Origin of the sequence: Ottowia sp. SB7-C50 (assembly GCF_033110285.1) — a bacterium.
Classification (GTDB): Bacteria; Pseudomonadota; Gammaproteobacteria; order Burkholderiales; family Burkholderiaceae_C; genus Ottowia.
Map to the genome: position 1 here is coordinate 2041520 of NZ_CP136995.1, position 111244 is coordinate 2152763.

Genomic DNA, 111244 nt, shown 5'->3' on the forward strand with positions numbered 1-111244 from the left:
CGCTCGATCACGTCGGCCTCGGCCAGCGCCGATTCGAGCGTGGGCTTGTTGGCCACCATCTCGACCAGTTCGCGCGACGCGCCGGGGGGGCGTGGGCTTTGTGACCGGCGGGCGGTCGTCCACGTCGGGCCAGTCGCCCTGCGCGACTTCGACGCGGGTGTGCAGCACCTCGGCCGGCCGGTTGAAGCCGTTGTCGGCCATCGGCTGGCTGAACAGCAACTCAAACTGCGCGGCCACGCGGCCCAGCTCAATGCGGTCTTGTGGGCGCTTGGGGCCGGCCAGGCTGGGGGTGACGTCGCCGAGGTCGAGCGTGACGACCTGCGAGTAGTCGATCTCGCCCCGCTTGGACACGCCAAACAGCCCCTGCGCGCGGAAGTACGCTTCGAACGCCTCGATTTCGGCCTTGGTGCGGCCGGTGCCTTCAAAGTATTCAAGCGTGCGCTCGTCCACCGGAAAAAAGCCCATGGTGGCGCCGTATTCGGGCGCCATGTTGCCGATGGTGGCGCGGTCCGGCAGGCTGAGCGTGCGCGTACCTTCGCCAAAGAATTCGACGAACTTGCCCACCACCTTGTGGCGGCGCAGGATTTCGGTGACGGTGAGCACCAGGTCGGTCGCCGTGCATCCTTCGCGCAGGCGGCCCGTCAGCTCAAAGCCCACCACGTCGGGCGTCAAGAAGTACACCGGCTGTCCCAGCATGGCGGCTTCGGCCTCGATGCCGCCCACGCCCCAGCCGACCACGCCGATGCCGTTGATCATGGTGGTGTGGCTGTCGGTGCCCACCAGGGTGTCCGGGTAGTACACCCCGCCTTCGCCCTTGTGCACGCCGCGCGCCAGGTATTCAAGGTTGACCTGGTGCACGATGCCGAAGCCGGGCGGCACCACGCCGAAGGTGTCGAAGGCCTGCATGCCCCACTTCATGAACTCGTAGCGCTCGCGGTTGCGCAGGAATTCAAGCTTCATGTTCAGGTCGAGCGCGTTCTTGCGACCGTAGTAGTCGATCATCACCGAGTGGTCGACGACGAGGTCGACCGGCACCAGCGGCTCGATCTTCTTGGGGTCACGGCCCAGGCGCTGCGCGGTGGACCGCATGGCCGCCAGGTCAGCCAGCAGCGGCACGCCGGTAAAGTCCTGCAGCACCACACGGGCGACAGTGAACGGGATCTCGTCGGTGCGTGCGGCGTTGGGCTGCCAGTTGGCCAGTTGGGCCACGTGGTCGGCCGTCACCTTGCGGCCGTCGCAGTGGCGCAGCACGCTTTCCAGCACGATGCGCAGCGACACCGGCAGGCGGCTGACGTTGGGAAACTGCTTGGCCAGCGCCGGCAGCGAATAGAACTGACCGGTCTTGCCGGATGCCGTCTTGAACGACTTGCGGGTAGAGGCGAAAGCGTGGGTCTTGGGGGTGGCCATGGCGTAACTCCTTGGTATAGGGCGATCCGTGCGAGCCGGGTTGCCAATCATTGTGTCAGGCGCGCGCTGCACTTTGCACGGGCATGGGTTTACACCCGTGTTTTAGCATCAAAACAGGCCGCCAGCGCTTATCTGTAGTGCGCAGTCAGCTATCAAAAAATGACTGGCGCAAGCCACTGGCACGCAAAAAAGCCCCGGCAGGCGGGCGCCTGCGCGGGGCTTGGCTTACCGGCGGGCCGGTCAGGCGAGCTTTTCGTCCGCCTTCTGGTCCTTGCGGTACACCTCGTACACCAGCACGGGCACGCCCAGGTCGCCCAGGTGCTGCTGGATCAGCGGCTTGACGTCGGCCCAGTCCAGCGCGCCCACGCCCGTGGCCAGGCGCGGCAGCGCCACGCTCTTGATGCCGTCCTTGCGCACCAGCGCGGCCAGCTCGCGCAGGGCGCGGTTCACGTCTTCCAGCTTGGCCTTGACCGGGCGCGCCGACTTGGCCTGGCTTTGCATGCCCTGGGTCAGCAGGTTGACGATGCCGCGCACACTGCCGTCTTCGTTGACGCCGCCCCAGGCCCAGACTTCGCCCGTATCAGGCTGGCGGGCGTGCATGGCGTGGCGGTAGTCCTTGACCATGGACGGAAAGCGTTCGCGCAGTGCCAGCGCCAGACCGGAATCAAACGGGTCGTGCGTGGCAATGCCGTGGGCGATGACCTGAGCGTCGCTCAACAGAATGTCGCCTTCGACTTCACGGATCATGGATTCTCCTTGGTGGGGTTGATAAACATCGCTTCATGGACACCATAGCCCATGCCCGCACCGCGCGTCTTGACACGAGTCAAGACATGTCGCTTGGCCCCGCCATCCAAAAACCCCGGAACGCCGACAATAGCGGCATGACGCTGAAATCCCCCGAATTGCTGCTGCCCGCGGGCAGCCTGGACAAGATGCGCGCGGCCTACGACTTCGGTGCCGACGCGGTCTACGCCGGCCAGCCGCGCTATAGCCTGCGTGCGCGCAACAACGAATTCCGCCTGGAACAGATCGCCACCGGCATTGCCGAGGCGCACGCGCGCGGCAAGAAATTCTTCGTCACCAGCAACCTGATCGCCCACAACGACAAGCTGCGCACCTACCTGCGCGATCTGGAGCCCGTGGTCGCGCTGAAGCCCGACGCGCTCATCATGGCCGATGCCGGCCTCATCATGCTGGTGCGCGAGAAGTGGCCGCACATCCCCATCCACCTGAGCGTGCAGGCCAACACCACCAACTGGGCGGCGGTGAAGTTCTGGCAGAACATGGGCGTGGCGCGCATCATCCTCTCGCGCGAACTCAGCCTGGCCGAAGTCGAGCAGATCCGCCAGGAATGCCCCGACATGGAGCTGGAAGTGTTTGTGCACGGCGCGCTGTGCATTGCCTACAGCGGGCGCTGCCTGCTGTCAGGCTACTTCAACCGGCGCGACCCCAACCAGGGCACCTGCACCAACGCCTGCCGCTGGAACTACAAGACGATGGACGCCGACGTCGACCCCAACACGGGTGAGGCTTTGGCGCGCGGTGATCGGCTGGCAGGCTTCAGCTTCAGCGGCGAGCAGGAACAAGCGGAACAGTCCACCTGCGGCAACGGCCAGCGCCACCCCGCCGCCGACAAGGTGTACCTGATCGAGGAAGAAGGCCGCCCCGGCCAGCTCATGCCGATCATGGAAGATGAGCACGGCACCTACATCATGAACAGCAAGGACTTGCGCGCGGTGGAGCAGGTCGAGAAGCTGACCAGGATCGGCGTCGATTCGCTCAAGGTTGAAGGCCGCACCAAGAGCCTGTACTACGTGGCCCGCACCGCGCAAACCTACCGCCGCGCCATCGACGACGCGGTGGCCGGCCGCCCGTTCAACCCGCAGCTGATCAGCGAGCTGGAAGGCTTGGCCAACCGGGGCTACACCAGCGGCTTTCTGGAGCGGCGCCCCGCCAACGATTACCAGAACTATGAAACCGGCCACTCGGTCGCCACGCGCAGCCAGTTCGTGGGCGAAGTCAAGGGCGTGGCCGACGGCTGGGCCGAGGTCGAAACCAAGAACCGCTTTGCCGTGGGCGACTGGATCGAGATCATCACGCCGCAAGGCAACCGCACCGTGCAGTTGCAGGTCATGAAGAACGCCGAAGGCCAGTCGATCGACGTGGCCGCCGGCAACCCGCTGCGGGTGTGGATCCCGGTCGAGGGCCCCGCCGAACGCGGCTTGATTGCCCGCCTGGCCGACGCGCCGCTGGCATCCCAGGTTTGACCTCACCCCGTCTGCACGCCCATGGCGCTGGCCTGCCTGCACTGCGGCGCCGAGAACCGCGATGCCTGCGCATGCGCCAGCAGCAGGACGCGCTGCGGCAGTAGCGAAAGCTGACGGCGCCACGCATCGAAGCGTCTGCGCGGCAGAAAAATCGTCAGCTGCAGCGCTCGAGCAACCGGTCCATCGCGGCGCTATTGCGTGCGCCACACTGACCACGGGCTTGTGTGCATCACCACACCGCGCAGAACCCTATCCGCCCACGATGGGCTGAAACAGCAGCACGGTGTCGCCGTCGGCCAGCACGCGGCCCGCACGCGCTGCGCGGGCGACGAATTCACCGTTGACCGCCGTGCCGACGCCCTGCGGCGCGTGGCCCAGCTGATCGACCAGGTCGGCCAGCGTGGTGCCGGCCGGCAGCGATCGCGGCGCACCGTCGAGGCGGATCGAGATGTCGGCCGGCATCGATGGCTCAGGCATGGGGGATGGCTCGCACGTGTTCATGCGTCGGTGGCCGCCAGCGCACCTGCATTCGCCACGCCATAGAAGGGTGACGCCAAACCCAGCCACGACACTTGCCGCGCGGCCTGCTCCAGCAGCGCCGGCGCCAGCAGCCAGCCGTGGCGGAACAGGCCGTTGATGCGCAGCAGGCGGCCGCTGTGTTCGATGCGCGGGTTGTTGTCGGGCAGCGCGGGGCGCAGGTTGACGTCCATCTTCACGATGCGCGCCTCGGCCAGCGCGGGCACCACGCTGTGCGCGGCGGCCATCAGTTCGACAGCGCTGCGCAGGCTGACGGGGGATCGGTCTTCGCTCTCGATCTCGCTGGCGCCCACCAGCACGTCGTGCGCACTGCGCGGCACGATGTACACGCGATGGCGCGGGTGCAGCAGGCGCACCGGGCGCGTGAGGCCGTGACCCGCGCAGTCAAGCCAGATCACTTCGCCGCGCACGCCGCGCACCGACAGCTCAGGCTTGGCACCGATGCCGCGCACGTCTATCACCGCGTCAAAGGCCAGCACGCGGCCATCGGCCAGCCGAAGTGTGCCGCCGCCTTCGCCCGCTTCAACGGCCAATACGCGTTGACCCCAATGCCAGTCTGCGCCGTCTGCTCCTGAATAAAGAGCATTCATCATCGCCACCGTGTCGACGAAGCCTTCGCCCGGTAGCAGCCAGGCGTGGGCGGGCCCCTGTATTGATGGTTCCATCTCACGCAAGGCCTGCGCATGCAACGTCTGCACACCTTCGGCCGGGCTGGCGGCGCGCCACTCCGGCGTGGCCGCCGCCGCCTGCATACGCGCCAGCACGCGCTGCGCGGCCCCCAGGTCGGGCCGGTGCGCCACCAGCAGGCTGCCGCCGACCGTCACCGTGGGCGAGCCCGGCAAGGCCGCCGCGATCTTCGGCCACAGCGCTAGCGAACGCCACCCCAGCGCTGCCACGGCGGGCTCGGCGTTGTCCAGCTCTGACAGCGGACTGAGCATGCCCGCCGCCGTAAACCCCGCCGCCGTGGGCACGTAGGGTTCGGGCGCCTGGCTGCGCACGACAGCCCGCTCATCGACTGCGGGGTCGAACACCGACACGCGGTGGCCGGCCTGCGACAGGCGCCACGCCAGCAGTCGGCCGAGCAGGCCGGCGCCCGCAATGCCGATGCGCAGTCGATCAGCCATGGATGACTTCAATTTTCATAGCGTTCGACGCTGGTCCAGCCAGCGCCTGCACCACAAATGACCTCAGGCTCTGTGAATCGGCACATAGAACTCGCCGCCCTTGGCCGCGAACTCCTGCGACTTTTCGTCCATGCCGGCCTTCAGCGCCTCGGCCTCGCTCACGCCCTTGGCCGCCGCGTAGTCGCGTACCTCCTGCGTGATCTTCATGGAGCAGAACTTGGGGCCGCACATGCTGCAGAAGTGGGCGGTCTTGCTGCTGTCCTTGGGCAGCGTTTCGTCGTGGAAGTCGCGCGCCGTGTCGGGGTCCAGCCCCAGGTTGAACTGGTCTTCCCAGCGGAATTCAAAGCGCGCCTTGCTGATCGCGTCGTCGCGCGCGCGGGCGCTGGGGTGGCCCTTGGCGACGTCGGCGGCGTGCGCCGCAATTTTGTAGGCGATGATGCCCTGCTTCACGTCGTCGCGGTCGGGCAGGCCCAGGTGCTCCTTGGGCGTCACATAACAAAGCATCGCCGTGCCCATCCAGCCGATCATGGCGGCGCCGATGGCGCTGGCGATGTGGTCGTAGCCGGGCGCGATGTCGATCGTGAGCGGGCCCAGCGTGTAGAACGGCGCCTCGCCGCAGTGCTTGAGCTGCTCCGTCATATTCTCCTGGATCATGTGCATGGGCACATGGCCGGGGCCTTCGATCATGGTCTGCACGTCGTGCTTCCAGGCGATCTGGGTCAATTCGCCCAAGGTGTGCAGTTCGGCGAATTGCGCCTCGTCGTTGGCGTCGCTGGCGCAGCCGGGGCGCAGGCCATCGCCCAGGCTGAAGCTCACGTCGTACGCCTTCATGATCTCGCAGATTTCCTCGAAGTGCGTGTACAGGAAGCTTTCCTTGTGATGCGCGATGCACCACTTGGCCATGATCGAGCCACCCCGGCTGACGATGCCCGTCACGCGGTCGGCCGTGAGGTGGATGAAGGGCAGGCGCACGCCCGCGTGGATGGTGAAGTAGTCGACGCCCTGCTCGGCCTGCTCGATCAGCGTGTCGCGGAAGATTTGCCAGGTCAGGTCTTCGGCTATGCCGCCCACCTTCTCCAGCGCCTGGTAGATCGGCACGGTGCCGATGGGCACGGGCGAATTGCGGATGATCCAGTCGCGCGTGGTGTGGATGTTCTTGCCGGTGCTGAGGTCCATCACCGTGTCGGCGCCCCAGCGGATCGACCACACCAGCTTTTCCACCTCTTCCTCGATGCTGCTGGTGACGGCACTGTTGCCAATGTTGGCGTTGATCTTCACGCGGAAGTTGCGGCCGATGATCATCGGCTCGATTTCCGGGTGGTTGATGTTGGCCGGGATGATGGCGCGGCCACGCGCCACTTCGTCACGCACGAATTCGGGGGGTGATGACATCGGGCATCACGGCCCCCATCGGGTTGCCCTTGCGGCGCGCCTCGCGCCTGGCATCGCCCAGGTGCTCGCGCGTCCACTCCAGCCGGCCGTTTTCGCGCAGCGCGATGTATTCCATCTCGGGCGTGATGATCCCCTTGCGCGCGTAGTGCATCTGCGTGACGTTGGCGCCGCTCTTCGCGCGGCGCGGCTGGCGCTGCAGCGCGGCGGCTTCGCGGCGCAGTTGCTCGATGCGCTCCGCGTCGCGCGCCTCGTGCTTGCCACCATCGTCCAGGATGTGGGCGAGGCGGCCTTCATACAATTCGGTGTCGCCGCGCTCGCCAATCCAGCTGGCGCGCAGCGGCTCAAGCCCCTTGCGCACGTCAATGATGACGGAGGGGTCAGTGTACGGGCCGGAGGTGTCATAGAACGACACCTCGCGCCCGTTGGTCAGCTTGACGTCGCGCACCGGCACGCGGATGTCGGCGCGGCTGCCGGCGATGGCGCCCTTGGTCGAGGCAGGCAGCGGCTCGCGCGTCAGGGCAAGCAACTGGGCGATCTTGTCGGGGGCGTTCATGGGCGGTCTCCTGGGTAGTGCCTGTGATCTGAGTTGATCAATGGACTCCGGGGGCCGCCTGCGTCATCAACGCACCGAAGACAACGATGCATGACGCGGGACGACTGCTCTTGCTTACGCCGGTACTAACCGGATCAAGTCGACGGGTTCGGCTGCGGTTCAGCCATCTCAGCTCGCTTGGCGCGCGCACCCCGGAGTGCCTGTTCATAATAGCGCGAAAAGGAGATCGACATGGCACCCTTCCGACTTGCCCTGACCTGCGCCGCTACGGCCCTGCTGTCGGCCTGCGTTACCAATGGCAGCACGCCCTACCCCTATGGTGGCGCTTATGGCACGCCCGGCGCGGCCCAGCGTGATGCGACCCAGGCCCTGCGCGGCAACCCACAGGCGCGCACCATCTACCGCGAAGGCCCCGTCACCGACCGCGAAGGCGATCTGTCGCCCGAGGAATCGGCCCGCCAGGAGGCCATCACCTACTGCTCCAGCGTTTCGATGTCCGCGCGCATGCTCGACGTGCGCAAGGAGCGCTTGCCCAGCCGCGGCGGCATCTTCGGCCGCGGCGCCCCGGCCACCGACTACGAGCGCGTGGCACTCACTTTCGCCTGCGAACGCGGCCAGCCCTGACGGCATCGCACGAAATTTTTCAGCCGCTGCAATGAGCGCAAATTTCGGGCTATAATTCGAGGCTATTCCCCGATAGCTCAGTCGGTAGAGCGCCGGACTGTTAATCCGTAGGTCCCTGGTTCGAGCCCAGGTCGGGGAGCCAAATAAGGCAAGGAAAGCCCGCTGCATTTTTGTAGCGGGCTTTTTTCTTTTTGCTGATCGCCGTGGCCATATGGTTGCCATTTTTCGCTGAGTAGCGCTGCACCCGCTGGACATGGCAACGCAGCTTTGAGCACGCCGGTCGGCGCCGGCGAACCCGCGTCAATCAAAGTACTGGGTCAGCTGCAGCGGATTTTCTTGCGGTTCAGGGCCACCATCAGTCCACCGATGGCCACACCAGTTGCTGTCGATCTCAGTGGCGTCCAGGCTCCCGCCTGCCTCTTCATCTCGCTTGCCGCCGCTTGACGGATGCTGGTGTACTGGCTGCGCTGGTTGCCATGGTGAATCACCGATTCAGGTTTGCGCGTGAAGGCGCCCACAAGGCGCCGTCGCTACTTGATCAGCGCTTCCTTGGCGACCTTCATCATGCGGCAATGTCAGCCCACCACCTCGCGCGCCGTGATCTGGTACTTGAAGTCGTCGGGCGCATAGCTGTCCAGCCGGCCGTCGGCGTTTTCGGCCACGGGGTACATGAAGAAGGGCATCGGCTCGCCGGGGCTGCCGGGCAGCCGCACGTCGTGCGCGGTGTTGTAGCCCATCCAGTTGCCTTCCCAGCCGCCGAACAGGCCGCGGTTGACGGGGGCGACCAGCGGGTGGTCGCTGCGCTTGATCCAGTCGGGCGTTTCCTGCCGCATCACCTTGGCCACGTCGGCCGGGTCCATCGCCGTCCAGCCGCGCGCCTGCAGATAAACCTCGGCGCGGCAATGCTGCGCGCCCTTCAGGCTGGCCGGGTTGCCGCCCAGTTCGCGGTAGCCGAAGGCCGAGGGCGCCAGGCGAATGCCGTACACGTCGCGCGCGGGCAGGCCGGCGGCGCGACACAGGCCGACGAACAGCGCGTTCAGGTCGGCGCACTTGCCGCCCAGGTTGCCGGTTTCCAGCATGGTCTTGATGTCGCCTTCGCCGCAGCCGCGCACCTTGGGCTCGCGGTAGGCGTTGGCCACCACCCAGTCGTAGATGGCGCGCGCCTTGGCTTCGTCGCCGCGGGCGCCGCGCGTGGCCTGCAGGGCCGTTTCGCGCACGATGCCGTCGGTGGGCAGCCAGCGGGTGGCCTGCGTGGCGTGGCGCAGCGTGTCGCGGTCTTCGGCCACGCGCGCGCCGGGCGCGGCGGCGGCGCGGCTTTGGGTGCGCACACGGCTGGTCACCTCGGCAAACGGCTGCGGCTGGCCGGCGGCGAAGTCAACCGCCAGCATGCGCACGCCCTGGGCACCGTCGTGCGCCAGCCGCGCCTGGCCATTGCTGACAAAGCTGTCGCCCAGGCCCTGCTGCCACGGCGTTTCGACCGAAGGCAGCGGAATCCACAGCCGCGCGGGGCCGTTGCCGGCGATCAGGTCGACGCGGGTGGTGACGTCGAAGGTGCGCCAGTCGCCGGCCTGCGGCTGGAACTGGCGTGCGGGGATGGACGATGCGGCGGATTGCGCCAAGGCGGCGCCGGGAATGACGGCGGCCAACGCAAGGCCTGCCGAGCGCCCCATGAAGGCGCGGCGAACGGGGTTCATACAGAGAGCTCCGGATGTGGGTCGAAACACCTGTCGGCGCACACGAGGGACGGACGTGCCGGCCCAATGCCCCGAAGGCAGGTGGCCCGCGCCAGATCGGCGCAGGGCGCTGCGATTATCGCAGCGCGGCGATCCAGCGCTGGGCGTCGCCGCCGGTCCAGTCGACGGCGCCGGTCACGCGTTCGCGCGGGCGCCCACGGGTGTCGATCAGCAGCGTGCTGGGGTAGACCTTGACGCCCCAGGCCTTGGCCATGGCGCCGTCCGGGTCCAGCAGCACCGGCATCGACAAGCCGGCCGACTGCATATAGCGCGCCACGCGCGGCGCCGGCTCGCGCACGTTGACGGCCAGCACCACCAGCTGCGGGTCGGCCAGGTCGTGCAGGGTCTGCAGCGTGGGCATTTCTTCCTTGCACGGCGCGCACCAGGTGGCCCAGAAGTTGAGCACCACCGCCTTGCCCTGCAGCGCGGCGGCGTTCCAGCGCCGGCCCTGCACGTCGACCGCGTCGAGCACTGGCGCGCGCCCGGCCGGCCACGACACCGGCTCGCGCTGGAACTGCGCCCGCACGGCCTGCGGCCACAGCAGACCCAGCGGCGCGGCACCCAGGGCCGTAAGGCATGTGCGCCTGTCGATGGCGCGACGGGCCCGACGCGTCATGCCACCGCCCCCCCGCAAGCCCAGCGTCGACTGCAGCGCACGTGCGTCCAGCGTGGGCACCGGCTGTGGCCACGCGCGATCCAGCAGTTGCACCATGGTTGCGTTGCGCGGCGCCTGCAGGCCGTGCTGGCGCGCCAGGCGCACCACCTCGCCGCACAGCGCATCGACTTCGGTACGCCGGCCCAACGCGACATCGTCGGCCATGCTGCTGCGCGCCTTGTCGTCGATCTGCAGGCTGCGCGCGGCGATGCGGCGAAACAGCGGGGTGGGCAGGCGCAGCAGGGCAGGCATCCAGCGCGGCGGCACGCCCGCCAATTGCGCGGGCGCGATGCCGGCGGCGCGCAGCGCGGCCAGCGCCTCGTCCATCAGCGCGGCATGGCAACGCCGGTAGCCTCGGCTCAACAACTGCGCCCGCAGCGGCAGACCCGACAGGGCATTCACCGGGTTGTTCAGGTTGAGCAGCAGCTTGCCCCACTGCACCGGCGCCAGGTCGGCGTGCAGTTGTAACGGCAAGCCGGCGCGCGCGAATGCGGGCAGCCACGGGCGCAGGGCCGGATCGTCCTGCGCTGCCAGCGCGCCCGACGTGCCTCGGTGCAGGTGCGCAGGCGCCAGTTCGGCCACGTTGAACGGCACCATGCCCGGCAACACGCGCAGGCCGGGCGCGGCCTGCTGCGCCTGCCGCGCGTTGGCCACGCCGTTCTGCAGCGACAGCACCGGCGCGCCCGGCGGCAGCACGCGCGCCAGGGATGCGGCCGCCTCGGCCGTGGCGCCGCTCTTCACGGTGAGCAGCACCAGCGCGGGCGCGGGCGCGTCGATGGGCGGTGCCTGCAGCAGCGTCAACGGGTCCGCAGGCACGTGGTGGCGCTCGCCGTCCAGGTCGGTGAGCGTCAGCCCTGACTGCGCAATGGGCTGCAGCATGCGCGGGCGACCGATCAGCGTCACCGGCACACCCGCCGCCGCCAGCTGCCCGCCGACAAAGCCGCCGACGGCGCCGGCGCCCATCACCCAGACGGGGCCGGGCGCGGCGTCAGGCACGGGATCGACTGCAGCGGTCAAAGCAAGATGCGACGCCAGCGGTCAATGGAAGCACGGGGCGCGCGAGCGCGTCAGGCCCGCTCGGCCACCCACGCCTGCACGCTTTGCAGCGCCTTGGGCAGGCCCGACGCATCGGTGCCGCCGGCCATCGCCATGTCGGGCTTGCCGCCGCCCTTGCCGCCCACCTGCTGGGCGACGAAGTTGACCAGCTCGCCGGCCTTGACTTTCCCAACCGCGTCCTTCGTGACGCCCGCGGCCAGCTGCACCTTGTCGCCCTCGACGGCGGCCAGCACGATGGCGGCGGTTTTCAGCTTGTCCTTGAGCTTGTCCATGGTCTCGCGCAGCGTCTTGGCGTCGGCGCCCTCCAGCCGCGCGGCCAGCACTTTGAGGCCGTTCACATCGACCGCTTGGTTGACCAGTTCGTCACCCTGCGATGAGGCCAGCTTGCCCTTGAGCTGCGCAATCTCTTTCTCCAGCGCTTTGACTTGATCGAGCACCTGGCCCAGGCGCGCCTGCACCTCTGCCGGCGGCGTGCGAAGCGTGGCCGCCACGCTGTGCAGGCTGGATTCCAGGCCCTGCGTGTACTGCAAGGCGTTGGCGCCGGTGATCGCCTCGATGCGGCGCACGCCCGCGGCCACGCCGCCTTCGCTGGTGATCTTGAACTGGCCGATGTCGCCCGTGCGACCCACGTGCGTGCCGCCGCACAGTTCCTTGCTGGAGCCGATGGTGAGCACGCGCACGGTCTCGCCGTACTTCTCGCCAAACAGCATCATGGCGCCGCTTTTCTGCGCGCTGTCCAGGTCCATCACGGAGGCATCCGTGGCGGCGTTCTGCAGGATTTCCTCGTTCACGCGGCGCTCGATCTCGGTGATCTGCGCGGGCGTGACGGGCGCGTTGTGCGCGAAGTCAAAGCGCGTCTTCTCGGCATCCACCAGCGAGCCCTTTTGCTGCACGTGCGCGCCCAGCACCTCGCGCAGCGCCTTGTGCATCAGGTGCGTGACGCTGTGGTTGCGCATGGTGGCGGCGCGCGTGGCCTGGTCGACGCGCGCGTCCACCGTGTCGCCCACCTTCAGCGTGCCTTGCGTCAGCACGCCGTGATGGCCGTACACGTCGGCCTTGATCTTCTGCGTGTCTTCCACGCCGAACACCACGCCTTCGGCCAGCAACTGACCCTGGTCGCCGACCTGACCGCCGCTTTCGGCATAGAACGGCGTGGTGTCGAGCACGACGACGCCGCTTTCACCTTGCTTCAGGCCGCTGGCGCTAGTTCCATCAACGTAGATCGCTACCACTTTGCTAGCATGCGCCAGTTCGTCGTAGCCCGTGAAGACGTTGGCCGCGCCGCCGTAGTCCAGCGCCTTGTCCATCTTGAACTTGCCCGCCGCGCGACCCGCAGCCTTCTGCGCCGCCATGGCTTCGTCGAAGCCCGCCACATCCACCGTCACGCCGCGCTCGCGGCACACGTCCTGCGTCAGATCGAGCGGGAAGCCGTAGGTGTCGTGCAGCTTGAAGGCAACGTGGCCAGGCAGTTCCTTGCGACCGGCGATCAGTGCGTCGTCCAGGATTTCCATGCCGTTGGCCAGCGTTTCGTAAAAGCGCTCTTCCTCGGCTTTCAACACCTCCTCGACCCGCTTCGCCTCGGCCTGCAAACGCGGATAGGCCGCGCCCATCAGTTCAACCAGCGGCGCCACCAGCTTATGGAAAAAGGGCTTCTTCTGCCCCAGCTTGTAGCCATGGCGAATCGCGCGGCGGATGATGCGGCGCTGCACGTAGCCGCGCCCTTCGTTCGACGGAATCACACCATCGCTGACCAGGAAAGACGTGGCGCGGATGTGATCGGCGATGACTTTCAGCGAAGGATTGGAAAGGTCGGTGCAGCCGGTCGCCTTGCCCGCTTCGGCAATCAGCCGCTCGAACAGATCGATCTCGTAGTTGCTGTGCACGTGCTGCAGGATGGCGGCCAGACGCTCCAGGCCCATGCCGGTGTCGACGCAGGGCGCGGGCAGCTTGGTGACGCTGCCGTCTTCGTGCATCTCGAACTGCATGAACACGTGGTTCCAGATCTCGATGAAGCGGTCGCCGTCTTCCTCGGGCGATCCAGGCGGACCGCCGGGGATGTGCGGGCCGTGGTCGTAGAAGATTTCAGAGCACGGGCCGCAGGGGCCGGTGTCTGCCATCATCCAGAAGTTGTCGCTTTTGTAGCGGCCGCCCTTGTTGTCGCCAATGCGGATCACGCGCTCGGGCGGCAGGCCGATGGTTTTGGTCCAGATGTCGTAGGCCTCGTCATCTTCCTGGTACACCGTGGCCAGCAGCCGCTCGGCCGGCAGGCCGTAGACCTTGGTCAGCAGCTCCCAGCCCCATTCGATGCTCTCTTTTTTAAAGTAGTCACCAAACGACCAGTTGCCCAGCATTTCGAAGAAGGTGTGGTGGCGCGCGGTGTAGCCCACGTTTTCAAGGTCGTTGTGCTTGCCGCCCGCGCGCAGGCAGGCCTGCACGCTGGCCGCGCGCACGTAGGGGCGCTTGTCGGTGCCCAGGAACACGTCCTTGAACTGCACCATGCCGCTGTTGGTGAACATCAGCGTGGGGTCGTTGCCGGGCACCAAAGGCGATGAGGGCACGACGGTGTGGCCCTTGCTTTCAAAAAAGTCGAGGAAGGACTTACGGATGTCGGCGACGGACATGGGGGGGTTTGGAGGTTTTCATATCTTTTCGGGTTCTGGCGCTTGTGCATCAAGCGCGATCAGCTCAGTAATTGATAGCGGAGGCCAGTGAATTTGGCGAAGTCGCGGTCGAAGGTCAGCACTTCGGCGTTGTGTTCGATGGCGATGGCGGCGATGTGGGCGTCGTTGGTCAGGTTGCCTGCGGTGCCGCATTCCAGCAGCAGGCGTGCGAGGATATCCATATGGCGCACACCCGGCTGCAACAAGCGCGCATTGGGATGATTTAGCCATCCTTGCACGTCGGCCAGCGCCTCGGCGACGGTCAGCGGATTGGGCATGACACGCGCCATCGTCGACACACGCAGAAAGCCCACCAGCGGCAGCCATGCCAAGCCGATGCCGGTTGGCTCTTGCACCGCTTCGTCCAGCGCGTGGCGGGCGATCGCATGGTCCGGGCTGCGCGGGTTGGCCGCGTGAATCAGCAAATTGGTGTCAGGCAGTTTCATCAAGGTCAAGGCTCGCGCTGCTGCCGCTCGGCCTCCAGCCGCGCCTGCAACTTGAGAAACTCTTCAACATCCATCTCGCCCAGCAACTTGTTGAGTTGACGCAGATCCACTTTCGGCACGCCCATGTCATGGGTACGCTGGATGAACGGCGGAATGTCCACGCGTTCTGGCTCACCCTTGGCATGCAAAGGCACGATCTTCGCCACCGGCTTGTTGTGGCGCATGATGATCACTTCCTCGCCTGCCTCGGCGCGGGCGACGTATTCGCTCAAGCGGGTTTTGGCCTCGAACAGGCCAACGGCAGCGGTGGTCATGGCAGGCCTTTCATGCAAATTGGTTGAATCAACCAGATTTTAGCGGTTTTGCGCGGTTTGTGCGGCGCAGCAGCAGGGGGGCTGACACTTCCATCCGCGCCGTAACAACGCCGCGCACGGGCGCTGCACACTGGCCTGCTCTCCACTCTGCCAAGGACGCGACGTGATCGCCGTTATCTTTGAACTCTGGCCCGCCGAAGGCCAGGGCGACCGCTACTTCGACATGGTGGCAGGCCTGCGCGAAGACCTCGCTGGCATCGATGGCTTCATCTCGGTCGAGCGCTTTGAAAGTGTCAGTACGCCAGGCAAGTTCGTCTCGCTATCGTTCTGGCGCGACGAGGCCGCCGTGCCCGTGTGGCGCAACCAGCCGCCGCACCGCGCCGGGCAAGCCGAGGGTCGCGCCAGTGTCTTTTCCGACTATCGCCTGCGCGTGGCGCAGGTGCTGCGCGACTACGGCCCGCGCGAACGCACGCAGGCACCGCGCGATTCCAACACCCACCCTCTCGGAGTTGCCGCATGACCATCACCTGCTTCATCCGCTACGAAATCGATCCCTTCCAGAAAGATGCCTTTCGCCAGTACGCCGAAAACTGGGGCCGCATCATCCCGCGCTGCGGCGGGCATCTGGTGGGTTACTGGCTGCCCCACGAGGGGACCAATGACGAAGCCTGGGGCCTCATCAGCTTCGACTCGCTCGCCGCCTACGAGACTTACCGCGCCCGCCTTCGCGTCGACGACGAGGGTGCGCGCAACTTCGCCTGGGCGCAGGAAAAGCGGTTCATCCTGAAGGAAGAGCGCAGCTTCGTGCAGGGCGTGGCCGGTACGCTGAACCAGCCGGCGCGGCCACAATCAAGCGCGTGAACTCGCCCGAACCCCGCTTTGCCCGCATCGCCGCCATGATGGCCGACCCCACGCGCTCGCGCATGCTGGCGCTGCTGTTGTCGGGCGAATCGCGCACAGCAGGCGAGTTGGCACGCGCCGCAGGCATCACGCCGCAGGTTGCCACATCGCAGTTGGCGCAATTGGCGGAGGCGGGCTTGGTCTCCGTGCGGCCTCAGGGTCGCCACAAATACTTCGCGCTGGCCGATGCCGACGTGGCGCACGCGCTGGAGGCGTTGGCGCTGGTGGCCGAACGCGATGCGGTGGCCGCGCGCTGGCAGCGCCCGGCCTTTGGCGCGCTCAAGCACGCGCGGCGCTGCTATGGGCATCTGGCGGGCGAACTGGGCGTGGCGCAGTTGCGTATGCCGCTGGCGCGCGGCTATCTGCACGAAAGCGCAGACGGGTTCGCACTGACGGCCGCTGGCGAGCAATGGCTGGCCTCATTGGACGTGCTTCCCAATGCAGCAGCGCGCGGGCGACTGGCGTATCGCTGCATGGACTGGTCAGAACGGCAGGATCACCTGGCCGGCACGCTGGCCAAGGCCCTGCTTGACCACTACCTGCAAAACGACTGGCTGCGCGCAGACGCGACCAGCCGCGCGTTGCGCGCGACGCCAAAGGGCGAGGCGCATTTGTTGCCGATGTTTAGGGAAGCGCTGATCAATTCAGGCCCTTCGTAGTTGCCCGTCTTGCTGATGCGGGTGGTCACGCGGATGATCTGGGCCATAAGGCAAATGACCTTGGCATCGGCAGCCGACGAATCTGCCGGTTTTGAGCGCTATCGAAAGCCCACCCGGCAGATGCCTTGTTGGTGGAGATGCAAACGCTGGTGCCCTGGGCCGAGTTGGCTGCCTTGATCGAGCCGCGCCGGGGCCGGATGCCACCACCATCCTGAAGTTCAGGCACCTGTTGGAGAAACACGCACTGGGCCAAGCCATCTTCGCCGAAGTTGGCCGCATCCTGCAGCAGCGTGGCCTGCGCCTGAGCGCTGGCATCATCCTGGACGCCACCATCATTGCCGCGCCCAGTTCGACCAAGAACGCCGATCGCCAGCGCGATCCCGGGATGAGCCAGACCAGGAAAGGCAACCAGTGGCACTTCGGCATGAAGGTGCATGTGGGTAACGACAGCAGGACTGGGCTGGTGCACAGCGCCGTGGTCACCAGCGCCAACGTGCATAACAAGCACCCGCTGCCCGATCTGCTACAAGGCGATGAGAAGCGGTGCACGGCGACCGGGCCTATCAGGGTTGTGCCGGCATCATCAAGGCCAAGGCGCCGGCTGCGCGTGACTTCACCAACCGGCGGGTACGCAAACAGGGCTTTGAGGATGAAGCCGAGCGGATGCGCAACCGTGCCAAAAGCCGGACACGGGCCCGGGTCGGTCATCCGTTTCTAGTGCTCAAGCGGCTGTGGGGGTTTGCGAAGGTTCGCTATCGCGGCCTGACCAAGAACGCCAGCCGGGCATTCACGGCGCTGGCGATGGTCAATCTGTACATGGCTGCCAGGCGCGAGCCGGCATTGGCACGCCCGTAGTGGGCGCAACGCGGCCAGAACAGGCCGCAGATCAGATCACAGGGGGGGTCAGATGCCCCCAAACTGCAACATCTCAACGATGTTTGGCAGAAAACAACGTGCAGCCGATTCTTGATCAGCGTTTCCCTAGGCGTGTAGAGGCCCGCTTGTAGCGGGCACTGCTCACATCGCGACATCGTCCAGGTCAAACACCGCCATGCTCTCGACATGCGCCGTGTGCGGGAACATGTTGACCACGCCCGCGGCGCTGCAGCGGTAGCCGGCCTGGTGCACCAGCAGGCCGGCGTCGCGCGCCAGGGTGGCGGGGTTGCAACTAACGTAGACGATGCGGCGCGGGGGTTGCCAGGCTTCGGCGCCGGGCGGCAGCGGCTCGACATCGGGGGCGCCAATGCGGGCCTGGTGGACCGACGCCAGCGCCTTGACGAGGGCAAACGCCCCCTCACGTGGCGGATCGACCAGCCAACGGTCGGCTGTGCCGTCGCTCACCAGTTGTGCGGCGGTCATGTCGAACAGGTTTCTCGCTACAAAATCGGTAGTTGCCAGCGCTTTGCTGGCGAGCGCCGCAGCCTGATTTGTCTTGACGTTCTGGCGCGCGCGCGCGACCAGCGCTTCGCTGCCTTCGACGCCCAGCACCTGACCGGCCTGCGTGGCGATGGGGAGCGTGAAGTTGCCCAGGCCGCAGAACCAGTCGATCACCCGCTCGTGCCGCTGGGCGCTCAGCAGGCGCAGGGCGCGGGTGACGAGCACGCGGTTGATGTGCGGGTTGACCTGGGTGAAGTCGGTCGGCCTGAAGGGCATGGTGATGCCGAATTCCGGCAGGCGGTACGCCAGCTCGGGGCCGCCGTCGTCCAGCCGGTGCACGGTGTCGGGGCCCTTGGGCTGCAGCCACCATTGCACGCTGTGCCGGGCGCCAAAGTCGCGCAGCCGGGTCAGGTCGCCCGCCGACAGCGGCTCCAGGTGGCGCAGCACCAGCGCGGTCACGTCGTCGCCGCAGGCCAGTTCGATCTGCGGGCAGGTGTCGCGCGCATCCATGCCGGTGATCAGGTCACGCAGTGGCATCAGCAGCGCGCTGACGTGCGGCGGCAGCACGTGGCATTCGCGCATGTCGGCCACGTAGCGGCTCTTGCGTTCATGAAAGCCGATCAGCACTTCGCTGCGCTTGTGCACATAGCGCACCGACAGGCGCGCACGCCAGCGGTAGCCCCAGGCCGGGCCTTCGATGGGCCGCAGCAGGATGTCGGGCTTGACCTTGCCCAGGTGCCACAGGTTGTCTTCCAGCGCGCGCTGCTTGACGGCGACCTGGGCCGAAGCATGAAGGTGCTGCATCTTGCAGCCGCCGCACGCGCCCTGGTGCAGGCCAAAGTGCGGGCAGCGCGGGCGCACGCGCAGGCTGCTTTCGCGGTGCACCTCGGTCAGCGCGGCGGCTTCCCACTGGTTCTTGCGCTTGGTCACCGCGGCCGACACCCATTCGCCCGGCAGCGCACCGTCGATGAACACCACCTTGCCGTCCGCGCGGCGCGCAATGCCCTGCGCGTCCAGGTCCATCGAGTCGATGTGCAGCCAGTCGGGCGGTGTGGCGGAGGCAGTCTCTGGCTCTGGGTTCATGATGAAAAATGCCGCTTGCGCTGACAGGACAAGCGCAGGCAGCTATCAATTAAATAGTATTTGACACGCCGGCCCTACCCAACCCTGTCCCGCGCGCGGGAGAGCGAGCAAAAAAGGCTGCGCAGCAAGCCAAACCAAAGGCCGCGGAGCAGGCCACACTGGAACGCCGTGGTCGGGGTCCCCCCGACCACCAGCGTTGTCCCCTCCGGGGGATGGCGCGCAAAGCGCGACTCAGGGGGAGCCTATCTGGCGGGTAAATACCGCGCCGGGTCCACCGGCTTGCCCGCACGGCGGATTTCGAAATGCAGCTTCACGCGGTCGGCATCGGTCGACCCCATTTCGGCGATCTTCTGGCCCTTCTTCACGTTCTGGTCTTCCTTGACCAGCAGCGTCTGGTTGTGCGCGTAGGCCGTCAGAAACGTGTTGTTGTGCTTCAGGATGATCAGGTTGCCATAGCCGCGCAGGCCAGCGCCGGCATACACCACACGACCGTCGGCCGCAGCCAGCACCGGGTCGCCGGCCTTGCCGCCGATGCCCAGCCCCTTGTTCTTGGCTTCGTCAAAGCCGGCAATGGTGGGGCCGCTGGCCGGCCAGATGAAATCGACGTCGTCGGCGCCCGCCGTGGGCGCGGCGGCGGCAGCAGCCGGTGCGGCGGCAGCGGCAGCGGGCGTGGTCTGCGTCGCTGCCGGTGCGGTGGCCCGCGGCGCCGTGGTTGCAGGCGCGGCAGGGGGGCGTGGCGCCTCGGCCACGGCGGTGCCGGCGGGGCCGACCACGCGCAGCACCTGGCCGACCTCGATCACGTTGGGGTTGTCCAGGTTGTTCCAGCGGGCGATGTCGCGCCAGGGCTTGTTGACCTCGGTGGCGATCTTCATCAGCGTGTCGCCGGGGCGCACGGTGTAGTAACCCGGCTTGCCGGCGTTTTCGGCCCCCGGCAGCGTGGCGGGATCGACGCGCGGCGTTGTCACGGCGGTGGCGCCTCGGTCTTCCACCGGGGCGGGCTGCGTCGACGAGGTGGAGCAACCGGCCAGTACCGACAGCGACAGCAGCGCGGCGGCTACCCAAGTCTTGCGACCTGTGAAATACATACAAACCCTTCCTATGGCACTAGGCAAGGCCTGATTTTAGGGGCACGAAGTTAACGGCCTCCAGAAGCGTCTGCTGAATCCCCTGGCGCGACTTGTCGATGACCATCAGCGCCTGCTGTCCCGGCGTGGTGGCCACCGGCGCCACGATGCGCCCGCCGTAGCCCAGTTGCTCGATCCAGGCGTCCGGCACGGCCTCGCCGCCCGCCGCTGCCACGATGCCCGCGTAAGGCGCGCCCTTGGCAAAACCCGCCATGCCGTCGCCCAGGATCAGGTGCACGTTGGCGATGCGCAGCGGCCGCAGGTTGGCGCGCGCCTTCTCGTGCAGGTCGCGCAGGCGCTCGATGCTGTAGACCTCGCTGGCGATCTGCCCCATCACCACCGCCTGGTAGCCGCAGCCGGTGCCGATGTCGAGCACGCGGCCCAGCTTGCCGTCCGGCCCGCGCAGACCGCCCTGCATCAGCAATTCGAGCATGCGCGCGACCACGCTGGGCTTGCTGATGGTCTGGCCCAGGCCGATGGGCAGCGCCGTGTCTTCGTAGGCCTGCGCCAGCAGCGCGCCGTCGACGAAGCGGTGGCGGTCCACCGTGCCCATGGCGCGCAGCACCTGCGGGTCGGCAATGCCGTCCGCAGCCAGTTGTTGCACCATGCGGGCGCGTGCCGGGATCGGGTCGCGCGCCATGCTGGCCGCCTGCGGGGCCGAATCGTTGGTCACCGGCGTCGGCATGCCGGGCGGCGCTGGCGCGCGCACCGGCGCCCTGGCCAGCGGCTTGCCGCCCTGCCCCAGGTCGAGGCGGGCCGGAAAGCCCGGGCGTGGCGGGGTCGCCATCAGCCCTTGGCCTCGCCCTGGGCGTGCGGCGCCAGCATGTGGCCCAGGCCCTGCGCCCAGTATCCCAGCGCGTCGCGGTCGGTCAGGTCGACCTTCAGCGGCGTGATGGCGATGTGGCCTTCGGCCGTGGCATGAAAGTCGGTGCCCTCGGCCGCGTCGGCCGCCGCGCCGGCACCGCCAATCCAGTACATCGTGTCGCCATGTGGGCTGGCCATGGTGATGACGCGCTCGGCCGCGTGTCGGCGGCCCAGCCGGCACACCTTGGGCGGCTTGATCTGATCGAACGGCAGGTTGGGAATGTTGACGTTCAGCAGCCAGGGCTTGCCGCCGTCGAGCTGATGCGTGCCGATGCGCTGCACCAGCTCGGCCGCGCGCGCGGCGGCGGCGTCGATATGGCCCCAGCCCTTGTCGATCTGCGAGAACGCGATGGCCGGGATGCCGAACAGGTAGCCTTCCATCGCCGCGCCCACGGTACCGCTGTAGATGGTGTCGTCGCCCATGTTGGCGCCGTTGTTGATGCCCGAGACCACCAGGTCGGGCCGGTAGTCGAGCAGCCCCGTCAGCGCGATGTGCACGCAGTCGGCCGGCGTGCCGTTGACGTAGCGAAAGCCGTTGGCCGCCTCGTACACGTACAGCGGCGCGCGCAGCGTCAGCGCGTTGGACTTGGCGCTGTTGTTGTGCTCGGGCGCCACCACCTCGACCTGCACGCCCGGCAGCGCCTTCAATGCCTCGTGAAAGGCCACGATGCCCGTGGCCTGGTAGCCATCGTCGTTGCAGAGCAGGATCTTCATCGAATCAGCGTCACGCACAGTTGAAACCGATTGTAGGCGCGCCCTCGCCCCACCGGCCCGCGCGGCGCGGTCGCCGCAGGGACAGAGCGGCGCGCACGCCCGCTCCTATCATCGCCCATGCACGCTGGCGCGCTGCGCGCCGCCTTTTCGGACTTTCCTGGAGACAATCCCATGCATGCCTGGCTTTGCGAAAACCCCGTCGGCGTCGACGCCCTGACCTGGAAGGAACTGCCCGCGCCCCAACCCGGCAAGGGCCAGGTGCTGATTCGCATCCAGGCGGCCAGCCTGAACTTTCCGGACCTGCTGATCGTGCAGAACAAGTACCAGATGAAGCCCGAGTTGCCGTTCGTACCCGGCTCCGAATACGCTGGCGTGATCGAGGCGGTGGGCGAAGGCGTGACCGACCTGAAGGTGGGCCAGGCCGTGGCCTGCCTCAGCGGCACGGGCGGCTTCGGCACCCATACGCTGGCGCCGGCCAAGCTGTGCATGCCGCTGCCGCCGGGCTTTCCGCCGGTGGATGCGGCCGCCTTCATCATGATCTACGCCACCAGCCACCACGCGCTGATGGACCGCGGCGAGCTGAAGGCCGGCGAGACGGTGCTTGTGCTGGGCGGCGCGGGCGGCGTGGGCATGTCGGCCATCCAGATCGCCAAGCTGGCCGGCGCGCGGGTGATCGCCGCCGCGTCGACCGACGAGAAATGCGCCTTCTGCAAGCAGCTGGGCGCCGACGACACCATCAACTACAGCACCGAGGATTTGCGGGAGCGCCTGAAGGATCTGACCGGCGGCAAGGGCCCCGACGTCATCTACGACCCGGTGGGCGGCCCCTTCACCGAGCCGGCGTTCCGCTCCATCGCGTGGCGCGGGCGGCACCTGGTGGTGGGCTTTGCGGCGGGCGACATCCCGGCCATCAAGATCAACCTGGCGCTGGTCAAGGGCGCCAGCCTGGTGGGCGTGTTCTGGGGCGACTTCGCGCGCCGCGAGCCGGCCGCCAACGCCGCCATGATGCAGGAGCTGGCCACCTGGTACGCGCAGGGCAAGATCAAGCCCATGATCGACCGCCAGATGCCCATGAGCGAGCTGAAGGCCGCCTACGCCCGCATGGACAGCCGCGAGGTGAAGGGCAAGCTGGTGCTGGTGAACGAGTAATTGCTACAGATTATGTAGCCATAGGCGCGCTATGGGCAAGCGCGGACGGCTCATTTTATGAGCCGTTGAGGTGCGTGGAAGGCTGCGCTGAACGTCGACGCACCCGTCTTCCAACCCGCAAGCAAACGCTCCTTGATCGTCATTCCCGCGAAGAGCCTGCCCCCGCGTTCGCCACGGCAGAGGCTGCGCGGGACGGACGAAATACGTGTCGCTTCAAACCAGCAACGGGATCACCCCCGCCGCCCCTCGCGCCGCTCACGTGCGCGGCGCTGCTGGCGCGTCTCCTGCAAGCGGGCGGCGGCGATGTCCTTGGCGCGGCGCCGCTCGCGCCAGCCACGCGACAACCATCGGCCCAGCAGAAAGCTGCCGACGCCCATGATGACCATCAGGAAGATGCCGATGAAGGAGGGTTCGAGCACCATGATCACTCCACCCGCACGATGCCCGTGGGCTTGAACCCCAGGTCGGCCGCCTTGCCCTTGCGCGCACGGGCGGCGCGGGCGTTGTTGAGGCTGCGGATTTCGAGCGTTTCCTCGCGCGGCTTGCCGCCGCGGCCTATGCCAACAATGCGTACGCTGCGCGCGTAGGCGGCGGCACCGGCCAGCGTGTCCTTGGGCTCCAGGTCGATCAGGGTCAGGCCGCGGCCGCCCTTTTCCATCACCTTCAACTCGCCGATCTCGAAGGTCAGGATGCGGCCGCCCGCCGAGGCGCAGGCGACGTGCGTGGCCGCTACCAAAGGAATAGCTGACTGCGCTTGTCCTGCCTGCGCTGGAGGCGATTTTTGCTCTGACCCCAACGCCGCCAATGAAGGCCGGCAGATCTGCTCGCCCTCGCCCACCGTGATGAAGGCCTTGCCGCCGCGCTGGCGCGACAGCATGTGTTCGACGCGCGCCAGAAAGCCGTAGCCGCCCGAGCTGGACAGCAGCAGCGTGGCGCTGTCGGCACCCGCAAAGTAGTGCAGCGCCTGCGTGCCGGCGTCCAGGTCGATCAGCGTCGTGATCGGCTGTCCGTCGCCGCGCGCGCCCGGCAGGCTGGCCACCGGCACGGTGTACACCCGCCCGTTGCTGCCAAACACCAGCAGGTGGTGCACCGTGCGGCATTCAAAAGTGCCGTGCAGGCCATCGCCCGCCTTGAAGGCGAACCCCGCCGGGTCGTGCCCGTGGCCCTGGCGCGCGCGCACCCAGCCTTTTTCGCTGACCACCACGGTCACCGGCTCGTCAATGACCTTGACCTCGGCCACGGCCTTTTTCTCGGCCTGGATCAGCGTGCGGCGCGCGTCGGCAAACTGTTTGGCGTCGGATTCGATCTCCTTGACCATCAGCCGGCGCAGGCTGGCCGGGCTGCCCAGGATGTCTTCGAGGCTGCCCTGCTCCTTGCGCAGCTCGGACAGTTCTTGCTCGATCTTGATCGCCTCCAGCCGTGCCAGTTGGCGCAGGCGGATGTCGAGGATGTCGTCGGCCTGCCGCTCGGACAGGTTGAAGCGCGCGATCAGCGCGGCCTTGGGCTCGTCGCTCTCGCGGATGATGGCGATCACCTCGTCGATGTTCAGCAGCACCAGCTGCCGGCCTTCGAGGATGTGGATGCGGTCCAGCACCTTTTGCAGGCGGTGCTGGCTGCGGCGGGTGATCGTCTGCTGGCGGAACTCGACCCACTCGACCAGCATCTGCCGCAGCGACTTCTGCACCGGCCGGCCGTCCAGGCCCACGCTGGTCAGGTTGATGGAGGCCGACGACTCCAGGCTGGTGTGCGCCAGCAGGGTGCGGATCAGCTCGTCCTGCCCCACGGTGCGGCTCTTGGGCTCTAACACGATGCGCACCGGCGCGTCCTTGCTGGATTCGTCGCGCACCTCGTCCAGCACCGACAGCACGGTGCCTTTCAGCTGCGTCTGCTCGGGCGTCAGCGCTTTCTTGCCGGTCTTGACCTTGGGGTTGGTCAGTTCTTCGATCTCTTCCAGCACCTTCTGCGTGCTGGCGCCGGGCGGCAGTTCGGTGACGACCAGCTGCCACTGGCCGCGCGCCAGGTCCTCGATCTTCCAGCGCGCACGCACCTTCAGGCTGCCGCGGCCCGAACGGTAGGCGTCGTGGATGTCGCTGGCGGCGTTGATGATCTGCCCACCGCCAGGGTAGTCGGGGCCGGGGATCAGTGCGAACAGCTCGTCGTCGGCCAGCTTGGGGTTCTTGATGAGCGCCACGCACGCGTCGGCCACTTCGCGCAGGTTGTGGCTGGGGATCTCGGTCGCCAGTCCGACGGCAATGCCGCTGGCGCCGTTGAGCAAGGTGAACGGCAGGCGCGCCGGCAACTGGCGCGGCTCCTGCTCGCGGCCGTCGTAGTTGGGCTGGAAGTCGACCGTGCCTTCGTCGATTTCTTCCAGCAGCAGGCGGGTGATCTTGGCCAGGCGCGCCTCGGTGTAGCGCATGGCGGCAGCGCCGTCGCCGTCGCGGCTGCCGAAGTTGCCCTGGCCGTCGATCAGCGGGTAGCGCTGGCTGAAGTCCTGCGCCATGCGCACCAGCGCGTCGTAGGCGGCGGTGTCGCCGTGCGGGTGGTACTTGCCCAGCACGTCGCCCACCACGCGGGCGCTCTTGACCGGGGTGGCGGGCGTGTTGCCGGCCGCGCCGCCATAGCCCAGGCCCATGCGGTCCATGGCGTACAGAATGCGCCGCTGCACCGGCTTCTGGCCGTCGGCGACATCGGGCAGCGCACGGCCCTTGACGACGGACAGCGCGTATTCGAGATAGGCACGCTGGGCATAGGTGGCCAGCGCCAGATCGTCGTCCGACCCGCCGCCCTCCCCGGCCAGGCCTTGGACCGTTGGTTCTGTCATTCAGGAAACGAAAAAAGTGGGAATCAACTGCCGCTGGCAGCGGCGCTCACGCGCACGTCGCTGCCCAGCGCAGGCACCGTGTACAGCACGGGCGTCAGCGCGCTACCCGAAGCTTCGGCCGCCAGCGCGGCGGTGGCGGCCTTGGCGGGCTCGGCCGCCTTGGCCGTGGCGCCACCCAGTTCGACACGCACGCGGCCGCTACCCATGCGCCCGGCCGCCTTGGCCACCGGCTGCGCCGCCGTGGCGCGCGCATCGGCCACCGCCGTGGGCTGGGGCTTGAACACGCCGTACAGACCCATCACGGTCTTGACGTAACCCTGCGTCTCTTTGTACTTGGGGATCTTGTTGCCCGCGCGCTGCACGGCGCCTTCGCCGGCGTTGTAGGCGGCCACGGCCAGTTCCATTTCGCCCTTGAACAGCTTGATGAGATAGGCCAGGTAACGCGCGCCGGCGTTGATGTTGGTCTGCGGGTCGGTCAGCTTCTGCTCGACCGAGCGGGCCGGCAGCAGGTTGCCTTTGCGGTCCTTGCGGCCTTCCTTGTCGGCCAGCACGCCATATTGCTCGGCGGTGGTGGGCAGCAGCTGCATCAGGCCCACGGCGCCCTTGGGCGACACGGCGACGGCGTCAAAACCCGATTCGGCGGCAATGACCGCCTTGAGCAGTTCGTAGTCAACCTTGTGCGTCTTGGCGGCGGCCAGCAGGTGCTTGTGCACCGCCTTGTAGCCGGTGGAAGCGTCCAGGTTGGCAAAGCGCTTGGGCACCTCGAACTGCGGCTCGCCCTTCTTGCCGGCCTTCAGGCCCAGGCGCGAATCCTTCTGGGGCGCCAGCTTGGCGGCCGCGCTTTCGCCGGTGGTCAGGTCAACCTTGCCGACGTCGGCGCCCTTGAAATACAGCTGGTAACGGTCGTCCACCTGGCTGGCGGCGAAGTGCGTCACGCCCTGGGCGTCCACATAGGCCCACAGGTCGGCGTGCGCGGTAAGGTGCAAAAATGATAGCACCAAACCCAATATGGACAAGCGCCCACGGCGCGAAACCCCATTGAATCTTGAAGCTGAATGCATGCGTGTCGTCAGATGTCTATTTCCACGGCGTCGCCGTGCAGTTCCATGAGCTCGCGCCGCGACGCGGCTTCGCCTTTGCCCATGAGCTTGGTCATCTCGTCGGTGGTCTGGCTGAAGTCAAACCGGCCCAGCCGCACCGGCAACAGGCGGCGAGTGTCGGGATTGAGCGTGGTGTCCCACAATTGTTCCGCGTTCATCTCGCCCAGGCCCTTGAAGCGGCCAATCGTCCATTTTCCCTCAGATACGCCATCCTTGCGCAATTTGTCGAGCATGGCGGTCAATTCCCCGTCGTCCAGGGCATACATCTTGGCGGCGGGCTTCTTGCCGCGCGCCGGCGCGTCGACGCGGTACAGCGGGGGCCGCGCCACATAGACGTGCCCTGCGTCGATCAGCTTGGGGAAGTGGCGGAAGAACAGCGTCAGCAGCAGCACCTGGATGTGCGAGCCGTCGACATCCGCGTCCGACAATATGCAGATCTTGCCGTAGCGCAGGCCGCTCAGGTCGACCTCGTCGGCCGGCCCGTGCGGGTCGACGCCGATGGCGACCGAGATGTCGTGGATCTCGGTGTTGGCAAACAGCCGGTCGCGCTCGACTTCCCAGGTATTCAGCACCTTGCCGCGCAGGGGCAGCACGGCTTGCGTCTCCTTGTCGCGGCCCATCTTGGCGCTGCCGCCGGCCGAATCGCCCTCGACCAGGAACACCTCGTTGTCAGCGATGTCACGGCTTTCGCAGTCGGTGAGCTTGCCGGGCAGCACGGCGACGCCCGAACCCTTGCGCTTTTCGACCTTCTGGCCCGCGCGCTGGCGCGTCTGTGCGGCCTTGATGGCCAGTTCGGCCAGACGCTTGCCGTAGTCGACGTGCTGGTTCAGCCAGAGTTCGAGCGCCGGGCGCACGTAGCTGGACACCAGGCGCACCGCATCGCGCGAATTCAGCCGCTCCTTGATCTGGCCCTGGAACTGCGGGTCCAGCACCTTGGCCGACAGCACGTAGCTGGCGCGGGCGAACACGTCTTCAGGCATCAGCTTGACGCCCTTGGGCAGCAGCGCGTGCAGCTCAATGAAGCTCTTGACGGCCTGGAACAGCCCGTCGCGCAGGCCGCTGTCGTGCGTGCCGCCGGCCGTGGTGGGAATCAGGTTGACGTAGCTCTCGCGCACCGGCGCGCCTTCTTCGGTGAAGGCCACCGCCCATTCGGCGCCCTCACCTTCGGCAAAGCTGTCGGAATCCTTGCCCGCGTAGCCTTCGCCCTCGAAGATGGGCACCACCACGTCGCCGGTCAGCGTCTGCTCCAGGTAGTCGCGCAGGCCGCCCTTGTATTGCCAGCTTTGCGTGTCTTTTTTCTTCTCGTCGGTCAGCGTGACAGTGACGCCGGGCATCAGCACCGCCTTGCTGCGCAGCAGATGCACCAATTCGGTGCCGGGCAGCCCGGCGGATTCGAAGTATTTCGCATCGGGCCACGCGCGAACGGTGGTGCCCTGCTTGCGCTCGCCGGGGGCCAACGGCCGCAGGGTCAACGGCTCGACCACGTCGCCGCCGCTGAACACGATGCGCGCCACCTGGCCCTCGCGGTGGCTGGTCACTTCAAGGCGCTTGCTGAGCGCGTTGGTCACGCTGACGCCGACGCCGTGCAGGCCGCCCGAGAAGCTGTAGGCGCCGCCCTTGCCCTTGTCGAACTTGCCGCCGGCGTGCAGGCGGGTAAAGACCAGTTCGACCACCGGCGCCTTCTCTTCGGGATGCAGCCCGAACGGGATGCCGCGGCCGTCGTCCTCGACGCCCACCGAGCCGTCGGCATGCAGGGTGACGCGGATCTTCTTGCCAAAGCCGGCCAACGCCTCGTCGGCTGCGTTGTCGATCACTTCCTGGATCACGTGGAGCGGGTTGTCGGTGCGCGTGTACATGCCCGGCCGCTGCTTGACCGGCTCGAGCCCCTTCAGCACCTTGATCGAGCCCTCGGAATACCCGGTGGCGGACGAAACGGAAGTCGTGGACATAACCGCGCATTTTAACCCCCACGGCCTGGAACCACTGGATACAAACACAGATGAGCATACCAAGCGCTGGCGACCGGGCATCGAAATCCCCATCAAACAGGCCACCACCCCGCGACAATCCAGCGGATTCAGCTATGATTAATATAGTATCCAGGCTCAGCGACCCGACATGACAACGACCACCCCGCACGCCGACCCTCAGCCCTCGCCCTGGGTGCGCCGCTGGACGCCCCTGGTGGCGGACGGCGCGACGGTGCTTGACGTGGCCTGTGGCCGCGGCCGGCACATGCGCTGGTTTGCCGAGCGCGGCCACGCCGTGACGGGCATCGACCGCGACGCCGACGCGCTGGCCGTCGCCCGCGCCTGGGGCACGGTGGTGCAGGCCGACATCGAGAACGGCCCCTGGCCGCTGCCCGGCCAGCGCTTTGGCGCCGTGGTGGTCACCAACTACCTCTGGCGACCGCTGATGCCAACCCTGCTGGACGCCGTGGCGCCCGGCGGCGTGCTGATCTACGAAACTTTTGCCGATGGCAACCAGACCGTCGGCAAGCCCTCGCGGCCCGACTTTCTACTGCAGCCCGGCGAGCTGCTGCGCGCCTGTGCGGGGCCCGGCTGGCGCGTGGTGGCCTATGAAGACGGCTTCCTGCCGTCGCCCGAGCGCTTTGTGCAACGGATGGCGGCGGTGAGGCTGGGAGGCGTCGCCGTCAAAGACCCGCCGCGTTACCCGCTTTGAAGGGTTGCTGGCGCGCCGGCCTGACACCGAGCGTGCCATTGACGAATCGTCGCCCGCACCCAGTCCACCGGCAGCCGCTCCTGTTCGATACGGCCTTGGCTAGGCTGCGCCAGCAAGTCGCGGAACACCGCCTGCTCATCCGCCCGCAGACCTGGGGGAATCTCAGGCGTCGGCACCGGCTCAGCACCCGCTTGTTCGATGAAGCGCTGCCGCGTGGGCTCGTCCATACAGAGGGCCGTCAGCTGCGGCACCTGCTGCCTTGCCAGCGCCAGCATCGTCAGGCCCCAGGTGTCGATGTCGCCCCAGTAGGCCACCGCGCGCTCACGCAGCCAATCAGCGCGCAGCCAGGCCAAGTCCAGCCCGGCGCCCAGAATGGCGACCGTGTCCGGGAGTTCGCCCCCGGGCGGCAGGTGGTGCAGGCATTGGTGGTTTTCGACCAGCAGCAACGCGGCTCCAGGCGGCGGATGGCGCGCCAAATCGTGACTGCGCACGCGCAACACGGGCCAAGGCAGCAGGCTGCCGTCCAGATCGACCACGTCGAGCCAGTGCGTGCCTTCGGCTTGCGCGTCCAAAAAGTGCTCCAGCCCTTGACTCAACTGTCCGGGATGCTCAGTTTCCAGGAGCATTGTCAGCAGCGTGCGCTGGCGCTCCCACAGCTTGCCGTCGATGCCGGCAAACGGCAGGGCACGCAGCGGCAGGCCGGCGGCACAGCCGGGCGCCAGCTGCGCGGCCAGGCCGATGGCACGCGCCACGTCATTTTCGGCCGAGTTTTCCAGCAAATGGCGCTGGCGAATCAGCACCTTGAGCCAGTCAGGCCGCGCCTGCACGGCGGGCAGCACTGCCAGGCGCTGCAGGCGCGCAAATTCACGGCCGATGGCGGCCTCCTGCATGGCGGCGACCCATTCGACGGGCGTTTGCAGCACCCACGTGCGCGGCATCTCCACCGCCTCGGCCGTGCTGCGATAACGCCGCGGCTCCCACACCACATGGCCTGTCCGCACGGCACGCCACGCCTGCACGTGCTGGCGCACGGCCTGCAAATCGCTTTCCAAGCGTGACGCTGCCGGCAGCGGGATGGGCAGCTCGACCGGCCATGCGCCCTCCTCGGCCAGCAACTGGCGCAGGCGACGCGAGGTGTCGGCCCATTGGCGGCGCAGTTGCAGGGCGAGATCGGCGGGGGATTTCATGCAACGATCAAAACAGCCGAACAGCCGGACGCGCAGAGGACGCAGAAGGATTCAAAAATCATACGAATTGGCTGCGAATCCTTGCTGGAAAAGCGCAGGCAGCTATGTTTTTTGACATCTTCATGGCTATCCTTTTGCGTCCTCTGCGAATCCTTTGCGTCCTCTGCGTCCGGCTGTTCGGTTCCCGAAGCATTGAATCACCGCGACATCTGACCACCCGCGCGCGCCTCGATCTCCGCCCAACCCATCGATGCCAGCCGCGCCTGCGCCCCCTCACGGTGCACCAGGATGGCGCGCCGCGTGTGCTCGCGCAGCAGGCGCAATTCTTTGTTGGGCGTGACGAACAGCGGGTTCAGCCCGAACGCGCGCAGAGCCGCCACGATGCGCGCGGCCACGGCCTGCGAGGTGCGCGAGAACGCCTCGTCCAGCACCATCGTCGCAAAGCGTGGCTGCAAATCGGCGGCATCCAGCACGCCAGCCTGGCGCGCGCACAGCGCGTAGCTGAGCGAGGCGGTCAGCACGTAGATGGCGATCACCTCCTTCTCGCCGCCGCTGCCGCCTTGCGAGCCGGTGCGCCGCTCGATCACCTGGCCGCTGGCGGTGTCGATGACGGTAATGGCGAACTGCACGCGGTGGCGCGCGTCCAGCAGCGCGCGCGAGGCCAGAGTGCGCGGGTTGGCGGCCGCGTGGCGCAACTGCTGCACCACCTCTTGCAGCGCCTGGAAGTGGCTTTCGCCCTCGTCCGCATCAGCCTTGAGCGCGGCCACGCGCACCTGCTTTTGCGCCGCTTCCAGGTTTTTCACGCTTTGCGCGGCCACGCGCTGGCAGACCAGTTGCAAGTGGCGACCGGGTTGAAAGGCGACGCGCGCCAGCGTGGCGTTGATGGCGTCGATGCGCTGCTCGATCTCGTCCACCTCCTGCGTGATGCCGGTCAGCAACTGCGTCACGCCCTGGTCGCTGGAGGTGTTGAGGTAGCTCTGAAAACGATTGCGCTTGGCGGGCAGGTCTTCGCTCTCCAGCACGTGCAGGCGGGTGAGATACGCGTCGATGTCGGCCATCTCGGTGCCGGATTGGGCCAGCGCACCGGTGTCGACTTTTTGCGCGTTGCTCATGGCCGCGACGAGCTTTTTCTCGAGATCGTGCAACTGGCCACTGGCGGTGCTGAGCGTGGCCTGCGTCTCATCGCGCCAGTCGCGCTCTTTCATCGACAGTTGCGCGGCGGGCACGTCGGCCAGGTCGGGCAATTGGTCGCGCAGCGCGACCAGCGTGGCCTCGTCGGGTTCGGCGTTCGCGGCACGACGGCGCGCGTCTTGCAGCTTGTCTTGCGCCGATTCGAGCCGGTCAGACTGCACCGCCAACTCGGACGCGCGCTGCATGGCTTGCGACTGCACGTCGCGCAGCGCGGCTTGCGCCTCGGCCAACGCCTGGCGCGCCACGTCGACGCTGGAGCCGGGCTTCAGCAAGGCGTCGAGCCGCGCCTGCACCTCGTCCGCCACGCGTTGGCGGCCGATGTGGTCGATTTGCTCGAAGCGCAGTTCGGCCAAGCCTTTCAGCAGCACTTCTTCCTGCGCCTGCCGCTTGTGCTCGGCGATGGCGGCGTCGCGTGCGGCCAGGCTCGTGGCGGCATCGGCCTGCGCGGCTTTCAACTGCTCGGCCAGCGCCTGCAACTGGTCGCGGTTGTCGAAGCCGGTGAGCCAGCCCTCGCGCAGGTCGCGCCGGTCGTCTTTTTCATGGCGGCCCCCGGTGTCAGAAAAGCTGCCTTCCACCGTCATGGCGTGGTCGGTCTGCGCCAGCGCCTGCACCGAATCGACGCAGTGTCGGTCGCGCCTTGCCAGCACGGCCTTGGCAACGGGGGCCAACTTGTGCGCCTTCAATTTCAGCTTGGCGACGTAGCCATCTTCAAACGGCTGGCTGCCGCGCTCGCGCGCCTCGGCCAGCGCGGCCTTGGGGTCCAGCAGGCGCACCAACACGCCCCGGTTGTGGCGGCTGTTGACCCATTGCAGCGCCTGCGCAAACGCCGCGGGCGGCACCAGCAGGCGCAGGCGCTCGCCGCCCAGCGCGCGCTCGATGGCGCCGCGCCAGCGCTGCTCGGCGGGCAGCACCTCGACCAGTTCGGCCAAAAATGGCAACTCCTCGGACGCTAGGCCAACAGCGGCCGCCAGGTCGGCCCGCCAATCCTGATAGTGGCTGGGGATGTTGGAGCCGGGGCGCTGGCGAATCTTCTCGATCTCGTCCGCCAGTTCGCGGCAACGGCGCGCGTCGTCGCTGTGGCGGGCGCCGGCGTCGTAGGCCGATTGCTCTGCTTTTTGAAGCGACTCACGCAGAGTGGACGCCGAGGTAGCGGCTTTTTGGCGGTTGGATTCAAATGCAGCGGGCGTCAGATCAACCATCCAGCCGAGTCGTTGCATCAATTGCTGGTATTGCGCCGCCTGGCGCGCGGCCTCCGCCTGCTCACGTTGGTGAGCCGCCAGCAGACTCTTCAGCGTATCAATGTCGCCACCGCCGGCCTTGGCGTAGGCAGCTTGGCGCAACGCCACGGCATCTTCGTGCCGAACAGTCTGGCTGGCCAGGTCATCGACCTGCGCTTGCAGCCCTTGGATCATCGCCTGCAGCCTCTCGCACTCGGCCTGCCAATGCGTTTGCGCGGCCTGCGCAAACCACCAGGGCAGCGCGGCCAGCAGCTGCTGGGCCGCTTCGATGCGCGCCAGCGCTTCAAGACGGCGCGGCGCCAGCGCGGCCACCGGGCGCAGCGACTGCACCTGGGCGCGGGCGCGCTCCAGCTCGATGCGAATGCCCACCAGCTGATCGAACTCCTGCGCCACCTGCGCGGCGCGCTCGAAGGCCGAGCGGTCGTCCAGCACCAGTTCCCGAAAAATCTCGTCGATGCTGGACAGCTGCTTCAGGCCCGTGGCGCGGTTGAGCAGCCGGAAAGCGTTGTCGCCGACGGCAAAGCACCCTTGCACCTTGGCGAGGTACGCGCGCTTGCTGTCGAACACCTGCACCCCATCGGCCAGGCGCGCGGCGTGCTTCAGTCCCCGTGCGCCTTCCGCATCGAGCAAGGTGAGCCAATGCGGCAAGTCGTGCAGCGCCTCGGCGGAATTGGCCTGCTCGAACAGCCACACATCCTTGCGATCCGCCGCCGCGCGGCCGCTGCCTTCCAGCCAGAACACGCCGGCCAGCCGCACGTGTTGCTCGCCCAGCACGAATGTGGCGGCGATGCCGGTGCTGGTCTTGTCGGGCCGCGCGACGTGGCGGTTGTCGGTGGTGTTGCCCATGCCGCTGTCGCCGCGCAGGTAGGACATCAGGCTGCGGTCACTTTCGGTGCCGCCGGTGGAAGCCAGGTTGTAGCTCGGCCGCTCCACCAACAGCGTCATCAGCGCATCGACCAGCGTGGTCTTGCCACTGCCCGTGGCGCCGATCAGCGCGCTGCCCCAGGCGTCGAACTCGGCATGGTGCAGGCCGCCAAACGGGCCCCAGTTGAACACGTGCAGGCTGCGAAGGACGAAGCCGGTGGGTATTGCAAGATCGGGCGTCTCGGGCGTGTTCATGGCACGTAGTCGTTCAGGTCAACGACTTCGATGCCCTTCAGCTTGTTGGCAACGCCCTTGTCCCCGGTGATGATGCATGCGCAGTGATGGTGAATGGCCGTGGCGGCGTGCACCGCGTCGATCATCTTCAGGTTTTGCGTGGCTCGAATCTCGGCCGCAAGCTCCAGCACCGCCCGGTGGTGGGGCAGCAGTTGGAAAAAGCCATTGTCAAAAAGGCCCTTGATGTTTCTGACCTGAATGGGATCGTTGGCGCGCAAGGGTTGAACCAACAACTCCGCCAGACACAGCTCGCCTGAACACGCGTTGAACAGATCGTCCTCGATGCCCTGAAAAAGCGCCAGGCAGACGTCGAAATACCCCTCGGTCTGATTGATGAAGTAGATGATGGGATTGGTGTCGAAGTAGACGCGCTGGCCCGTCAACTTCTGCATCAGCGACTTCATCACTCCCATGACGCGCGCTCGCGCGCCAGATAAGCATGAACTTCGTCGACGTCCTTGCCATACATATCCTTGGCGATACCGGCATAGTCCATCACAGACTTTCGCTTGGCCGGCTCGGCACCCGCCGTGGCGAGCGTGATGACACCGTTCTGATAACTGGCCACCAGCACATCGTTGGCGCGAATCCGCGCGGCGCGAACAATCGCCATCGGCAATGTGATTTGGTGCTTTTCACGCACCGTGACTTGCGTCATCGCAGCCTCCAGAGGATAAAGTTGTAAAAATTCAGAATTTCCAACATGATAGGCGCTCGCATCGCCTGCTTCAAGTGCCCCCGTGCCATGATTGCCCACTTCATGGTGTCAGCCCAGGCGTCGCCCCATCTTGGGCGGCCAGCCCCTCCAATTGCCTCAGCAGCGCCAACAGGCTCTCCGGATTGGCCACATGGGCGATCACCGGGCGGATGGGCACCTGGCCGTTGTCCTGCACGTCGCCGACCACGCCGTGCTCCTTCAGGCCCGCCAGCAACTGGCGCAGGCGTTTGTCGTCTTTCTGGTCGCTGCCGCTTTCGCCCAGGTGCGTAGCGAGTTCAGCGCCCAGTTCGGCCAAGCCGACGCGCGCCACGCCGCCGCCGATGCCGGCTTGCTGTTCGTGCGCGAGGTAGTGTTGGCGCAGCAGGGCGAGCAGCAGCGATTGCTCCAGGTTCAGGCGCTGGCGGCGCACCAGGGGGTGCGTCCAGCCCGTGTTAGCGGATTCGGCACCGCCCTCAGGCGGCATGTCGGCCGCGTCGTCGCCGGCATAGTTGCGGCCCACGCTCAAATAGGCCAGCCCGCGCACCTCATCCAGCCGGCATTGCAGATCGAGAGGCTCCAACGCCTGGGCGATTTCGCGCGGGCGTTGGCGCAGCAGTTCGTAGACCTTGGGGCGCTCTTCTGCCTCGACCACGCCGGTGCGCAGCAGCTCCTGCACAACACTCTTGATGGCTGGGGGCGTGAGGGGGCCACTCTCAAGCGGCGTGGCTTCCAGACCCGGGTTTTCAGGCAAAACATGCGTCCAGGTCGGTGCCGTGTCTTGATGTTCCGCTCTCTTTTCAGGAGTATTCCGCTCGGCTGCTTGCTGCACGCGTTGGTCGAACACGTTGCTCATTGGCCCTCCTCCACCGCCACCACGTCACCGCGCGCCCGCTGCAAAGCCGCGGGCGTGAGCGGGATGTCAGGCAGCTCGAACTGCCATTCGCCGCCATCGGGCAAGGTCACGGGCACCTGCACGCGCGGGGCGACGTGCGCGTCGGCACCGCCGTGCAGCGCGGCGTCCAGCCACACGGCCAGCGTCTGCAAATCGTGCTCGGGCGGCAATGCACGAACAAGGTCAGGCCAATGCAGTCCATCCGGGTGGTCGACCAGAACGGCGGCGGTTCGCGCCAGCAGCGCGGCCTCGTCCAGCGTGTCGAAGGCGGCCCAGAAGGCGTCGTCCATATCATGAAGATTGACCGGCTGCTCGTCGAAGCTCAGCGTGGGCTGCGGCGCGTCGGTGCCGTCGCTGTAGACCAGCCGGTCCAGCGGCTTGATCTGGTGGTTGCCCTGCGCAAAGGCTAGCGCCACCGGCGGCACGTCGGCCGACGTGCGGCGCAGCGCCTGGCGCGACCAGTCCAGCCCCAGCGCGGCGTGCAGCACCTGCTGCACCAGCTGGCCGACGCGGTGGTGCTCGGCCGCCAGGCCGGTCTGCATGAAGCTGCGCACGTCGCTCTCGCTACGAGCGCGCGCGTCCATCACCTGGCGCGATTCGCGCACCAGCAGCGGAATCAGCCAGTGCAGGTCGCTGCGCTGCTGGTCGTTGAAGGCGGAGGCAGCCAAGGCGTGGGTGCGAATTTCCTTCAAGCGCGCCGCCATCTCCGTCAAGCCGCCGGCGCCCTGCAACTGCTCATAAAAGCCGTGAAAGACGTGGCCCTCGGGCGATTGCAGCAGCGCGTCGTGGCTGTCGAGCAGGCTGTCAAGCACCTGGCCGCGGTTTTGCTGCTGGCTGATGATGGTTTCGCGCAGCGCGCGGTCGGCTTCGCGATACGAATCCTCCACGCGACGAAAGTCGGCGCGCAGGCCCATCGCCAGTTCGTAGAGGTTCTTCATGCCCTCGATGGCGGGCGCGCCGGCCAGCACCTGCACGCGGCCGGCGCGCACGTCGGCCAGTTCGGCCTGCAGGGCTTCGATGCGGCGCTCCAGCGCGGCGGCGCGCGCTTCGGCGTCGGGGCTCAAGGCCAACGCCAACGCCTCGGCCTCTCGCTGCACCGTGGCCAGGCGCGAGGCGGTCGACGTCATGATGCGCTGGCGCAGGCCCGACACAAAGCCCAGCGCGTGTTGCAGCGCATCGGTCGCTTGCAACTTGCCTTCGCGCTCGGTCAGCAGGCGACGACTGATCCACTCGGCACTTTCACGCCGCGCCAGAACCAGCAACTCATCGGGGTCGCTGGTGCCGACTTCGAAATCGGGGTCGTTGGCGTACTCGCCCAGCATTGCGGCCAGGCTTTGCACCGCTTCTTCGTGGTCGACGCCGCCGACGCGGCTTTGCAGCAACGATTGCAGGCAGGCCAGAATCAGCGGGGCTCGCCGCGCTGCCAACAGCGACCAGGCCGGATGCTGGCGCCTTGCATGCACCAGCATCTGGCACCATTCGCGGGAACTCAAGTCGGGTCGCGTCATCAAGGAGTGAGCGTACACCGCCCCGTGCGATCTGATTCCCGCATTCTGCCGGCGCATCAATCTTGTTGACCCCCTAAAATGCTAGTTTTGCCGCTCTCGTCGAACACATGACTTCCATCACCGGCAGCATCGTCGCCCTTGTCACCCCCATGCTGGAGGACGGTAGCGTCGACTACCCGAGCCTGCGCAAACTGATCGACTGGCACATCGCCGAAGGCACCGACTGCATCGGCGTGGTCGGCACCACGGGCGAGTCGCCCACGGTCGACGTCGAAGAACACCAGGAGATCATCCGCGTCTCGGTCGAGCAGGCCAAGGGGCGCGTGCCGATCATGGCCGGCTGCGGCGCCAACTCCACCGCCGAGGCGATCGAGCTGGCGCGCTTTGCCAAGAAGGTCGGCGCCGACTGCCAGTTGCAGGTGGTGCCCTACTACAACAAGCCCACGCAAGAGGGCCAGTACCAGCACTTCAAGGCCATCGCCGAAGCCGTGGGCGACTTGCCGATGTACCTGTACAACGTGCCTGGCCGCAGCGTGGCCGATATGCAGCACGACACGGTGCTGCGCTGCGCCCAGGTGCCGGGCATCGTCGGCATCAAGGAAGCGACGGGCAACATCGAGCGTGCGCAGTGGCTGATCCGCGACGTGCCCAAGGGTTTTGCGGTGTTGTCGGGCGACGACCCGACCGCCGTGGCGCTGATGCTGTGCGGCGGCCAGGGCAATGTCAGCGTCACCGCCAACGTGGCGCCGCGACTGATGCACGAGCTGTGCGTGGCGGCCATCGCAGGCGACCGCCAGAAGGCGATGGAGATCCAGTTCAAGCTGATGCCGCTGCACAAGCAGTTGTTTGTCGAGGCCAACCCGATCCCCGTCAAGTGGGCCATGGCGCGCATGGGCCTGTGCCAGGGCGCCATGCGGCTGCCCATGACGCCGCTGGACAAGGCCAACGAGCCGGTGGTCGAAAAAGCGCTGAAGGCCGCCGGATTGCTCTGATTTCAGGAGCATACAGCGCTTTTCTGTTGCGGGCCAGAGACCGATTTTGTTCACAAGGATTGCGAACGTGACGTTTGTTCAACCCCCCTTCTCCCGCGCGCTGCTGGCCGCGGCGGCGGCCACGCTGGTCATGGGCGGCTGCTCCGTGCTGGAGCCCGACAAGATCGACTACAAGACGTCGGGCCGCGGCGTGTCGCTGGAGGTGCCGCCCGATCTGAGCCAGCTGCCCGGCCAGTCGCGCTACAGCATGCCCAGCGGCAGCGTGACCGCCTCCGGCTACCAGGCCGGCCAGGTGGCGGCGCAGGCTGCGGGCGTGCCCACCGCGTCCAACCAGGTGGCCGACGTGCATTACGTCCGTCAGGACGGCGAGCGCTGGCTGCGCGTTGATCGACCGCCCGAAAAGCTGTGGGGCCCGGTGCGCGACTTCTGGCTGGAAAGCGGCTTTCTGCTGGCGATTGACCAGGCCAACATGGGCATCATGGAAACCGACTGGGCCGAGAACCGGGCCAAGATCCCGCAGGACTTCATCCGCAGCACCCTGGGCAAGGTGTTCGATTCGCTCTATTCGACCGGCGAGCGCGACAAGTTCCGCACCCGCATGGAACGCAATGCCCAGGGCGGCACCGACATCTTCGTCACCCACCGCGGCATGGAAGAGGTGTATTCGTCGGCCCGCAAGGACAGCACCGTGTGGCAGCCGCGCGCGCGCGACCCCGAACTCGAAGCCGAATTCGTGCGCCGCATGATGGTCAAGCTGGGCGTGTCGCAGGAGCGCGCCAAGGCCGAGCAGGCCGCCGCCGTCACCGCACAAGCCAGCAAGCCCAACGCCCGCGTGGTCAGCGCGGCCGGCGTGCCGGCGGTGCAACTGGACGAGGACTTCGACCGCGCGTGGCGCCGCGTCGGCCTGGCGCTGGACCGCACCGGCTTCACCGTCGAGGACCGCGACCGCAGCAAGGGCATTTACTTCGTGCGCTACGTCGACCCCGCCGCCGAAAAGAAAGACCCCGGCTTCTTCGGCCGCCTGGTCGGCCGCGCCAGCCAGCAGTTGCCGACCAGCCAGTACCAGGTCGCCGTGCGTGCGCAGGGGCCGGGCAGCCTGGTGACGGTGCAGGACCGCGCCGGCGCACCCGCCAACGCCGCCGACGGGCAGCGCATCGTCCAGGTGCTGGCCGACGAGCTGAAATAAGCCGCCGCCCCGGATGCTGCGCTTTCGCAGCCTGGCCAGCGGCAGTTCGGGCAACGCCACCCTCGTCGAAGCCTACGACGGCCTGCACCACACCCGGGTGCTGGTCGACTGTGGACTGGGCCTGCGCCAGCTGCAGGCGGCGCTGGCCGCCGAAGGCCTGGGCCTGCAAGACCTGGACGGCGTCTTCATCACGCACGAACACGGCGACCACGTCGGTTGTTCACCCACGCTGCTGGCCCGCCACAGCGTGCCGCTGTGGACCAGCGCCGGGACTGCGCAGGCCATGGGGCTGGCGGACAGCACGCCGGGCTTGCACCGGGTGCGCGACGGCCAGGTGTTTTCCGTCAGAGGGATCGAATTCCACCCCTTCACCGTCCCGCACGACGCGCGCGAGCCGCTGCAACTGCGCTGCTCCGACGGCAACCGCTGGCTCGGAATGATGACCGACATCGGCCATGTCTCGGCCTATGCGCTGGCCAATTTGGCCGGCATGCACGCGCTGGTGCTTGAAAGCAACCACGACGTGGATTTGCTGGCGCGTTCGGCGTACCCCGACTTCCTCAAGCGCCGCGTGGGCGGCCAGCATGGGCATCTCAGCAACGTGCAGGCCGCCGCCGCACTGGCGGCGCTGCGGCATGACCGGCTGAACACGGTGGTTGCGGCGCACCTGAGCGAGCGCAACAACCGGCCCGACCTGGTGAGCCGCGCCTTTGCGACGGTGCTGAACTGCGCCGACGAGGACATCCTGCTGACGGCCCGCCGCGGACGTGACTGGCTGGTGGTGTGAGCGCGCGCCGGGCACGCAGAAACAAAAAAGCCACTCGACCAGAGTGGCTTTTTTGTTGGCGCGCCCTTCGCAGGGCGCGCGACAGCGGCCAATTACTTGGCGGCGCTGGCAGCAGCGGCAGCCGCGTTGGCGGCGCCGGCAGCGGCGTTGGTCGCGCCAGCAGCAGCGGCGGTGGCAGCGGTGGTGGCGGCGTCGGCGGCTTTGGCGGCAGCAGCGTTGGCGGCAGCGCCAGCGGCGTCGGCAGCAGCGCCCACGGCAGCGCCGGTGGCGGAAGCAGCGGCACCGGCGGCGGAAGCGGCTTCTTTCACGGCAGCGCCGGCGGCGGAAGCAGCGGCGTCCTTGGCGGCGTCAGCGGCGGAAGCAGCGGCGGCGGCAGCGTTGGCGGCCGACTCGGCAGCAGCCGGAGCGGGAGCGGGCGCGGGCGCCGGCTCTTCCTTCTTGCCGCAGGCGGCCAGCGAAGCGGCGGCGATCAGGGCGGCCAGCAGGAGCGATTTGTTCATTTCAATGGTCCTCGTCGTGGATTGGGAGTTATTTGACGGAAAGCCCCAAAGCGCTGCAGGTCTCACCGCCACGCCCTGGCTGAGAGAAAAGAACTCAACTCTTTCCGCTCAACCGAAAATTATAGCTTGCCGCCAGCACAATTGCGGCAAACCCTGATGCATCGGCGTCATGCGTGGCAAGCACGCATCAAAGTCCCAGGGTGTAGGCCGGAAATCCGGCGCTGCTGCGCGCCAGCCAGCCGTCGATGTCTTCCCGCAGCCGGCGCCGCCTGCCGGGGTCGCGGCCGCACCAGCCGGTGTGGCGAATGCCTTCGGTGCGCTGCAGCGCCCACGACGGCGCCCAGAGCGCGCTGGGCAGTTGCTGCGGGTCCGCCTCGCGGCAGATGCGGCATTCGATCTTGTGCGCCCATTGGCGCCGCCATTCGACGAATCGGGCATGCTGCCGCGGCACCTCGTCGTAGCGGCACGCCAGCAGCGTGCAGCCCTGCGCGTGGCGCACCCACTGCTGCAGCGCGTCGATCACGGCCGCGTCGTTCAACGGCCAGTCGACAAAGTCCGCATCGCTCAGCACCCATTGGGGCCAGCGCTCCGACGCCGCCCTTGCCAGGGCGGAGCGCACATGGCTGCGAAAGTTTTCGCGGCCCACGAAAGCCTGGGTCAGCGCATCGTCGCCAGGCGCCGGCTCATCGCGCATGCAGCCACCCGGCTTCGCGCCATTGGTCGAGCAGCGCGCGGGCATCGGCGCTCAGGCGCGCCACGTCGGCCGCCGGCAGGCGGCGCGCGTCGGCCAGCGCGCGCATGATGCGCGCGTCGCGGCCGCCGGCGCGGAAACCTTCGCCGTTGATGAACACGTGCTGCGCGTCGTAAAGCATGCGGGTGCGGCGGTCGAGCACCAGATCACCCGTGCCGGGCTGATCCGGCGCGGCCGCATCGAACCAGACGTTGGCCTTGGGCTCGGTCAGCATCTCGCCCAGCAGCAGCGCCAGGTGCTCGGGATGGTCGAAGGCCTTCTGCAGCGCGTCGCGCGCGAAGTCCAGCATGGCGTCGGGCAGCAGGGCCGGCTGCGCGGTCGCGGGCTGCCGGGGGTCGCGGTACGCCGCATCGCCCACCAGGTCGGTGGCATCGTCGGCCATGCGTTGCAGCACTTCGCGCACCATTTCGTCGCGCGCCGGCTGGCGAAAGCCGATGGAGCAGGTCATGCACTCGCCCACCGCAATGCCGTCGTGCGCCCAGCGCGGCGGCAGATAGAGCATGTCGCCCGGGTCGAGCACATATTCTTCCTCGGGCTCGAAGTCGGCCAGTATCTTGAGCGGCAGGCCTTCGACCAGCCGCAGGTCCTTCTGCCGCCCGATGCGCCAGCGGCGCTGGCCTTGGGCCTGCAGCAGAAACACGTCGTAGCTGTCGAAGTGCGGGCCTACGCCACCGCCATCGGTGGCGTAGCTGATCATCAGGTCGTCCAGCCGCGCATCGGGCACGAAGCGAAAGCGCTGCAGCAGCTCGTAGGCGCGCTCGTCATGCAGATCGACGCCCTGCACCAGCAGGGTCCAGCCGGCGCGGGCGGTGGGCGGCAGCGCGCGCCGGGCCAGCGGCCCGCGCCGCAACTGCCAGCCGCGCGCGCCGCTGCTGATGAGGCGCGATTCCACGCCCTCCTCCGCGGCCAGCGCAAACAGCTCGGCGCGCGCCAGCGGCGGCTTGAAGCCGGCGATGGCCTGACGCACCAGCAGCGGCTTTTTCTGCCAGTGGCGTTGCATGAAGCGGGCGGGCGACAGGCCGCCGAGAAGTGGCAGGGGTTGATCGAGATCCATGCCGCAAGCATACGCAGCCCGGCGCCGACCGCCTTGCGATGCGACAATGCGCGCCATGGAAATCACACCGCATTGCGTTGTTGGACTCACCTGGACGCTGAAGGACAGCCTGGGCGATACGCTGGACGAACTGAAGGAGCCGGTCGAGTTCCTGGTCGGCAGCGACGACCTGCTGCCCGCGATCAGCACCGCGCTGCAGGGGCATGAGCCGGGCGCGATGCTTGACCTGAATCTGGAGCCGGAAGACGCTTTTGGCGACTTCGACGAGCACCTGGTCTTTCTGGCCCCGCGCGACCGCATGCCCGAGGGCATCGAAGAAGGCATGCTGCTGGAGGCGGACGCCCTGCCAGCCGAATCGATCGCCGACGCACCGCCGGGCTCGATCTTCATGGTGACCGAGCTTTACCCGGAACACGCCGTGCTGGACGCCAACCATCCGCTGGCCGGCATTTCGCTGCGACTGCACCTGAAGGTGCATTCGGTGCGCGAAGCGACGGCCGACGAACTGGAGCGCGACAGCGCCGGGACCGGCTTTTTCAGGCTGCAACCCGAGCCGTCCGCCGGTACGCCCTGACGCACCGCGCGCCAGCCATAAAAAACGGCACCCGAAGGTGCCGTTTTTGCTTGGTGCTGGTCAGGCAGCGAATCAGCGGTAGAGCTGGTCGCCGTCGGCGCGCACGCGGTCGCCGATCTGCACGTTGGGCGCCTGCCCGTAGTCGAACTGACGCACGCTGCCGTTGTCGAACTGCACCGTGACGCGGTAGTAGTCGACATTGCTGCGGTTCATGTTCTGCTCCAGCGCGCGGCCGATCAACGCGCCGCCCACCACGCCTGCCACCGTGGCAGCCGTACGCCCGCTGCCACCGCCCACCTGGCTGCCGGCCAGGCCGCCGACGGCGCCGCCCACCACGGCACCCGCCACGCCGGACGTCTGGCCGCCGCGCAGGTATTCCACGTTGGTCACGCGACCGAACTGGGCGTATTGCGCCTGACCGGCGGGGTAAGTCGTGGTCGGGTAGCTGCCGACCGGGTAGGTGTTGCCGCCGAGCGGCGCGGGCTGCGCGCACGCCACCAGGGCGGCAGCGGCGCTGACCACGGCGAGAGAGGAAAACACACGAGGTGTGAGGGCCATGAGAAATCTCCTTGTGAATGGATCAAGTGCACCGTCCGGGACGTGCGCCTGCGCGATCAACGCAATGCAGGTCGATTTGAACGGCAAGCGTGTGGCGCTGCCACCCAGCAGTGGCGTAACGCAGCGTCAGCCGCGCGGCGCAGTCCGGGTAGGAATGCGCCTACGCCGACCCGGCCGCGGCATCAGCCACGACCGGTGGAACCATACCCGCCCGTGCCGCGCTCGGTCGCCACAAAGCCGTCCACCAGATTGAACGTCGCCTGCACCACCGGCACGATCACCAGTTGTGCAATGCGCTCCATCGGCTCGATGGTGAAGACCGTATCGCTGCGATTCCAGGCGCTCACCATCAACTGGCCCTGGTAGTCGCTGTCGATCAGCCCGACCAGGTTGCCCAGCACGATGCCGTGCTTGTGGCCCAGGCCGGAGCGGGGCAGGATCAGCGCCGCATAGCCAGGGTCCGCCAGGTGGATCGCCATGCCCGTGGGCACCAGCTGCCACGCGTTGGGCGCCAGCGTCAGCGGCGCGTCCAGGCACGCGCGCAGGTCCAGGCCCGCACTGCCGGGTGTGGCGTAGGCGGGCATCTGCTCGCGCAGGCGCGGGTCAAGGATTTGTACGTCGAACTTCATGCGTCCAACCCCGACACGCGGCGCGCGATTTCCTGCACCAGTTGCTGCGCCAGCAGGCGCTTGCTGGCGCGCGGCAGTTCGGTCACGCCCTCGTCGTCGACCAGCAGCAGCGCGTTGTCGTCCTTGCCGAAGGTGGCCGGGCCGATGTTGGCCACCAGCAGCGGCACGCCCTTGCGCGCGCGCTTGGCCTGCGCGTTGGCCTGCAGGTCCTGGCTTTCGGCCGCGAAACCGACGCAGTACAAGTCACCCGACTGCGCGCGCGGCGAATGCGCGATGTCGGCCAGGATGTCGGGGTTTTCGACGAATGCCATCTGCGGCACGTCGCCCGAGCCGTCCTTCTTGATCTTGTGCTCGGCCTGCGTGGCGGGCCGCCAGTCGGCCACGGCGGCGGTAGCTATGAATATATGAGCATCGTGCGCATGCGCCACGGTCGCTGCGTGCATGTTTCTCGCTGAATCGACGTCGACACGCCGAACGCCGCGCGGTGTGGGCAGGTGCACCGGGCCGGCGATCAGCGTGACGTCGGCACCGGCTTCACGCGCCGCGCGGGCAATGGCAAAGCCCATCTTGCCGCTGGACAGGTTGGTGATGCCGCGCACCGGGTCGATGGCCTCGAACGTCGGCCCCGCGGTGATCAGCACGCGCTGGCCCAGCAACGGCTTGGGCGCCAGAAAGGCGATCAATTCCTCCAGCAACTCGGCCGCTTCCAGCATCCGTCCGTCGCCGAATTCGCCGCAGGCCTGGTCGCCGTGCGCCACGCCCAGCACGGTGGCGCCGTCCTCGACGACCTGGCGCAGGTTGCGCTGGGTGGCGGGGTGCGCCCACATCTCGCGGTTCATGGCCGGGCCCAGCAGCAGCGGCACGCGATGGATCGGGCGCGCCAGGCACATGAGCGGCAGCAATTCGCCCGCCCTGCCCTGCACCAGCTGCGCGATGAAGTCGGCGCTGGCCGGCGCCACGACGATGGCGTCGGCCTCGCGGCTCAGGTTGATGTGCGCCATGTTGTTGTCGGGCCGCGCGTCCCACTGCGACACGTAGACCGGCCGCCCCGACAGCGCCTGCATCGCCACCGGCGTGATGAACTGACAGGCCGCCTCGGTCATGACCACCTGCACCGTGGCACCGGCCTTGATGAGCAGGCGGCAGAATTCAGCCGCCTTGAAGCAGGCCGCGCCGCCGGAGAGGCCCAGCACGATGTGGCGACCGGCCAGTTCGCCAGCGACAGCGGTCGCATTCGGGTTCGCATTCATGCCGCGCAATGTAGCAAATGGCCGCCGGGATGCCGGCTTTCCTATAATCGAAATTTCCCACCGAGCGAAGGCTCCAAGCCCTTCGTCCTGACATGACCAAATTCGTCTTCGTCACCGGCGGTGTGGTGTCTTCCCTGGGCAAGGGAATCGCCTCGGCCTCCCTCGCTGCGATCCTCGAATCGCGCGGCCTCAAAGTCACCCTCATCAAGCTCGATCCGTACATCAACGTCGATCCGGGCACCATGAGCCCCTTCCAGCACGGTGAAGTGTTCGTTACCGACGACGGCGCCGAGACCGACCTGGACCTGGGCCACTACGAGCGCTTCATCACCACGCGGATGAGGAAGGCCAACAACTTCACCACCGGCCAGATCTACAAGAGCGTGCTCGAAAAAGAGCGCCGGGGCGACTACCTGGGCAAGACGGTGCAGGTGATCCCGCACGTCACCAACGAAATCCAGGACTTCATCAAGCGCGGCGCGGGCGTGGGCACGGCCGGCGCGGTGGACGTCGCCATCGTCGAGATCGGCGGCACCGTGGGCGATATTGAGTCGCTGCCCTTCCTCGAAGCGGTGCGCCAGCTCAGCCTGCGCATGGGGCCGAACAACGCCGCCTTCGTGCACCTGACCTACCTGCCGTGGATCGCCGCCGCGGGCGAGCTCAAGACCAAGCCCACCCAGCACACGGTGCAGAAGCTGCGCGAGATCGGCATCCAGGCCGACGCCCTGCTCTGCCGTGCCGACCGGCCCATTCCGCAGGAAGAGCGTGACAAGATCAGCCTGTTCACCAACGTGGCGGCCTGGGGCGTCATCAGCATGTGGGACGTGGACAGCATCTACAAGGTGCCGCGCATGCTGCACGAACAGGGCCTCGACGGCCTGATCTGCGACAAGCTGCGCCTGAACACGCCGCCCGCCAACCTGAAGCGCTGGGACGGGCTGGTGCACGAAGTGGAAAACCCGCAGCGCGAAGTCACCATCGCCATGGTCGGCAAGTACGTCGACCTGTCGGACAGCTACAAGTCGGTCAACGAGGCGCTGCGCCACGCCGGCATGCACAACCACGCACGGGTCAAGATCGACCACGTGGATTCCGAAACCATCACGCCTACCAGCGTGGCGCAACTGGCCAAGTACGACGCCATTCTGGTGCCCGGCGGCTTTGGCGAGCGCGGGGTGGAAGGCAAGATCGCCACCGCCCGCTATGCGCGCGAGCACCAGTTGCCCTACCTGGGTATTTGCCTGGGCATGCAGGTGGCCACCATCGAATACGCGCGCAACGTGGCCGGCCTGGCGGGCGCCAACAGCACCGAGTTCGACGCCGACACGCCCCACCCCGTCATCGCCCTCATCACCGAGTGGAAAGACAAGGACGGCAGCATTCAGCAGCGCAGCGAAAAGTCTGACCTGGGCGGCACCATGCGCCTGGGCGCGCAAAGCTCCGACGTGCAGCCTGGCACGCTGGCGCACAGCATCTACGGCGACGTGGTGACCGAGCGCCACCGCCACCGCTACGAGGCCAACGTCAACTACCTGGACAAGCTGCGCGACGCGGGCCTCGTCATCTCCGCGCTGACGCAGCGCGAGCACCTGACCGAGATCGTCGAACTGCCGCAAAGCGTGCACCCCTGGTTCATCGGCGTGCAGTTCCACCCCGAATTCAAGAGCACGCCCTGGGACGGCCACCCGCTGTTCAACGCCTTCATCCAGGCCGCGCTGGCGCATCAGGATGCGCGCGTGGGTCAGGACGGCGCCAAGACGCTGAAAGCCGTCAAATGAAATTGTGCGGATTCGACATTGGGCTGGACCAGCCGTTCTTCCTGATCGCCGGCCCGTGCGTGGTCGAAAGCGAGCAGTTGCAGATGGACGTGGCCGGGCAGTTGAAGGACATCACCGGTCAACTGGGCATCCCGTTCATCTTCAAAAGCAGCTACGACAAGGCCAACCGCTCGTCCGGCACCAGCTTTCGCGGCCCGGGCATGGACAAGGGGCTGGACATCCTCGCCAAGGTCAAGCAGACGCTGGGTGTGCCGGTGCTGACCGACGTGCATTCGGAAGCCGAGATTCCTGCCGTCGCCCAGGTGGTCGACGTGCTGCAGACGCCCGCCTTCCTGTGCCGGCAAACGGACTTCATCCGCGCCGTGGCGCAATCAGGCAAGCCCGTCAACATCAAGAAGGGTCAGTTCCTCGCACCCCATGACATGAAGAACGTCATCGACAAGGCGCGCGCCGCCGCGCGCGAAGCCGGCCTGCCCGACGACAACTTCATGGCCTGCGAGCGCGGCGCCAGCTTTGGCTACAACAACCTGGTCAGCGACATGCGCAGCCTGGCGATCATGCGCGAGACCGGCGCGCCGGTGGTGTTCGACGCCACGCACAGCGTGCAGTTGCCGGGCGGCCAGGGTACGTCCAGCGGCGGCCAGCGCGAAATGGTGCCGGTGCTGGCGCGCGCGGCCGTGGCCGTGGGCGTGGCCGGACTGTTCATGGAAACGCATCCCGACCCCAAAAACGCGCTCAGCGACGGGCCGAACGCCGTGCCGCTGAAGCACATGAAGGCGCTGCTCGAAACCTTGCTCGCGCTCGATCAGGTGACCAAGCGCCAGCCTCTGCTCGAAAACGATTTCTCTGCCTGAAAGGAACCCCGCCATGCCCAGCGGCTACATCATCGCCAACGTGCGCGTCACCAACCCCGAGCAGTACGAGGAATACAAGAAGTGGTCGACCGAGGCTTTCAAGGCGCACAACGCCGAAATCTGCGTGCGCGGCGGCCAGACCCAGGTGATGGAAGGTGACTGGCAACCCGAGCGCGTGGTGATCGCCAAGTTTTCCAGCTTCGAGGCGGCCAAGGCCTTCTACGATTCGGCCGAATACCTCAGGGCCCGCCAGGCGCGCGAAGGCGCGGCCATCATGCGGCTGGTGGCGGTCGAAGGCGTCTGACGCCCGCTGAATACTACACTATTGATAGCACCCTGCGCTTATTCATCCAGCGCAGCAAGCATATTTGATTCTTTTTTAAAACCTTAGGAAATGACTCATGAGCGCCATCGTCGATATCGTCGGCCGTGAAATTCTCGACAGCCGCGGCAACCCCACCGTCGAATGCGACGTGCTGCTGGAAAGCGGCGTGATGGGCCGCGCCGCCGTGCCCAGCGGCGCCTCCACCGGCTCGCGCGAAGCGATTGAGCTGCGCGACGGCGACAAGGCGCGTTACCTGGGCAAGGGCGTGCTGAAGGCCGTCGAGCACATCAACACCGAGATTTCCGAAGCCGTGCTGGGCCTGGACGCGTCCGAACAGGCCTTCCTCGACAAGACCCTGATCGACCTGGACGGCACCGACAACAAGTCGCGCCTGGGCGCCAACGCCATGCTGGCCGTGTCGATGGCCGTGGCGCGCGCGGCGGCTGAAGAGAGCGGCCTGCCGCTGTATCGCTACTTCGGCGGCATGAACGGCTGCCAGTTGCCGGTACCGATGATGAACGTCATCAACGGCGGCGCGCACGCCAACAACAACCTGGACCTGCAGGAGTTCATGATCATCCCGATTGGCGCCAAGAGCTTCCGCGAAGCGCTGCGCCAGGGCGCCGAGGTGTTCCACGCGCTCAAGAAAATCATCCACGACAAGGGCATGAGCGTGGCCGTGGGCGATGAAGGCGGCTTTGCGCCCAACGTCGAGAACCACGAAGCGGCCATCCAGCTCATTCTGCAAGCCATCTCGGATGCGGGCTACACCGCCGGCCAGGACATCGTGCTGGGCCTGGACTGCGCCAGCAGCGAGTTCTACAAGGACGGTCACTACGTGCTGGAAGGCGAAGGCAGCGTCAAGCTGTCGGCGGCGCAGTGGACGGACATGCTGGCCACCTGGGTCGACAAGTACCCCATCATCAGCATCGAGGACGGCATGGCCGAGGGCGACTGGGACGGCTGGAAGCTGCTGACCGAGCGGCTGGGCCAGAAGGTGCAGCTGGTGGGCGACGACCTGTTCGTCACCAACACCAAGATCTTGAAGGAAGGCATCGACAAGCACATCGGCAACTCGATCCTCATCAAGATCAACCAGATCGGCACGCTGACCGAAACCTTCCAGGCCATCGAGATGGCCAAGCGCGCGGGCTACACGGCCGTCATCAGCCACCGTTCGGGTGAAACGGAAGACTCGACCATTGCCGACATCGCCGTGGGCACCAACGCCGGGCAGATCAAGACCGGTTCGCTCAGCCGCTCCGACCGCATGGCCAAGTACAACCAGTTGCTTCGGATTGAAGAAGACCTGGGCGACATGGCCGTGTACCCGGGCCGCGAGGCGTTCTACAACCTGAAGTAAGCGCTGCTGCAACGCCGACCAGCGCGGCCCGGCCGGCGCCCAGGCGTCGCCCGGGCCTCTTTTCCGCCCTGGCGCCCGCCCCGCTTCGCGCTATACTGCGGAAAAGATAGCACTTTAGCCCCGCCCCAGTGCGTCCATCCTGCCCATCATGACCTCCCGCATCGTTCCAGCCGTCCTGCTTGTGCTGCTGGTGGTGATTCACGCCCAGTTGTGGGTGGGGCGCGGCAGCCTGCCCAACGTGACGGCGCTGCAGCGCAAGCTGGACCAGCAGCAGGCCGCCAACGCCCAGGCGCGGCTGACCAACGAGCAACTGGCGTCAGAAGTGGAAGACCTGCGCGCCGGCCTGGGCATGGTCGAAGAACGTGCCCGCATCGAGCTGGGCATGGTCAAGCCCAACGAGATCTTCGTGCAGGTACATAAGTAGGAGGCATCGGCCTGAGCGGCTGATGCCGCTTTACACGCAGGGCCTGCTCCACGGCATTCGACCGCCCACCTCGGCAGAGAGACGCCAAAAATCAATAGTCCGGTTGCCAGTCCACCGTGATCCGGCGGGCCGTCAGGTCGACATCGTCCACGTAGGCGTCCACGAACGGAATCATGCGTTCGAGTGGCTTGCCGCTGTCCTGGTACGCGATCACCAGCACCTGCTGCGGGCCGGTGGCCATCAGGTCGCTGACTGTGCCCAACGCCACCCCTTCGCGGTTGACGACGGCCAGGCCGATCAGGTCGACCCAGTAGTACTCGCCCTCTTCCGGCGTCGGGAAGGACGAACGGGCAATGAAGATGCGCGCACCCTTCAGGCCTTCAGCGGCGGTGCGGTCGGGAATTTCGTGGGCGCTGGCGACCACCGCGGCGGCATGGTCGCGCGCTTCCTTGATCGACAGGCGAACGGTGCCTGAAAACGAAGGCTTTGCGCCGTGCTCGGATGGTTGCAGAAACCACCGCTTGGAAGAAAACAGCGCCTCGGGCGAGGCGCTGTAGGGCTGAACCTTGAACCAGCCCTTGATGCCCCAGGCGTCCAGGATGCGGCCGACTTCGACCGCGTCCGCCGGCAACGGGGCCGGCTCGGGCGCTCCCGGGTGCATCGGGATGTCAGGCGGCGGCGGGCGCGGCCTTGGCAGCCTGCTTGACCAGGCGGGCCACGGTGGGCGACGGCTGGGCGCCGACACCCAGCCAATGGGTCAGGCGGTCCTGGGCGATGCGCAGGCCTTCCTCGCCCTCGACGGCGCCGGGGTTGTAGAAGCCAATGCGCTCAATGAAGCGGCCATCGCGACGCACGCGCTTGTCGGCGACGACAATGTTGTAGAAGGGGCGCGCCTTGGCACCGCCACGAGACAGACGAATAACGACCATGGTGAAAAATCCTGTGGGTGGTGATTCCTGCATGCGGCCTGCCATCCCGGTTGGGGCAAGCTGGCGGACGACCGCGCTGCCGGGTTCTTTCGATGCTGAGACACGCGACATGGCCACCCGGCCAGCGACACATCGAAAAGCCTATGATTATAGCTTGGCCGCGCGGGCTCTGGCCTGCGCCTTGATGGCCCCCATCCAGCGCTGCTCCGCGATACCCGATACGACGCCTGCCCCGATGAAAAACAAGACCCTGGCCACCTGGCTCACATTCCTCGGCGGCCCGCTCGGGCTGCACCGCTTCTATCTGAGGGGCTTTGGCGACCTGCTCGGCTGGCTGCTGCCGATCCCCACCGCGCTGGGCCTGTATGGCGTCGAACGCGTGCAGCGCTTCGGGCAGGACGACCAGTGGAGCTGGCTGCTGATCCCGCTGCTGGGTTTCACCATCGCGGGTTGCGCGCTGATGGCCATCATCTACGGACTGATGACGCCAGAAAAGTGGAACGCGCGGTTCAACCCCCAGCTCGACCCCGAAGCCGCGCCCGGCCACACCCGGTGGATCACCGTGATCGGCATCGCCGTCGCCCTGATGGTGGGCACCGCGGTGCTGATGGCGTCGCTGGCTTTCAGCTTCCAGCGGTATTTCGAATACCAGATCGAGGAAGCGCGCAAGATTTCGCAATGACCTGCGCGCGCGGGCCGGGCCCGGCTTCGCCCCGCCAACGTCAGAACAGCACCAGGCTCAGCCAGTAGCCGACCGCCGCCACCAGCGCGCTGGCCGGAATGGTCAGCACCCAGGCCCAGACGATATTGCCTGCCACGCCCCAGCGCACGGCGGACGCGCGCTGGGTCGAGCCCACGCCGACGATGGCGCCCGTGATCGTGTGCGTGGTCGACACCGGGATGCCCAGCCCGGTGGCGATGAACAGGGTCAGCGCCCCCCCCGGTTTCGGCACAGAAGCCGCCGACTGGCTTCAGCTTGGTGATCTTCTGCCCCATGGTCTTGACGATGCGCCAGCCGCCAAACATGGTGCCGAACGCAATGGCGCCGTAGCAGCTGACGATGACCCACATCGGCGGGGCCGCGTCCGACGCGGCGGTGTAGCCGGTGGCGATCAGCAGCATCCAGATGATGCCGATGGTCTTCTGCGCGTCGTTGCCGCCGTGGCCCAGGCTGTAGGCACCGGCGCTCACCAGTTGCAGCCGGCGGAACCACTTGTCCACTCGCCCCGGCCGCGTGCGCCGAAATATCCAGGCCACGCCCACCATCATGAGCGAGCCGAACAGGTAGCCCAGCAAGGGCGACACGAAAATGAAGATCACCGTCTTCATGATGCCGGCGCCGATGAGCTGGCCGACGCCCGACTTGGCGATCACCGCACCCACGATGCCGCCGATCAGCGCGTGCGACGAACTGCTGGGAATGCCGTAGTACCAGGTGATCAGGTTCCAGGTGATCGCCCCCAGCAGCGCCCCGAAGACCACGTGCGTGTCCACCACCCCCGGCTGGACGATGCCCTTGCCCACCGTCGCCGCGACGCTGAGGTGAAAGATGAAGATCGCGATGAAGTTGAAGAACGCGGCGAACAGCACCGCCTGCGTCGGCCGCAGCACGCCGGTGGACACCACCGTGGCAATCGAGTTGGCGGCATCGTGAAAGCCGTTCATGAAGTCGAACGCGATCGCCAGCGCGACCAGCAGCGCCACGACCCACAGGGCAGCTTGAGCGGTTTCCATGGCCCGGCGCCCTTCAGGAATTCTCGAGCACGATGCCTTCGATCTGTGTGGCCACCGCCTCGCACTTGTCGGTCACCGTTTCCAGCAGTTCGTAGATCGCCTTGAGCTTGATGACCTCGCGCACGTCGGGTTCCTCGCGGAACAGCTTGCTCATGGCGGCGCGCATGACGCGGTCGGCGTCGGATTCGAGCTGGTCGATCTCCTCGCAGGTCTTGAGCGCCGCCTCGGCCACGTTCTGCTCGGCAATCTTGCCCAGCAGGCGCACCGCCGCCTGCACGCGTTGGCAGCACTTCACCGCCAGGTCGGACAGGCGCTTGATCTCTTCCGTCATGTGATGGATGTCGTACAGCGCCATGGTTTCGGCCGAGTCCTGCAGCAGGTCGGCCACGTCGTCCATCAGGTTGATCAAGCCGTGGATCTGCTCGCGGTCGATGGGCGTGATGAAGGTGGTGTGAATGAGCCGGTTGACCTCGGCCGTCACGCGGTCGGCGGCGCGCTCGGCGTTGTCCACTTCCTGGTTGTAGCGCGTGCGCGCCTGCGGATCGGCATAGTTGTCGACCAGGCGCTCGAACGCCTGCGCCGCTTCTACGATGCGGTCGGCGTGCTGGTTGAACAGGTCAAAAAAATTGCCCTCCTTGGGCAACAGTTTGCTGAACAGCATGAGACGGGTCTCCCCCTTCGATGGATCGTAGGCGCCAGAAATGGAAAGCATTTCATGACATTCACGTGAGTGTAACCACTCGGCAACCCTCGCTTCACAATCGGCGGGGCCAGATGCCATGCCAGCGCCCCGTCGGCTCGCCGCGCGCACTACACTTTGCCATCGCATTGAACGATCCCGGTCGCCTGGCCGATGTGCCGTCGTTGCCGAACCGGGCCTTTTCGCGCAGGAGACAACCGCATGCAATCCACGTCACTCATTGGGCGGGCGCCGAACCGCCGCCGCTTCACCCTGGCGCTGGCCGCCGGCGCCGCCTCGGTCGCCGCGCCCGCCTGGTCGCAACCGGCGTGGCCGTCCAAGCCGATCCGCATCATCGTGCCCTACACGCCCGGCGGGTTTACCGACCAGATGGCACGGCTGGTGCAGCCGGGGCTGCAGAAGGCGCTGGGGCAGACCATCGTGATCGAGAACAAGCCCGGCGCCAACAGCATCCTGGGCGTGGACGCACTGGCCAAGTCGCCGGCCGACGGCAGCACCTTTGGCGTGGTGATCGCCGCGTATGCCGCCAACACCACGCTGTACCCCAAGCTGCCCTACAACCCGGCCAAGGACCTGACCGGCGTGGCGCTGCTCGGGGTGTCGCCGCTGGTGGCGGGCGTGTCCAACAGCGCCCCGTTCAAGACCGCCAGCGAGCTGATCGACTACGCGCGCGCCCACCCCGGCAAGATCAGCTTCGGCTCGTCCGGCAACGGCTCGGCCGCGCACCTGACGACCGAGCTGTGGAAGATGCAGACCAGGACGTTCATGGTCCACATCCCCTACCGCGGTGCGGCGCCGGCGCTGACTGATCTGATTGGCGGGCAGATCCCGCTGTTCTTTGACGCCGCCACCGGCCTCATCAACCCCGGCAAGGCCGGCCGCGTGCGCCTGATCGGCGTGGCCGGCGACAAGCGCCTGCCGGTGCTGCCCGACACGCCCACCTTCATCGAGCAGGGCTTCAAGGACTTCACCGGCAGCACCTGGGCCGGTCTGCTGGCGCCTGCCGGCACGCCGCGCGACATCGTGCAGCGCGTCAACAGCGAGATCAACAAGCTTCTGGCCAGCGACGAGATCAAGGCGCGGCTGGACGCCATGGGCACGTTCGTCGGCGGCGGCACGCCGGAAGACTTCAACCGCTTCATCGCCGCCGAGACGGCCAAGTGGAGCAAGGTGATCAAGGCCGCCGGCGTCACCGCCGACGGTTGAGCCTGGCGCGACAAGGCCCGCCACGCGCAAACCTTCCCCACCGCCCACCATGAACATCCTGACCGCCGCGCAGGCGGCCGACTTGATCCAGCCCGGCTGGACCGTGGCCTGCGCCGGATTCGTCGGTGCCGGCCACGCCGAAGCCGTGACCAGCGCGCTGGAGCGCCGCTTCGAAGCCACGGGTGCGCCGCGCGACCTGACGCTGGTGTATTCCGCCGGCCAGGGCGACCGCGCGCGGCGCGGCGTCAACCACTTCGGCCACGCGGGGCTGGTGCGCACCGTGGTCGGTGGGCACTGGCGCTCGGCCACGCGCCTGATCGACCTGGCGCTGAAGGAGCAATGTGAGGGCTTCAACCTGCCGCAGGGCGTGATCAGCCACCTGTACCGCGCCATCGGCGGTGGCAAGCCCGGCCTGCTGACCAAGATCGGCCTGCACACGTTTGTCGATCCGCGCAGCGACATCGACCCGCGCTACGTGGGCGGCGCGGTGAACCAGCGGGCGCTCGACGCGCTGCGCGCGGGCGGCGTCCGCTGGGTCGAGCATGAGCGCTTTCGCGGTGAGGACTGGCTGTTCTACCCGCGCTTTCCCATCCACTGCGCGCTGCTGCGCGCCACCGCCGCCGACACGCGCGGCAACCTGAGCGCGCACGAAGAAGCCTTTCACCACGAACTGCTGGCCATCGCCCAGGCCGCGCACAACTCGGGCGGCATCGTCATCGCCCAGGTGCGTGAACTGGTCGAGCATCACCAGAGCCTGGCCGACATCCGCGTGCCCGGCCTGCTGGTCGACCACGTGGTGGTGTGCGAAGACCCGGCCGACCACCAGATGACCTTTGGCGAGGCGTTCAACCCCGCGTATGTCACCGCGTGGCGCGGCGCGCGCTTCACGCCCGACGCCGCGCCGGCCGACGAAGCGCCCTCGGCGCCGGCCCGTGCCGCGCCAGCGCAGGGCGACGGCAGCCAGCCCGCCGCCGTCGAGGCGCGGCTCATCGTGCAGCGCCGCGCCGTGCTCGAACTGGCGCGCCGCCAGCCGCGCGTGGTCAACCTGGGCGTGGGCATGCCGGCCGCCGTGGGGCGACATGGCGCATCGCGCGGGCCTGCATGGCTTCACGCTCACCGTCGAGGCGGGGCCGGTGGGCGGCATCCCCGCCGACGGCCTGTCGTTCGGCGCCTCTGCCTACCCCGAGGCGGTGATCGACCAGCCGGCGCAGTTCGACTTCTACGAAGGCGGCGGCATCGACCTGGCCATCCTCGGCCTGGCGGAGCTGGACGGCGCGGGCAACGTCAACGTCAGCAAGTTCGGCGAAGGCGATCAGGCCCTGATCGCGGGCGTGGGCGGCTTCATCAACATCACGCAGAGCGCCAAGGCGGTGGTGTTCATGGGCACGCTGACGGCGGGCGGCCTCCGGGTGGCCGTACAAGGCGGCCAGTTGCGCATCGTGCAGGAAGGCCGGTTGCAGAAGATCGTGCCGCAGGTGGCGCACCTGTCGTTCAACGGCCGCTACGTGGCCGGCATGGGCACCGACGTGCTCTACATCACCGAGCGCGCCGTGTTCGCCATGCGCCCAGGCACCGACGGCGAGCCCGTGCTGACGCTGGTCGAAATCGCCCCCGGCCTGGACGTGCAGCGCGACGTGCTGGCGCACTGCGGCGCGCCGGTGGCGGTGGCGCCCGACGTGCGCAGCATGGACGCGCGCATCTTCACGTCGCTGGACGACTCGGCGGCGTGGCTGCGCGACTGAGCCGCCAGCGCCCCTTCACCCGCCGCGAAAGATGAAATACACCGCGCCCACCATGCACAGCGCGGCCCACAGGTAGTCGAGCTTGATCGGCTCCTTCAGGTAGAGCAGCGCGAACGGCACGAACACCGCCAGCGTGATCACCTCCTGCATGATCTTCAGTTGGCCGATGCTGAACTGCTGGTGCCCGATGCGGTTGGCCGGCACCTGCAGCAGGTATTCGAACAGCGCGATGCCCCAGCTCACCAGCGCGGCCACGATCCACGGCGCCGACGACAGGTTCTTCAGGTGGCCGTACCAGGCGAAGGTCATGAACACGTTGCTGGCCGTCAGCAGCAGCACGGTCTGCAAGGAGATGGGCAAGGATTGAAGGGTTTGCAACATGGCGGTGTGAACTACGTTTTTGATAGCTGGCCGCGCAGGTCAGGCAAGCGCGGAGAGCCTGTTCTGCTTGAAATGGCGAGCGGCGAATGTCCTGACACACCGCCTCATGCGTCCAGACGCTGAATGCGCTGCCCGGCCACCGCCGCCAGCGCATCCGGCCCCACCCGCGCGGGCGCCATTTCATGCAGCGGCACCAGCACGAAGGCGCGCTCGTGCATGCGCGGGTGTGGCACCGTCAGGCGCGGGCTTTGGATGCGCGCGTCGCCGTACAGCAGCAAGTCCAGGTCCAGGGTGCGCGGCGCGTGCCGGTAGGGGCGCTCACGGCCCGCTGCCTGCTCCAGTTTCTGCAGCGCATCCAGCAGCACGGGCGCGGGCAACCGGGTCGACAGTTGCACCACCGCGTTGAAGAAGTCCGGCCCGCCGGCATCGACCGGCGCGGTGCGGTAGAGGCTGGAGCGCGCGGTCACGCGGGTGTGCGGCAGCGCGTCCAGCGCATCGATGGCTTGCGCCAGCGCCGCCCGCGGCTGACCCAGGTTGGCGCCCAGCGCGACGTAGGCGACGACAGGTTCGCGCACGTCCATCGCGGTCGCGTGCGGGGTCAGCCGGGCTCGCCCGGCGCGGGCGCGGCCGGCGCGCCGTTGCCGCCGGCCGGCTTGCGGCGACGGCGGCGGCGCTTCTTGGCCGGTGTGGGCGCACCTTCGCCGGCATCGTCGTGCATGTCGTCTGCTCTGTTTTCAATAGCTGCCGGCGCTTGTCCGTCGGGCGCAGCGGCCGGTTTTGGCACACGATGCACGCGCGGCGCCTTCTTGGCACGCTGCTGCTCGGCGCGCAATTCGCGCACCAGGCTTTCGCGCTCGCCGTCGTCGGCCACGCTGAACGCCTGCCACCAGTCGGCCAGCTCTTCGTCGATCTCGCCGACGTCGGCGCGCAAACGCAGAAAGTCGAAGCCGGCACGAAAGCGTGGCTGTTCGGCCAGGCTGAAGGGGGGTGTTGCCGCTGCGCTTTTCAAAGCGCGGCTGCATCATCCAGATCTCGCGCATGTCGGCGCCCAGCTTGCCGCGGCCCGACACGTCGCCCACGCGGGCGTTGAACACTTCGTCGATGGCGTCCTGCAGCGCCGGAAAGGGGTGTTCGCCGCGCGCCAGCCGCGCGTTCCAGCCGCCCAGCACGTCCTGCCACAGCACGCTGGCCAGCAGGAAGGACGGCGCCACGGGCTTGCCTTCGGACACGCGGCGGTCGGTGTCGAGCAGCGCGGCCTTGACGAAGGGCTGGTTGGCACGCTCGACCACCAGGTCCAGCAGCGGATAGATGCCCTGCGACAGCCCCAGCGCGCGCAGCTGATCGACGCTGGCGACGGCATGGCCGGTCTGCAGCAGCTTGATCATCTCGTCGAACAGGCGGCTTTGCGGAATTTCGGCCAGCAGGCCGCGCGCCTCGACCAGCGGGCGGGCCGTCTTCGGCTCCAGCCTGAAACCGAGCGTCGACAGCTTGGCACCGAAACGCACCGCGCGGATGATGCGCACCGGGTCTTCGCGGTAGCGCGTGGCGGCGTCGCCAATCATGCGCAGCAGCTTCTTCTGCGCGTCCTGCAGGCCGTGGTGGTAGTCGACGACCACGCGCGACTCGGGGTCGTAGTACATGGCGTTGACGCTGAAGTCGCGCCGCGCGGCGTCTTCTTCCTGCGATCCCCAGACGTTGTCGCGCAGCACGCGGCCCGACGCATCCACAGCGTGCTTCATGCCGGCCAGCTGGCCCTTGGCAGTGCGCTCGTTGCCCTGCACCATCGCGTCGGCGGTGGCGTTGTCGACGTAGGCGCGGAAGGTGGAAACCTCGATCACCTCGTGGTCGCGCCCGCGCCCGTACACCACGTGCACGATGCGAAAGCGCCGGCCGATGATGAAGGCGCGGCGGAACAGCGCCTTGACCTGCTCGGGCGTGGCGTTGGTCGCCACGTCGAAGTCCTTGGGCTTGAGGCCCAGCAGCAGGTCGCGCACCGCGCCGCCGACGATGTAGGCCTCGTAGCCCGCCTCCTTCAGCGTGCGCACCACGTTGGCCGCGCGTTCGTCGACCAGGGCCGGGTTGATGCCGTGGCCGTCGGGGCCAATTTCGGCGCGCTTGCCGAAGCGCTTGCGGCCGTTGCCGTTGCCGGTGGCCCTGTCGATCAGCTTGCCGATGAATTTCTTGATCATGATGAAGGGAACAGTTCGAGGATGCGCCAGCCGCGTTCGGTGGCCACGGCCCGCAGCGTGTCGTCGGGGTTGGTGGCCACGGGGTGCTGGGCCTTTTCCAGCAGCGGCAGGTCGTTGCGCGAATCGGAATAGAAAGTGATCTCGACGTCGCCGAAGCCGAGGCCGCGCGCACGCAGCCATTCGGCCACGCGCGTGACCTTGCCCTCGCGGAACGACGGCGTGCCGGCGATTTCGCCATTGATCCAGCCGCCCGGCCCGCGCGCCAGATTGACGGCGATCAGCTCGTCGATACCGAAGCTGTGCGCAATGGGCCGCGTGACGAATTCGTTGGTGGCCGTCACCACCACCAGCTGATCGCCCGCCTTGCGGTGCGATTCGACCAGCGCGCGCGCCTGCGGCGTGATGGCCGGCGCGATCACTTCGCGCATGAAGCGCGTGTGCGCCTCGACCGACTTGCCCGCGCCCTGGCGGCGGATCGGGTCGGTGGTGAAGCGGATGTATTCGGCGATGTCCAGCGTGCCGGCCTTGTACTGCTCGTAAAAGGCGTCGTTGCGGCGCTTGAACTCGTCCGCGTCGGTCCAGCCGATGCGGGTGGTGAACTCGCCCCACGCGTGGTCCGAATCGATCGGGATCAGCGTGTGGTCAAGGTCGAAAAGGGCCAGTTTCATCATCTCATCGTATCCCAACGCCCATTCACAGGGCGCAGACAGCTATTCATCTTGTAGCATCGACTTGACCAGCGGGATCGTGATCGCGCGTTGCGTCTGCAGCGCATAGCGGTCCAGGTGGTCCAGCAACTGCATCAGGCTGCCCAGGTCGCGCGAGAAGCGGCCCAGCACGAAGTTCATCACTTCGTCCGACAGGAACACGCCGCGCGCGTCGGCCGCGCGGCGCAGCACGGCGCGTACGTCGGATTCGGGCAGCAGGTGCAGCTCGAACACATGGCCCCAGCCCAGGCGCGTGCGCAGGTCCTCGCGCAGCGGCAGGTCGGCCGGCGGCAGCGCACCCGCTGCCAGCACGGCACGGGGCCTGCCATTCTCGGGCGCTACCGCCTGGACGAACCATTGGAATGCGGTGTGCTGCAACTCAGCGCCGTAGCGGTGCACGTCGTCCATCAGCACAGCTTCCCAGGCGTCGTCGAACGGCAGGCGCGGCGGCGAATCGGCGCCCAGCCAGCCGACGGCGGCGCCCTGCTCGCGCAGGGCCTGGCGCGCGGCGCGAAGCAGGTGCGTCTTGCCGCTGCCGGACGGGCCCCACAGGTACGTGGGCACGGGCGCGCGGGTGGCGCTTTCGGTCCACAGCCGCAGGTGCTGCGCCATCTGCACATTGCGCCCGGGCAGAAAGCCGTCCAGCGTGGGTTCGGGGGCGAGGCCGATGTCGAGGGCGATTTGTTTCACGCTCCCCCCCGAGTCGGCCCCCGGCCGCCTTCCCCCCGGGGGGACAATGCCAGCGGCCGGGCCAAGCCCGCTCCGCGGCATTCCGGCATGGCCTGCTCCGCGGCCGTCGGAGACACGATGGCTCCCGCGCCCGCGCAACACGCATGAAAGGAGAAATACAAGGGGAATGCAGCGCCTAGAATCAAGGGGTCGATTTTACGTGTGCGCCCTGTTGCGGCGCCTGTCGCCGTTTCTTTCTGCGTGCCGATGACTTCTTCTTCCGCCCCCACCCCTCTCAGCTACAAGACCGCCGGTGTTGACATCGAGGCCGGCGACGCCTTGGTCGAGCGCATCAAGCCGCTGGCCAAAAAAGACGATGCGCGAGGGGGTGCTGTCGGGGCTGGGCGGCTTCGGCGCACTGTTTGAGGTGCCCAAGCGCTACCAGGAGCCGGTGCTCGTCAGCGGCACCGACGGCGTGGGCACCAAGCTCAAGCTCGCCTTCGAGTGGAACGTGCACGACACCGTGGGCATCGACCTGGTGGCCATGAGCGTCAACGACGTGCTGGTGCAGGGCGCCGAGCCGCTGTTCTTCCTGGACTACTTCGCCTGCGGCAAGCTGGACGTGGACACGGCGGCCGCGGTGGTGGGCGGCATCGCCCGCGGCTGCGAACTGGCCGGCTGCGCGCTGATCGGCGGCGAGACGGCCGAGATGCCCGGCATGTACCCGCCGGGCGAATATGACCTGGCGGGCTTTTGCGTGGGCGCGGTCGAGAAGTCGAAGATCCTCACCGGCCAGGGCGTGGCCGAAGGCGACGTGGTGCTGGGACTGGCCAGCAGCGGCGTGCACAGCAACGGCTTCAGCCTGGTGCGCAAGTGCATCGAGCGCGCGGGCGACGGGCTACCCGACACGCTGGACGGCCAGCCCTTCCGCCAGGCGGTGATGCAGCCCACGCGCATCTACGTCAAGAACGTGCTGGCCGCGCTGGCAGCGCATCCGCATTCAGACAACGCCGGCTCGCCGGTTGGCATCAAGGCGCTGGCCCACATCACCGGCGGCGGCCTGCTGGAGAACATCCCCCGCGTACTGCCCGACGGGCTGGCCGCGCACCTGGTCAAGGGCAGTTGGCCGCAGAGCGAATTGTTCGCCTGGCTGCAGGCCACCGCGGGCATCGACGACATCGAGATGAACCGCACCTTCAACAACGGCATCGGCATGGTGGTGGTGGTCGCGGCCGACGCCGCCGCGGCCTGCGCCGCCACGCTGCGCGCCGCGGGTGAACAGGTGTACGACATCGGCCGCATCGCCCCGCGCGGCGCGGGTGCCGCCGTCACCGTGGCCTGACGCCCGCCGCAACCCTCACCCGCGCGCCGCCCTTGCCTGCCTCCCACCGCTCCCAGGTCCGCGAAACCGCGGCGGCCATTGCCAGCCACCTGATGATGGTGGCGGCGCTGCTGCTGATCATGTGGCAGGGTCTGCTGCCGGGCCTGCTGTGCGCCTGCCTGGGCTTTCTGGCGGCGCGCTGGCTCACGCCGCGGCTGGGCCGGCTGGTGCGCGCACGCGACGGCACCGCGCCGCGCCTGGCGGCGGCGCTGGTGGCGCTGCTGCCGCTGGTGCTGATCGCCCTGCTGGTGCCGCGCGCACGCGGCGTGATCCTGGACGCGCCCACGCAATACCGCGAACTGCTGGCCTTTCTGGCCCGCACGGTGCTGGAGGCGCGCGACAAGCTGCCGCCCGACATCGCCACGCAATTGCCGCGCGGCGCCGAAGACGTGCAGCGCGTCATCGCCAACTACCTGGCCAGCAAGGCCGGCACGCTGGCCACCACCGGGCGCACGTGGCTCACCGGGCTGCTGTTTGCCTTTGTCGGGCTGCTGGTGGGCGCGTTGGCAGCGGCGCGGCCCACCGTCATCCTGCTGCGGCCGCTGTCGGCACAGTTGCACCTGCGGCTGACCCGCTTTGGCGAGACCTTCCGCCAGATCGTGGTGGCGCAGTTCTTCATCGCGCTGTTCAACGCCTGTCTTACGGCGATCTTCCTGCTGGCGGTGCTGCCGCTGTGGGGCTACCGGCTGCCCTACACCTGGGCGCTGATCCTGTTCACCTTCGTCGCAGGGCTGGTACCCATCGTCGGCAACCTGCTGTGCAACGCGGTGCTGACGCTGGTGGGCCTGTCGGTGTCGCCCATCGTGGCGTTGGCCTGCCTGGCCTTTCTCATCGCCATTCACAAGGCCGAATACTTCATCAACGCCAAGGTCATCGGCCACCGCACGCACATGAGCGTGTGGGAGCTGCTGACCGTGATGTTCGTGATGGAAGCCGTCTTCGGCCCCGCCGGATTGGTGGCCGCGCCGCTGTTCTACGCCTACGCCAAGAAAGAGCTCGAAGCGTCAGGCTGGGTGTAGGCGTTCGCCTGGCTGGCCGCCATAGCTATGCTATTAATAGCTTAAAGTGCTTTACCAGTGTGCGCAAGCGCCTGGGTTTACCGTCATTTGAACGCCCCCATCCGGTGTCCGGATTTGATCGGGGCCGGTCCTTTTCAGGCCGGACGCGCGGCGCACGGCGGCGCATGATCGACGCCTTTCCACCCGCCCATCGCCGCCATGAAAACCGCCCTGCTGGTCATCGACGTCCAGGAATCGTTTCGCCACCGCCCCTTCTGGAGCGAGCGCGACCTGCCTGCTTACCTGCGCGCGCAAAACGCGCTCATCGGCGGCTGCATCGAACGCGGCGTACCAGTGGTGCGCGTCCTGCACCAGTCCGGCCCCGACGCGGCGGACAACCCGTTTTCGGCCGCCAGCGGCCAGGTACGCGCCCTCGAAGGGCTGCTTCCCTTCGACGCCGCAGCCACCTTCACCAAGTCGCGCCACAGCGCGCTGGTCGGCACCGGGCTGGACGTATGGCTGACGGAGCGTGGTATCGCACGCCTCATCGTCAGCGGCGTCCGCACCGAACAGTGCTGCGAAACCACCGCGCGCCACGCGTCCGACCTGGGCTGGACGGTCGATTACGTGGCTGGCGCCACACTCACCTTCGACATGCGCCAGCCTGACGGCACCCCACTGGCCGCCGCCGATATCGTGGCGCGCACCGTCACCGTGCTGAAGGACCGCTTTGCCACCCTGTGCACGGTGGACGAAGCCCTGGCGCGCGCCGCATGACCTGGCGCGTGCAACTGCTGGCCTTCGACGACATGGAGGCGCTGGACTTTGCCGGCCCTTATGAAGTGTTCACCACCGCGGCGCGCCTGCAGGCGCGGGCCGCGCCCGGTGCCCCGCCCCTGTTCGACGTCACCACCGTCGCGCAGCGGCTGGCGCCGGTGCGCGCCCGCGCCGGCCTGCGCGTGCTGCCCGACCATGACTTTGCCGCCGCACCACCTGTCGATCTGCTGGTGGTACCGGGCGGCGTGGTCGACGGCGCACTCGCGTGCCGCGAAACGCTGCGCTGGATTGCCCGCCAATCCCTCAGCGCACGCATCACCGCATCGGTGTGCACCGGCGCCTTTTTGCTGGCGGCGGCGGGCGTGGTCACGCACGGCCCCGTCACGACGCACTGGGAAGACGTGGCCGACCTGCGTGCGCGCTGGCCGGCGCTGCAGGTGCTGCAGGGCCCACGCTGGGTGGATCGGGGCGGCGTGGTCACGTCGGCCGGCATCAGCGCCGGCATCGACATGAGCCTGCATCTGGTCGAACGCCTGGCCAGCCGTGAACTGGCCGAGCGGACCGCCCGCCAGATGGACTTTGCGTGGGAAGATCGCGGCCATACCGTCGCACCATGACCGTCGCCGATTCGCCAGCACCCATCGATGTCGTCTTCGTCCTGCTGCCCGGCAGCCTGGTGCTGGACTGGGCCGGGCCGGCCGAGGCATTGCGCAGTGCCAACGCGCAGTTGGCGGCGCAAGGGCTGCCGGCGCGCTTCAGGTTGCGCTTTGTCGGCCTGCAAACGCAGGCCACCAGTTCGGTGGGCGCCGTCGTGGCCGGCCTGGAGCCGCTGCCCGCCACACTGCCTGCGCCATGCTGGCTGGTGCTGGTCGGCCAGCCCGGCGCGACCATTGACCTGGACACGCCCGAGGCGCGCGCCGCCCTGCATTGGCTGCGCGGTCTGCGCCCGCGCAAAGACCGGCTGGAACTGCTGTGCGTGTGCGCGGGCACGCTGCTGGCCGCAAACGCCGGTCTGCTGGCCGGCCGGCGTGCCACCACGCATCACCACCATCTGGACGAATTGCGCGCCGCCGAACCAGCGTGCGAGGTCGTCGCCAATCGCGTGTTCGTGGACGATGCGCCGGTGTGGAGCAGCGCCGGCGTCACCTGCGGGGTGGACCTGACCCTGCACCGCATCGCTCAGGTGTGCGGACCGGCGCTGGCGGCAGCCGTGGCCCAGGCGCTGGTGGTCGGCTGGCGGCGCGGACCACAGGATTCCGAGTTTTCGCCCTTTCTGGCGCACCGCGCGCACCTGCATGCGGCGCTGCACCGCGTACAGGACGCCATTGCCCAAGCCCCGCGCGCCGACTGGTCACAAACGGCCCTGGCACGCGTCGCTCATACCTCGCCGCGTCACCTGGCACGCTTGTTCGCCGAACATGCCGGCGTCAGCCCGCAGGACTACCTGCGCAGCATCCGGCTTGGCTTGGCGCGACGCGCGCTCAGCGCCGGTCACACGGTGTCGCAGGCCGCCGAACTGGCCGGCTTCAGCTCAGACGCGCAACTGCGGCGCGCCTGGCGTGCATCGGGGTTGCCGGGCGCACCGTCGCAGGCAGGCTCGTGACCCGTCCAGGCGTCACGGCTGCTTGCGCCGGATCACGCTGGCCTTCTGCGCATCATCTTCGTAGAAATAGACGCGCTGGCCGCTCTGCCACGTGCCGAGCCACAGCATGTTGGCCGAAATCGCGTCGTGGTCAGTGGCCGAAAAAGGCTGAGAGTAGGTGGTCACCACTCCACGATAAGGACGATCGAGGTTTTCCAGTCCCTTCTTGATCGCCGGTCCGCTCAGGTCGCCCTTGCCCTGGAACATGGCGCGGAGCAGCAGATGGACCGCGTCATAGGTTTGCGCTGCGGACATCATGGAGCCGATGGTCGCCTCCTTGGACAGCCTGTTGTAACGGGTGAAAAAGCTCTGGTGCCGCTCAAGGAACCGGTTGGGCAGAATGGTCTGCACCATCATGGCGCCCTCGACCGCGCCGCCGGAGTTTTCGAGAGCCGAGCGGTGCGACAAGCCCCAAGGACCAAACTGCGGCACCTTCCACCCCAGTCTGGCCCGGCTGGCGGCGATCACGCCTGATTCAGGCCCCACCGTCCAACCAATCAGCGCGTCGGCGCCGGAATCACGCGCCCGAGCCAACTCGGCGTCCAGCGACTTGGTACCGACATCGAAACGCGCAACGAAGTGGGGCTTGAGCTTCGCCTTCTCCAGCGCGGCCTCCAAGTCCTTCAGGCCAGTGTCTCCGTAACCGGACTTATCCACCAGCAGGGCCGGTTTGCCGAGCTTGCGCTTGACCAATTCATTGACGAGAAACTGGGTCTGGAGTTGATCGCGTGCCGAGTTGCGGAAGATGTAGCTTTCTGCCGCCGGATATTTGGCGGTTAATACCGTACCGGTGGCGCAACTGACGATCAGCACATGCTTGGCGTTCTGAAACACGTCCAGCGCTTTCATGGCGTTGCCGGTATTGCAAAAGCCGATCGTGGCGACAACCTTTTCTTGTTCGACCAACTCCTTAGATACCTTCAACGCCTCATCAGGATTGCCCTTGTCATCGCGCACGACCAGTTCAAGCTTGCGGCCCAGATAACCGCCGACTTCGTTGATCTCGTCCATCGCCACCTGAGCACCCACGCGCGCGCTGTTGCCCATGTCGGACGAGCCTCCAGTAAGCGGAAACACAATGCCAAGCCGTATCGGCGCAGGTCCAGTCGCCGCCGGAGCTACAGCGGTCTGAGCCAAGACAGGTGTGATCGCGCCTGCAACGGCCAGCACCCCCACCAAGGCGCATACGCGACGGGTGGCAAAAACAAAGGACATATTGGTTCCAAATGTGACAGGATCGAGAGTTATCCTATTGAATTACACGATCTTTTGTCAATTTACGAACTTTGTAGTAATTGAATTGCAGCACTGCAGGCGCGAAGGAGTCAAATGGGTGCCGTAGATATTGCTCATGCGCCGGGATTCGGTCGTAGCGCATTAATGGCTGTCTTTCTAGCAAAACCTGCGTTACCGAAATAGGCACCCTTGTAGGCAGGTGCCATGACAACGCCCGTCAACGGGCGTGGCCGCCCAATTCACGCAGTCGAGACGCCATGACGTCCCGGTCGCTCGCGTCGCCCGACTCCCGCAGGTACAGCGCCAGATCTTCGGCCGCCCGGCGGGCCTCCCCCAATTCGGCCAGCGCCAGGCCGCGGTCGCGGTATTCGACCCAGGCCTCGGGCAGCAGCGTGACCAGCCGGTCCTGCACACGGACAAAGCGGCGCCAGTCCTCCTGCGTGCGGTGAATGTCCTGCAGGTTGCGCAGCATGCGCGCCAGGATCAGCCGGGGGCCGACCGGGCGCAGGTACGGGGCCAGCGCCCGGTCGTCGCGGGGCAGGCCCGCCAGGTCGGGGCGCCATTCCTCGACGCGGTCGCGCAGCTCGGCGCGGTCCAGCGACTGGCCGGTGAACGGGTCGATCACCACCCGACCTTCGGCCAGCTTGACCTGCACCAGAAAATGCCCTGGAAAGCCCACGCCCTCGGCGCGCAAACCCAGGCCCTGCGCCAGTTCCAGCCACAGTACCGCCAGCGAGATCGGAATGCCGCGCCGCGTATGCAGCACCACGTGGATCAGGCTGTTGTCCGGGTTGTAGTAGTCGTTGACGTTGCCGGCAAAGCCCAGGTCGCCGAAAAAGAACTGGCCCAGCGCGCGCAAGCGTTCCATGGGGTCGGCGTCGGCGGCCACGCGCCGCCGCAGGCGATCGGCCAGTTGATCGATGTCGTGCATGACCTGCTGCACGTCCAGATCAGGGTAGTCGTCTTGGCCGAGCGTGGCGGCGGCCTCCAGCAGCGGCAGGCCTTCGTCGCGCTGCACCAGGCTGGCGAAATAGGCCAGCGGCGTGGGGGCGGAAAAATCGAACTGCATGCCGCTTTGTACCGGGCCGGCGCAGGGCACGTCAATGTCGGGCCGCGATCTTTCAGCGCCGCAGCAACTGGCGCAGCTTCAGCCCCGACGCCAGCAACGCGCCGAAGTAGATCAGCACCGCACCCAGGATCATCGCGGCCAGCAGCCCCATCCGCATGCCGCTGTGCGCGCGCAGCGCCACCCAGTCGAAGCGTTCGGCGCCCCACAGCAGGAACGCCGTCATGAGTGCGGTGGCGCCGATGAGCTGGGCCGCAAACACGGGCCAACCCGGCTGGGGCCGGTAGCTGCCGCGGCGGATCAGGCCGATCAGCAGCCACAGCGCGTTGACCAGGGCGCCCAGGCTGATGGACAGCGTGAGCGCCGCATGGCGCAGGTGCGGCACGAGGATAAGGTTGAACACCTGCGTCAGCACCAGCACGCCGATGGCGATCTTGACCGGCGTGCGGATGTCCAGGCTGGCGTAGTAGCCCGGCGCCAGCACCTTGACGGCCACCAGCCCCAGCAGGCCTATGCCATAGCAGGCGAGCGCCACGCTGACCTGCCCGACGTCGTTGTCGGAGAAGGCGCCGCGATGGAACAGCGTGGCGATCAGCGGTGTGGCAAAGGCTAGCAGCGCCGCCGCGCACGGCAGCGCCAGCAGCACGACCAGTCGCAGGCCCCAGTCCAGCATCTGCGAATAGCGCGCTGCGTCGCCGCTCGCGCGCGCGGCTGCCAGTTGCGGCGTCAGCACCACGCCCAGCGCCACGCCCAGCAACGCGGTAGGAAACTCCATCAAGCGGTCGGCATACCAGACCCAGGTGACGCTGCCGGCGGCCAGGTGCGAAGCGATCTGCGTGTTGATGAGCAGCGACAGTTGCGCCACCCCCACGCCCAGGAGCGCCGGCAGCATCAGCGTCAGCACCTGGCGCACGCCCGCATCGCGCCAGGCGGCGCGCACGCGCCCCCAGGTCAAGCCGATGCGCGGCAGCAGGCCCAGGCGGCGCAGCGCCGGGATCTGCACGCCCAACTGCAGAATGCCGCCCAGCATCACCCCTGCAGCCATGGCGTAGATGGGCTCGATGCCCATGCGCGCGAACCACGGCGCACCCAGCCAAGCGGCCCCGATCATCGCCACGTTCAGCAGCACCGGCGTGGCGGCCGGTACGGCAAAGTGCTTCCAGGTGTTGAGGATCCCGGCCGAAAACGCCACCAGCGACATGCAGCCGATGTACGGAAACATCCAGCGTGTCATCAACACCCCGGCGTCGAAGCTCCTGGCGTCCAGCCCGCTGGCCAACGCCCACACCAGCAGCGGTGCGGCCACGATGCCCACCACGCAGGTCGCCAGCAGCGCCCACGTCAGCGCCGTGGCCACGTCGTCGATCAGCACCTTGGTGGCCGCGTCGCCATCGAGCGCCTTGCTGGCGGCCAGCACGGGCACGAAGGCCTGGCTGAAAGCCCCTTCGCCAAACAGCCGCCGCAGCAGGTTGGGGATGCGAAAGGCCACGTTGAAGGCATCCGTCAGGCCGCTCACCCCAAAGGCCGACGCCATCAGCAGGTCGCGCACCAACCCGGTGACGCGCGACACCAGCGTCAGCAGGGAAACGGTAGAAGCGGCTTTGAAAAGACTCACGAAAGACCTTGTGGCGAGGCGCGAGTGTAGCCAGTGGAGTTGGACTTGGAGTTCCCGTCGTCTCACGGACGGTCAAGCGCAGAAAATTCGGCGCACGTTCAGCGGTGCTCGCCACCCGAGATTGCTCTGATTTTCCTTGATTGACCTGCTCGAACGCATTGGGTGGAAGATAGGCAAAGCCGGCCCAGGTGGACGATGCGTGATATCGGCGGCCCAGAGCGTCGATTTGGCTGCGTGGCGACAAGCTGGCGATTGACCATAACGGTCGCTGGCTTGGCCTCAGGATCGCGCCGTGTGATGCCTTGCAGTCCCCACGGCGCATCAGGCGTTCGATGCCCTTTTTGTTGACGATTAGAGAAACGCTGATCAAGCGGCCGTGGGGGTTGCGAAGGTTCGCTACCGCGGCCTGGCCAAGAACGCCAACCGGGCATTCACGGAGCTGGCGATGGTCAATCTGCACATGGCTGCCAGGCGCGTGCCGGCATTGGTGCGCCCGTAGTTGACGCAACGCGGCCACAATAGGCCGCAGATCAGATCACAGGGAGCCAGCTGTCCCCGAAGTGCAGCACCTCAACGACGTTTAGCAGGCAGCAGCGCGTAGCGATTGCTTGATCAGCGTTTACTTAGCAGTTGAGATCGTTCAGATGCATGCACCAAACTTCCCCAAGCGGTGATAAGACGGCGGCTTGGACTGCAGATCGGACCAGATTAGATCGACGTGGCGCACCGTCCAGCGGACGGGCTCAGGCAGCGGCGTCGGCGTGGTGTGCTCGGCGCGGCGCAAGGTCGTCAGGTGCGGCTGCCAACCTTGCGTGGCGGCGGGCAAACCCACCTGGCGCGCCAGCAATGCAGTAGCGTGATGCAGCGCCTCCAGTTCGGGTGTGCACTGGGGCAGCAGCACGGCGATGGTGCCGCTGGGCGCTTGCCAAAGGGCTGTCTGCGTCAGGCTGATGCCGAACGGTTCAAAGCGCAGCGTCGCCAGCGCGTCCAGCCAATCGCGCTCGTGTGGCGCATCGACCTGATTAAAGAACTGCAGCGTGATGTGCATGCGCTCTGGCACAGGGTGCAAGCGGCGCGGCAGGCCGGGCCAGCGCTGGCGTTCGGCGTCGATGGCGGCGCAGGCTTCGGGCGGCAGGAACAGCGCGGTGAACAGGCGGCGGGGCGGCGCGGGTTGATGCAATTCGTTCATGGCGAACAGCGCGGGCTGAAGCAACGGATCGTGAAGGGCGACGCGGCGACGGGCCATGGTCAATGAAAGTCGCGGCTGGTCGTCAAACCGGCGATGCGGCCGAGCAGCGGTGTGAGGTCAACAAAGCGCCGCGCGATCAGGTGGCGCACGTGGCGGTCGCTGTCCGCGCCAAGTTGCCATTCGCCCTGCACCGCCAGCAAGCGCGCGCGCAGCAAGGCGTTGCGCTGCGGCTCGTCGGCACGCAGGCTTTTCCAGACGATGACGTTGACCGGGCCGGTTTCGTCTTCCAGCGTGACGAAGATGGTGCCCTTGGCGGTGGCTGGCTGCTGGCGACCGATGACGATGCCGCAGGCGCGCACCTGTTCGCCGTGCGGCACCGCCTTCAGTTCCTCCGCGCTTTTCAGGTGCCAGCGCTTCAATCGCGGCCGCAGCAATGCCACGGGATGGCGCCGCAGCGTGAGGCCGAGCGCGGCGTAGTCGTGCACGATTTCCTCGCCTTCGGGCGCGGCGGCCAGCGAGAGCGGCGCCTCGTTGATGGGCGCGTCGCGCAGCAACTCGGGCGCGGTTTTCAGCGCCGCCCCCTGCCACACCTGCTGACGCCGGTGCCCGGCCAGGCTGCGCAGCGCGTCGGCGGCGGCGAGCTGGTTGAGATCGCGCGTGTCCAACCCGGCACGCCGCGCCAGGTCGTCGACGCTGGCAAAGGCTTGATGGGCGCGCGCGGCCTCAATGCGGTGGGCTGCTTCTTTGCTCAAGCCTTGCACCAGGCGCAGGCCGAGGCGCACGGCCGGACGGCTTCGCTCCCTCGCCCCTGCCCTCTCCCGCAAGGCGGGAGAGGGGGCAAGAGAAAGTGAATCAGGTGCGGCCTGCGCGGATTCAATGAAATCATGATCTGACCCCAATCTGTCTTCCAGCGCGCAATCCCAGCCGCTCACCGTCACATCAGGCGGTAGCACGACCACGTCATGCCGCTTGGCATCCTGCACCAGTTGCGCGGGGCCGTAAAAGCCCATGGGCTGCGAGTTGAGCATCGCCGCCAGAAACGCCTCGGGTTCATGGCATTTCAGCCAGCTGCTTTCATACGCGATCAGGGCGAAGCTGTAGGCATGGCTTTCGGGGAAACCGTACTCGCCGAAGCCCAAAATTTGCCTGAAGATGCTGTCGGCAAATTCGGCGCTGTAGCCGCGCTCTCGCATGCCGTCTTTCAATTCCGCCTCGAACTTGTGCACGCCGCCGTGCCGCTTCCATGCCGCCATGGAGCGGCGCAGCTGATCGGCGCGCTCGGCCGAAAAACCGCCAGCGATGATGGCTATCTCCATCACCTGTTCCTGGAAGATCGGAATGCCCAATGTGCGCTCCAGCGCCTTCTTCAGTGCCGGTTCGGCGCCGGGCGGTTCGTGTGACGAACGCTCGCACTTGTAAGTCTTGTCGCGTGCCCATCGCTCGCGCGCCTGCAGATACGGGTGCACCATGCCGCCGCTGATCGGCCCGGGCCGCACGATGGCGACCTGCACCACCAGGTCGTAGAAAACGGCCGGCCTGAGGCGCGGCAGCATCGACATCTGCGCCCGGCTTTCGATCTGGAAGGTGCCCACCGTGTCGGCGCGCTGAATCATTTGGTAGGTCTTCTCGCAGTCGCGCGGGATGTCGGGGCGCGTGAAAGCCCGGCCATGTCGGTGTGCCACCATGGCCAGGCATCGCCGCAGCGCAGTGAGCATGCCCAGCGCCAGCACATCCACCTTCATCATGCCCAGCGCTTTCAGGTCGTCCTTGTCCCACTGGATGACTTGCCGATCGGCCATGGCGGCGTTTTCGACCGGCACGAGGCGCACCAGCGGCGGCTCGGTCAGCACGAAGCCGCCGACGTGCTGGCTCAAGTGGCGTGGCGCGCCGCGCAGTTGCTCGGTCAATTCCAGCCACAGCCCGGCCAGGCGCGGCGCGATGGCGGCGCCCACGGTCTGCGCCAGATCGCCCAAACGGTGCGCGGCCAGGCCGTCGTCGAACCAGTGGTGGTCTTTGGCAAAGGCGTCGATCAGCCGCTCATCCACGCCCAGCGCCTTGCCCACATCGCGCAGGGCGCTGCGTCTTCTGTAGCAGATCACGGTGGCCGCCAGCGCGGCGCGGTCGCGCCCGTATTTGCGATAGATGTACTGGATGACTTCCTCGCGCCGCTCGTGCTCGAAATCGACGTCAATGTCGGGCGGCTCGTTGCGGCGTTGGCGGCTGATGAAGCGCTCCAGCAGCGGGTTCGAAACGCGCGGGTCGGCCTCGGTGATGCCCAGGCAATAGCAGACCACCGAATTGGCCGCAGATCCGCGGCCCTGGCACAGGATGCCCTGCCCACGCGCCCAGCGCACAATGTCGTGCACGGTGAGGAAGAACATCTCGTATTGGCACTCGGCGATAAGAATGAGTTCCTTGTCGATAAAGGCCTGAACGTGTGCTGGTGTCCCTGCGGGAAAACGCCATGCCGCGCCCTCGCGTGTGAGCCGCGTCAGGGCTTCGATGGGCGTTTGGCCATCTGGCACGGTTTCCTTCGGGTAGTTGTATTTGATTTCGTCAAGCCCAAACGTGCATCGACCGGCCACATCCAGCGTGGCGGCCAGCAGCTCGGGCGCAAAGACTTCCGCCAGCCGCGCGCGCGGGCGCAAGTGGCGTTCGGCATTGGCTTGCAGTGCGAAGCCGCAGTCGGCCACCGGCTTGCCCAGGCGGATGGCCGTCATCACGTCGTGCAGGCGCTTGGCCGAACGCACGTGCAGGTGCACGTCGCCTGCGGCGGCCAGCGGCCAGCCGGTGGCTTGGCTGAGCTGCCGCAACTGCGTCAGCCAGAGCGCGTCGTCGGCATCGCCGTGCAATTCGGCCAGCAGGGTGATTTTTGAATCAAAACCGGCATGTGTCGGCGTAAACAAACACGGGTTAGATATCAATTCGATAGCGACCTGAGATTGCCGGACAGGCGACCAGAGCAGTTCGCAGGCCTGCAGCGCGCGCAGCGCATCGGCCAGCGATGGCAGCGTGTATTGGCCCTTGGGCGCGGCGCGGCGGCAGGCGCTGATGAAGCTGCACAAATCGCCCCAGCCTTGCAGGTCGCGCGCCAACGTCACCAAGGTGCCTTGTCCTTCAAAGCGGAATTCGCTGCCGACCAGCAGCTTGAGCGGCTCGTACGCGCCCAGGGCTGCGCGTGCGGCCTGCAGTTGCAGCAGATCGGCGTCGGCTTCGCCGGCTTCAAGCGCTGTCTGAGCATCTTTTCGCGCCTTCCACGCCCGTACCACGCCAGCGACCGAGCACTCGTCGGTGATGGCCAGCGCCGTGTAGCCCAGGCCCAGGCGCGGCGCACCAGGTCTTCGGGGCTGCTGGCGCCGCGCTGAAAGCTGAAGTGCGTGAGGCAATGCAGTTCGGCATACGGCGGCGACGCGGGCGCGGGCGGGTGAGGACGGCGCGGCAGCACGTGGATGGTGGCGCCGACGGAACGTGCACGCGCGGCTTTCTTCAGCGCTTGTGCGCGCTGGGCCATTTCCTTGCGGCTGGGCTCAGGCATACAGGCCTTGCAGAAACCAGCGCGGTCGCCCGCCTGCGTCGTGCCGGGCCGAGGTGGCGCGTTCGCGGTAGATCCACAGCAGTTCGGCGGCGGGGTTCTGCGCGATGTAGTAGTCGCGCGCGGCGGGCCGGGGTGAATCGCGCTGCGCTTGATCGGGCGCCTGCGGCCACCAGCCGGCTTCGACGCGGCGCGGGCCCGTCAGCAGCCGCAGCGGGCCGCCATGGCAGGGCTGACCGTCGGCTTGCAGGTCCAGCGGCAGCGGCTCGCGCAGCAGCCAGGTGGGCGCCAAGGCGTCGGGCAGATGGGCGGCGCCGCCTTCAGCGCCATCCGCCTTCACCCGCAGGGCCGCGGGAGGGCGTGCCTTGCCGCCCTGTAAAGACTTTGCCGGCGCACGCTGCTGCTGCCTTGCAGCAACGGGCGGCAACGCTTTTTGCGCAGGCCGCCAGCCTTGCATGCATTCGGGCCGGTGGTCGGCGCGCAGCGTGGGGGTTTGCACGCTGGCCGGCCCCAGCCGCGCGCCGACGCGTTCGATGAACACGTGCAGCGGATCGCCGGTGCGCTGGTCTTCGGGCAGAAAACTGACGCTTGGCGCCCCCCAGGGCGCGGTGTCGATGCTGCGCAGACGCAGCCAGGTGGCGGGCGCCAGCATGGGCGTGTGCGCCAGCCGCTCGGCCAGCAGGCGGCGCAGGTGCGCCATGGCTTGCTGGGCCTCAGCGGTGCGGATGACGAGCGACTGCGTGGGCGGCAGTTCGCGGCCGTCCAGGCGTTTCAAATCGAGCGTCCACGACAGCTCAAAGGCCAGCACGCCCTGCTGGCGCGCGCACAGCCAGCCCTGCAGAGACGCCAGCAGCCGGGCCGCCGACCACAGCAGCGCCGGCGCATCTTCCACCCGCGCGGGCAGTTCCAGCGACTGGTCGAACCGATCGGGCAGCATGAGCCAGGGGTAGCTCTCGGGCGCCAGGCCCCAGGCGATGTCGAGCGCGCGGCGCAGATCGGGGCCGAAGCGCCGCACCATGGGCGCGCGCGGCAGGGCGTGCACGTCGCCCCAGGTGCGCAGGCCCAGCCGCGACAGCAGGGCCAGGTGCGGGCGCGCGGCGGTCAGCGTGGCCAGCGGCAGCGCGGCCGGCCGCTGCGCCGGCAGCGGCCGGCCCTGAACGCGCTGGCGCAGCACCGCCAACGCTATTATTCCTATAGCTGCTTGCGATGATTCCACGGCGACCAGAGCCGGATTTGATTGATGAATGCGGCGCAGCAGCGCCCGCTGGCCGCCCCACAGACGCAGGCTGCCCGACACCTCAAGCAGCAGCGCTTCATCCACCCACGCCACGTGCGGGGTGAACTGCAACGCCCACCAGCCCAGCGCCTGACGCGTCGGCACGGTGGCGTCGGGCGGCGCCTCGGGTGCAGGCCGCGCAGCGCAGGCCGCGCCAGCTTCGTCAAGCGGCCACTGCAAGGCGATCCAGTGCATGGCTTTCTTTCTGATCATCGAACCACAGCACCTGACCGCTGGCGACAGCGCCAAAGCGCGCGGCCTGCTGCTGCGCGCTGGCGGCCAGCAGTGCGCGCAGCGGCGGCGCCTGCGCGGGCAGGTGAATGGGCGCGGCAAGCGGTGGACCGCGGCGCTTGAGAATGTCCACGCACAGCGAAGGCGCGATGTCTTCGTCCACGACGGGGTTCGCCTGTGCGCGAGGGCGCACGCGGCCCTCGCCTGCGCCCCTGCTGGACGCATCACGCCAGCCCGCGCGCTCATGCGCCTGGGCCTGCACCGCCACCCGCAGACGCAGCCGCGCGCACGAGTTGGCCGCCAGCGCCGCTTCTGGTCGCAGCACGAACAGCAGGCTGTCGGCCCGCAGCGCCGCCGCCGCATGCAAGCGGCGCAGATCGGTGGCGCGCGCGCGGGGCAGCCAGGCCAGCGCGACGGCCACGTCGGCGCAGCGCAGCGCCTGCTCGGTGGCCCAGAGCTGCGCCACTGGCGTTTCGCCGCGCACCCACAGCAGCGACGAAGCTGCCAGCCCGCCCGCCGTGAAAGCGGGCAGGAACGGCTCATGCGGCGGATTGACCAGTGCCACCGCGCCGCCGGACGCACGCTGGCGCGCCGCCACGGCGGGCAGCAGCAGCGGCCAGATGGGCGCATCGGGCGCAGCTTGCAGCAGCTCGATCAGCGCGCCCAGCGGCCAGCCGCCGCCGGGCAGTTCGGCATCGAGCGCGGCATGGCCGGTGGCGGCCACCCGCTCGGTCACGCACAGCAGTTCGTCGGCCGGCCAAACGCTGGTACTGATCGACGACGGCAAGAAAGACAAGGCACGCATTCAACACTCCAAAATACTGTTGTTTTATACAGTTTTTTGAAGGGCGCGTCACCATTTTCAGCGCCGAAAAAAAATCAGGAGCAGCCGGGGCTTAGCCGTCGCGGGCGCGGCGGCGGTTGATCGTCAAACCGATCAACCGGGAAACCACACCGGCGATGTACATCACGCCCGCCAGCTCTTCCAGCATGACCAGCGCGCGGCCCATCGGCTTGACGGGCGAGATGTCGCTCAGCCCCACGCCGGCCAGGGTGGTGAAGCTGAGGAACAGCAATTCGAACCAGGTGCGCGGCTCATCGGGTCGCACCGCGGCCGGAAAGGTGCCGGGCGCCAGCAGCTGGCAGGCCATGTACAGGTGCGCAAAGGCCCAGGCCAGCACGGTGAAGGTGGCGCCAGCGGCCAGCAACTCGTCCGTGGTTGCCGCGTCGTCCTGCAGCATGTAGGCGATCAGCGCGCCGGTGGCGTAGAAGTAGAACGCTGCTTCCAGCACCGAAATGGCCAGCAGCAGGTGGTTGCTGGGCGCCACGCGTTGCGCCACCCACAGCACCAATACGCTGGCGGCCAGCGCCATGGCCCCGCTGTTGGCGGCCGGGCTCTGGCGCACCATGCGCAGCGCCATGCCCAGCATCACCAGGCCGAACAGGCTGAGCACGATCTGCCCCGCGCGCCCGGTGCGGCCGTCGTCCAGCGCCGCGTACAGCAGCACGCCGATCAACTGCACCGCCAGCAAGGCGGCCGAGGGATAGCGGCGCAGCAGCACCAGGAGGCGAAGCGGTGTGATCATGGCCGCGATTGTCGCCACACCGCCGCCGGCGGTGCGCGCTGCTTGCGCCACAATCGGTGCCCATGAGCCCGCCCGCCGACCGCCCGATCCGCCACCAGTACGAAGATTTCCTGCGCCATGTCGACACGCACGGCGTGTTCAAGGCTGACCGCACCGGCACCGGCACCCGCAGCGTGTTCGGCCACCAGATGCGCTTTGATCTGAACGAGGGCTTTCCGCTGGTCACGACCAAGAAGGTGCACCTCAAAAGCATCATTTACGAACTGCTGTGGTTTTTGCGCGGCGATGGCAACGCGCGCTGGCTGCAGGAGCGCGGCGTGACGATCTGGGACGAATGGGCCAAGCCCGATGGCGACCTGGGGCCAGTGTATGGCGTGCAATGGCGCTCATGGCCCAAGCCGGATGGCGGGCACATCGACCAGATCGCGCAGGTGGTGCAAACGCTCAAGACCAACCCCGATTCGCGCCGCATCATCGTGAGCGCCTGGAACGTGGCCGACCTGGACCAGATGGCGCTGATGCCTTGCCATGCGTTTTTTCAGTTTTACGTGGCGGATGGCAAACTTAGTTGCCAGCTTTACCAGCGCAGTGCCGACATTTTTCTGGGCGTGCCCTTCAACATCGCCAGCTACGCGCTGCTGACGCACATGCTGGCGCAGCAGTGCGATCTGGCGGTGGGCGACTTCATCTGGACGGGCGGCGATTGCCACATCTACAGCAACCACGAAGCGCAGGTGAAGGAGCAACTCAGCCGCGCGCCCTTTCCCTACCCCACGCTGCACATCAAACGCCGCCCGCCGTCGATCTTCGATTACGAATTCGACGATTTCGAGGTGCGCGATTACCAGCATCACGCGGCGATCAAGGCGCCGGTGGCGGTTTGAATTTTCAAGCCAAATCGGCCTGCAGTGTTTACACATCAAGCGCAAACAGCTATCAATTTTGAAGTTTCTGGAATGACGGATTTGCTTTCCCTCTACCGCACCATGGTGCGCATCCGCGCCTTCGAAGACGCGGCCGAAATCGCCAGCCAGGGCGGCGTAGCGGCCTGGGGCAAGGAGGCCTCGTCCACGCCGGCGCTGGTGCGCGGCCCGCTGCACCTGTCCACCGGCCAAGAGGCCGTGGCCGCCGGCGTATGCGCGCACCTGACGCCCGCCGACCTGCTGACCAGCACGCACCGCGGCCACGGCCACACGCTGGCCAAGGGCGCCGATCCGGCCAGGATGATGTGCGAGCTGTTCGGCCGCGCCACCGGCTACAACGGCGGCAAGGGCGGCTCGATGCACATCGCCGATTTCTCGGTCGGCATGCTGGGCGCCAACGGCGTGGTGGCCGCCGGCCTGCCGATTGCGGTGGGCGCGGCGCAGGGGCTGAAGATTCGCGGCGTGGACGCCATCGCCGTGTGCTTTTTTGGCGACGGCGCCATCAACCGCGGCCCCTTCATGGAAGCGCTGAACTGGGCCGTGGTGTACCACCTGCCAGTGCTGTTCGTGTGCGAGGACAACCGCATCAGCGCCACCACCGCCAGCGCACCCATGACGGCCGGCCCCGGCGCCAGCGCTCGCGCGTCTGCCATGGGCATCGCCGCGGTCCAGGTCGACGGCACGGACGTGCGGGCCGTGTCGAACGCGGCCGAGGCACTGATCCGCGAGATCCGCGCCGGCAGCGGCCCGCGCCTGCTGCATGCGTTGACCGACCGGCACAAGGGGCATGTCTCCGTCGACCCCGGCACGTACCGCGACCCCGCCGCCGTGGCCGCTGCACTGGCGCGCGATGTCATCGGGCGCACGCGCGCGCAACTGGTGGCGCAGGGCCACGCCGCGCAGGTCGAGCAGATCGAGCGCGAGGCGCAGGCCGAGATCGACGCCGCCGTGGCCACCGCCACCGCCGCGCCGCTGCCGGACCCATCGGCCGCGTACACCGACATTCAGAACACCGGCGCGGGGGTGTGGGCATGAGCGCAGTGAACATGACCTACGCGCAGGCCGCCGCGCTGGCCTTGTCGCAGGCAATGGAAGCCAACCCCCATGTCATCGCGCTGGGTGAAGACCTGGGCCGCGGCGGCGTGTTCGGACAGTACCGCGACGCCGAGGGCGCGCCGCTGGTACAGCGCTTCGGGCCCGATCGCATCATCGACACGCCGATTTCCGAGAGCACCATCGTCGGCGCTGCGGTCGGCATGGCGCTGGCAGGCTGCACGCCGGTGGTCGAGTTGCGCGTGGTCGACTTCGCGCTGTGCGCCATCGACGAGGTGGTCAACCAGGCCGCCAAGAACCGCTACATGTTTGGCGGCCAGGGCCGCGTGCCGATGGTGATGCGCATGCCCATCGGCATCTGGTCGTCGTCGGCCGCGCAGCACAGCCAGTCGCTGGAGGCGTGGTTCGCGCACATTCCGGGGCTGGTGGTGGTCGCGCCTTCCACCCCGGCCGACAACCACGGCCTGCTGCTGGCGGCGCTGGCTTCGGGCGACCCGGTCGTCTACATGGAACACAAGGAGCTGTGGGCCACGCCCGGCCCGGTGACGCCCGGCGACGTCGTACCGCTGGGCCAGGCCCGCGTGGTGCGAGAAGGCGGTGACGTGACACTGGTCAGCTGGTCGCGCCAGATGCAGGCCTGCGAACAGGCGGCCGAGCAACTGGCCGCGCAAGGCGTGCAGGCCGAGCTGATCGACCTGCGCACCCTCTGGCCTTGGGACAAGGCCGCCGTGCTGGCCAGCGTGGCCAAGACCGGCCGCCTGCTGGTGGTGCACGAGGCAATCCGCGTGGCCGGCTTCGGTGCCGAGATCGCCGCCACGGTGGCCGAAGAAACCGGCGCGCGCGTGGCCCGACTGGGCGCGCCGCGCATCCCCGTCGGCTACGCGCCCACGCTGGAAGCCGAGGCGCGCGTCAGCGCCGCGCAGATCGCCGCCACCGCGCAGAAACTGGTGCAGCGATGAGCAGCAGCCGCCCGCACATCGGCCTGATCTGGGCGCAGGCGCGCAACGGCGTCATCGGCCAGAACGGCGTGATGCCCTGGCACCTGCCGGAAGACCTGGCGCACTTCAAGCGCACCACGCTGAGCCACCCCGTCGTGATGGGCCGCCGCACGTGGGACTCGATCCCACCGCGCTTTCGCCCCCTGCCCGGCCGCACCAACCTCGTCGTCACGCGGCAAGCAGATTGGCATCAAATAGGCGCCCAGCGCTCGTCCAGTCTGCGCGAGGCGCTACAAAAATGTGAGAAAGCCGAAAGAATCTGGATCATCGGCGGCGCGCAGATCTACGCCCAGGCCATGCCCCTGGCCGACGAACTGGTGGTGACGCACATCGACGCCGACTTTGCCGGCGACGCCCACGCGCCCGCCATCGGCCCCGAATGGCGCGAGGTGGCGCGCGACGAGCGCGTGGCCGCCAACGGGCTGCGGCTGGCCTTCGTCACCTACCGCCGCGCCAGCGCTTAACCCTGCACGCAAAGCGGCCGGCGTGACCGGCCACAATGGGTCTGGCGATTCTTCGCGGTACAAGGAGACAGGCGCCATGCCCACCCGCTTCAAGGTCGGCGACCACGTCGGCTGGCATTCCGAAGCCGGTCACGTCAGCGGCCGCATCACCCGCGTGCACACGCGCGACTTCGACTGGAAGGGCTACCGCCACCGCGCTGGCCCGGACAACCCGCAGTACGAAATCCAGAGCGACAAGACCGACCACGTGGCGGTGCACAAGGGCTCGGCGCTGCGCCACGTCAGCGAGTGAAGCCGTGGCGCAGCGGCTGCCGATCTGCACCATCGGCCATTCGACCCTCAGCATCGACGCCTTTGCCGAGCGCCTGCGCGCAGGCCAGGTCCAGCGCGTGATCGACATTCGCGCCATCCCCCGCTCGCGCACCCACCCGCGGTTCAACCAGGCCACGCTGCCCGACGCACTGGCGCCCTTCGGCATCGGTTATGCGCACATTGCCGCCCTGGGCGGACGGCGCAGGCGCAGCCGCGACGTGCCGCCCGAAGTCAACGGCTTCTGGGACAACGCCAGCTTTCACCACTACGCCGACTACGCGCTGCACGCGGCGTACCAGGAGGGCCTGGCTGAACTGCGCAAACACGGCCAGCGCGAACGGGTGGCCATCATGTGTGCCGAAGCCGTGTGGTGGCGCTGCCACCGGCGCATCGTCGCCGACTGGCTGATCGCGGCGGGCGAATCGGTGCGACACATCCTGCCGACGCGCATTGACGAGGCGCGGCTCAACCCCGGCGCCCATGTCGGGCCGCAGGGCATCGTCACCTACCCGGCACCCGCCGACGCACCATAGGCGACATGAAGATCACGACATGGCCCTGGCATGGCGAACCCAGGCGCCCGCGAGTTCGGCGACAATCCTCTCGTCGGCGTGCTTGTCGCCTTCGAAACGGCCTCTGTGCTCGTCACCGCCAACGATCTGGCGAATCCTCACCGCGTCATGCGCCCCACATGTCAAAGCCGGCCGGCGGTCACCGCCCGCGAGGCACTCGGTTGACCAGGACATGGGTATACCCCCCATCACGCAAGGAGAATCACGTGTCATCACCGATTGCACTTATCACCGGCGGCGCCACCGGTATTGGCAAGGAAACCGCAAAGCAGTTGGCCGCCAAAGGCGCCACAGTCATCATCACCGGACGGCGCCAGCCTGAAGGCGACAAGGCAATCCAGGAGATTCGCGCCTCGGCGGGTCCCACGGGCCAAGCCTCGTTCGTGCGCAACGACGTGAACGACGAGGAGGCTGTGCGTGGCCTGATCGCCGACATCGTGCGCCAACACGGCCGGCTCGACATGGCCGTCAACAACGCCGGCATCTCCAACGAGAACAAGACGCTCGACCAGTCTGACAGTGCAGCCTTCAGGGCCATGCTCGACACCAACGTGCTCGGCCTGTACTACTGCATGAAGCACGAGATCCGCCAAATGTTGACGCAGGGTGGGGGCGCCATCGTCAATCTCGCGTCCATTGCCGGCTTGAACGGCATCCCTTGGGCGCCCGCCTACGCCGCGACGAAGCACGCCGTCGTGGGGCTCACCCGCTCCAGCGCGCTGGACCACGCCAAGCAGGGCATCCGCATCAATGCGGTCGCGCCGGGCGCCATCCGCACCGACTTGATCGCCGGGCAAATCCAGCTCGGGCAATACGACGAGAAGATGATCTCGGCGATGCATCCGATGGATCGGATGGGAGAACCGGTCGAGATTGCCAGGGGCATCTGTTGGTTGCTGTCGGACGAAGCTTCCTTCGTGACCGGACACGTCCTGAACATCGACGGCGGATTCCAGGCCAAATAAGATGACTCCCGACGCCTCGTCGAATCTGATTCCGGCGGTGCTCGCGTACTTTCAAGGCGAGCGGCACGAGATGCTGTCGATCCTCGGGGTCTCCGGCGTCCTGGCGGCGATCGTCGTGTTGTTTTTCCTGACGGTGCGCGACAGTTTCGCCAGGGGATTGATGGTCACCGTGCTGGTCTGCGCCGCGCTGCTGTCCGCCACGGCCATCACCCTGCTGGTTCGCGACCAGCGCTTGAGTCAGTCCTTGGTGTCAGCGCTCAGCGGCGCGACCGGGCCGACCGCCGTCGAACAGGAGCAGACCCGAATCACGGCCGTGATTGGCAACTACCCGCGCTATCGCTGGGGTGCTGCGGTCGTCGGCTTGGCGGCGCTGCTCATTTTGGCGCTGTCGCGCCAGCCGTGGCTGCACGGCGCGGCCGCGGGAATGCTGCTGTTGGTGGTGGCGCAGGTGGTGATCGATCGCTACTCGGAAAACCGAGCGACGAGCTATTTGGCGCAGCTTTCGCTACGCTCCCAATAAGGGCGCATGCAAACGGGTGCCGCCATCGGGGGGAGTGTGGTCGCGGCCTGAGCGACTTCCGTCCCGAATGAGACCAGAACCCCGCCGCCCAATCCAGCGCACGCTCGGGTGGTTCATCATGGGCGCTGCGTGGCCGCTGATCGTGGCCTGCGCCGCCATGGCGCCCATCAACCCATGCATCGAGCAGGTGCAGCCGGACGCCGGCTATCGGGGTAAGCAACTCGCCGCGCCTCAACGTGCTCAGGTTTCCAAGATGGGAGACAACCTTGGTCGGCTTAAACCCTCCATTCGGACTCTCCGAGTGGTTTGACCAAAATCCGCTCTGGGTCGATAGTTCGCGCATCCAGTCAAAGTCGAGTCAGTCGCGACGCAGCCATCGGTGCCGCAGCCTGGGCCTCGACGGCGCTGAACGGGTCACACCGCTCACCTCGGAAATACCAATCCGCGCCAACTACGTCTCGTGCGCACCTCGTTGTCTTGCGCTCGCGTTGTGAGAAGAGCATGAGATGCCCCCACGCGCCGATCGAACCATGCAGTACGCGGGAACGACTGAAGTCTGCGCTGCTGAAGGGTGCTCCACGGCAAAATTGCGAGCAATCGCCTCAACGTCTCCCAGCAATAGAGGTCGGTGCCCAAAGTTTGTGTCTTCACCTCAGGTCACCGTGCCTCCGGTGTCCAAGCTGCTACACCTAAGCGTCGCTTTTGCATGGCGATCAGATCGGGTAGCTAGGCGGGTAGCTACGCGGATCACCGTTGAGTTTTGTATGTTTAACTTATTGATTATTAACGTTTTTTATTTTTCATGAAGATCACCACCTGGAACGTCAACTCCCTCACCGCCCGCCTGCAGCATGTGCTGGACTGGCTGGCCGCCAACCCGGTCGACGTGCTGGCGCTGCAGGAACTGAAGCTCACCGACGACAAGTTTCCGCTCGACGTGCTGCGCGAGGTGGGCTATGAGGCCGCCGTGTTCGGCCAGAAGACGTACAACGGCGTGGCGCTGCTGTCGCGCGCGCCCATCGCCAGCGTCACCCGCAACATCGTCGGCTTTACCGACGAGAACTCGCGCGTCATTGCCGGCACGGTGGACGGCCCGGGCGGGCCGATCCGCATCGTCAACGGCTACTTCGTGAACGGGCAGGCACCGGGCACCGACAAGTTTGAATACAAGATGAGCTGGCTGCGCGGCCTGCGCGACTGGCTGCGCGAGGAAATGGCTGCGCACCCGCGCCTGGTGCTGCTGGGCGACTTCAACATCGCACCCGAAGACCGCGACAGCTACGACCCGGTGGGCCTGGCCGAGACGATTCACCACACCACCGAGGAGCGCAACCACTTCAAGGCGCTGCTGGGCCTAGGCCTGACGGATGCGTTCCGCCTGTTCGAGCAGCCCGAAAAAAGCTACAGCTGGTGGGACTACCGCATGCTGGGCTACCAGAAGAACCGCGGCCTTCGCATCGACCACATCCTGGTCAGCGAAGCGCTGGTGCCCGGCGTGCAGGCCTGCGCCATCGACCGTGTGCCGCGCAAATGGCCCAAGCCCAGCGACCACGCGCCGGTGACCGTGACGCTGGGCTGAGTGAGCCGGCGCGTCGCCCGCGCCGCCGCTCAATCGCGGTCGGCGTCGATGCCCAGTTCCTGGATCTTGCGCGTGATGGTGTTGCGGCCGATGCCGAGCTTTTGCGCCGCCTCGATGCGGCGGCCCCGCGTGGCGGCCAGCGCGGCGGCGATCAGGCGCGCTTCGACCTGGTGCATCAGGTGATCCCACACGTCGGTGCGGCCGCTGGCCAGCAACTGGGAGGCTTCGGCCTCCAGCCCGTGCTGCCACGACGACGGCGCGGCCATCTGCGCCACGGCCGGCGATGCCTCTGACGCTGGCGCGGCGCCAGCCGATGGATCGGCGCCGTGTGCCATGGCTGCTTCGGGCTGGTTGGCGCCCTGCACCGCCGGCTCGGGGGCTGCAACGTCCGCGTCGGTCTGCAGGATTTCGGGCGGCAGGTCCTTCACCTCGATGACCTGCGCCGGCGCCATCACGGTGAGCCAGTGGCACAGGTTCTCCAGCTGGCGCACGTTGCCAGGAAACGCAAAGCGCTCCAGCCGCGCCAGCGCGGGGGCAGACAGGCGCTTGGCTTCCACGCCCAGCTGGCGCGCGCTCTGCTGCATGAAGTGGCGCGCCAGCGCCGGAATGTCCTCGCGCCGCTCGCGCAGCGGCGGCAGCCGCAGGCGGATCACGTTGAGCCGATGGAACAGGTCTTCGCGGAAGGCGCCCTCCTTCACGCGCTGCTCAAGGTTCTGGTGCGTGGCGGCGATCACGCGCACGTTGGACTTGACCGCGGCGTGGCCGCCCACGCGGTAGAAATGGCCGTCCGACAGCACGCGCAGCAGCCGCGTCTGCAGGTCGAACGGCATGTCGCCGATCTCGTCGAGGAACAGCGTGCCGCCGTCGGCCTGCTCGAAGCGCCCGCGACGCATGGTCTGCGCACCGGTGAAGGCGCCGCGCTCGTGGCCGAACAGTTCGCTTTCCAGCAGGTCCTTCGGGATTGCTGCGGTATTGATAGCAACAAAAGGCCCACTGGCGCGCGGTGAATGCTTGTGCAGCGCGCGGGCCACCAGCTCCTTGCCGCTGCCCGATTCGCCGGTGATCAGCACCGTCACGTGGCTTTGCGACAGCCGGCCGATGGCGCGAAACACGTCCTGCATGGCGGGCGCCTGGCCCAGCATTTCGGGCGCGGTGGCCTGCGCTTCGCCCACCGTGTCTTCGCGCCGGCTCTCGGCGACGGCGCGATGGATCAGCTCGACCGCCTTGGGCAGGTCGAAGGGCTTGGGCAGGTATTCGAACGCGCCGCCCTGAAAGCTGGACACCGCGCTGTCCAGGTCGGAAAACGCGGTCATGATGATCACCGGCAGGCCGGGCAGGCGCTCCTTCACCTGGCTCAGCAGGTCGAGCCCGCTGCCGCCCGGCATGCGGATGTCGCTGACCAGCACCTGCGGCGTGCTGCCTTCGTCCAGCGCGGCCAGCACCTCGCGCGCCTGGGTGAACGAGCGCGTCGGCAGCGCTTCGCGCGACAGGGCTTTTTCCAGCACGAAGCGGATGGATTGATCGTCGTCCACGATCCAGATGGGCTTCATGTCGGCAGGCTCCTCGCAATCGGGTTGCACGGTTTCAGGGCAGCGGAATGAGGATCCGGAAATCCGTCCGCCCGGGCTGGCTTTCCAGCTCGATCAGGCCGTGGTGCTGCTGCACGAAGGTCTGCGCCAGCGTCAGGCCCAGGCCACTGCCGCCGTCGCGTCCCGACACCAGCGGCGCAAACACGCGGTCCTTGATCGAGTCCGGCACGCCCGGCCCGTTGTCGATGACATGCAATTCCAGTGCCAGTCGATAGCGCTGCTTGCCGAAAGTCACCTGCCGCAGCACGCGCGTGCGCAGCACGATCTCGGCGTCGCCCTGCGCGATGCGCGCGGCCAGCGCCTGCGCCGCGTTGTGCACGATGTTGAGCACGGCCTGGATCAGCTGTTCGCGGTCGCCGCGAAAGTCGGGGATCGAGGTATCGTAGTCGCGCACCACCTTCAGCCCGCGCGGGAATTCGGCCAGCACCAGCGCGCGCACGCGTTCGCACACTTCGTGGATGTTGACGTCCTCCACCTTGGGCTGGTGCCGGTGCGGCGCCAGCAGCCGGTCAACCAGCAGCTGCAGGCGGTCGGATTCGTGGATGATGACCTGCGTGTATTCGTGCAGCGCGCGGTCGTCGATTTCCATCTCCAGCAGCTGCGCCGCGCCGCGAATGCCGCCCAACGGGTTCTTCACCTCGTGCGCCAGGTTGCGAAACAGCTCCTTGTTGGCCTTGGCCTGCTCGGCCAGCCGCTCCTCGCGCTCCTGCCGCGCCTGCTGCTCCAGCGGCAGCAGCTCCACCACCAGCTCGCCCGGCGTTTCCGTCTGCGCCACGATCACATGCACCGGCAGGTGTTCGCCGCCGTGGCGCTTCAGTTGTGCGTCGTAGCGCAGCGCAGCAAATTCGTTGCCGCGCGCGCCCTGCAGCGCGTGGCGCAGCGTGGCGCCGTCGGCAAAGTATTGCTGCAGCGACGTGCCTTCAATGCTGCGCCAGGACAGGCCCACGGCGTCTTCCAGCGCCGCGTTGGCAAACAGCACCACAGCCGCCTCGTCGATCACCGCGACCAGCGTGACCAGCAGGTCGAAGGCCTGAAAGCGCGCGGGATGGGGACGGCGGGATGAGGGCATGGGCGACGGCGAAATGGGCCGCCAGCCCTTGTCCATCAAGCGCTGGCAGCTATGATTTTCGCAGAAAACCGGGCGGCCCGCCGGGCGCTTGCACAGGCGCGGGCGCGCTTACTTGAAGCGGCCCAGTTCGCGCCGGATGCCTTCGATGTCGCTCTGGTTGCGGGCGATGGAGGCCTTCATCTCGGCCACGCGGTCCAGGTACTTCTGGTAGTTGCGGGCCTCGCCGCCGATCTTGTCGGGCTCGCCGTTGTTGTAGTCCTTGACCAGCTCGGCCTGGCGCGATTCGGCGCGGCGCAGTTCCTGCTCCAGAATCGCCTTGGCGTCGGCGTCGCGCGCGCGCTGCTCGGGCGTGTCGATGCGCGGCGCGGCCGCGGGTGCGCTGCCCGGCGCGCGGGCGGCCGACGGCGCGGCGGCCGCGCTGCGCGTGGCGGGCGCGGGCGCCGGGGCGGCCGCGGCCGGCACGGTGCCGCGCACCACGGTGACGTTGCCGCCCTCCACCACCTTGCAGTCGCTGCGGCCCTTGATCTGGTTGGTGTATTCGTTGCCGCAGCGGTAGATGCGGTCCTGCGCCGCCGCCGGCAAAGCCGCGCCCGCCAGCACGGCGGCAGCCACGGGGTAGCAAAGGGTCAGCAGTGGGGTTTTCATGAAAATTCCAAAGTCCGGTCACGCCGCGAGATCAGGACACCGGTCCAGAATGCGGAGTATCTGGCAAATAGACCCGCTTGACCACGGCATGTTCCCGCCGCGGCAGCAAAAAGGGCGGCCAAAGCCGCCCTGAAGGTAACGAAGTCGCCGTGCGGCGACGCACATTACAACGAATAGTACATATCGTACTCGGCCGGGTTGACCTGCACGCGGATGCGGTTGACTTCGGTCATCTTCAGCTCGATGAAGGCGTCGATCCAGCTGTCGGTGAACACGCCGCCCTTGGTCAGGAAGGCGCGGTCCTTGTCCAGCTCTTCCAGCGCCTGGTCGAGGCTGTGGCACACGGTGGGCACCAGCTTGTCCTCTTCGGGCGGCAGGTGGTACAGGTCCTTGGTGGCGGCTTCGCCGGGGTGGATCTTGTTCTCGATGCCGTCTAGACCCGCCATCAGCAGCGCCGAGAAGCACAGGTACGGGTTGGCCATCGGGTCCGGAAAGCGCGCCTCGATGCGGCGCGCCTTGTCGCTGGCCACGTGCGGGATGCGGATCGAGGCCGAGCGGTTGCGGCTGGAATAGGCCAGCTTGACGGGCGCCTCGAAGTGCGGCACCAGGCGCTTGTAGCTGTTGGTGGTCGGGTTAGTGATGGCGTTCAGCGCGCGGGCGTGCTTGATGATGCCGCCGATGTAGTGCAGCGCGGTATCGCTCAAACCGGCGTAGCCCTTGCCGGCAAACAGGTTCTTGCCGCCCTTCCAGATCGACTGGTGCACGTGCATGCCGCTGCCGTTGTCGCCGTGGTAGGGCTTGGGCATGAAGGTGGCCGTCTTGCCGTAGCTGTCGGCCACGTTCCAGATGACGTACTTCATGCGCTGCGTCCAGTCGGCGCGCTCGACCAGCGTGCTGAACTTGGTGCCGATTTCCATCTGGCCGGCGCCCGCCACTTCGTGGTGGAACACTTCGACCGGCACGCCCAGCGCTTCGAGGATCAGCACCATTTCGGCGCGCATGTCGTGCGTCGAATCGACCGGCGGAACGGGGAAGTAGCCGCCCTTGGTGGTGGGGCGGTGGCCGCGGTTGCCGCCTTCGAGCTTCTGGCCGCTGTTCCAGGGCGCTTCGTACTCTTCGATCTTGTAGAAGCTGTTGCCCGGCTCGGTGGCCCAGCGCACGCTGTCGAACACGAAGAATTCCGGCTCGGGGCCGAAGTAGGCGGTGTCGCCGATGCCCGACGCCTTCAGGTACGCCTCGGCGCGCTTGGCCAGCGAACGCGGATCGCGCTCATAGGCCTTGCCGTCGCCCGGCTCCAGCACGTCGCAGGTCAGCACCAGCGTCGGCTCGTCGTAGAAGGGGTCGATATAGGCCGTGCCCGGATCGGGCATCAGCAGCATGTCCGAAGCCTCGATGCCCTTCCAGCCGGCGATGGAGGAGCCGTCGAACGCGTGGCCTTCGCTGAACTTGTCCTCATCGAAGTGGGACACGGGCACGCTGACGTGCTGCTCCTTGCCCCGGGTGTCGGTGAAGCGGAAGTCGACGAACTTGCATTCGTTTTCCTTCACCAGTTTCATGACGTCGGCGACGGACTTGGCCATCAGAGTTCTCCTGTGGGGATGGTGGTTCAAAAAGGTTGACGAGACGGGGAATGCAGCTTCCATGCCAGCGCCGCGAGGGCCTGCACCCGCGTGGCGCATTCCGCACCGGCTCGGATTGTGCCTTCAGACAGGCCCGGATGGACTGACGCAGATCGCAAAGCGTGCACGTTTGACGCACCGATTTGGCTTTGCAGCGCACATTATTGGTGCGTCGCACGTTTCAGCGCACCAATTCAGGGCCATAGCGCAGGTCGAAGGGCTGCAGCCAGGCGCGCAGATCGACATACGCCGCCTCGGCCTGGGCCGCCGGCCCCTTGACGCCCAGTTCGATGTGCGCGCCGTGTTGCGGGTGATCCACGCTGGGCAGGCTGAACACCTTGATGCCGGGGTGCGCGGCCTCGACGCGCTGCATCACCGGCGTCAGCGTCGCTTCCATGCTGCCGTACAGGATGACCGAGCGCTCGACCCAGGCGGTGCGCTGAAAGGCGTGCGACCAATCGGTGTCCAGCGCCCACTCGATCATCGGCCAGGCCATCACGGGGAACCCCGGCAAAAAATAAATCATGCCCCCACGCTCCCCCGCTGCGCGCGGTGCGCTGCCCCCCGAGGGGGCCGCATCCCGCCTGGGGAGCGGCCCGGCGGCGGGATTGTCGCCCCCACGCTCCGCTGCTTCGCATGCTGCGCTGCCCCCCGAGGGGGCCGCATCCCGCCTTGGGAGCGGCCCGGCGGCGGGATGAGCACCCTTCGCAGATCCAGCCAGCGCAAACCCCGGAATCTTGTTGTAAGGGTTGGGAATGATGCGCGCGCCCTGCGGAAACACGCCCATGTTCAGGCGATGCTGGTTGTCGGCGCGGTCGGGTTGGTAGGGCTCGCCTTTCTCGCGCGCCACGTCCTGCATGCGTTCCTCGATCAGCGCCTTGGCTTCGGGGTGCAGTGCCAGCGGCACGCCCAGCGCCGCGGCGGCGCACTGGCGCGTGTGGTCGTCGGGCGTGGCGCCGATGCCGCCGGTGCAAAAGACCACGTCGCCGCTGGCAAAGGCGAGCCGCAGCGCGGCCGTGATGCGGGCCGGGTCGTCGCCCACGTACTCGGCCCAGTCCAGGCGCAGGCCACGCGCGGCCAGCAGTTCTATCACCTTGGGCAGGTGCTTGTCGGCGCGCTTGCCGGACAAAATTTCGTCGCCGACGATGATCAGCCCGAACACGGGCGCGGCGGTTTCAGCGGCGGGCATGGGCATCTCTCCAGGAAGCATCGGTCACGGCAGGCCGCTCGGGCGGCAGCGCCACGGGCGCGGGCGGAGCGGGCGCGCGCTCGGCCCGCAGTTGCTGCAGCGCGTTCAGCGCATAGTGCGCGAACCACAGCGACGAGAACACGAACACGAAGGTGTAGATCCAGATCGCGACCGGCACCAGCACGACGAACAGCGCGGCAAACAGCAGGCCCGACGCCCACACCACGCCGGGCGCGGCGCCCATGTACCCGCACAGCACGCCCATGGCCAGCAGCGGCCAGCGGTGCGCCTTGAGGATGGCGCGGCGTTCTTCTGCGCTGGCGTAATCGGCCAGCACGTCGAAGCTCATCACCCGATAGGTCAGCCAGCCCCAGATGAGCGGCGGCAGCACCAGCACCAGCGGCGGAACCAGCCACAGCGGCAGCGTGACGAGCAGCGCCAGCACCGCCACGGCCAGCGAGCCGGCCGACCAGCCAATGGAAGCCGCCAGCGACGCGCCGCGCTGCCGCGCCAGCTGCGGAAAGCGCCGCTCGGCCACCCTGTGGGCCAGCGTGGGCGTGAGCAGCATCGACACGATCGACAAGGTGGCCAGCACGATCACCGGCGTGGCCAGCGCCACCACGGCCAGCGGCGCCAGCAGCCCGACCAGGCCGCCGGGCCGGTCGATGCCCAGCCGGCCGTCGAGCCAGTTCAGCACCGCCCAGCCGTGCAGCGCCGCCTGCATCCAGGCCACGGCGGCGTCCCACCACAGCCAGCCCAGCACCAGCGACAACGCCGTCATGGCCAGCAAGGGCAGCAGCGTCATGCCGATGACGCGCGGCACAAAGGCCTGGGCCAGCGCGCGCACGAAGGCGTCAAACAAGGGCTTCAGCATGGCACCCCGCAGCGCGGTGGAACTGGCAGCGTTTTCATCATTCACTCTGGCCGCCAGCGCTTGCCCATACAGCGCGAGCAGCTATGCAACTCATAGCTTTTCGGCGGCGTCTGCGGGCCGGCGGTCGAGCCCCGCCAGCCGCTTGAGCCCCAGCCACTGCTGCGCCCAGAAGCCACGCCCGTAATCGCGCCCGCGCAACACCTGGTCGTCGATGCCGGTGGCGTCGATGCCGGGGCGCCAGTCGGCGCTGCCCAGCAGCATGTCCCACCACGGAAACAACACGCCGTAGTTGCCACCGTAGGGACTGTAGGCGCTCGTGCCCGGCTCATGCCCCAGCGCGATGGCATGGTGGCGGCGGTGAAAGCTGGGGCTGACCAGCAGCCGGTTGCCGATGCGGCCCCACGACCAGCGCAGGTTGGCGTGGTGCAGGCTTTCCAGCAACTGCGTCACGGCCACCAGCGCCACGAACTGCGCCGGCGCCACGCCGATCACGATGGCGACGACGACAAAAATCACGTCGGTGATGACCGAATCGAGCAGGTGGTTGCGGTTGTCACTCCACATCGTCATCTGGCGCTGGCTGTGGTGCACGGCGTGCAGTTGCCACCACCAGTGCCAGCGGTGCTGCGCACGGTGGATCAGGTAGCCGATGGCGTCGAACAGCACCAGGTAAATCAGAAAGCTGACCCAGGCCACATCGGTCACGCCCGGCCACAACTGGTCGACCTGAAGCGTGGGCAGCCCGTGCGCGCGCAGCCAGCCGATGCCTTCGGTCAGCCACAGCTCGACGCTGAAGAACATCACCAGCTTGAACAGCCCCAGCCGGTGGATCAGCGTGTAGACCACATCGATGGCGATGGCGTGCCGGTCGCTCACGCGCTCGACCGGCCACAGGCGCTGCAGCGGGCCGATGACCAGCAGCATCACGGCGATCTGCACCAACCCCGCCAGCAACCAGCCGGTGGCGGCAAAGCCGTCTTCCAGCAGGTTGCCAGCGCCCACCGCAAAAGCCACGGGCTGCACGGCGGCTTCGAACAGCCACTGCTGCGCGGCGGCGAAGGCGTCGGTCACGTTGTCAAGCATGGTCCTGTTGATCCAAAACACGTCCGCCTGAAACCGCCCCGCTCACCCGTCATTGCCGCGAAAGCGGGCCTCCAGCGGCGCATGCCAAAGCGCGCTGCCGGCGGATGCAGGGATTCCCGCTTTTGCGGGAATGACGAGGATTCAAGTGGTTTGATTTGCAAGCGATATCGAGGCCCCTCCCCATCGGGGCGAAATTTGCAGGTGGTCAACCCCCGTGCGACGCGATCCAGCTCTGGTAATCGGGATGCTCGCGCAAGGTCTTGAAGCAGAAGCCGCGCGCCTGCAGGCCGCTGACCAGCGGCTCCAGCACCGCGGGCGCCCACGGGTCCTGGCGCGACCAGATGCCCAGGTGCGCCATCAGGATGTCGCCGGGGCGGATGTCTTGCAGCGCCTTTTTCAGCAGCGCGTCGTTGGGGTACTGGCCGCTGGGCAATTCGTCGCCCAGAAAGCCGGCCGGCGCCCAGCCGACGTGCTTGAAGCCGCAGGCCTCAGCGGCGGCCAGCAGCTTGGGCGATGTCTTGCCGCCTGCGGCGCGGAACAGCGGCAGCACCTTGTGCTGCGTGACCGAGGCCAGCCGGTCGGCCGCCAGTTGCAGGTTGCCGCAGTACTGCTCGGCGGTCCAGCTCATGGTCTTGCCGGCCTGCGCGCCCGACGACGGGCGAATGCGAAAGCGCGGCGCGCCGCCCGGCTGCGCCGGCGGCAGGTCGCCCTGCCAGTAGGCGTGGTCCCAGGTGTGGCTGGCGAATTCGTGCCCTTCGGCGGCGCGCGCCTTCCACCACGGTGCCCAATGCTTGCCCAGCGTGCCGTCACCTTCGCGCGTGCCTTCCTGGGCGGCGAAGAAGGTGGCGCGCACGTTGCGGCGCTTCAGCACATCGGCGATCAGCGGCGCCACGCCCATGTGCCCGGTGTCGAAGGTCAGGTACACAGGCTTGCACGATTCCGGTGCTTTTTGCGCCGCAGCGCCCGTCCCAAAAGCGCAGGCAGCTATTGAAAAAATAGCAATCGCCAATGCCTGTAGGCGCCCCCCTAGTCGTCGAACCAGAGGCCGCGGAGCAGGCCAGTCGCGGACGCCGCGGAGCGGGCTTGGCCCGGCCGCCAGCGTCGTCCCCCTGGGGGGGAAGGCGCGCAGCGCCTCAGGGGGGGATTTACTGCCTCGGCGCATGATCCAGCGTCCACACACCGTGCGGCGACTTGCCCACCTTGACCTGGTGCACCACCTTGCGCTGCTTCACGTCGATCAGCGTCAGGCGCCCGGCCCAGCGCGATCCGACCATGATCAGCGAGCCGTCGGCCGAGATGTCCATGCAGTCCGGCCCCGACGGTGCCGGAAAGGTGTCGACCGCGACGAACTTCTCGTAGTCGATCTTGCTGATGGTGTTGGCCACCCGGTTGCTGACGAACACGTGCCGCCCGTCGCCCGTGGCGCGGAAGGCGTGCGCGCCCTTGCCGGTGGGAATGGTCTTGACCAGCTGCGGCGCCTTGCCGCCAGCCACGTCGTACACCTCCACGCCGTCGCCGCCTGTCAGGCCCAGCAGCAGGTGCCGGTCGTCGGGCGTGACGAACACGTCGGCCGGCAGCGGGCCGGTCTTGACGCGGTGCTTCAGCGTCTGCGTGGCCAGGTCGATCACCACCAGCTCGTCGCTGTCCTGCATGCTGGACCAGACGGTGGTGCTTTTCGTGTCGATCCACAGGTGGCTGGGCGTGCGGCCGGTGGGGATGCGCTTGACCAGCGTGGGGTCGGTGCCGTTCCAGCTGTAGATGTCGATGTGGTTCAGCCGGTTGGCGGCCGTGACGAACCACTTCATGTCGGGCGAAAAGCGCAGGTGGTAAGGGTCGCGGATGCCCCGCACCGTGCGCTGCACCTCGGCCGTGCGCGGGTCGATGAAGGTGAGCGAGTCGCTGGCGGCGTTGGCCACGATGACCGACTTCTCGTCCGGCGTCAGGTAAAGGTGGTGCGGCTCCTTGCCGGTGGGGATGCGCTTGATCTCGGTCCAGCGGACCGCGTCGATCACGCTGACGTTGCCGTCCAGCGAGTTGAGCACGAACACCGGCGCCGGCACGCGCGGCGCCGCCGTGGCCGGCGCCGAGGGTTGCGCGTGCAGCCAGGCCGCGGGCCAGGCAGACGCGGCCAGCAATGTGGCGGCGCGGCGGCGCGAAATCGGTAAAAAGGAAGTTGGCATCGCCATGAAAGATTTCTGAAACAGTGCGTGAGTGTAGGACGGCTGCTCGACGGCCCGCGCTCACTTAACATGGCAGCCATGCAAGCCGTGGACATCGATGGCGTTTTTCTTGAGCTGGCACAAGTCCCCGCGCCACCGGGGGCCGACCCGGCGCTGCCGCCGCTGGTGTTTCTGCACGAGGGGCTGGGCTCGGTCGCCATGTGGCGCGACTGGCCGGCCAGCCTGTGCGCCACCACGGGGCGCGCAGGCATCGTGTATTCGCGCCAGGGCTACGGGCGATCCAGCCCGGTGGCCGATGTGCGCGGGGCGCCGCGCCGCCACGCGAACGGCACGCGGTCGGGTCGCCTGCAGCCGGACTACATGCATCGCGAGGCGCTGGAGGTGCTGCCCCGGCTGCTGGCGCGGCTGGGCGTCGAACGGCCGGTGCTGGTCGGCCATTCGGACGGCGCCACCATCGCGCTGATTCACGCCGCGCACCACGCGGTGGCGGCGTGCGTGGCCATGGCGCCGCACGTGATGGTGGAGGACATTTCGGTGCAGTCGATCGCCGAGGCGCGCCAGGCCTACGAAACGACCGACCTGCGCGAGCGGCTGGCGCGCTACCACGACGACGTGCAGGTGGCCTTCTGGCAATGGAACGACGTCTGGCTGTCACCCGCGTTCCGCGATTTCGACATCCGCGACGAGGTGCGCACCCTCCGCGCGCCGCTGCTGGCCATCCAGGGCGTGGACGACCAGTACGGCACCATGGCCCAGGTGGATGACCTGGCCGCTGCCGTGCCGCATGCGCGCACCCTCAAGCTGCCGGCGTGCGGGCATTCGCCGCACCGCGACCAGCCGGCGGCGGTCAACCAGGCCATCGCCGCATTCCTGCGCGCCTGACAGCCGGCACAGCCCGGTCGACTGACGCTGTTCCGACACGGCTTGAAGGCCGGCGCTGACGTGGCGCGGGCCTGCTGCGGCCTATCGTGCGGTCACTCAATCACTTGCAGGGGGCACCCATGTCACACCGATTCACTACCTCCACTTCTGCTTCTGCTGCGCCGCGCTGGCGTGCGTCCGCCACGGCGCTGCAACTGGCCGCCGCGCTGGTGGCCCAGGCGCCCGCCACCGCGCTCGTCGGCGTGGGCGCGCTGGCGCTGGCGCCGGCCGCGTACGCCCAGCGTGGGCCGGCCGTGGCTCAGCCGCAAATCGACCGGCTGGAAGTCACGTCCGACGCGGACCTGGCGCCCGGCGCCGAACTGGAACTGCGCCTGTTCGGCACGCCGCGTGGCAACGCGTCGGTGCGCATCAGCGGCGCCAAGCCCATCAATGTGGTGCTGAAGGAATCGCCGGCCGGCAGCGGCGAATACGTCGCCTACTACACCGTCAAGCGCGCCGACGGCCTGGCCGTGGGGCAGGCGGTGCGCGCCACGCTGCGGCGCGGCAAGCTGGCCACGGTGGCCAACTACAGCGTGCCGGCCGTGGCGGGCGCGGGCACGCCGCCGCCCGCCGCGGGCCTGCGCATCGACAGCTTCACGGCCGCGCCGGTGACGCGCCTGTTGCCCGGCACCGAGCTGGTGGTGACGGCGCAGGGCATGCCCCGCGCGCGCGGCAGTTTCGAGATCGGCGGCTTGGCCAGCGACATTCCGATGCGCGAAGTGCGCCCTGGCGTCTACGAGGGCCGTTACACCCTGCGGCGCGAAGACCGCATCACCGCGGCCTCGCCGGTGGTGGCCAGCCTGCGTTCGGGCAACCAGGTGGTGCGCGCCAATCTGGCGCAGCCGCTGGTCGGCGACACGACCGCGCCCACGGTGGTCAACCTGGCCCCGCGCGAAAGCGAGCGCGTGCCGCCGGGCGTGGTCTACGTGTCGGGCAACTTCGAGGATCGGCGCGGCACGGGCGTCGACCCACGCAGCGTGCGTCTGGCGCTGAACGGCCGCGACGTGACGGGCGACACGCAGATCACCGCGCAGTCGTTCAGCTACCGCGGCCAGCTGCCGCCGGGCGCCTACACGGCCCAGCTGGTGGCGCGCGATGGCGCTGGCAATGAACTGCGGCGCGACTGGCGCTTTGACGTCGGCGCGGCCCCCGCGGTGCTGGACGTGCAGCTGACCGGCCCGGTGGGCGATGTGGTGGACGGCCGCAACCCCGTCGTCATCCGGGGCCGCACGGCCCCCGGCGCCACCGTGCAGGCGCGGGTGACCGGCCTGTTGCAGGTGGCCGGCCCCATCGGGCTGGAGCAGGAATTGCTGAACCAGACCCTGACCGCGGACGGCGCGGGCAACTTTACCGTGCAGTTCCAGCCCGCCGGGGCGCCGGGATCGCGCTACGACGTCCATGTGGTGTCGCGCCGCGACGGGCGCAGCGACGAAGCGCGCTTGCGCCTGACGCAGCGCTGAAGCTAGGAGTCTGCGCGGTAGAAGGCGTCGAAGCGAAACGCGCGAAAAACGAGGACAGCGTGGTGATACCGACAAGCCCATAGCCGGGCTATGGGCGCCGGAGGTAGCGCCGCGATGGACCGTTTTCTCGCGCGTTGCAGCCGACGCTCCTTCTGCCGCGCAGACTCCTAGGCGCCCACGCGGCACACGGCGGGCAGGCCGCCGTGTGCCGCGTTTGTTTTTTAGCCTTCAGGCCTTGAGCAGCGCCAGCTCGTCGGCCGTGAGCCAGCGCCACTGCCCGGGCGCCAGATCGTCGGGCAGCGCCAGCCCGCCGATGCGCGAACGGTGCAAGGCCTCCACCCGGTTGCCCACGGCCGCCACCATGCGCTTGACCTGGTGGTATTTGCCTTCGGTCAACGTCAGCAGCAGGCGGTGCTCGCCCGCGGCCTCTGCTGAGGCGGCAGCGACCGGTTTCGGGTCGTCGTCCAACACCACGCCGGCGCGCAGCCGCTCGATCTGCCGCGCGTCCATCGGGTGGCGCGTGGTGACTTCGTACAGCTTGGGCACCAGATGGCGCGGCGAGTTCATGCGGTGGATGAACGCGCCGTCGTCGGACAGCAGCAACAGGCCCGTGGTGTCCTGGTCCAGCCGGCCCACCGCCTGCACGCCCGCCACCTTGCCGGCGGTCGGGCGCTGGCGCAGCGGGGGCGGCAGCAAGGTATAGACGCTGGGCCACGCGCCGGGCCGGTGCGAGCATTCGTACCCCGCAGGCTTGTTCAGCATCACGTAGGCGCGCTCGTGGTAAGTCCAGGGCCGGCCCTGCACGCTGTAGTGCAGCGGCGCGGTGCTGACGTCCACCGTCTGCGCCGGGTCGTGGCACGGGCACCCCTGCACTTCGACCAGGCCGTTTTCGACCAGGCCCGCGCACAGCCGGCGCGTGCCGAAGCCTTGGCTAAACAACAGGTCGGTGATACGCATCGTGCGGCGCGCCGTCGTGAACACGCCCGCAGTGCGCCTGCAGACGTCGCGGGACTCTGTACATCAAATGGTTAGGAGGCAAGCGGGTTTTTGATTCTTTTTGGTCGTTTCCACGTAATATCCCTCACACAAGAACATGGCCTTGAGAGGGCTGCGCGCGGGAGATCATGTTAAGTGAACTGAGCGACTCGGGCATTCCCCTGCTGCTGGCGGCGCTGGTCGTGGCCGCGCTGGGGCTGGGTGCCCTGTTTCTGGCTCGCCGCGGGCGGCGCAGCCCGTCACGGCGCCTGCCTCAGCAATGGCCGCTGCAGCCGCGCCGACTGGCCAGCAGCGCCGAGCGGCGCGTCTGGCGCTGGCTGCGGGCCGCGTTTCCAGACCACCAGGTCATGGTCAAGCTGCCGGTGACGCGCTTCACCATGGCGCTGCAGGCCGACAAAGGGCAGGAATGGTTCGAGGTGCTGCGCGGCGCGTACTGCACCTTCACCGTATGCGACGACCATGGGCAGGTCATCGGAGGGGTTGACGTGATGGACGGTCATGGCCCCTCGCGCGCCAACCGCCATCTGAAACAGACCTTGCTGGCCCAGTGCGGCATCGGTTACTGGGTGGTGGCCGGCGATTCACTGCCCGAGCCGCAGCGCGTGCGCGCCGCGTTTCTGGGCACCGGGGCGGCCGACCTGGCGCCGCGGGCCGATGCGCAGGCCGAACTGCAGGCCGTGCGCCACCAGTTGCACGAAGCGCTGGACCGCAACCGCCACCACCGCGACCGGGTGCCACCGACCGGCGGAGCCCGTCACGCCGCGGTGGTGCCGTCGCCGCAGCCCGACTCCTTCCTGGGCCCGCTGGACAGCCGCGCCGCCCCGCTGGAACGCGCCTGACGTCCGCTACGGCCCTGCGTCAGGCGGGCGGCGCCTGGATGAAGTGCGTGCGGTAGTGCTGCAGCTCGTCGATGGATTCGTGCACATCGGCCAGCGCGGTGTGCGACTGCTGCTTCTTGAAAGCGTCCACCACCTCGGGGCGCCAGCGGCGCGCCAGCTCCTTCAGCGTGCTGACGTCGATGTTGCGGTAGTGAAAGAAGGCCTCCAGCCGCGGCATGTACCTGACCAGGAAGCGCCGGTCCTGCCCGATGGTGTTGCCGCACATGGGCGAGCAGCCCTTGCTGACATAGCGCGCCATGAACGCCAGCAACTGGTCGGTGGCCTGCTCCTCGGTCAGCGTGGAGGCGCGCACCTTGTCGATCAGGCCGCTGCGGCCGTGGGTGCCCTTGTTCCAGCTGTCCATCGCGTCCAGCACGCTGTCGGGCTGGTGGACGACCAGCACCGGGCCTTCCACGCGGGTGCGCAACTGCGGGTCGGTGGCGATGACGGCGATCTCGATGATGCGCTCCTTTTCCGGGTCCAGCCCGGTCATTTCGCAGTCCAGCCAGATCAGGTTCTGGTCGGATCGGGCCAGCGCGGGCGCGGTGTCGGGGATGCAGGCGGTCTCTGTCATGGCGCCCGATTGTCCACGGGATGCGCCCACCGCCTTGCGACCGGCGCCAGCGCCCTAAACTTGGCAACCTGCGCATTCCGCCCGACCACCCGTACCCGCCTTGACCGAAACGCCCTCTCCTGCCCTTCTCACCAGCCTCGTGTTCAGCCTGGCGCTGCTGGCCAGCGTGGCCGTCAAATACTGGCTGGCTTCGCGCCAGATGCGCGCCGTGGCCCGCCACCGCGACCGCGTGCCGGCCGAATTTGCCGGCGTCATCGGCCTGCCGGCGCACCAGCGCGCGGCCGACTACACCGTGGCCAAGCTGCGCTTCGGCGTGCTCGAGCTGGCGCTGGCCAGCGCCGTGCTGCTGGGCTGGACCTTGCTCGGCGGGCTGGATGGACTCAATGGCGTGCTGATGGACGCCGTCGGCCCGCGCCCGCTGCTGCAGCCGCTGGCGCTGCTGGTGGCGTTCGCGGTCATCAACGCGGTGATCGACCTGCCTTTTGCGCTGTACCAGACCTTCGTCATCGAGCAGCGCTTCGGCTTCAACAAGATGACGTTTCGGCTGTGGCTGGCCGACCTGCTGAAGTCCACCCTGGTGGGCGTGGTCATCGGCGTGCCGCTGGCTGCCGGCGTGCTGTGGCTGATGCAGGCCACGGGCGCGTGGTGGTGGCTGTGGACCTGGGGCGCCTGGGCGCTGTTCAGTTTGCTGATGCTGGTGATCTACCCCACCGTCATCGCCCCCCCTGTTCAACCAGTTCCAGCCGCTGCAGGACGAATCGCTGAGAGAGCGCGTGACGCAGCTGATGGCGCGCTGCGGCTTTGCCGCCAAGGGCCTGTTCGTGATGGACGGCAGCCGCCGCAGCGCACACGCCAACGCCTATTTCACCGGCTTTGGCGCCGCCAAGCGCGTGGTGTTCTTCGACACGCTGCTGAACCAGCTGACGCCGCCCGAAGTCGAGGCCGTGCTGGCGCACGAGCTGGGCCACTTCAAGCACAAGCACATCCTGCAGCGCATTGCCGGGCTTTTTGCGGCCAGCTTGGCCGGCCTGGCGCTGCTGGGCTGGCTGGCGCAGCAGCCGTGGTTCTACGCCGGGCTGGGCGTGGCGCCCAACCTGCCGCCGGCCATGGGCGGCGCGGTGCCCAACCACGCGCTGGCGCTGCTGCTGTTCATGCTGGCGGTGCCGCTGTTCACGTTCTTTTTGTCGCCGCTGATGGCGCAGCTGTCGCGCAAGCACGAGTTCGAGGCCGACGCCTACGCCGCGCAGCAGGCCAGCGCGCAGGACCTGGGCAACGCGCTGGTCAAGCTGTACAAGGACAACGCCAGCACGCTGACGCCCGACCCGCTGTACGTGCGCTTCTACTATTCGCACCCGCCGGCCAGCGAACGCATCGCGCGCATGGGCGCGCGCGTGCAGCCGGCTTGAGGCGCATTTTTTCGATCCAATGAGGCCCTTGCGCTGATGGAAAAACGGCTTTCAGCTATCGAAATTGAAGCATTCCTGGCACGTCACCCCGGCTGGGACTACCGCCCGGCCGACGGCGGCGCGCTGCACAAGACCTGGCGCTTTGCCGACTTCCACCAGACCATGGCCTTCGTCAACGCCGTTGCCGCCATCGCCCACGCGCGCGACCACCATCCTGACCTGCACGTCGGCTACGACCGCTGCGCCGTGCGCTGGACGACGCACGACGCCGGAGGCGTCACCGCGCGCGACGTGGCGGCGGCCGGCGAAGTCGACGCGCTGCCCGAAGCCGCCCCGCCCGCGCCTGGCGCTGCGGCGCGCGACTGAACCGCCGCATGGCCAAGCCGCGCCGCTCACCCCCCGCCACGGCGGCCAGCCTGCAGCCTGGTCTCGTCGTCAGCAGCCACGGCCGGCACTGCGTGGTCGAAACGCCCGAGGGCGAGCGCTTCATCTGCCACCCGCGCGGCAAGAAACTGCAGGTGGTGGTGGGCGACCGCGTCGGCTGGCTGCCCAGCCAGGACGAAGGCACCATCGAGCGCATCGACGAGCGCCGCAACCTGCTGTACCGACAGGATGAAGTGCGCACCAAGAGCTTTGCCGCCAACCTGGACCGTGTGCTGATCCTCGTCGCCGCCGAGCCGGAGTTTTCCGAACACCAGCTGGCGCGCGCCCTGATTGCGTGCGAGGCCGAGCACATCGAGCCGCTGATCGTGCTGAACAAGGCCGATCTGGCCGAGCCTTTTGCCCGCGCCTGGGTGCGGCTGGCGCCGTATCGCGTCATGGGCTACGCCGTGCTGCCGCTGGCCGCCAAGCCGCGCGGCGCGCTGCCCGACGGCGCCTGCTCGCTGGACGATCTGGTGCCGCAACTGACCGGCCGCACCACCCTCATCCTCGGCCCTTCCGGGGCCGGCAAGAGCACGCTGATCAACCGCCTGATCCCCGGCGCCGCCGCGCAGACGGGCGAAATCTCGCAGGCGCTGAACAGCGGCAAGCACACGACGACGACGACGACGTGGTACTGGCTGGACGACGCCAGGACCACGGCCCTGATCGACTCGCCCGGCTTCCAGGAATTCGGCCTGCGCCACATCGACCCGATGCAGCTGGCCGCCTACATGCCCGACATCAAGCCGCACGTGGCCGAGTGCCGGTTCTACAACTGCACGCACCTGCACGAGCCGGGGTGCGGCGTGCGCGCCGCCGTCGACCTGGATGCGAAATCAGCCGCCAGCGCTCAACAGATCAGCACACACCGCTACAAAATCTACAGCGATCTGTTTGGCGAGCTGACCAGCAGCGACGGGCCCAGGTAGTCTGCGTACAGCGCAACCCAGGCGCTCAACGCTGGCCCGGCTGCACCAGATCCATCCGCCTCTTGATCCGCGCCGCCTCAGGCGCATCACCGCGCTGCTCGGCCAGCCTCGCCTGCACGCCCAGCCACGCCAGCAGCGGGCGGCGCCAGCCCTGCTGCGAGGCTGTGTCCACCGCCTGATCGACCACCGCCGGGCTGGCCTGGGTGCGGCGCAGCAGCACGCCGGCAGCCACCAGTCTGCCGAGCGGGTCGTCGGCCGGCGGCAGTGCGGCGCTGGCCGCGCCGCTGGCGACGGCGCGGTGGTGCTCGAGCAGCAGCGCGGCCTGCGCGGCGGTGAGCACGCGGCCGTCCAGATAGTCGGCGTAGGCGCGCTCGGCGTCGCCCGCGTCGGCGCGCAGTGGCTCAAAGCCCGCGCAGGGCTCGAACACCAGGCTGGCGACGCGGGTGGCGCAGCGGTTGAGTTCGATGCGCGCGACCTGGTCGGGGCGGCCGGTGCGCGCGGTTTCGGCCCGCGCCAGCTCAAACTCGCGCGCTTCGACGCGGCTGTCGCCCTTGAGGTAGGCCTCGGTAAAGCGCTCGACGTGGCCGATGGCGTTGATCTTCCAGTCGGGCACTTTCGGGCCGCTGCTGCAGCCGGTCATGGATACTATCAATAACGTAGCTGCAAGCGCCTGTCGGACAAGCGCTGGCGGCTTGTTTGACTTGTATTTCGGTGGATGCGCCAGCCCCTCACCCCTGCCCTCTCCCCAGCGGGGCGAGGGAGAAAGACCGACGCTCGGGCGGCTGCGAGAGATCATGGCAACTTGACTTCCTTGTCCTTCGGCGCAAACGGCCACTTGCGGTTGATCTCGGTGATCAGCGAATCGATCTTGCGCAGGCTGGCTTCGACGTCGGCGCGCAAGTCGCCCAGGTTCGTGGTGGCCTGGTTGGCGTTGCTGGCCACGCCCTGCACTTCCTTCAGCACGGCATCGGCCTTGACCACGGTCTGGCGCACGTCCTGCAGCAAGGCGTTGAGCTGGCGCACGGCCGCTTGCGCGTCGGGCACCAGGCCGTCCTTGCCCAGCACCTGGCTGTCGGCCTTGCGGATGACGCCGTCGACCCGCACGGCCACGGCGTCGAGGTTCTTCACCAGCTGGTTGGTGCGGTCCAGCAATTCGGCCACGCGGCGGGCGTCGGCGTCGTTGCCGGTGACGGCGCCCATCAACCCGCCCTTGCTGCTGTTCAGGCGTTCGGTGAAGGTGCGGACCTGGTTCAGCGAGGCGTACAGCGCCGAATCGGCGCCGGTCAGTCGGTTGACGCTTTGCAGCACGTCGCGCGCGTCGGCCACCATCTTGGGGATTTCGGCCGACACGTCACCGCGCAGCACGACGCGTTCGCTGTTGGGCGGCAGCGGCGGGTCGTCCAGGATGCCCGAGAACGCGCGCAGGCGCGCCGCCCCGACGAGGCCTTTTTCCAGGGTGTAGACGCTGGACGTGCGCAGCCAGTGCGCCGACTTCACCGGCACGTCGACATGGATGCGCACGGTGCCGCCTTCGACCAGCTCGATGCGGCTGACGCGGCCGATGGGAAAGCCCGAAAACGTCATGTCCATGCCCACCACCACCCCTTCGGAGTCGTCGGTGGTCAGGTACACCTTCTGGGTCGCCTCGAACGCGCCGCGCACCCACATCAGGTACAGCACCGAGAGGGCGATGATGAGCACCATGAACAGCAGCAGCAGCGCGGCGCGCAGCTCCAGCGCACGCTGGGCGCGGCGCGAGGCGGGCGTGGCCTCGGCTTCGCGCGCGTCCAGCGCCACGGCCGCGGGCGGCTGCGGCTTGGGCAGGGGCGGCGGTGAATCGGGCGGCGGCGTGTTCATCGGTCCGTCAATAGTAATTGCCGACCAGCGAGGCGATCTCGATCACCAGCATCAGCACGAACATCTGCACCAGGCCCTGCAGCTCGACGCTGGTGCGCGAGGCGCGGCGCGAGATGTCGCGCAGCGCGTTGGCCACCGGCAGCAGCGCCACCGCCAGCGCGAACAGCAGGGTCTTCAGGCAGAAGATGAGCGACACCACCGGGTTGAAGATGTTGCCCACCGCATGGTTGTACGACGCCGCCCCCGCCAGGGTAAAGCCGTGCACGGCGATGTAGGCCAGCACCAGCGAGATCAGGCACGACAGCAGGGCCAGCAGCAGCACGGCGAACATGCCGGCCAGCACGCGCGGCAGCACTTCCTGGCTCAAGGGCTCGACGCCGCGGGCGCGCAGCGCATCCAGATGGCCGGCGCGGCGCAGCTTGTACAGCTCCGACCCGCCGGGGATGGTGTATTCGACGGCCACGTACAACGCGGCGATGAGCGGGATCAGTTCCAGCACCAGCACGCGCACCACGGCGTCCAGCGCGTACTGTGTCAATCCGTAAGCAAAGGCGGTGACCACCAGGATGCGAATCAGCACCACGTTGAACAGCGCCATCAGGATGGTGAAGCCCGGCATGCCGGGGCCGGAGGCGTAATAGACGTGGCGCAGCACCGCCTGGCGGCCCTCCGCACCGTAGCTGGACGGGGAAAACGCCAGCACCGCCACCTGCGCGCCGATGAAGATCACCGTCCACCAGCCGTACAGCCAGCGCACCGCCCCGCGCCCGACGCCCAGCAGCCAGCCGTACAGCGAAAACCCGGTGGTCATGGCCGGGCATGATACCCGCGGGCCCCGCGCGGCGTGCGCCGTCAGCCCGGCGCAAAACCGCTTCCGTAAGATTCGGCGCGCTTCGGAGGGGTCCCGCCAGCCGGGCGCAGTCGCCGAAAGCTCAAAAACCCGCGGTTAGAGGGTCGCGTCCACTGCTTTTACCGCGTCGCTGCGTTATATTGCACCGCACAACCGATCGAGAAGTTCTTTCATGCTCTATCAAATCTACGAGGCGCAGCGTTCGCTGCTCGAACCCTTTGCGGACATGGCCGACGCCGCCGCCAAGCTGTACGGCAACCGCCATACCCTGCTGGGCCAGATGCCCATGGCGCAGCGCGTGTCCGCCGCCTATGCGCTGTTCCATCGCCTGGGCAAGGACTATGAAAAGCCCGAATTCGGCATCCGCAAGGTCGAAGTCGACGGCGTCGAAGTCGCCATCGACGAGCGGGTCGAGATCGACAAGCCGTTCTGTCAGCTGCTGCGCTTCAAGCGCTTCTCGGACGATCCGGCCACGCTGCTCAAGCTCAAGAGCCAGCCGCCGGTGCTGATCGTGGCGCCGCTGTCCGGCCACTACGCCACACTGCTGCGCGACACCGTGCGCACCATGCTCGAAGGCCACAAGGTCTACATCACCGACTGGAAGAACGCCCGCATGGTGCCGCTGTCCGAAGGCGAGTTTCACCTGGACGACTACGTCAACTACGTGCAGGAATTCATCCGCCACCTGCAGAGCAAGTACGGCAACTGCCACACCGTCAGCGTGTGCCAGCCCACCGTGCCGGTGCTGGCCGCGGTGTCGCTCATGGCCAGCCGGGGCGAGAAGACCCCCGTCACCATGACCATGATGGGCGGCCCCATCGACGCGCGCAAGTCGCCGACCACGGTGAACAACCTGGCCACGCAGCGCAGCCACCAGTGGTTCGAGAACAACGTGATCTTCCGCGTGCCGCCCAACTACCCCGGCGCCGGCCGCCGCGTGTACCCCGGCTTCATGCAGCACGCCGGCTTCATCGCGATGAACCCGGACCGCCACGCCAGCAGCCACTACGACTACTTCAAGGACCTGATCAAGGGCGACCAGTCCAGCGCCGATTCGCACCGCCAGTTCTACGACGAATACAACGCCGTGCTCGACATGGACGCGGACTACTACCTGGAAACCATCCAGACCGTGTTCCAGGACTTCAAGCTGGTCAACGGCACCTGGGACGTGCGCTCGCCCGAAGGCAAGCTGGAGCGCGTGCGTCCGCAGGACATCACCGGCACCGAACAGCTGACGGTGGAAGGCGAGCTCGACGACATCTCCGGCTCTGGCCAGACCAAGGCCGCGCACGCGCTGTGCAAGGGTGTGCCGCGCCGCGAGGGCGACCACCTTGAAGTCAAGGGTGCGGGCCACTACGGCATCTTCAGCGGCCGCCGCTGGCGCACCGTGGTGTACCCGCAGGTCAAGGCCTTCATAGCCGAATTCCACGCCAAGGCCATGGCGTCGAAAGAAATCATGCCCGAGCGCATCCCCCTGCTGCCTGAGTCGCCCGCCGCGGCCCCGGTGGCACAGGACGCGCCCGCTGCCGCCCCGGTGGCTGCGCCCGCCCCCGCCAAGGCAGCCCGCGCAGCAGCCCGCCGCCCGCGCGCCGCCACCCCGGCGCCCAAGGCCAAGGCCGCGGCCCAGCCCGCCGTCAAGACCGCCTGGCGCACCGCCAACGGCAGCGCACCCGTCAACGCGGCCCCATCCGCCCCGGCCAACGGCCGCAATCGCGCTGCCAAGACGGCGCAGAAAACCCCGGCACGCCGCGCGGGCGGCGCATCGTCGCGCTGATGGCGCGGCGGGCCCGTGCCGCCCTGCAGCCAACGCCCGCCTTGGCGGGCGTTGCTGTTTGACGAAGGCCGCGCGGCATGACAAACGGCTACCCCTCCGCCCTGGCGCGGCGCCTGCTGGACGCGTTGCCGCAGACGCAATGCACGCGCTGCGGCTACCCGGATTGCGCTGCCTACGCGCAAGCCATCGCGGCAGGTGACTCTGCCATCAACCAGTGTCCGCCCGGCGGCGCCGAGGGCATTCGCCGCCTGTCCCGGCTCACCGGCCTGCCTGCCCTGCCCCTCAACCCCGAGCACGGCGCCGAAGGCCCGCGCAGCGTGGCCTGGATCGACGAGGCCTGGTGCATTGGCTGCACGCTGTGCATCAAGGCCTGCCCGGTCGACTGCATCGTCGGCGGCAACAAGCGCATGCACACGGTGATCGAATCGCAATGCACCGGCTGCGAGCTGTGCATTCCCGCCTGCCCGGTCGACTGCATTGCGCTGGAAAACGTCACCGGCCAGCGCACGGGCTGGGACGCGTGGTCGACGCAAGACGCCCACGCCGCCCGGGAACGCTATGAATTTGTGAGCTTGCGACGCAAGCGGGATGAGCGCCAGCACGCCGAAACGCTTGAAAAAAAGGCCGAGCACAAGCTGGCCCACCTGGCGGAATTGACGCACACCGACAGCGAGGCCGAACTGGCCCGCAAGCGCGCCGTTATCGAGGCCGCGCTGGCGCGGGCGCGGCAAAAACGCGATACGTGACGCGCTTCAGCGCAGCTGCGCGTTCAGCTTGTCCAGCGCCGCCGCGCCGGGGCACAGGTCGGCCTTGCCCAGGCTGTTGAGCGGGCGTGCGCTGGTGTTCTGCGAGGCATGCAGGTCGCCCGCTTCGGCTTCGACAAACAGCAGGCCCGTGAGCAGCTCGCCTTCGGCGGCGCGGGCGTGCATGTAGCTCATGGCGGCCACGCGGTCGGTCGGGTCGTAGTCGGTGTGCAGCTTGCGCAGGCGCAGGGTGGTGCCATCGTGCTGTTCCACGTCGACCACCTCGCCCGGCTGGATGGTGGCGGTGATTTCTTCGCGGCCCGTGATGAAGTCGATGCGGCTGACGGCCTCGTTGTGTTCGCGCACCCAGTCGTAGCTGCGGGTGCTGCCGGCGTGGTTGTTGAACGTGACGCAGGGGCTGATGATGTCGATGAACGCCGCGCCGCCGTGGCCGATGGCAGCCTTGATGAGCGGCACCATCTGCGCCTTGTCGCCCGAGAAGCTGCGCGCCACGAAGCTGGCGCCCAGCTGCATGGCCAGCCCCACCAGGTCGACCGGGCTGTCGGCGTTGACGACGCCCTTCTTGCTCTGGCTGCCCTTGTCGGCGGTGGCCGAGAACTGGCCTTTGGTGAGGCCATATACGCCGTTGTTCTCGACGATGTAGACCATGTTGACGTTGCGCCGCATGGCGTGCGCGAACTGGCCGAGGCCAATGGAGGCCGAATCGCCGTCGCCCGAGACACCCAGGTACAGCAGGTCGCGGTTGGCCAGGTTGGCCCCCGTCAGCACGCTGGGCATGCGGCCGTGCACGGTGTTGAAGCCGTGGCTGGCGCCCAAAAAGTAGTCGGGCGTCTTGGACGAGCAGCCGATGCCCGAGAGCTTGGCCACGCGGTGCGGCTCGATGTCGAGTTCCCAGCAGGCCTGGATGATGGCGGCCGAGATCGAATCGTGGCCGCAGCCGGCGCACAGCGTGGAGACCTTGCCCTCGTAGTCGCGCCGGGTGTAGCCGACCTTGTTGCGCGTGAGCGAGGGGTGGTGCAGGCGGGGTTTGGCGATGTAGGTCATGCCTTGCTCTCTTGCGGTGAAACCACGGCGTCGTGCACATGGTCGGTGATGTATTCGGTGATGAAGCGCGCGGTGATCGGCGTGCCGTCGTAGTGCAGCACCTTCTGCAGCTTGGCGGGGTTGATCTCCAGTTCGTTCACCAGCAGGCTGCGCAGCTGCGCGTCGCGGTTCTGCTCGACCACGAACACCGTCTCGTGCGCGTCGATGAATTCCTTGACGCTGGCCGGGAACGGAAACGCGCGCAGCCGCAGCGCATCGAGGTGGATGCCCTGGCCAGCCAGCACATCCAGCGCCTCGTGCATGGCCGGGCTGGTCGAGCCATAAAAAATGACGCCCAGCCGCGTGCGCTTGGCGGCCGGGCGCGGCACCGGCTGCGGCACCAGCGTGGCGGCGGTGGCGAACTTGTGCAGCAGGCGCTGCACGTTGTAGATGTAGTCCGGCCCGCGCTCGGAATAGCGCGCATAGGCATCGCGCGTGGTGCCGCGCGTGAAGTAGCTGCCGCGCGTGGGGTGCGTGCCGGGCAGCGTGCGCCACGGGATGCCGTCGCCGTCCACGTCCTTGTAGCGGCCGAAGTCCTTGTGCTCCAGGTCTTCGGCCGTCATCACCTTGCCGCGGTCGTAGTCGCGCGCGTCGTCCCAGGTCAGCGGCTCGCACAGGCGCTGGTTCATGCCGATGTCTAGGTCGGTCATCACGAACACGGGCGTTTGCAGCCGGTCGGCCAGGTCGAGCGCGGTGGCCGTGTGCTCGAAGCATTCCTTCGGGTCTTCGGGGAACAGCAGCACGTGCTTGGTGTCGCCGTGCGAGGCATAGGCGCAGGCCAATACGTCGGCCTGCTGCGTGCGTGTGGGCATGCCGGTGGACGGGCCGCCGCGCTGCACGTTGATGATGGTGACGGGAATTTCGGCAAAGTAGGCCAGGCCGATGAACTCCGTCATCAGCGACACGCCAGGGCCTGATGTGGCGGTAAAGGCCCGCGCGCCGTTCCAGCCCGCGCCCACCACCATGCCGATCGAGGCCAGTTCGTCCTCGGCCTGCACGAAGGCATAGTTGTGCCGACCCTCGGCGTCCACTCTGAACTTGTTGCTATATTTTTGATACGCCTCGGCCACCGACGTGGACGGCGTGATGGGGTACCAGGCGCACAAGGTGGCGCCGCCGTACACCGCGCCCAGGCCGGCGGCCGTGTTGCCGTCGATGAAGATGCGCTGGCCCACGCGGTGCGCGCGCTCCACGCGGATCGGCAGCGGGTGCTTCAAGTGTTCCCTGGCAAAGTCGCGCCCCAGGTTGAGCGCCTGCACGTTGGAGGCGATCAGCTTTTCCTTGCCCTTGTACTGCTCGCCCAGCAGGCCTTCGATGGCCGCCGGGTCCATGTCCAGCAGCACCGACAGCGCGCCCACGTACATGATGTTCTTGAACAGCTGGCGCTGGCGCGGGTCGCTGTATACGGCGTTGCAGATTTCGGTCAGCGGCATGCCGATGACGGTGATGTCGTCGCGCAGCTCACTGGCCGGGCGCGGGCGCGTGCTGTCGTAGAACAGGTAGCCGCCCGGTTCGATCTCTTCCACGTCGGCGGCCCAGGTTTGCGGGTTCATGGCCACCATCATGTCGATGCCGCCGCGCCGGCCCAGGTAGCCTTTTTCGCTCACGCGCACTTCGTACCACGTGGGCAGGCCCTGGATGTTGCTGGGGAAGATGTTGCGCGGGCTGACCGGCACGCCCATGCGCAAAATGGCCTTGGCGAACAGCTCGTTGGCGCTGGCCGAGCCCGAGCCGTTGACGTTGGCGAACTTGATGACGAAGTCGTTCGTCGCAGTGATCTGTGTCATGCCGCGGTCCTTTCTGCGCAAACCACCACCGGATTGATCGCATCGCCGGCCTTGGCCGTATTCAGCAGGAATTTCTGCATGTCCCACGCGCCGGTCGGGCAGCGCTCGGCGCACAGCCCGCAGTGCAGGCACACGTCTTCGTCCTTGACCAGGATGCGGCCGGTCTGCAGCATCTGCGAAACAAAGATGTCCTGGTCCAGGTTCTCGGCCGGCGCGTTCAGGCGCTGGCGCAGTTCGGCCTCGGTGCCCGGCGCGGTGAAGGTGATGCAGTCCATCGGACAGATGTCGACACAGCCGTCGCATTCGATGCACAGCTTTGGCGCGAACACGGTCTGCACGTCGCAGTTCAGGCAGCGGCCCGCTTCCTTGAACGCGGTGCGCGCGTCAAAGCCCAGTTCCACCTCGACCTGGATGCTGGCCAGCGCCTTTTCGGCCTTGGCCCACGGCACCTTGTAGCGCAGGTCGTTGCTGGGGTCGTTGTCGTAGCCCCATTCGTGGATGCCCATCTTTTGCGACATCAAATTGGTGCGTGGCGGCGGCTTGGCGGTCACGTCCTGACCGTTCAAGGCCAGGTCGATCGACACCGCCGCCTCGTGGCCCTGCGCCACGGCCGTGATGATGTTCTTGGGGCCATAGGCCGCGTCACCGCCGAAGAAGACGTTGGGCACACTGGACTGGAACGTGCCCTCCTTCAGCACCGGCAAGCCCCACTTGTCGAATTCGATGCCGCAGTCGCGCTCGATCCACGGAAAGGCGTTTTCCTGACCGACGGCGATCAGCACCTCATCGCAGCCGAAGAGCACGTCCGGCTCGCCCGTGGGCACCAGGCTGCGGCGACCTTTGTCGTCGTATTCGGCGCGCACCACCTCAAACGTCATGCCCGTCAGCTTGCCGCCTTCATGCACGAAGGCCTTGGGCACGTGCATGTTGATGATGGGAATGCCTTCGTGCTGGGCGTCTTCCTTTTCCCAGGGCGACG

The 111244-nt window shown here is 67.6% G+C and carries 97 protein-coding genes, 1 tRNA gene, 11 pseudogenes and 1 riboswitch (2 of these 110 cut by a window edge); of the genes and pseudogenes, 44 read left to right on the forward strand and 65 right to left on the reverse strand.

Features of this window, described 5'->3' with window-relative positions; genetic code table 11:
- Positions 1–1407 (reverse strand): annotated as a pseudogene (locus R0D99_RS09680) (aconitate hydratase) (it extends 1508 nt beyond the left edge of the window).
- A 240-nt stretch (positions 1408–1647) separates the two neighbouring features.
- Positions 1648–2154, reverse strand: coding sequence for a macro domain-containing protein (locus tag R0D99_RS09685; protein ID WP_317748048.1), 507 nt, complete (start codon positions 2152–2154; stop codon positions 1648–1650).
- 137 nt (positions 2155–2291) lie between these two features.
- Here R0D99_RS09685 and yegQ point away from each other — a divergent pair, with 137 nt between their 5' ends.
- Positions 2292–3677: a tRNA 5-hydroxyuridine modification protein YegQ gene (gene yegQ, locus R0D99_RS09690; protein WP_317748049.1), complete on the forward strand. Its 1386-nt coding sequence runs from the start codon at positions 2292–2294 to the stop codon at positions 3675–3677.
- A gap of 249 nt (positions 3678–3926) precedes the next feature.
- On the opposite strand, the gene thiS is transcribed toward yegQ, so the two are convergent.
- From thiS to thiC, 3 genes and pseudogenes are all read right to left on the reverse strand, one after another.
- The gene (thiS, locus tag R0D99_RS09695; protein WP_317748050.1) at positions 3927–4154 is read right to left on the reverse strand and encodes a sulfur carrier protein ThiS; all 228 of its coding nucleotides are present in this window, start codon (positions 4152–4154) and stop codon (positions 3927–3929) included.
- A gap of 20 nt (positions 4155–4174) precedes the next feature.
- Positions 4175–5338: an FAD-dependent oxidoreductase gene (locus R0D99_RS09700; RefSeq protein WP_317748051.1), complete on the reverse strand. Its 1164-nt coding sequence runs from the start codon at positions 5336–5338 to the stop codon at positions 4175–4177.
- 63 nt (positions 5339–5401) lie between these two features.
- Positions 5402–7283, reverse strand: a pseudogene (thiC, locus tag R0D99_RS09705) (phosphomethylpyrimidine synthase ThiC).
- Positions 7284–7377: 94 nt separating this feature from the next.
- Positions 7378–7488: riboswitch (TPP riboswitch) on the reverse strand.
- A 26-nt stretch (positions 7489–7514) separates the two neighbouring features.
- Here thiC and R0D99_RS09710 point away from each other — a divergent pair.
- A complete protein-coding gene (locus R0D99_RS09710) occupies positions 7515–7907 on the forward strand; it encodes a hypothetical protein (protein WP_317748052.1) in 393 nt (130 codons plus the stop codon).
- A 66-nt stretch (positions 7908–7973) separates the two neighbouring features.
- Positions 7974–8049: transfer RNA gene (locus R0D99_RS09715), tRNA-Asn, on the forward strand.
- A 433-nt stretch (positions 8050–8482) separates the two neighbouring features.
- On the opposite strand, the gene R0D99_RS09720 is transcribed toward R0D99_RS09715, so the two are convergent.
- From R0D99_RS09720 to R0D99_RS09740, 6 genes and pseudogenes are all read right to left on the reverse strand, one after another.
- Positions 8483–9601 (reverse strand): transglutaminase domain-containing protein, encoded by a 1119-nt coding sequence (locus tag R0D99_RS09720; RefSeq protein ID WP_317748053.1) that lies wholly within the window; start codon positions 9599–9601, stop codon positions 8483–8485.
- A 115-nt stretch (positions 9602–9716) separates the two neighbouring features.
- The gene (locus tag R0D99_RS17350; RefSeq protein ID WP_416365997.1) at positions 9717–10256 is read right to left on the reverse strand and encodes a TlpA family protein disulfide reductase; all 540 of its coding nucleotides are present in this window, start codon (positions 10254–10256) and stop codon (positions 9717–9719) included.
- Positions 10257–10271: 15 nt separating this feature from the next.
- Positions 10272–11258: pseudogene (locus R0D99_RS17355) on the reverse strand (2-dehydropantoate 2-reductase); the annotation flags it as partial.
- A gap of 104 nt (positions 11259–11362) precedes the next feature.
- Positions 11363–13972 (reverse strand): alanine--tRNA ligase, encoded by a 2610-nt coding sequence (gene alaS, locus R0D99_RS09730; protein WP_317748055.1) that lies wholly within the window; start codon positions 13970–13972, stop codon positions 11363–11365.
- Between the two features lie 59 nt (positions 13973–14031).
- On the reverse strand, positions 14032–14457 hold the full coding sequence (locus tag R0D99_RS09735) for a type II toxin-antitoxin system VapC family toxin (protein WP_317748056.1): 426 nt from the start codon (positions 14455–14457) through the stop codon (positions 14032–14034).
- Positions 14458–14462: 5 nt separating this feature from the next.
- Positions 14463–14771 carry a type II toxin-antitoxin system prevent-host-death family antitoxin gene (locus tag R0D99_RS09740; RefSeq protein ID WP_317748057.1) on the reverse strand — a complete coding sequence of 103 codons (309 nt, stop codon included), beginning with the start codon at positions 14769–14771 and terminating at the stop codon, positions 14463–14465.
- A 163-nt stretch (positions 14772–14934) separates the two neighbouring features.
- Here R0D99_RS09740 and R0D99_RS09745 point away from each other — a divergent pair, with 163 nt between their 5' ends.
- The 4 genes and pseudogenes from R0D99_RS09745 to R0D99_RS09760 all read left to right on the forward strand — a co-directional run bounded on the left by R0D99_RS09745 (position 14935) and on the right by R0D99_RS09760 (position 17185).
- Complete coding sequence (locus R0D99_RS09745) at positions 14935–15291, forward strand: antibiotic biosynthesis monooxygenase (RefSeq protein ID WP_317748058.1); 357 nt, start codon at positions 14935–14937, stop codon at positions 15289–15291.
- Complete coding sequence (locus R0D99_RS09750) at positions 15288–15632, forward strand: NIPSNAP family protein (protein ID WP_317748059.1); 345 nt, start codon at positions 15288–15290, stop codon at positions 15630–15632. Before R0D99_RS09745 ends, R0D99_RS09750 begins: the two co-directional genes overlap by 4 nt.
- A complete protein-coding gene (locus tag R0D99_RS09755) occupies positions 15629–16330 on the forward strand; it encodes a winged helix-turn-helix domain-containing protein (protein ID WP_317748060.1) in 702 nt (233 codons plus the stop codon). Before R0D99_RS09750 ends, R0D99_RS09755 begins: the two co-directional genes overlap by 4 nt.
- A 45-nt stretch (positions 16331–16375) precedes the next feature.
- Positions 16376–17185, forward strand: a pseudogene (locus R0D99_RS09760) (IS5 family transposase).
- A 162-nt stretch (positions 17186–17347) separates the two neighbouring features.
- On the opposite strand, the gene rlmD reads toward R0D99_RS09760, so the two are convergent.
- The 4 genes from rlmD to surE all read right to left on the reverse strand — a co-directional run bounded on the left by rlmD (position 17348) and on the right by surE (position 21492).
- Positions 17348–18790 (reverse strand): 23S rRNA (uracil(1939)-C(5))-methyltransferase RlmD, encoded by a 1443-nt coding sequence (gene rlmD, locus R0D99_RS09765; RefSeq protein ID WP_317748061.1) that lies wholly within the window; start codon positions 18788–18790, stop codon positions 17348–17350.
- Positions 18791–19032: 242 nt separating this feature from the next.
- Positions 19033–19875: a peptidoglycan DD-metalloendopeptidase family protein gene (locus R0D99_RS09770; RefSeq protein WP_317748062.1), complete on the reverse strand. Its 843-nt coding sequence runs from the start codon at positions 19873–19875 to the stop codon at positions 19033–19035.
- Between the two features lie 19 nt (positions 19876–19894).
- Positions 19895–20701 (reverse strand): protein-L-isoaspartate(D-aspartate) O-methyltransferase, encoded by an 807-nt coding sequence (locus R0D99_RS09775; RefSeq protein ID WP_317748063.1) that lies wholly within the window; start codon positions 20699–20701, stop codon positions 19895–19897.
- Positions 20701–21492, reverse strand: a complete 792-nt coding sequence (gene surE, locus R0D99_RS09780; RefSeq protein ID WP_317748064.1) for a 5'/3'-nucleotidase SurE — start codon at positions 21490–21492, stop codon at positions 20701–20703. Before surE ends, R0D99_RS09775 begins: the two co-directional genes overlap by 1 nt.
- A 171-nt stretch (positions 21493–21663) precedes the next feature.
- On the opposite strand from surE, the gene R0D99_RS09785 reads away from it, so the two are divergent.
- Entirely contained in the window at positions 21664–22641 is a 978-nt protein-coding gene (locus R0D99_RS09785; RefSeq protein ID WP_317748065.1) for an NADPH:quinone oxidoreductase family protein, read from the forward strand.
- Between the two features lie 230 nt (positions 22642–22871).
- Here the strand turns inward: R0D99_RS09785 and R0D99_RS09790 are convergent, their stop codons facing one another.
- The 4 genes from R0D99_RS09790 to R0D99_RS09805 form a co-directional block, all read right to left on the reverse strand.
- Positions 22872–23063: a hypothetical protein gene (locus R0D99_RS09790; protein ID WP_317748066.1), complete on the reverse strand. Its 192-nt coding sequence runs from the start codon at positions 23061–23063 to the stop codon at positions 22872–22874.
- 2 nt (positions 23064–23065) lie between these two features.
- Positions 23066–25462 (reverse strand): DNA topoisomerase IV subunit A, encoded by a 2397-nt coding sequence (parC, locus tag R0D99_RS09795; RefSeq protein ID WP_317748067.1) that lies wholly within the window; start codon positions 25460–25462, stop codon positions 23066–23068.
- A 23-nt stretch (positions 25463–25485) separates the two neighbouring features.
- The gene (locus R0D99_RS09800; RefSeq protein ID WP_317748068.1) at positions 25486–26448 is read right to left on the reverse strand and encodes a lytic transglycosylase domain-containing protein; all 963 of its coding nucleotides are present in this window, start codon (positions 26446–26448) and stop codon (positions 25486–25488) included.
- Between the two features lie 83 nt (positions 26449–26531).
- Positions 26532–28511, reverse strand: a complete 1980-nt coding sequence (locus R0D99_RS09805) for a DNA topoisomerase IV subunit B (RefSeq protein WP_317748069.1) — start codon at positions 28509–28511, stop codon at positions 26532–26534.
- Positions 28512–28680: 169 nt separating this feature from the next.
- Here R0D99_RS09805 and R0D99_RS09810 point away from each other — a divergent pair, with 169 nt between their 5' ends.
- A complete protein-coding gene (locus R0D99_RS09810; protein WP_317748070.1) occupies positions 28681–29244 on the forward strand; it encodes a class I SAM-dependent methyltransferase in 564 nt (187 codons plus the stop codon).
- Here the strand turns inward: R0D99_RS09810 and R0D99_RS09815 are convergent.
- The 6 genes from R0D99_RS09815 to R0D99_RS09840 all read right to left on the reverse strand — a co-directional run bounded on the left by R0D99_RS09815 (position 29232) and on the right by R0D99_RS09840 (position 37100).
- On the reverse strand, positions 29232–30431 hold the full coding sequence (locus tag R0D99_RS09815; protein WP_317748071.1) for a DUF3322 domain-containing protein: 1200 nt from the start codon (positions 30429–30431) through the stop codon (positions 29232–29234). The genes R0D99_RS09810 and R0D99_RS09815 overlap by 13 nt on opposite strands.
- Before the next feature lie 197 nt (positions 30432–30628).
- Entirely contained in the window at positions 30629–33979 is a 3351-nt protein-coding gene (locus R0D99_RS09820; protein ID WP_317748072.1) for an ATP-binding protein, read from the reverse strand.
- On the reverse strand, positions 33976–34410 hold the full coding sequence (locus R0D99_RS09825; protein WP_317748073.1) for a type II toxin-antitoxin system VapC family toxin: 435 nt from the start codon (positions 34408–34410) through the stop codon (positions 33976–33978). Before R0D99_RS09825 ends, R0D99_RS09820 begins: the two co-directional genes overlap by 4 nt.
- A gap of 11 nt (positions 34411–34421) precedes the next feature.
- On the reverse strand, positions 34422–34676 hold the full coding sequence (locus R0D99_RS09830) for an AbrB/MazE/SpoVT family DNA-binding domain-containing protein (RefSeq protein ID WP_317748074.1): 255 nt from the start codon (positions 34674–34676) through the stop codon (positions 34422–34424).
- Positions 34677–34776: 100 nt separating this feature from the next.
- Positions 34777–35466: a DUF4194 domain-containing protein gene (locus R0D99_RS09835; RefSeq protein WP_317748075.1), complete on the reverse strand. Its 690-nt coding sequence runs from the start codon at positions 35464–35466 to the stop codon at positions 34777–34779.
- A 98-nt stretch (positions 35467–35564) separates the two neighbouring features.
- The gene (locus R0D99_RS09840) at positions 35565–37100 is read right to left on the reverse strand and encodes a DUF3375 family protein (RefSeq protein WP_317748076.1); all 1536 of its coding nucleotides are present in this window, start codon (positions 37098–37100) and stop codon (positions 35565–35567) included.
- 122 nt (positions 37101–37222) lie between these two features.
- On the opposite strand from R0D99_RS09840, the gene dapA reads away from it, so the two are divergent.
- The 3 genes from dapA (at position 37223) to R0D99_RS09855 (ending at position 40080) form a co-directional block, all read left to right on the forward strand.
- Positions 37223–38107 carry a 4-hydroxy-tetrahydrodipicolinate synthase gene (gene dapA / locus R0D99_RS09845; protein ID WP_317748077.1) on the forward strand — a complete coding sequence of 295 codons (885 nt, stop codon included), beginning with the start codon at positions 37223–37225 and terminating at the stop codon, positions 38105–38107.
- Between the two features lie 130 nt (positions 38108–38237).
- Positions 38238–39293 (forward strand): outer membrane protein assembly factor BamC, encoded by a 1056-nt coding sequence (gene bamC, locus R0D99_RS09850; protein ID WP_317751062.1) that lies wholly within the window; start codon positions 38238–38240, stop codon positions 39291–39293.
- Positions 39294–39306: 13 nt separating this feature from the next.
- On the forward strand, positions 39307–40080 hold the full coding sequence (locus R0D99_RS09855; RefSeq protein WP_317748078.1) for an MBL fold metallo-hydrolase: 774 nt from the start codon (positions 39307–39309) through the stop codon (positions 40078–40080).
- A gap of 92 nt (positions 40081–40172) precedes the next feature.
- Here the strand turns inward: R0D99_RS09855 and R0D99_RS09860 are convergent, their stop codons facing one another.
- The 3 genes from R0D99_RS09860 to R0D99_RS09870 all read right to left on the reverse strand — a co-directional run bounded on the left by R0D99_RS09860 (position 40173) and on the right by R0D99_RS09870 (position 42385).
- Positions 40173–40580 (reverse strand): hypothetical protein, encoded by a 408-nt coding sequence (locus R0D99_RS09860; protein WP_317748079.1) that lies wholly within the window; start codon positions 40578–40580, stop codon positions 40173–40175.
- Positions 40581–40767: 187 nt separating this feature from the next.
- The gene (locus R0D99_RS09865; protein ID WP_317748080.1) at positions 40768–41274 is read right to left on the reverse strand and encodes a hypothetical protein; all 507 of its coding nucleotides are present in this window, start codon (positions 41272–41274) and stop codon (positions 40768–40770) included.
- A complete protein-coding gene (locus R0D99_RS09870; protein ID WP_317748081.1) occupies positions 41264–42385 on the reverse strand; it encodes a JmjC domain-containing protein in 1122 nt (373 codons plus the stop codon). The genes R0D99_RS09865 and R0D99_RS09870 overlap by 11 nt, the downstream gene beginning before the upstream one ends.
- Before the next feature lie 55 nt (positions 42386–42440).
- Here R0D99_RS09870 and R0D99_RS09875 point away from each other — a divergent pair, with 55 nt between their 5' ends.
- Positions 42441–42959 carry an FKBP-type peptidyl-prolyl cis-trans isomerase gene (locus R0D99_RS09875; RefSeq protein ID WP_317748082.1) on the forward strand — a complete coding sequence of 173 codons (519 nt, stop codon included), beginning with the start codon at positions 42441–42443 and terminating at the stop codon, positions 42957–42959.
- 72 nt (positions 42960–43031) lie between these two features.
- Here the strand turns inward: R0D99_RS09875 and R0D99_RS09880 are convergent, their stop codons facing one another.
- The 3 genes from R0D99_RS09880 to coaBC all read right to left on the reverse strand — a co-directional run bounded on the left by R0D99_RS09880 (position 43032) and on the right by coaBC (position 45396).
- Positions 43032–43517, reverse strand: coding sequence for a glycine zipper 2TM domain-containing protein (locus tag R0D99_RS09880; protein ID WP_317748083.1), 486 nt, complete (start codon positions 43515–43517; stop codon positions 43032–43034).
- Between the two features lie 182 nt (positions 43518–43699).
- A complete protein-coding gene (gene dut, locus R0D99_RS09885; protein ID WP_317748084.1) occupies positions 43700–44146 on the reverse strand; it encodes a dUTP diphosphatase in 447 nt (148 codons plus the stop codon).
- The gene (coaBC, locus tag R0D99_RS09890) at positions 44143–45396 is read right to left on the reverse strand and encodes a bifunctional phosphopantothenoylcysteine decarboxylase/phosphopantothenate--cysteine ligase CoaBC (RefSeq protein WP_317748085.1); all 1254 of its coding nucleotides are present in this window, start codon (positions 45394–45396) and stop codon (positions 44143–44145) included. The genes dut and coaBC overlap by 4 nt, the downstream gene beginning before the upstream one ends.
- Positions 45397–45488: 92 nt before the next feature.
- Here coaBC and R0D99_RS09895 point away from each other — a divergent pair, with 92 nt between their 5' ends.
- The 5 genes from R0D99_RS09895 to R0D99_RS09915 all read left to right on the forward strand — a co-directional run bounded on the left by R0D99_RS09895 (position 45489) and on the right by R0D99_RS09915 (position 50140).
- The gene (locus R0D99_RS09895) at positions 45489–47174 is read left to right on the forward strand and encodes a CTP synthase (RefSeq protein ID WP_317748086.1); all 1686 of its coding nucleotides are present in this window, start codon (positions 45489–45491) and stop codon (positions 47172–47174) included.
- Positions 47171–48028, forward strand: coding sequence for a 3-deoxy-8-phosphooctulonate synthase (kdsA, locus tag R0D99_RS09900; protein ID WP_317748087.1), 858 nt, complete (start codon positions 47171–47173; stop codon positions 48026–48028). Before R0D99_RS09895 ends, kdsA begins: the two co-directional genes overlap by 4 nt.
- A 13-nt stretch (positions 48029–48041) precedes the next feature.
- A complete protein-coding gene (locus tag R0D99_RS09905) occupies positions 48042–48332 on the forward strand; it encodes a DUF1330 domain-containing protein (protein ID WP_317748088.1) in 291 nt (96 codons plus the stop codon).
- Positions 48333–48429: 97 nt separating this feature from the next.
- On the forward strand, positions 48430–49716 hold the full coding sequence (gene eno, locus R0D99_RS09910) for a phosphopyruvate hydratase (RefSeq protein WP_317748089.1): 1287 nt from the start codon (positions 48430–48432) through the stop codon (positions 49714–49716).
- 148 nt (positions 49717–49864) lie between these two features.
- On the forward strand, positions 49865–50140 hold the full coding sequence (locus tag R0D99_RS09915; RefSeq protein WP_317748090.1) for a septum formation initiator family protein: 276 nt from the start codon (positions 49865–49867) through the stop codon (positions 50138–50140).
- A 91-nt stretch (positions 50141–50231) separates the two neighbouring features.
- Here R0D99_RS09915 and rimM read toward each other — a convergent pair whose 3' ends face one another.
- Positions 50232–50801, reverse strand: a complete 570-nt coding sequence (gene rimM / locus R0D99_RS09920) for a ribosome maturation factor RimM (RefSeq protein WP_317748091.1) — start codon at positions 50799–50801, stop codon at positions 50232–50234.
- 7 nt (positions 50802–50808) lie between these two features.
- Positions 50809–51069 (reverse strand): 30S ribosomal protein S16, encoded by a 261-nt coding sequence (gene rpsP, locus R0D99_RS09925; protein WP_317748092.1) that lies wholly within the window; start codon positions 51067–51069, stop codon positions 50809–50811.
- Between the two features lie 235 nt (positions 51070–51304).
- Here rpsP and R0D99_RS09930 point away from each other — a divergent pair, with 235 nt between their 5' ends.
- Complete coding sequence (locus tag R0D99_RS09930; protein WP_317748093.1) at positions 51305–51751, forward strand: hypothetical protein; 447 nt, start codon at positions 51305–51307, stop codon at positions 51749–51751.
- 40 nt (positions 51752–51791) lie between these two features.
- Here R0D99_RS09930 and R0D99_RS09935 read toward each other — a convergent pair.
- Both R0D99_RS09935 and R0D99_RS09940 read right to left on the reverse strand, forming a co-directional pair.
- A pseudogene (locus R0D99_RS09935) lies at positions 51792–52803 on the reverse strand (inorganic phosphate transporter).
- A gap of 13 nt (positions 52804–52816) precedes the next feature.
- On the reverse strand, positions 52817–53464 hold the full coding sequence (locus R0D99_RS09940; RefSeq protein WP_317748094.1) for a DUF47 domain-containing protein: 648 nt from the start codon (positions 53462–53464) through the stop codon (positions 52817–52819).
- Between the two features lie 240 nt (positions 53465–53704).
- Here R0D99_RS09940 and R0D99_RS09945 point away from each other — a divergent pair, with 240 nt between their 5' ends.
- Both R0D99_RS09945 and R0D99_RS09950 read left to right on the forward strand, forming a co-directional pair.
- A complete protein-coding gene (locus R0D99_RS09945; protein WP_317748095.1) occupies positions 53705–54709 on the forward strand; it encodes a tripartite tricarboxylate transporter substrate binding protein in 1005 nt (334 codons plus the stop codon).
- 49 nt (positions 54710–54758) lie between these two features.
- Positions 54759–56451: pseudogene (locus tag R0D99_RS09950) on the forward strand (acyl CoA:acetate/3-ketoacid CoA transferase).
- Positions 56452–56466: 15 nt separating this feature from the next.
- Here the strand turns inward: R0D99_RS09950 and R0D99_RS09955 are convergent.
- The 5 genes and pseudogenes from R0D99_RS09955 to hda form a co-directional block, all read right to left on the reverse strand.
- Positions 56467–56829 (reverse strand): DMT family protein, encoded by a 363-nt coding sequence (locus tag R0D99_RS09955; protein WP_317751063.1) that lies wholly within the window; start codon positions 56827–56829, stop codon positions 56467–56469.
- Between the two features lie 107 nt (positions 56830–56936).
- Entirely contained in the window at positions 56937–57413 is a 477-nt protein-coding gene (gene folK, locus R0D99_RS09960) for a 2-amino-4-hydroxy-6-hydroxymethyldihydropteridine diphosphokinase (protein ID WP_317748096.1), read from the reverse strand.
- A gap of 17 nt (positions 57414–57430) precedes the next feature.
- Positions 57431–59021: pseudogene (gene pcnB / locus R0D99_RS09965) on the reverse strand (polynucleotide adenylyltransferase PcnB).
- Positions 59018–59689, reverse strand: a complete 672-nt coding sequence (locus R0D99_RS09970; protein ID WP_317748097.1) for an HAD family hydrolase — start codon at positions 59687–59689, stop codon at positions 59018–59020. Before R0D99_RS09970 ends, pcnB begins: the two are co-directional and overlap by 4 nt.
- A 42-nt stretch (positions 59690–59731) precedes the next feature.
- Positions 59732–60418, reverse strand: coding sequence for a DnaA regulatory inactivator Hda (hda, locus tag R0D99_RS09975; protein ID WP_317748098.1), 687 nt, complete (start codon positions 60416–60418; stop codon positions 59732–59734).
- Between the two features lie 246 nt (positions 60419–60664).
- Between hda and purM the strand changes: the two are divergent.
- From purM to R0D99_RS10000, 5 genes and pseudogenes are all read left to right on the forward strand, one after another.
- A pseudogene (gene purM / locus R0D99_RS09980) lies at positions 60665–61739 on the forward strand (phosphoribosylformylglycinamidine cyclo-ligase).
- Positions 61740–61771: 32 nt separating this feature from the next.
- A complete protein-coding gene (locus tag R0D99_RS09985; RefSeq protein WP_416365863.1) occupies positions 61772–62797 on the forward strand; it encodes an AI-2E family transporter in 1026 nt (341 codons plus the stop codon).
- Positions 62798–62995: 198 nt separating this feature from the next.
- The gene (locus tag R0D99_RS09990; protein WP_317748099.1) at positions 62996–63553 is read left to right on the forward strand and encodes an isochorismatase family protein; all 558 of its coding nucleotides are present in this window, start codon (positions 62996–62998) and stop codon (positions 63551–63553) included.
- Positions 63550–64170, forward strand: a complete 621-nt coding sequence (locus R0D99_RS09995) for a DJ-1/PfpI family protein (protein WP_317748100.1) — start codon at positions 63550–63552, stop codon at positions 64168–64170. The genes R0D99_RS09990 and R0D99_RS09995 overlap by 4 nt, the downstream gene beginning before the upstream one ends.
- Positions 64167–65156, forward strand: a complete 990-nt coding sequence (locus R0D99_RS10000; RefSeq protein ID WP_317748101.1) for a GlxA family transcriptional regulator — start codon at positions 64167–64169, stop codon at positions 65154–65156. Before R0D99_RS09995 ends, R0D99_RS10000 begins: the two co-directional genes overlap by 4 nt.
- A 12-nt stretch (positions 65157–65168) precedes the next feature.
- Here R0D99_RS10000 and R0D99_RS10005 read toward each other — a convergent pair whose 3' ends face one another.
- From R0D99_RS10005 to murJ, 3 genes are all read right to left on the reverse strand, one after another.
- Complete coding sequence (locus R0D99_RS10005) at positions 65169–66242, reverse strand: ABC transporter substrate-binding protein (RefSeq protein WP_317748102.1); 1074 nt, start codon at positions 66240–66242, stop codon at positions 65169–65171.
- A gap of 406 nt (positions 66243–66648) precedes the next feature.
- Positions 66649–67500 (reverse strand): transglutaminase-like domain-containing protein, encoded by an 852-nt coding sequence (locus R0D99_RS10010; RefSeq protein WP_317748103.1) that lies wholly within the window; start codon positions 67498–67500, stop codon positions 66649–66651.
- Between the two features lie 52 nt (positions 67501–67552).
- Complete coding sequence (gene murJ / locus R0D99_RS10015) at positions 67553–69112, reverse strand: murein biosynthesis integral membrane protein MurJ (RefSeq protein ID WP_317748104.1); 1560 nt, start codon at positions 69110–69112, stop codon at positions 67553–67555.
- Positions 69113–69491: 379 nt separating this feature from the next.
- On the opposite strand from murJ, the pseudogene R0D99_RS10020 reads away from it, so the two are divergent.
- A pseudogene (locus R0D99_RS10020) lies at positions 69492–69611 on the forward strand (IS5/IS1182 family transposase); the annotation flags it as partial.
- Between the two features lie 141 nt (positions 69612–69752).
- On the opposite strand, the gene R0D99_RS10025 reads toward R0D99_RS10020, so the two are convergent.
- From R0D99_RS10025 to R0D99_RS10045, 5 genes and pseudogenes are all read right to left on the reverse strand, one after another.
- Positions 69753–70358: a 2'-5' RNA ligase family protein gene (locus R0D99_RS10025; protein ID WP_317748105.1), complete on the reverse strand. Its 606-nt coding sequence runs from the start codon at positions 70356–70358 to the stop codon at positions 69753–69755.
- Between the two features lie 2 nt (positions 70359–70360).
- A pseudogene (locus R0D99_RS10030) lies at positions 70361–73812 on the reverse strand (error-prone DNA polymerase).
- A gap of 16 nt (positions 73813–73828) precedes the next feature.
- Positions 73829–75304, reverse strand: coding sequence for a DNA polymerase Y family protein (locus R0D99_RS10035; RefSeq protein WP_317748106.1), 1476 nt, complete (start codon positions 75302–75304; stop codon positions 73829–73831).
- On the reverse strand, positions 75273–76145 hold the full coding sequence (gene imuA, locus R0D99_RS10040; RefSeq protein ID WP_317748108.1) for a translesion DNA synthesis-associated protein ImuA: 873 nt from the start codon (positions 76143–76145) through the stop codon (positions 75273–75275). Before imuA ends, R0D99_RS10035 begins: the two co-directional genes overlap by 32 nt.
- Positions 76146–76236: 91 nt before the next feature.
- Positions 76237–76926, reverse strand: a complete 690-nt coding sequence (locus tag R0D99_RS10045) for a potassium channel family protein (RefSeq protein WP_317748110.1) — start codon at positions 76924–76926, stop codon at positions 76237–76239.
- A gap of 62 nt (positions 76927–76988) precedes the next feature.
- Between R0D99_RS10045 and R0D99_RS10050 the strand changes: the two genes are divergently transcribed.
- The 9 genes from R0D99_RS10050 to xth all read left to right on the forward strand — a co-directional run bounded on the left by R0D99_RS10050 (position 76989) and on the right by xth (position 84312).
- Positions 76989–77810: a thymidylate synthase gene (locus R0D99_RS10050; RefSeq protein WP_317748112.1), complete on the forward strand. Its 822-nt coding sequence runs from the start codon at positions 76989–76991 to the stop codon at positions 77808–77810.
- A gap of 102 nt (positions 77811–77912) precedes the next feature.
- Positions 77913–78884, forward strand: coding sequence for a thiamine pyrophosphate-dependent dehydrogenase E1 component subunit alpha (locus R0D99_RS10055; protein WP_317751065.1), 972 nt, complete (start codon positions 77913–77915; stop codon positions 78882–78884).
- Entirely contained in the window at positions 78881–79861 is a 981-nt protein-coding gene (locus R0D99_RS10060; RefSeq protein ID WP_317748114.1) for an alpha-ketoacid dehydrogenase subunit beta, read from the forward strand. Before R0D99_RS10055 ends, R0D99_RS10060 begins: the two co-directional genes overlap by 4 nt.
- On the forward strand, positions 79858–80364 hold the full coding sequence (locus tag R0D99_RS10065; RefSeq protein WP_317748115.1) for a dihydrofolate reductase: 507 nt from the start codon (positions 79858–79860) through the stop codon (positions 80362–80364). Before R0D99_RS10060 ends, R0D99_RS10065 begins: the two co-directional genes overlap by 4 nt.
- A gap of 76 nt (positions 80365–80440) precedes the next feature.
- On the forward strand, positions 80441–80656 hold the full coding sequence (locus R0D99_RS10070; RefSeq protein ID WP_317748117.1) for a DUF2945 domain-containing protein: 216 nt from the start codon (positions 80441–80443) through the stop codon (positions 80654–80656).
- A 4-nt stretch (positions 80657–80660) separates the two neighbouring features.
- Positions 80661–81209, forward strand: a complete 549-nt coding sequence (locus tag R0D99_RS10075; RefSeq protein WP_317748118.1) for a DUF488 domain-containing protein — start codon at positions 80661–80663, stop codon at positions 81207–81209.
- Between the two features lie 245 nt (positions 81210–81454).
- On the forward strand, positions 81455–82213 hold the full coding sequence (locus tag R0D99_RS10080; RefSeq protein WP_317748119.1) for a glucose 1-dehydrogenase: 759 nt from the start codon (positions 81455–81457) through the stop codon (positions 82211–82213).
- A gap of 1 nt (position 82214) precedes the next feature.
- The gene (locus R0D99_RS10085; RefSeq protein ID WP_317748120.1) at positions 82215–82733 is read left to right on the forward strand and encodes a hypothetical protein; all 519 of its coding nucleotides are present in this window, start codon (positions 82215–82217) and stop codon (positions 82731–82733) included.
- Positions 82734–83535: 802 nt separating this feature from the next.
- Complete coding sequence (gene xth / locus R0D99_RS10090; protein WP_317748121.1) at positions 83536–84312, forward strand: exodeoxyribonuclease III; 777 nt, start codon at positions 83536–83538, stop codon at positions 84310–84312.
- A 29-nt stretch (positions 84313–84341) separates the two neighbouring features.
- On the opposite strand, the gene ntrC is transcribed toward xth, so the two are convergent.
- From ntrC to R0D99_RS10135, 9 genes are all read right to left on the reverse strand, one after another.
- Complete coding sequence (gene ntrC / locus R0D99_RS10095) at positions 84342–85862, reverse strand: nitrogen regulation protein NR(I) (protein WP_317748122.1); 1521 nt, start codon at positions 85860–85862, stop codon at positions 84342–84344.
- Between the two features lie 34 nt (positions 85863–85896).
- On the reverse strand, positions 85897–86970 hold the full coding sequence (glnL, locus tag R0D99_RS10100; protein WP_317748123.1) for a nitrogen regulation protein NR(II): 1074 nt from the start codon (positions 86968–86970) through the stop codon (positions 85897–85899).
- Between the two features lie 108 nt (positions 86971–87078).
- Complete coding sequence (locus R0D99_RS10105; RefSeq protein WP_317748124.1) at positions 87079–87615, reverse strand: hypothetical protein; 537 nt, start codon at positions 87613–87615, stop codon at positions 87079–87081.
- Between the two features lie 164 nt (positions 87616–87779).
- Entirely contained in the window at positions 87780–89195 is a 1416-nt protein-coding gene (gene glnA, locus R0D99_RS10110) for a type I glutamate--ammonia ligase (protein ID WP_317748125.1), read from the reverse strand.
- A 220-nt stretch (positions 89196–89415) separates the two neighbouring features.
- Entirely contained in the window at positions 89416–90423 is a 1008-nt protein-coding gene (locus tag R0D99_RS10115; RefSeq protein WP_317748126.1) for a competence/damage-inducible protein A, read from the reverse strand.
- Complete coding sequence (locus R0D99_RS10120) at positions 90410–91297, reverse strand: EI24 domain-containing protein (RefSeq protein WP_317748127.1); 888 nt, start codon at positions 91295–91297, stop codon at positions 90410–90412. Before R0D99_RS10120 ends, R0D99_RS10115 begins: the two co-directional genes overlap by 14 nt.
- A 90-nt stretch (positions 91298–91387) precedes the next feature.
- Positions 91388–92380 carry a sterol desaturase family protein gene (locus R0D99_RS10125; RefSeq protein WP_317748128.1) on the reverse strand — a complete coding sequence of 331 codons (993 nt, stop codon included), beginning with the start codon at positions 92378–92380 and terminating at the stop codon, positions 91388–91390.
- Positions 92381–92585: 205 nt separating this feature from the next.
- Complete coding sequence (locus R0D99_RS10130; protein WP_416365864.1) at positions 92586–93305, reverse strand: polysaccharide deacetylase family protein; 720 nt, start codon at positions 93303–93305, stop codon at positions 92586–92588.
- A 220-nt stretch (positions 93306–93525) separates the two neighbouring features.
- Positions 93526–94560 (reverse strand): YncE family protein, encoded by a 1035-nt coding sequence (locus R0D99_RS10135; protein WP_416365998.1) that lies wholly within the window; start codon positions 94558–94560, stop codon positions 93526–93528.
- A gap of 78 nt (positions 94561–94638) precedes the next feature.
- On the opposite strand from R0D99_RS10135, the gene R0D99_RS10140 reads away from it, so the two are divergent.
- Together R0D99_RS10140 and R0D99_RS10145 are read left to right on the forward strand one after the other, a co-directional pair.
- Positions 94639–95442 carry an alpha/beta hydrolase gene (locus R0D99_RS10140; protein ID WP_317748130.1) on the forward strand — a complete coding sequence of 268 codons (804 nt, stop codon included), beginning with the start codon at positions 94639–94641 and terminating at the stop codon, positions 95440–95442.
- 119 nt (positions 95443–95561) lie between these two features.
- On the forward strand, positions 95562–96941 hold the full coding sequence (locus R0D99_RS10145) for a hypothetical protein (RefSeq protein WP_317748132.1): 1380 nt from the start codon (positions 95562–95564) through the stop codon (positions 96939–96941).
- Positions 96942–97169: 228 nt separating this feature from the next.
- Here R0D99_RS10145 and R0D99_RS10150 read toward each other — a convergent pair whose 3' ends face one another.
- On the reverse strand, positions 97170–97898 hold the full coding sequence (locus tag R0D99_RS10150; protein ID WP_317748133.1) for a pseudouridine synthase: 729 nt from the start codon (positions 97896–97898) through the stop codon (positions 97170–97172).
- A 167-nt stretch (positions 97899–98065) separates the two neighbouring features.
- Between R0D99_RS10150 and R0D99_RS10155 the strand changes: the two genes are divergently transcribed.
- The gene (locus R0D99_RS10155) at positions 98066–98776 is read left to right on the forward strand and encodes a DUF2726 domain-containing protein (protein ID WP_317748134.1); all 711 of its coding nucleotides are present in this window, start codon (positions 98066–98068) and stop codon (positions 98774–98776) included.
- A gap of 19 nt (positions 98777–98795) precedes the next feature.
- Here the strand turns inward: R0D99_RS10155 and orn are convergent, their stop codons facing one another.
- A complete protein-coding gene (gene orn, locus R0D99_RS10160) occupies positions 98796–99389 on the reverse strand; it encodes an oligoribonuclease (protein WP_317748135.1) in 594 nt (197 codons plus the stop codon).
- Positions 99390–99489: 100 nt separating this feature from the next.
- Between orn and R0D99_RS10165 the strand changes: the two are divergent.
- From R0D99_RS10165 to rsgA, 3 genes and pseudogenes are all read left to right on the forward strand, one after another.
- Positions 99490–100795, forward strand: a pseudogene (locus R0D99_RS10165) (M48 family metallopeptidase).
- 36 nt (positions 100796–100831) lie between these two features.
- Positions 100832–101161, forward strand: coding sequence for a 4a-hydroxytetrahydrobiopterin dehydratase (locus tag R0D99_RS10170; protein WP_317748136.1), 330 nt, complete (start codon positions 100832–100834; stop codon positions 101159–101161).
- An 8-nt stretch (positions 101162–101169) separates the two neighbouring features.
- Positions 101170–102147 (forward strand): ribosome small subunit-dependent GTPase A, encoded by a 978-nt coding sequence (rsgA, locus tag R0D99_RS10175; protein WP_317748137.1) that lies wholly within the window; start codon positions 101170–101172, stop codon positions 102145–102147.
- Positions 102148–102172: 25 nt separating this feature from the next.
- On the opposite strand, the gene R0D99_RS10180 is transcribed toward rsgA, so the two are convergent.
- From R0D99_RS10180 to R0D99_RS10190, 3 genes are all read right to left on the reverse strand, one after another.
- Positions 102173–102787 (reverse strand): hypothetical protein, encoded by a 615-nt coding sequence (locus R0D99_RS10180; protein WP_317748138.1) that lies wholly within the window; start codon positions 102785–102787, stop codon positions 102173–102175.
- A 152-nt stretch (positions 102788–102939) separates the two neighbouring features.
- Positions 102940–104004 carry an MlaD family protein gene (locus R0D99_RS10185; RefSeq protein WP_317748139.1) on the reverse strand — a complete coding sequence of 355 codons (1065 nt, stop codon included), beginning with the start codon at positions 104002–104004 and terminating at the stop codon, positions 102940–102942.
- 7 nt (positions 104005–104011) lie between these two features.
- Positions 104012–104815 (reverse strand): MlaE family ABC transporter permease, encoded by an 804-nt coding sequence (locus R0D99_RS10190; protein ID WP_317748141.1) that lies wholly within the window; start codon positions 104813–104815, stop codon positions 104012–104014.
- Positions 104816–105026: 211 nt separating this feature from the next.
- Between R0D99_RS10190 and R0D99_RS10195 the strand changes: the two genes are divergently transcribed.
- Positions 105027–106631, forward strand: a complete 1605-nt coding sequence (locus tag R0D99_RS10195; protein ID WP_317748143.1) for a polyhydroxyalkanoate depolymerase — start codon at positions 105027–105029, stop codon at positions 106629–106631.
- A gap of 77 nt (positions 106632–106708) precedes the next feature.
- The gene (rsxB, locus tag R0D99_RS10200) at positions 106709–107377 is read left to right on the forward strand and encodes an electron transport complex subunit RsxB (protein ID WP_317748144.1); all 669 of its coding nucleotides are present in this window, start codon (positions 106709–106711) and stop codon (positions 107375–107377) included.
- A 6-nt stretch (positions 107378–107383) separates the two neighbouring features.
- On the opposite strand, the gene R0D99_RS10205 is transcribed toward rsxB, so the two are convergent.
- The 3 genes in view from R0D99_RS10205 to R0D99_RS10215 are tightly spaced (each overlapping or abutting the next) and all read right to left on the reverse strand, a layout consistent with a single transcriptional unit that may run on beyond the window.
- Positions 107384–108439 carry a 2-oxoacid:ferredoxin oxidoreductase subunit beta gene (locus tag R0D99_RS10205; RefSeq protein ID WP_317748145.1) on the reverse strand — a complete coding sequence of 352 codons (1056 nt, stop codon included), beginning with the start codon at positions 108437–108439 and terminating at the stop codon, positions 107384–107386.
- A complete protein-coding gene (locus R0D99_RS10210; protein ID WP_317748146.1) occupies positions 108436–110265 on the reverse strand; it encodes a 2-oxoacid:acceptor oxidoreductase subunit alpha in 1830 nt (609 codons plus the stop codon). Before R0D99_RS10210 ends, R0D99_RS10205 begins: the two co-directional genes overlap by 4 nt.
- On the reverse strand, positions 110262–111244 hold the 3' portion of the coding sequence (locus R0D99_RS10215; protein WP_317748147.1) for an FAD-dependent oxidoreductase. Its footprint extends 847 nt past the window's final position; the window shows 983 of its 1830 coding nt (coding positions 848–1830); the start codon falls outside the window, past its right edge; its stop codon occupies positions 110262–110264. Before R0D99_RS10215 ends, R0D99_RS10210 begins: the two co-directional genes overlap by 4 nt.

What these genes read in the sequence shown, in the direction of transcription:
- R0D99_RS09770 (WP_317748062.1), bottom strand. Translation starts at nt 19,875, where the DNA reads ATGTATTTCACAGGTCGCAAGACTTGGGTAGCCGCCGCGCTGCTGTCG.
- R0D99_RS09820 (WP_317748072.1), bottom strand. Translation starts at nt 33,979, where the DNA reads ATGAACACGCCCGAGACGCCCGATCTTGCAATACCCACCGGCTTCGTC.
- R0D99_RS10150 (WP_317748133.1), bottom strand. Translation starts at nt 97,898, where the DNA reads ATGCGTATCACCGACCTGTTGTTTAGCCAAGGCTTCGGCACGCGCCGG.
- rsgA (WP_317748137.1), top strand. Translation starts at nt 101,170, where the DNA reads ATGGCCAAGCCGCGCCGCTCACCCCCCGCCACGGCGGCCAGCCTGCAG.
- rlmD (WP_317748061.1), bottom strand. Translation starts at nt 18,790, where the DNA reads ATGAACCCAGAGCCAGAGACTGCCTCCGCCACACCGCCCGACTGGCTG.
- R0D99_RS09930 (WP_317748093.1), top strand. Translation starts at nt 51,305, where the DNA reads ATGAAAAACAAGACCCTGGCCACCTGGCTCACATTCCTCGGCGGCCCG.
- R0D99_RS09710 (WP_317748052.1), top strand. Translation starts at nt 7,515, where the DNA reads ATGGCACCCTTCCGACTTGCCCTGACCTGCGCCGCTACGGCCCTGCTG.
- R0D99_RS10135 (WP_416365998.1), bottom strand. Translation starts at nt 94,560, where the DNA reads ATGCCAACTTCCTTTTTACCGATTTCGCGCCGCCGCGCCGCCACATTG.
- surE (WP_317748064.1), bottom strand. Translation starts at nt 21,492, where the DNA reads ATGAAGATCCTGCTCTGCAACGACGATGGCTACCAGGCCACGGGCATC.
- R0D99_RS09915 (WP_317748090.1), top strand. Translation starts at nt 49,865, where the DNA reads ATGACCTCCCGCATCGTTCCAGCCGTCCTGCTTGTGCTGCTGGTGGTG.
- R0D99_RS17350 (WP_416365997.1), bottom strand. Translation starts at nt 10,256, where the DNA reads ATGACGCGTCGGGCCCGTCGCGCCATCGACAGGCGCACATGCCTTACG.
- R0D99_RS09855 (WP_317748078.1), top strand. Translation starts at nt 39,307, where the DNA reads ATGCTGCGCTTTCGCAGCCTGGCCAGCGGCAGTTCGGGCAACGCCACC.
- rimM (WP_317748091.1), bottom strand. Translation starts at nt 50,801, where the DNA reads ATGCACCCGGGAGCGCCCGAGCCGGCCCCGTTGCCGGCGGACGCGGTC.
- dapA (WP_317748077.1), top strand. Translation starts at nt 37,223, where the DNA reads ATGACTTCCATCACCGGCAGCATCGTCGCCCTTGTCACCCCCATGCTG.
- R0D99_RS09785 (WP_317748065.1), top strand. Translation starts at nt 21,664, where the DNA reads ATGCATGCCTGGCTTTGCGAAAACCCCGTCGGCGTCGACGCCCTGACC.
- R0D99_RS09685 (WP_317748048.1), bottom strand. Translation starts at nt 2,154, where the DNA reads ATGATCCGTGAAGTCGAAGGCGACATTCTGTTGAGCGACGCTCAGGTC.
- R0D99_RS10000 (WP_317748101.1), top strand. Translation starts at nt 64,167, where the DNA reads ATGACCGTCGCCGATTCGCCAGCACCCATCGATGTCGTCTTCGTCCTG.
- R0D99_RS10005 (WP_317748102.1), bottom strand. Translation starts at nt 66,242, where the DNA reads ATGGGCAACAGCGCGCGCGTGGGTGCTCAGGTGGCGATGGACGAGATC.
- R0D99_RS10185 (WP_317748139.1), bottom strand. Translation starts at nt 104,004, where the DNA reads ATGAACACGCCGCCGCCCGATTCACCGCCGCCCCTGCCCAAGCCGCAG.
- eno (WP_317748089.1), top strand. Translation starts at nt 48,430, where the DNA reads ATGAGCGCCATCGTCGATATCGTCGGCCGTGAAATTCTCGACAGCCGC.
- R0D99_RS09940 (WP_317748094.1), bottom strand. Translation starts at nt 53,464, where the DNA reads ATGCTGTTCAGCAAACTGTTGCCCAAGGAGGGCAATTTTTTTGACCTG.
- R0D99_RS10125 (WP_317748128.1), bottom strand. Translation starts at nt 92,380, where the DNA reads ATGCTTGACAACGTGACCGACGCCTTCGCCGCCGCGCAGCAGTGGCTG.
- R0D99_RS10120 (WP_317748127.1), bottom strand. Translation starts at nt 91,297, where the DNA reads ATGCTGAAGCCCTTGTTTGACGCCTTCGTGCGCGCGCTGGCCCAGGCC.
- R0D99_RS10190 (WP_317748141.1), bottom strand. Translation starts at nt 104,815, where the DNA reads ATGACCACCGGGTTTTCGCTGTACGGCTGGCTGCTGGGCGTCGGGCGC.
- rsxB (WP_317748144.1), top strand. Translation starts at nt 106,709, where the DNA reads ATGACAAACGGCTACCCCTCCGCCCTGGCGCGGCGCCTGCTGGACGCG.
- kdsA (WP_317748087.1), top strand. Translation starts at nt 47,171, where the DNA reads ATGAAATTGTGCGGATTCGACATTGGGCTGGACCAGCCGTTCTTCCTG.
- alaS (WP_317748055.1), bottom strand. Translation starts at nt 13,972, where the DNA reads ATGTCCGTCGCCGACATCCGTAAGTCCTTCCTCGACTTTTTTGAAAGC.
- parC (WP_317748067.1), bottom strand. Translation starts at nt 25,462, where the DNA reads ATGACAGAACCAACGGTCCAAGGCCTGGCCGGGGAGGGCGGCGGGTCG.
- R0D99_RS10035 (WP_317748106.1), bottom strand. Translation starts at nt 75,304, where the DNA reads ATGCACTGGATCGCCTTGCAGTGGCCGCTTGACGAAGCTGGCGCGGCC.
- R0D99_RS10065 (WP_317748115.1), top strand. Translation starts at nt 79,858, where the DNA reads ATGAGCAGCAGCCGCCCGCACATCGGCCTGATCTGGGCGCAGGCGCGC.
- R0D99_RS09790 (WP_317748066.1), bottom strand. Translation starts at nt 23,063, where the DNA reads ATGGTGCTCGAACCCTCCTTCATCGGCATCTTCCTGATGGTCATCATG.
- orn (WP_317748135.1), bottom strand. Translation starts at nt 99,389, where the DNA reads ATGACAGAGACCGCCTGCATCCCCGACACCGCGCCCGCGCTGGCCCGA.
- R0D99_RS10085 (WP_317748120.1), top strand. Translation starts at nt 82,215, where the DNA reads ATGACTCCCGACGCCTCGTCGAATCTGATTCCGGCGGTGCTCGCGTAC.
- R0D99_RS09815 (WP_317748071.1), bottom strand. Translation starts at nt 30,431, where the DNA reads ATGAAATCCCCCGCCGATCTCGCCCTGCAACTGCGCCGCCAATGGGCC.
- R0D99_RS10155 (WP_317748134.1), top strand. Translation starts at nt 98,066, where the DNA reads ATGTTAAGTGAACTGAGCGACTCGGGCATTCCCCTGCTGCTGGCGGCG.
- R0D99_RS09870 (WP_317748081.1), bottom strand. Translation starts at nt 42,385, where the DNA reads ATGGATCTCGATCAACCCCTGCCACTTCTCGGCGGCCTGTCGCCCGCC.
- thiS (WP_317748050.1), bottom strand. Translation starts at nt 4,154, where the DNA reads ATGCCTGAGCCATCGATGCCGGCCGACATCTCGATCCGCCTCGACGGT.
- R0D99_RS10045 (WP_317748110.1), bottom strand. Translation starts at nt 76,926, where the DNA reads ATGATCACACCGCTTCGCCTCCTGGTGCTGCTGCGCCGCTATCCCTCG.
- R0D99_RS09750 (WP_317748059.1), top strand. Translation starts at nt 15,288, where the DNA reads ATGACCATCACCTGCTTCATCCGCTACGAAATCGATCCCTTCCAGAAA.
- R0D99_RS09905 (WP_317748088.1), top strand. Translation starts at nt 48,042, where the DNA reads ATGCCCAGCGGCTACATCATCGCCAACGTGCGCGTCACCAACCCCGAG.
- R0D99_RS10145 (WP_317748132.1), top strand. Translation starts at nt 95,562, where the DNA reads ATGTCACACCGATTCACTACCTCCACTTCTGCTTCTGCTGCGCCGCGC.
- R0D99_RS09860 (WP_317748079.1), bottom strand. Translation starts at nt 40,580, where the DNA reads ATGAACAAATCGCTCCTGCTGGCCGCCCTGATCGCCGCCGCTTCGCTG.
- R0D99_RS09735 (WP_317748056.1), bottom strand. Translation starts at nt 14,457, where the DNA reads ATGAAACTGCCTGACACCAATTTGCTGATTCACGCGGCCAACCCGCGC.
- R0D99_RS09895 (WP_317748086.1), top strand. Translation starts at nt 45,489, where the DNA reads ATGACCAAATTCGTCTTCGTCACCGGCGGTGTGGTGTCTTCCCTGGGC.
- R0D99_RS09700 (WP_317748051.1), bottom strand. Translation starts at nt 5,338, where the DNA reads ATGGCTGATCGACTGCGCATCGGCATTGCGGGCGCCGGCCTGCTCGGC.
- R0D99_RS10195 (WP_317748143.1), top strand. Translation starts at nt 105,027, where the DNA reads ATGCTCTATCAAATCTACGAGGCGCAGCGTTCGCTGCTCGAACCCTTT.
- R0D99_RS09875 (WP_317748082.1), top strand. Translation starts at nt 42,441, where the DNA reads ATGGAAATCACACCGCATTGCGTTGTTGGACTCACCTGGACGCTGAAG.
- folK (WP_317748096.1), bottom strand. Translation starts at nt 57,413, where the DNA reads ATGGACGTGCGCGAACCTGTCGTCGCCTACGTCGCGCTGGGCGCCAAC.
- R0D99_RS09970 (WP_317748097.1), bottom strand. Translation starts at nt 59,689, where the DNA reads ATGAAACTGGCCCTTTTCGACCTTGACCACACGCTGATCCCGATCGAT.
- R0D99_RS10105 (WP_317748124.1), bottom strand. Translation starts at nt 87,615, where the DNA reads ATGAAAACCCCACTGCTGACCCTTTGCTACCCCGTGGCTGCCGCCGTG.
- imuA (WP_317748108.1), bottom strand. Translation starts at nt 76,145, where the DNA reads ATGCGTGCCTTGTCTTTCTTGCCGTCGTCGATCAGTACCAGCGTTTGG.
- glnL (WP_317748123.1), bottom strand. Translation starts at nt 86,970, where the DNA reads ATGCCCTCATCCCGCCGTCCCCATCCCGCGCGCTTTCAGGCCTTCGAC.
- R0D99_RS09830 (WP_317748074.1), bottom strand. Translation starts at nt 34,676, where the DNA reads ATGACGCAAGTCACGGTGCGTGAAAAGCACCAAATCACATTGCCGATG.
- R0D99_RS09720 (WP_317748053.1), bottom strand. Translation starts at nt 9,601, where the DNA reads ATGAACCCCGTTCGCCGCGCCTTCATGGGGCGCTCGGCAGGCCTTGCG.
- R0D99_RS10180 (WP_317748138.1), bottom strand. Translation starts at nt 102,787, where the DNA reads ATGACCGGCTGCAGCAGCGGCCCGAAAGTGCCCGACTGGAAGATCAAC.
- R0D99_RS09990 (WP_317748099.1), top strand. Translation starts at nt 62,996, where the DNA reads ATGAAAACCGCCCTGCTGGTCATCGACGTCCAGGAATCGTTTCGCCAC.
- R0D99_RS10025 (WP_317748105.1), bottom strand. Translation starts at nt 70,358, where the DNA reads ATGGCCCGTCGCCGCGTCGCCCTTCACGATCCGTTGCTTCAGCCCGCG.
- R0D99_RS10140 (WP_317748130.1), top strand. Translation starts at nt 94,639, where the DNA reads ATGCAAGCCGTGGACATCGATGGCGTTTTTCTTGAGCTGGCACAAGTC.
- R0D99_RS09810 (WP_317748070.1), top strand. Translation starts at nt 28,681, where the DNA reads ATGACAACGACCACCCCGCACGCCGACCCTCAGCCCTCGCCCTGGGTG.
- R0D99_RS10210 (WP_317748146.1), bottom strand. Translation starts at nt 110,265, where the DNA reads ATGACACAGATCACTGCGACGAACGACTTCGTCATCAAGTTCGCCAAC.
- R0D99_RS09805 (WP_317748069.1), bottom strand. Translation starts at nt 28,511, where the DNA reads ATGTCCACGACTTCCGTTTCGTCCGCCACCGGGTATTCCGAGGGCTCG.
- R0D99_RS09740 (WP_317748057.1), bottom strand. Translation starts at nt 14,771, where the DNA reads ATGACCACCGCTGCCGTTGGCCTGTTCGAGGCCAAAACCCGCTTGAGC.
- R0D99_RS09945 (WP_317748095.1), top strand. Translation starts at nt 53,705, where the DNA reads ATGCAATCCACGTCACTCATTGGGCGGGCGCCGAACCGCCGCCGCTTC.
- R0D99_RS09825 (WP_317748073.1), bottom strand. Translation starts at nt 34,410, where the DNA reads ATGCAGAAGTTGACGGGCCAGCGCGTCTACTTCGACACCAATCCCATC.
- R0D99_RS10050 (WP_317748112.1), top strand. Translation starts at nt 76,989, where the DNA reads ATGAGCCCGCCCGCCGACCGCCCGATCCGCCACCAGTACGAAGATTTC.
- R0D99_RS10060 (WP_317748114.1), top strand. Translation starts at nt 78,881, where the DNA reads ATGAGCGCAGTGAACATGACCTACGCGCAGGCCGCCGCGCTGGCCTTG.
- dut (WP_317748084.1), bottom strand. Translation starts at nt 44,146, where the DNA reads ATGAAGTTCGACGTACAAATCCTTGACCCGCGCCTGCGCGAGCAGATG.
- xth (WP_317748121.1), top strand. Translation starts at nt 83,536, where the DNA reads ATGAAGATCACCACCTGGAACGTCAACTCCCTCACCGCCCGCCTGCAG.
- R0D99_RS10055 (WP_317751065.1), top strand. Translation starts at nt 77,913, where the DNA reads ATGGTGCGCATCCGCGCCTTCGAAGACGCGGCCGAAATCGCCAGCCAG.
- ntrC (WP_317748122.1), bottom strand. Translation starts at nt 85,862, where the DNA reads ATGAAGCCCATCTGGATCGTGGACGACGATCAATCCATCCGCTTCGTG.
- R0D99_RS10205 (WP_317748145.1), bottom strand. Translation starts at nt 108,439, where the DNA reads ATGACCTACATCGCCAAACCCCGCCTGCACCACCCCTCGCTCACGCGC.
- R0D99_RS09880 (WP_317748083.1), bottom strand. Translation starts at nt 43,517, where the DNA reads ATGGCCCTCACACCTCGTGTGTTTTCCTCTCTCGCCGTGGTCAGCGCC.
- bamC (WP_317751062.1), top strand. Translation starts at nt 38,238, where the DNA reads ATGGGCGGCTGCTCCGTGCTGGAGCCCGACAAGATCGACTACAAGACG.
- R0D99_RS09775 (WP_317748063.1), bottom strand. Translation starts at nt 20,701, where the DNA reads ATGGCGACCCCGCCACGCCCGGGCTTTCCGGCCCGCCTCGACCTGGGG.
- R0D99_RS10010 (WP_317748103.1), bottom strand. Translation starts at nt 67,500, where the DNA reads ATGCAGTTCGATTTTTCCGCCCCCACGCCGCTGGCCTATTTCGCCAGC.
- glnA (WP_317748125.1), bottom strand. Translation starts at nt 89,195, where the DNA reads ATGGCCAAGTCCGTCGCCGACGTCATGAAACTGGTGAAGGAAAACGAA.
- coaBC (WP_317748085.1), bottom strand. Translation starts at nt 45,396, where the DNA reads ATGAATGCGAACCCGAATGCGACCGCTGTCGCTGGCGAACTGGCCGGT.
- R0D99_RS09995 (WP_317748100.1), top strand. Translation starts at nt 63,550, where the DNA reads ATGACCTGGCGCGTGCAACTGCTGGCCTTCGACGACATGGAGGCGCTG.
- R0D99_RS10070 (WP_317748117.1), top strand. Translation starts at nt 80,441, where the DNA reads ATGCCCACCCGCTTCAAGGTCGGCGACCACGTCGGCTGGCATTCCGAA.
- yegQ (WP_317748049.1), top strand. Translation starts at nt 2,292, where the DNA reads ATGACGCTGAAATCCCCCGAATTGCTGCTGCCCGCGGGCAGCCTGGAC.
- R0D99_RS10170 (WP_317748136.1), top strand. Translation starts at nt 100,832, where the DNA reads ATGGAAAAACGGCTTTCAGCTATCGAAATTGAAGCATTCCTGGCACGT.
- rpsP (WP_317748092.1), bottom strand. Translation starts at nt 51,069, where the DNA reads ATGGTCGTTATTCGTCTGTCTCGTGGCGGTGCCAAGGCGCGCCCCTTC.
- R0D99_RS09865 (WP_317748080.1), bottom strand. Translation starts at nt 41,274, where the DNA reads ATGCGCGATGAGCCGGCGCCTGGCGACGATGCGCTGACCCAGGCTTTC.
- R0D99_RS10115 (WP_317748126.1), bottom strand. Translation starts at nt 90,423, where the DNA reads ATGCCCGCCGCTGAAACCGCCGCGCCCGTGTTCGGGCTGATCATCGTC.